Origin of the sequence: Endozoicomonas sp. G2_2 (assembly GCF_017744135.1) — a bacterium.
Classification (GTDB): Bacteria; Pseudomonadota; Gammaproteobacteria; order Nevskiales; family Salinisphaeraceae; genus Salinisphaera.
This window is the reverse complement of the sequence record NZ_JAGHQU010000002.1, coordinates 1-115,343: the sequence shown is the minus strand read 5'-3', so window position 1 is coordinate 115,343 and position 115,343 is coordinate 1. Positions and strand designations below refer to the sequence as shown.

The following is a 115,343-nucleotide window of genomic DNA, read 5'->3' as shown; positions in this document are numbered from 1 at the left end:
CGGCCTGCTCAACTGTGCGGGTATCGGTGCGCCCGGCAAGGTGCTGGGCAAGTCAGGCCCGCATGATCTGGCCGCCTTCTCGAAGGTCGTACAGGTCAATCTGATCGGCAGTTTCAACATGATCCGCCTCGCGTGCGAAGCCATGGCTGCCGGCAACGGCCAGGGTACGGACGACGAGCGCGGCGTGATCATCAACACGGCGTCGGTGGCCGCATTCGAGGGCCAGATCGGACAGGCCTCCTATTCCGCGTCCAAGGGCGGCATCGTCAGCATGACCCTGCCGATAGCGCGCGAACTGGCCCGCCACGGTATACGGGTCATGACGATTGCGCCGGGCATCTTCGATACCCCGATGATGGCCGAGCTGCCCGAAGAGGTGCGCGATTCGCTGGGCGCGATGGTGCCCTTTCCCCCGCGTCTGGGCGAGCCGGCGGAGTTTGCGCGTCTCGCGCGCGACATCATCGAAAACACCATGCTCAACGGCACGACCATTCGGCTCGACGGCGCCATTCGCATGCAGCCCCGATAGCGCACGCTCCGGAATTGACGGCGCGTGCGGCTTGCCCTGCGCGACGGTCGAATCGGATAGAGTGTGCGTATTACATCAACCAACGCGATACCTCATGCCTATCCCCTCCACCGTTCGGACATCCGTCGTCTTTCTCGCCGCCATGACACTGACGGCCTGCGGTAGCGAAGCCCGGCTCTCCGTCGATCAGGGCACGGGCCCGGACCCAGAGCTGCCGGAGCCGCAGAGCAGCCTGATCCCCACGGTAAACATTGCCAAGGCCAACCGCTGGGCCGAAGGTGAGAAGCCGAGCGCCGCGCAAGGCCTCGAGGTCAACGCCTTCGCCCAGGGCCTCGACCACCCCCGTTGGCTGTATGTCCTGCCCAATGGCGACGTGCTGGTTGCCGAAAGCAACGCCCCCAAACGTCCCGAAGACGCGACCGGCATCCGCGGCTGGGTGATGAAAAAGGTCATGCAGCGCGCCGGCGCGGGCGTGCCGAGCGCCGACCGCATCACCCTGCTGCGTGACACCGACGACGACGGCCGGGCCGACGAACGCCATGTGTTTCTCGACGACCTGTTCTCGCCGTTCGGCATGACGCTTGTCGACAACACGCTTTATGTGGCCAACACCGATGCCGTCGTCGCATTCGAGTACGAAGCAGACGCCGACCGGATCGACAGCGAAGGTCGCGAGGTCACGAGCCTGCCCGCCGGGCCGATCAATCATCACTGGACCAAGAACGTATCGGCCAGCCCGGACGGCACCACGCTGTACGCCACCGTCGGCTCCAACAGCAACGTGGCCGAAAACGGCATGGACGCAGAGAAAGGACGCGCCGCGATCTGGCAGATCGACCGCGAAACGGGTGAAAGCGAGGTTTACGCGACCGGGCTGCGCAACCCGAACGGGATCGCGTTCGTGCCACAGCCCGACGGCAAGGACGAACTCTGGACCGTGGTCAACGAGCGCGACGAGATCGGCAGCGATCTGGTGCCCGATTACATGACCTCGGTACAGGACGGCGGCTTCTACGGCTGGCCGTACAGCTACTTCGGCCAGAACGTGGACGAACGCGTACAGCCCCGGAAACCCAAGCTGGTGGAACAGGCGATCAAGCCGGATTACGCCCTCGGCCCGCACACCGCGTCGCTCGGCCTTTACTACAGCCAGGACAATGCGCTGACCGAGGCATACCAGAACGGCATGTTCGTCGGTCAGCACGGTTCATGGAATCGCAAGCCGCGCAGTGGCTACCGAGTCATTTTCGTGCCGTTCGAGAACGGCGACCCGGCCGGCCAGCCGCAGGTGGTGCTCGACGACTTTATCCAGGACGACGAGGCCAAGGGTCGCCCGGTCGGCGTGGTCATCGACAACAGCGGCAGCCTGCTCGTGGCCGACGACGTGGGCAACACGATCTGGCGGGTAAGCCGCAGCGGCCGTTCGACAAACGACAGCGATCAGCCAGCCAACTGATCCGCAGGCCGGTCTGTACGCGCAGCCCGCGCGTGCAGACCGGGCGCCGCTATCGCATCCATAGCGTTCGCGTATAGAGCGCTCACGAACTGAAATGCTGCGATTCGCCCCGCCGCCCGCCGTGTCCTAAGAGCGCAAAGCGCGCCTGCATGCTGGGATTGACGCCGCCCTTGGGGTCGCGCGACTGAAACAACGTTTCGATTTGCCGCCTTATCTGGCACCCACCCGAAACGCTCGCGCCTGCCGGCTGTTCTGCAACGGGCCGGCATCGCGGCGAGCCGCCAGTTTGCTTGATTCGCGTCATGGCGAAACGCCCGTGATTACGACGTTTTGCCGGGGATCGCGTTTTTTCCCTCCAGCGCGTACAACGGTGACATGAGTGAACGGTAATTTCGTGTTCACCGCTGGTTATGGTGAACGCACATGCATCGCTCATGCGTTGACCGCTTCCGCCTGCGCGCATACGCTTCGCGACCAACTGTTCGCCATGCAGTCACTTTCGAGTGAGCGTGTCCGATCGGTATGCCATCGCGCCACAGGGTGCGGGACAAGAATCAGAAACACGTGGAGATCACCCCATCATGCGTTCAAAAACTCTACTCGGCGCGTTGTCGCCGTTGCTTCTGACGGCTGCCTTCGGTCTGGCGCCGATTGCCAGCACCCAGGCCGCGGAGAGCGGCGCCGACGCGCCGGAGCTGCCGCGTTCCATGACCTGGTCATCTTATGATGTCGGTTCGGCCGGTTATGCCGAGGCCTCCGCCATCGCCGACGCGTTCGGACGCGAGTTCGGCACCCGTATCCGTATCCAGCCGTCGGGTTCCTCGATCGGCCGCCTGCAGCCGGTGCTGAAAAAGCGTGCGGAAGTCGGTTTTCTCGCCACCGAGGCATTCTTCGCCTCTGAAGGCGTGGCCGATTTCGCCGATCGCCGCTGGGGCCCGCAGAACCTGCGCACGCTCGGCGGGCGCCCCTCCTCGTTCGGCATCTTCACCGCCAAGGACGCCAACATCCGCTCGATGCAGGATCTCAAGGGCAAGCGCTTTGCCTACGTGGCCGGCAACCCGTCGATCAACCTCAAGTGCGATGCGCTGCTCGGCGCGGCGGGCCTGACCCGTGACGATGTCGACGCACGCATGTTCCCCACCTACAACGCGACCATGAGTTCGCTGGCCCAGGGCAAGGCCGATGCCTCCTGCACCACCACAACGCCCAGCCAGCTCTATGAACTGGCCGAATCGCCGCGCGGCATCCATTGGCTGGAAGTCGACCCGGACGACGAAAAAGCCTGGGCCCGTCTGCGCAAGATCGCGCCGTTCCTGCAGCCGTACACCGAAACGGTCGGCGCCGGCCTGAGCGAAGACAACCCGGTCAACATCTTCGCCTATCGCTATCCGGTGCTGGTCGTGCGTGCCGATCAGGATGAAGAGCTGGTCTACAACTTCCTCAAGGCCTTCGACCAGACCTATCCGATGTACAAGGACGGCACCGCGATCATGAATCGCTGGAAGATGGACCGCGCGGGCACTCCGCCCATCGACGTGCCCTTCCATCCCGGTGCGATCAAGTACCTGAAGGAAAAAGACATCTGGACCGACGAGATGCAGGCCTGGAACGACAAGCGTCTGGCACGCCTGAATGCGCTGCGGGCCGCCTGGAAAGACGCCGTCGCCGAGGGCGAAGGCAAGAGCGACGACGCCTTCGCCAATATCTGGGAAACCCATCGCCAGAAGGCGCTGGATTCGCTGTAAGCGTTTTTCCCCGGGGCCGGGCCTGTCGACAGGCCCGGCCTCAGTCTGTTCCCGTTCATAGCCACCGAGGGCGCCGCCATGGCCTCGAACACGCCATCTGCCACCGAGATCAGTCTGGAAACGGACAAGAAAGCCAGCCGCCTGCGCGGCGCCGCCTACTGGACCACCCTGGGCCTGGGCACGCTCGGTCTGCTACTCACCATCAACCAGACCTTCACGCTCGGGCTGTTCGGCTTCCAGCCGCTCGGCAACGCCTTTCTCTACTATCTGATCGGCCTGTTTCTGGCCGCGACCTTTCTCTACTACCCTGCGTGGTCGGGCGCGAAGAACAACGTGCCGCTCTATGACTGGGTGCTTGCCGTGATCGCCCTCGTGCCGGCGATCTATCTCGGCCAGCACGGCCTGCAAATCATTCAGGAAGGCTGGGACTTCAGCGCGCCGATCGAGGCGACCATCGCCTCGGGCGTCATGCTGGCGCTGATCCTCGAAGGCACGCGCCGCTGCGGCGGCCTGATTCTGGTCGTCGTCGCCTTGTTGTTCGGCTGCTATCCGCTGTTCGCCGACTACATGCCCGGCTTTCTCTGGGGTACGCAGTACGGTTTCGGTGAAACGCTGCGCGCGCACGTGCTCGGCGTGGAAAGCGTGATCGGCATTCCCATGCAGGTGGTGGCGAACCTCATCATCGGCTTCGTGGTCTTCGGCGCCGCGCTGACGGTCACCGGCGGCGGCGATTTCTTCATGGACTTCGCCATGGCCCTGATGGGCCGCAGCCGCGGCGGACCGGCCAAGGTGGCCGTGGTCTCCAGCGGGATCATGGGCAGCCTGTCCGGCAGCGTGATCTCGAACATCCTCACCACAGGCCCGATCACCATCCCGACCATGAAGAAGTCGGGCTATCCGGCCCACTATGCCGGGGCGATCGAAGCCTGTTCGTCGACCGGCGGAACCTTGATGCCCCCGGTGATGGGTGCGGTGGCCTTCATCATGGCCTCGTTTCTGAACGTGCCCTATGCCGAGGTGATGATCGCCGCGTTCCTGCCGGCGTTGCTGTTCTATCTCGCGCTGCTTTTCCAGGTGGACGCCTACGCCGCGCGCCGCGGGCTGATCGGGCTGCCGGAATCGCAGATCCCGCGCGTGATCGACACCCTCAAGACCGGCTGGCCCTATCTGTTCAGCCTCGCCATGCTCATCTATATGCTGCTGGTGATGCGCCTGGACGCCTATGCGCCCTACTACGCCACCCTCATCCTGCTGGTCATCGCCGTGTTCAAGCGCAGCCACCGGCTGGACTGGCGCCGGCTTCAGTACCTCATGCTCAACCTCACCAGCAGCGTGGCGAGCCTGGTATCGATTCTGGCCGGTATCGGCCTCGTGGTCGGCGGGCTGTCCTATACCGGCGTGGCCGGCGCATTCTCGCGCGAGCTGCTGCTCTATGCGGACGGCAGCATTCCGTTGATGCTGGCCGCCGGCGCGATCACCAGCTTCGTGCTCGGCATGGGCATGACGGTAAGCGCCTGCTATATCTTCCTGTCGATTCTGCTGGCGCCCGCGCTGGTCGAGGCCGGGCTGAACCCGCTGGCCAGCCACCTGTTCATTCTTTACTGGGGCATGTTGTCCTACATCACGCCGCCGGTCGCGCTGGCCGCGATCACGGCATCGGGCGTGGCGGGCTCGAACGCCGGGCGCACCGGGCTTTACGCCATGCGTCTGGGCAGCATCCTGTTCGTGCTGCCGTTTCTGTTCGTGACCAATCCCGCGCTGATTCTGCAGGGCGATATCGTCCATATCGCGCTGTCCACGATTACCGCCGTGGCCGCCATCTGGCTGGTCGCCGCCGCGCTCGAGGGCTATCTCTATCGCGTCGGCGCGATCAACCCGGCCATGCGCCTGATCGTTCTCGCGGCCGGTGCCGCGCTGATCTACCCGGAGCGCGCCTCGGATCTGCTGGGCGTCGCAATCATCGCCGCCGTGTATATCGCCGATGCCGCGCTCGGCGGCCGGCTCGGCTCCAAGGACGCCCAGCGCCTGGCCGAAGCGAAACAGGCCGATCAGGCCGAACAGGAAAACAGCAACGCGCAATCCCAGAAGGTGACTTGAGGATGATAGACAAGCGAATCGCGTCCATGCGCGAAGCGATCGCCGGTATCAAGAGCGGCGACGCCGTGATGATCGGCGGCTTCGGCAGCTCGGGCATTCCCTTCGAGCTGATCGAGGCGCTGCGCCTGCACGGCGCGGACAATCTGACCGTGATCTCGAACAACGCCGGCTCGCACGAGATCGGCATCGCCACGCTGCTGCGCGACCGGCTGGTCAGCAAGGTGGTGTGCAGCTACCCGCGTTCCCAGGGCTCGATCTGGTTCGAGCGCATGTTCGAGGAAGGCGCGATCGAGCTGGAACTCATGCCGCAAGGCACGTTCGCCGAACGCATGCGCGCCGCCGGCGCCGGGCTGGGCGGTTTCTTCACGCCCACCGGCTACGGCACCAAGCTCGCCGACGGCAAGGAAACACGCGAGATCGACGGCGTGGGCTATGTACTCGAATACCCGCTCAAGGCCGAGTTCGCGCTCATCAAGGCCCACAAGGGCGACAAGTGGGGCAACCTCGCCTACAACACCGCCGGACGCAATTTCAATCCGGTGATGGCGATGGCCGCCGAAACCACCGTGGCCGAAGTCGAACATATCGTCGAGCTCGGCGAACTGGACCCGGAAAGCGTGGCGACGCCCGGCATCTTCGTCGACCGCATCGTGGCACAGGAAGGACTCGTATGACCCGTCTCGAACCCCCGCAGATGGCCGAACGTCTGGCCCAGGACATTCCCGACGGCAGCTATGTGAATCTCGGCATCGGCATGCCGGTGATGGTCGCCAACTACGTGCCCGAGGGCCGCGAGGTGATCTATCACAGCGAGAACGGCATCCTCGGTGTCGGCCCCACGCCCGAACCCGGCACCGAAGACCCGGACCTGATCAACGCTGCGAAACAGTACGTCACGCTCATTAACGGCGGGTGCTATTTCGATACCGCGGATTCCTTCGCGATGATGCGCGGCGGGCATCTGGATATCGCCGTGCTCGGTGGCTTTCAGGTGTCGGCCGACGGCAATCTCGCCAACTGGGCGACCGACAACGAGAAATACCCGCCGGCAGTGGGCGGCGCCATGGATCTGTCGGTCGGCGCGAAGACCGTGTATGTGCTCATGCGCCATACCACGAAGGACGGCCAGCCGAAGATTCTGGATGCCTGCACCTATCCGCTGACCGGCACGCGTGTGGTCAGCCGCATCTACACCGACCTGGCCGTGATCGAGATCACGCCCGAAGGCCCGCGCGTGATCGAACTGTTCGGCGACAACAGCTTCGACGATGTACAGGCTGTGACCGGCACGCGCCTGCTGGCGCCGCAGACCTAGCGCCGGCTCGCCTTGTTCAGGCCGGCCGCAACCGACAGCACACGCGCGTGACGGCACGCGACTCGCTTGGCGGGGCGCGCAGCGCGCTGATCTATATCGCGCTCGCGGCCGGCGTGATCGGCGAACCGCGCCTGGCGTGGTTCGTCGGCGCGCCGGCCGTGGTGCTGGCTATCGTGCTGTCGTGGCCGCGCCTCAACCGTATCCCGCGCGTGATCATCACCGCCGTTCTGGCCGCGATCGCCGCAGCGCTCGCGCTCGACCCGGCGCTGCTCGGCCCGGGTTTCATGACCATCACGCGGCTGGCCGCGCTGATTGTCGGTGTCATGCTGCTGGCCCATGTGCTCGGCAATTCGCGCCATCTCGCGATCATCTCGGAGCATCTGTTCGCCGGGCGCGCGCTCACGCGTTATCTGAGCATCACCTTCGGCACGCTCTTTCTGGCAATGCCGCTGAACTTCGGCTCGGTCAGCGTGGTGTCCACGCTCATCGGCCGCGAAATCGACACACACGGCGATTCGCACGGCACACGCAATGCCGCCCGTGCGGTGCTTCGCGGCTTCGGTTCGGCCTCGCTGTGCTCGCCGCTGTCCATCGCCGTGGTGCTCACGCTCACACTCGTGCCCGGCCTGCACGGCTGGCAGCTCATCGGCCTGACCTTTCCCCTCGCCGCAAGCTATCTGTTGTTCGGCACCGTCTTTCGCGAGAACGAGAACGACACGCCGGATGCCCCCGACCGCCAGGCGCCCGACCACGTGTTGCCGTCGTGGCTTTTCTTCGGTGGCTGTATCGGCCTGATCTGTATCGCCACGTTCGCCTCGCGCGCGTTTCTGGGTCTGGCCTATGCGCAGGCAGTGACCTGCAGCTGTCTGCTGGTGGTCGTCATCGGGCTCGCGGGCAGTCCGCACGGCCAGCGCAAGCCGCCGCGCATGGACAGCATCGGCAACGAAGTGGCGATCATCTGCGGCTCGGCGTTTCTCGGCGCGACCCTGAGCGCGTTCGTATCCAGCCGGCTGGGCGCGGCATTCGAACTGCCCGCCTGGGCTTTTCCGGCGATTGCGCTCGGTCTGCCCTGGACGCTTTTCGCCGGCGGGCTGATCGGCGTAAACCCGCTCATCCTCGTGACCATGGTGGGTGGCCTGTCCGGCCAGCTCTGGCCGGCCGGCGCCGGGCTCGGCCTCGCCGTGGCCATGGTGTGCGGCTGGGGCCTGACCATCGCGGGTACGCCCTATTCGGCCAACGCGCTGCTCGTGCAACGTCTGACCGGCTACGACAACTGGCGTATCACGGTCCACTGGAGCGCGCGGCTGTCGCTGATAGCGCTTACGCTGGCGTCGCTGCTGGCCGCCGGACTCACCCTGGCACTCATGCGCGGCTGAGCACGATCGCCGGCGATGCTAGCCTGAGCGGCCGAACCTCCTAGCCATCGATCGCATGCCGATGACCGATCCTCGTACGGACTATCGCCCACTCTATCCCGAAATCGAACCCTACGACAGCGGCCAGCTTGCGGTGGACGAACGGCACACGCTCTACTACGAGCAATGCGGCAACCCGCAGGGCAAGCCGGTGGTCTTTCTGCACGGCGGCCCCGGCGGCGGCGCAGGGCCGAGCAGCCGCCGCTTCTTCGACCCCGATCATTACCGGATCGTGCTGTTCGATCAGCGCGGCTGCGGGCGATCCACGCCCCATGCCGACCTCGTCGACAACACCACCTGGCATCTGGTCGACGACATCGAACGCCTGCGCACGCATCTCGCGATCGAACGCTGGCAGGTCTTCGGCGGCTCCTGGGGGTCCACGCTCGCGCTCGCCTATGCGCAGAGTCACCCGGCGCGGGTCACCGAGCTCGTGCTGCGGGGCATCTTCATGCTGCGGCGTGCGGAAATGCTCTGGTTCTATCAGCAGGGCGCGAGCGCACTGTTTCCGGATGCGTTCGAGGCCTATCGCGACCACATCCCCGTGGGCGAGCGCGGCGACCTGATCAGCGCCTATTACCGCCGCCTGACCAGCGACGACGAGACCGTGCGCCTCGAGGCGGCACGCCACTGGTCAGGCTGGGAAGGGGCGACGAGTTATCTCAAGCCCAGCCGCGACTACATGAACACCACGACGGCGAGCCGATTCGCGCTCGCCTTCGCGCGCATCGAGTGCCACTACTTCGTGCACGGGGGCTTTTTCGAACGCGACGATCAGCTGCTGCGCAATATCGACGTCATACGCGATATTCCGACCGTGATCGTGCACGGCCGATACGATGTCGTGTGTCCGCTGGCCAACGCCTGGGATCTGCATCGCGCCTGGCCGCAAGCCGACCTGCGGATCACGCCGGACGCCGGGCATTCGGCCTTCGAACCCGGCAACCGACACGCCCTGCTGGAAGCGACGGATGCCTTTCGCGGGCGCTGACCGCCGCGGCTAGCTGTCCAAACTCGCGCGCTGGCGCCGCTCGGCCACCGCGACGGTGGGCACGGGCGCCGGTGCGCTGCGTGCACAGTTGCGCCCGGCATCCTTGGCGGCGAACAACGCCTCGTCGGCGCGCTTGATCGCGGCGTCCGCTGCCATGCCCGGCTGCGGCGTGACCACGGTATAGCCCACGCTGATCGTCAGCCGGCCGCTCGGCGCATTCGGGTTACGCAAGGCGAGATCGCGCACGCGCCGGCACAGGTCGTCGGCGAAATGCCCGGCGGGCTGGCGGTCCATGCCACAGGCCACGACCACGAACTCCTCGCCGCCATAGCGGGCAAGAAAATCCGACCCGCGCTGAAAACTCTCGGCCAGGGTCTGGGCAACATCAATCAATGCCTCGTCGCCCTTCTGGTGGCCGAAGTGGTCGTTGTAGGCCTTGAAATGGTCGATATCGATGAAAAAGATCGCCATCGACTCGGCGGCGCGCGTGGAGATCTTCCAGAGCGTGTTCAGCCGGCTGTCGAAATGACGTCGGTTATACACTCCGGTCAGCGCATCGAGCGTGACCAGCTCTTCGAGCGCGCGCTTGGCCGACTCCAGGTCGCGATTGCGTGCCCGCAGCTGCTCGTCGAGCAGCACACGCTGGGTGACATCCTTCTGGAAACCGATGTAATGCGTGACCGCGCCATTCTCGTCATGAATCGGCGACACGCTCAGCTCGTTCCAGAACAGGGTGCCGTCCTTGCGGTAGTTCGCCAACACTTCGGAAAAGCCTTCGCCCTGGGCCACCGCCGCACGCATGACGCCGCGCTGACGGGCGTCGATCGCCCCGCCCTGAAGAAAACGGCAGTTGCGACCGACCGCATCATCGTAATTGTAGCCGGTCATGCGCTCGAAAGCGGGATTGACGAAGATGAGCGGGGTATCGATCTCACGCGCGTCGGCGATGGAAATACCGTCACGCGAGTCCATCACGGCGTGCTGCAACAATTCGAGATCGATCATCAGGTCTATATTTCCCACACAAGCCGACGCAGTTAAGCATTAACCGGTGCGCAATTAAATCACGAACAGTACCTAGCCCGTTTTTGTCACCTACCCGCCCTGTCAGGCGTCCCACGCGTGACGTTCTGCGGCAGTAGCCCCGTCACCGCTGACCGGCCCATCGCTGGCCGTCGGGCACGCTCGAGGGCTATGCTCGGCGGGCCATCAATCCACAACGAGAACGACCCCATGGCCACCGACAACTGCTGCTCGATTGCCCCGTATTTCGAAGTCCCCGACGAGCGCATGGACGAATTCATGGCGCTGGTGGATCGCTTTGTCGAAGCGTCCCGCAGCGAGCCCGCATGCCTGTACTACGGCTTTCTCTTCGACGGCAATACCGCGACCTGTCGCGAAGGCTATGACGGCGCGGCCGGCGTGCTCGCACATCTCGACAACATCGGCGAGCTGTTTGCCCAGGCCCAGGAAGTCGCCACGCTGACCCGACTGGAAGTCCACGGCCCGGCAGCCGAACTCGATCAGCTGCGCGAGCCGCTGGCCGGGATGGGCGTGGATTTCTATGTGCTGTCTCAGGGGTTTCGAAACTAGCGCACCGACATGAGCCACACCGGGCATCGGGCCGCCGAGCGCAGCGGTGGCCCGATGCGCTAGACTTCTGACAACGCCCCCGGTCAGATTTCGCCGGGCCACCCGTTTGTCAGACTCCAGGTGATCATGAAGGCAAAAACCCTCGCCAGCCGCATCGAAGGCGGCATGGCTCGCGCCACGTTGAACCTGCCCGCAGCGCTATTGCGCATTCTGGCCGGCCGTCCCGTCATCCGCGACGGCCAGACGCTGGATGTGCAGACACAGATGCTGCTTCGCCTGCAAAACCTCCGCGGCGGCGCCGCGCTCGGCGGCCGCCCGGTCGCGCGCGAACGCGCCCTCATGGAAAGTCAGTGTCAGCTGCTCGAGCCGACGACGGAGCGTCACGTCGATACGCGCGAGACACAGCTGGCCGGGGCCGACGGGCCGATCGCCGCGCGCGTCTACCGCCCGGCCGAGTGCCCGGACAAGGGCGGCGCACTGGTGTTCTATCACGGCGGCGGCTTCGTGATCGGTTCGCTGGATTCGCACGACGGCGTATGCCGCGCGCTGGCCGAACGCGCCAACTGTGTGGTCATCGCGGTCGACTATCGCCTCGCGCCGGAGCATCCCGCACCGGCCGGCGCCCATGACGCCATTGCCGCATTCCGCGATATCGTCGCCCGGGCCGACGAATTCGGTGTCGATGGTCGTCGTCTCGCCGTCGGCGGCGACAGCGCCGGCGGCAATCTCTCGGCCGTGGTCGCACAGGCCACCCGCGACGACGAGGCCGCGCCCTGTTTTCAGCTGCTGTTCTATCCCGCGGTCGATTTCGCCGAGGACCGCGAATCGGTCAGGACCTTCGCCAGCGGTTTCCTGCTGGAAAAATCCTCGATGGACTGGTTTCGCGGCCACTACATCCCGGACGGCATGGACAATCGCGATCCCCGGGTCTCGCCCATCTATGGCGATCTCGCGGGTCTCGCGCCCGCGATCGTCATCACCGGCGGTTTCGACCCCCTGCGCGACGAAGGCGAGGCTTATGCGCGGATGATGCAGGCCGCCGGGGTCGAGGTGCACGTCTCGCGCCGACCGACCATGATTCACGGCTTCTTGAATGTCGCCGGCGCAATCGCGGGCGGCGACGCGGCGCTGACCGAAGGCGCACAGGCACTACGCCAGGCGTTGTCGCGCTAGTACGCGCGGACCCATCCGCCCGCCGCACCCGGCCTTGCGCTGCCTGGGTGTATGCGGCGCGGGGGTGTTGCGTCGCGTCATTTCATAGAGAGTTGAACTTGCACATTTTTTAGAAGTCAGTAATGGTGATGACCGGTCGCTGTATTCACCAAGATACGGCGGCCGGATCTTGCGGGAGACGCTGTAGAAAGCGCGTCGAGCAACGAGGGGTCGTTGTCCGAAACACTCACGCGAGAAGGAAATCACCATGGAATTTCGCGACCGGCTGCTGCTGGAAAATCGCGCCTGGGCCGACGAGATGTCGGCCCGCGACCCGGAATACTTCACCCGTCTGAACCATGGCCAGGCGCCCGATGCGCTCTGGATCGGCTGCTCCGACAGCCGCGTGCCGCCGGAGCAGCTCTGCAATGCTTCACCGGGCGATCTGTTCATCCACCGCAACGTGGCCAACCTGGTCGCCGATGGCGAAGCCGGTTTCCTGAGCGTGCTCGAATATGCGGTTCATGTGCTGGCGGTCCCGCATATCGTGGTCTGCGGTCACTACGGTTGCGGCGGCGTGGCGGCGGCCTGCAGCGACGAACCCGTGCCGCTGGCGCATGTCGACGCCCATATCGAACCGCTAAAGGCATTGCGAAATCGCCATCGCGAGACACTCGACGCCCTCAATGGCGTCAGCGCGCGCATCAACCGTCTGGTCGAACTCAACGTGCGCGCGCAGGTGGAGCGGCTCGCCGAGCTGACCTTGATCCGAACGGCCGCACGTCCGCCGGCACTGCATGGCCTCGTGTATGCGACCGATCGCGGCCTGCTCGAATCGGTCTGCTACCGGGAACCGGAACCGCTCGCCCAGGCCGTGCCGGCCTGAGCCGCAACCGCCCCTCCCCTCTCCGCTCGTTACTTCAAGAGTCAACGTCATGACTTCGCTATCGAACCCGTTCGATTTCCGGCATGCCGGGCGCGACCTGCGTGCCGGCATCGTCGTCTTCTTCGTCGCCATTCCATTGTGTCTGGGTATTGCCATCGCCTCCGGTGCGCCGCCGATCTCCGGCCTGATTGCCGGCATGGTCGGCGGCCTGGTGATTTCGCTCGCCTCCGGCTCGCAGCTGAGTGTCAGCGGGCCCGCCGCCGGGCTGACCGTGATCGTGCTCGCGGCTATCGAGGAGTTCGGCTACGGCGGCCTGCTGTTCGCCACCCTGCTCGCCGGCGCGCTGCAGATGCTGTTCGGTGTGCTGCGGTTCGGCGGTATCGGCGCCTTCGTGCCCAGCGGCGTGATCAAGGGCATGCTCGCGGCGATCGGTCTGATCCTGATCGCCACTCAGATTCCGCTGGCGCTGGGCCACGGCGCCCAGACCGAGGCCAGCCTCGCGGACCCGCAGGCGCTGTTCGCCCAGACATCGCCGCTCGCTGTTCTGATCACCGTGTGCGGACTCGCCCTGCTGTTGCTGTTCGAAACCCGCTGGGTTCGACAGCGGCCATGGCTGCGCATCATTCCGGCACCGCTGTTGGTGGTCGCCTTCGGTATCGCCCTGAGTACCGGCGCCTCGCTCGCGGGCTCGTCGCTTGCACTCGACGCCGCACGCCACGTTCAGCTGCCCGGCCTGGAAGGCCCGGTGTCGTTTTTCGAAACGCTGCGCCTGCCCGATTTCAGCCACTGGATGACGCCGGGCATCTACCTCACCGCCGTGACCATCGCCCTCGTGGCCAGTCTCGAGACCCTGCTGAGTATCGAAGCCGTCGACGACATGGATCCGCTCGGGCGCACGTCGCCGCCCAATCGCGAATTGCGTGCCCAGGGGCTGGGCAACATGGTCAGTGGCTTCATCGGTGGGCTGCCCATTACGGCCGTCATCGTACGCAGCTCGGCGAACGTTCAGTTCGGCGGGCGCACGCGGCTATCCAGCTTCATCCACGGGGTACTGCTGACCGCGAGCGTGGCGTTTCTGGCTTTTGCGCTCGAACAGATACCGCTGGCCTGCCTGGCGGCCATTCTGCTGCACACCGGCTACAAGCTCGCGCGGCCGGCGCTCGTGATGGCGCAGTATCGGCGTGGCTGGCAGCGATTCATTCCGTTTGTGGTCACCATCGGCGCGATCCTGGTCACGGACCTGCTCGCAGGCGTGCTCGTCGGCATGCTGTGCGCGACCTGCTTTCTGGTGCGGGCGAACTATCGCTCGGCGCTGTCGTTCACGCGCAGCGGGGACCACGCACTGCTGCGGCTCAACACGGAAGTGTCGTTTCTCAATCGCCAGGAGTTGCGCAGCCACCTGGCGGGCGTGCCCGAGGGCGGCACGCTGATTATCGACGCCTCGGCAACCCGATTCATGGACGCGGATATCCGCGAGGATATCGACCGCTTCATCGAATCAGCCGGCGCGCGCGCCATCACCGTCGAACTCAACCACTATGAGGGTGTATCCGCGACCTATCCGGATCCGGCCCGGTTACGTCAGGTCGGCAATGCCTCGGCGGCCACGGCATAGCGTGCGTACCTGTGCCCGCGGCAAGATGCCGCGGGCACGGCTCTGGCGTTATTGTGGCTCGCCGATGGCGCGCTTGAGTTCCGAGCCGTCGAGCACGCCGTTGCCATCGGTATCCAGCCGATCGAAATATGGCGTCATCGCGGCCTGATATTCGGACAGCGAAACCCCGCCGCTTTCGTCGCGATCAAGATTCGCCAGCCAGCGCTCGCGCGCCTTGCGGCGGGCGCGCTCTACCTCGCGCGTCGGCGTTTCGGCATCGGGCGCGGCCTGGCTGGCCTCGAGTTCGTCGAGCCGAACCTGGCCGTCGCCATCGGCGTCGAGACGCTTGAAGGCCTCGACCTGAGCGGATACCGCTTCCTGGCGACCGATCGCGCCGTCGCCGTTGGTATCGAGTTCGGAGATCGCATTCTGTGCCCACAGGCTTGCGGGCATGGCGGCTAGCAACGTCAGGGCCAGGGTCGGTATCCGTACCGGTCTCGTCATCGGTTCGTCTCCAGGCGGGGATGAAAGCCGCGTCGCGATGCGGCGCCCCTGCTCTGGCAACACGCGCGCCGTTAGGTTCAGCCTCAGACCTCTTCCTCGTCGCTGACTTCGAATACCACATCGGAATCGTCCACGCCGAGTTCGCGAATCTCGATCGGCTGGCCGGCCGGGTTGAACCCTACGTAACCCATGCCCGCGCCGTTGACCAGGCGTTCGCCGTGGTCTGCCGGCGTGGGCCGACGCGGGTTCACGCGCATGCGCCGACGCTTGGTGAACCAGTTGAGCGGCGAGTACGGCGCGTAGAGCCAGCGGTTGAGGCGGTCGAACCAGTCGAGCAGCTTGCGCGGGAATTCGTTTTTCACCCCGCTGCTGGTGATCTGCCAGATCTTCTGGCGCGCCGCCGAGAAGCGCAGTGTCACGTCGTAGGCGAACGAGTAGTGCACGTCGCCGGACAGAATCGTGAAGTTTTTCGGCGTGTTGCCGTGGCGGAAGATGTTGAGCAGCGTATGGGCCGCGCCACGATGCGCCATCCAGTTCTCGGCGTCGACCATCAACGGCTTGCCGAACCAGGTGAACACACGCTGGATGTTCTCGATGAGCTTGACGCCGAATATCGGCGCCGCCGAGACCATCACGACGCTGCGCCGGTCCATGAGGTGGGTCTGCATTTCGCTGAGCGCTTCCCAGTCCATCAGGCCGGACGGCTTCGACGGCCGCCGCGAGCGCCGCCACCGTCGCGTGCGTGTATCGAGAACGACCACGCCCGGCTCTGTGTCGAGGATGAAGTCCCAGCCGCGAAACGCGAGCAGGCAGTCGATGAGCGCATCATGGGATACGGCATCCCGGTTTGCGGTATAGCGCTCGACGCACGGCCAGACCGTCTCTTCGAAGATTTCCGGCCGATTGCCCCAGCCCTGGCACAGCAGATAGGCGACCAGGGCATTGCCGATGATTCGACGCGAGAACGGATGGCCGTAGGCGGTATCCATCCACGCGCCGGTGAGGTTCCAGTCGTCGGTGATGTCGTGATCGTCGAAGATCATCGCGGTGACGCTATTCGCCATAAGCCGTCGCACGCCCGGCAATTCGGTGACGAAGTCGTCGATCACTGCGGCCTCGTCGTCGTAGGTCGCGCTTTCTTCCTCGTCGAGCGGCGGCCGGGTGTATTCCAGGCCACGCCACGGCGCGTCCGACCAGCACAGCAGATACATCGCCAGCACCTCGGCCAGCGTGATCAGATGGTTGCCCGAGGACGCCGAGGTGAACACCGGCTTGCGCGTGCCGCCGAAGAAACGATCGCGCAGGTCCCGGCTGCTCTTTTCCTGCGGCAGCAACTCGTCGCGCCGGTAATAGCAGGCAGTACAGGCATAGAGCGCTTCGCTGTCGTCGAGCACTGCGCCCTCCAGCGTTTCGGGCCAGAGACCGAGATTGGCGATCAGCGCATGAATCGCGCGCAGCAGCGGGCCGGCGACGTCGTCGGCATAGATCTGGTCGCCGGTCAGCAATAGCGCCACCGGCCAGGATTCGCTGTTGTCGCGACGCTCGCCGAGCCAACGGTCCGCGCGTGCCATGCCGTCGCCCGAGCGATGATGCGGTCGACGACAGGAACCATGCAGCAGGCTGTCGAGTTCGGTTTTGATGACGAACCGCGGGCGCGACTCGCCGGGATAGCAAAGCCCGGGCTCGAGCTCGGCCAGCGATAGGCCGCCTGCCCCCAGCCGCAGGTCGTAGCCCACCGCCCGGCGCTCGGCCAGAGGTGCCACGCCCGCCGCCTCGAGATCGACATCAATAAATATCAGCCAGGCGCGTTCGCCGATTTGCACGTCGCGCCGGAACGGCGCCAGATCGACCGTGTCGTCCGCGACCTGGCGGCGGCCGTCGTCGTCTCGATACAGCGCCAGCTGCAGCGAAACCGGGCGCCTCACCGCGAGCCAGAGCACGATGCGCCCGCTATGGGCCTGGCGGAGAATGGGGCCGGCGATGATGTCGCGGGCGGTCGGGTCGGCGTCGAGGTTCGGATGCTGCATGCAGTGATTGTACGGCTCGAAGCCGCCAGCGCCAGTGTGGCGTGCCGGCGATAGATGCTTGACGCACCAAGGCGTCGGCGCTAGTTTCAGCCGATGCCAAGTTTTACAGCCGAACGTCACACTTGCGGCGTTCTCATCCCGGCTATCCTGCCCGCGATCGTCACGCACCGTCGTTACGATGCGCGCTGAACCCCGCGACGACAGCGGCGACCGCCTGCCGGGCGAAAGCGCCACCATCACCGCGGCCCAGGCCGCCCTCGACGGCCGACAGCGCGGGCTGCGCGGGCTGTGGCCGTTTCTGGGGCCCGCGTTCATCGCGGCCGTGGCCTATATCGATCCCGGCAATTTCGCGACCAATATCCAGGCAGGCTCGAACTTCGGCTATCTGCTGCTTTGGGTCGTGATCGTGTCCAACCTCATGGCGATCCTCATCCAGTCGATGTCGGCAAAGCTGGGCATCGCCACCGGCAAGAACGTGCCCGAGGTCTGTCGCGAGCGGTTTGCGCGCCCGGTCACGATCGGCCTCTGGATCCAGGCCGAGATCATCGCCATCGCGACCGATCTGGCCGAATTCATCGGCGGCGCGCTCGGCCTCTATCTGCTGTTCGGCATTCCGCTGTTCCCGGCCGCCGTCATTACCGGCGTGTTCTCCTTCGGCCTGCTGGAACTGCAGCGGCGCGGCTTCCGGCCGCTGGAGGCCGGTATCACCGCGCTGGTGGGCGTGGTGATCGTCTCGTTCGCCTACGAGGTGTACGTCGCCCAACCCGACATGGGCGACCTCGCCCTCGGGCTGGTGCCCGGTTTCGAGGGCAGCCACAGCGTTATGCTGGCGGCGGGGATCCTGGGCGCGACGGTCATGCCGCACGTGATCTATCTGCACTCCGCGCTCACGCAGCGGCGCGTCGTGGGGCGCAGCGACGACGAACGCCGGCGGATCTTTCGCTTCGAATTCTTCGACATTCTCATCGCCATGGGCGTGGCCGGCCTGATCAACGCCGCGATGCTGGTCATGGCCGCAGGGCTGTTCTTCGGCGCCGACGTCGACGTCGCCACGCTCGAAGCGGCCTACGCCCATCTCGGCGAATACGCCGGCCCCGTCGCGGCCACGCTGTTCGGTGTCGGTCTGCTGGCCAGCGGCTTCTCGAGTTCGTCGGTGGGCACGATGAGCGGCCAGGTGGTGATGCAGGGCTTCATCAAACGCCGCATCCCGTTGTTCGCGCGGCGCATGATCACCATGACACCGGCGCTGGCGATCCTCGCGATGGGGGTGGATGCCACCACCGCACTCGTGATGAGTCAGGTGGTGCTGTCGTTCGGCATTCCGTTCGCGCTGATCCCGCTGCTGCTGTTCTGCTCGAACCGCGACATCATGGGTTCTCTGGTCAATCACCGCTTGACCACGATGCTCGCCTGGCTGATTGCATCAATCGTGATAGCGCTGAATATATTTCTTCTTTACCAGACGTTTATCGAGTATTTATAAAGCTATAACTCACTTGAAATGGGCGCGATTCGCACGCCCTTGCCAGCGCATCAGTCGTGCGGTGGCAGCCACGCCCGTGAGCAGCAGCGTGGCCACCATCCCGGCCACGCCCCACCAGCCGTATGCAGACCAGAACACGCCACCGAGCGAACCCACCACGCTCGAACCCAGGTAGTAGGCCAGCAGGTACAGACCTGCCGCCTGGCCCTTGCCGCCTTCGGCGAGCGGCCCCACCCAGCCGCTGGCAACGGAATGGCCGGCAAAGAAGCCGACGGTAAGCAGTGCGATGCCGAGCACGATCGTCCACAGTGTTTCCGGCAGCATGCAGACCAGTCCCAGGCTCATGAGCCCGATCGCGCCGACCATCACCGGCGCCCGCCCGTAGCGGTCGGCCAGCCGTCCGAACACGGCGGAGGCGACGATGCCGAGCAGGTAAACCACGAAGATTGCGCCCACCGCCGTCTGGCTAAGGGAAAACGGCGGCTCGGCCAGCCGATAGCCAATGTAGTTGTAGACCGAGACGAACGACCCCATCAGCAGAAAGCCGCACAGAAACAGCCAGGGCAACGCGCCATGGCGCAAATGACGGGCAATCGGCGCGAAATGATCGGCCAGCTTGAGCCCCTTCTTCGCGGTGAAGTTACGCGACGGCGGCAACATGACCACGAACACGATCGCCGCCACGAAGCCCAGCGCCCCGATCCCGCCGATCGCCGCGCGCCAGCCGCCGATATCCGCGATCACACCGGCCATGACGCGCCCGCTCATCCCGCCGAAGGCGCTGCCGGCAATGTATAGCCCCATGGCGGAGCCGAGATCACCGGGCGACACTTCTTCCGACAGATAGGCGATCGCCAGCGCCGGCACGCCGCCGAGCGCGAAGCCCTCCAGTGCGCGTGCAAGCAACAGCGTGCCCCAGCCGGGCGCGAATGCGGCCACGACAGAAAGCGCTGCCGACGCGACCATCGACGCGCTCATCAGCCGCTTGCGGTCGATGGCCTCCGACATCAGCCCGGCGAGAAAAAGCGTGAAGGCGAGCACGCCGGTACTCACCGACAGCGACAGACTGCTTACTGCCGGCGTGATCTCGAAATTTTTCGAAAACAGCGGCATGAGCGGCTGGACGCTGTAAAGCGACGAAAAAGTCGCGAAGCCGGCGGCGAACAGCGCGATGTTCGCGCGCCGGTAGGACGAACTGCCGCGCGTCAGGCCCTGCGCCGCGGTTCCGGGCGCTTCGGCATGGTTGGAAACACTCATGCCACGCATTATCGCATGCAGGGTACAGCGGCCCCTGCGCTCACTTGACCAACACAGGCCGTCGATTTCGCGTCACGGCTGGCCGGGAGCCCTCTAATACAGGATAATGCGCGCGTTTTTCTCTACGCCCCGAGCGCACCCTTCATGATCGAAAATCTTCGCAACATCGCGATAATCGCCCACGTCGACCACGGCAAGACCACGCTGGTCGACTGCCTGCTTCGCCAATCCGGCACCTTCGAGGCGCGCGAGGACGTGGCCGACCGGATCATGGATTCCAATGATCTGGAAAAGGAACGCGGCATCACGATCACCTCGAAGAATACCGCGATCGAATGGCGTGACCCCGACAGCGACGAGAACTACCGCATCAACATCGTCGACACCCCCGGCCACGCCGACTTCGGTGGCGAGGTCGAGCGCGTGCTGTCGATGGTCGACTCGGTGCTGCTGTTGGTCGACGCCGTGGACGGCCCCATGCCGCAGACCCGCTTCGTGACCGAGAAAGCCTTCGAGCTTGGCCTGAAGCCGATCGTGGTAATCAACAAGATCGATCGCGACGGCGCGCGGCCCGATTGGGTGCTCACCCAGACGTTCGACCTGTTCGATTCGCTCGGCGCCACCGACGAACAGCTCGACTTCCCCACCGTCTACACGTCCGCGCTCGGCGGCTATGCCGGCCTTGACGACGACGTGCGCGAGGGCGACATGAAACCGCTGTTCCGCACCATTACGGAGCGCGTGCCGGCCCCGCCGGTGAAGACCGACGGCCCGTTCCAGATGCAGATCACCACGCTGGACTACAACAGCTTCGTGGGCCAGATCGGCATCGGCCGTATCGCGCGCGGCGCGGTCAAGCCCGCCACCCAGATCACGATCGTCGACCGCGAGGGCAACAAGCGCAACGCCAAGATCGCCGGCGTATTCGGCTTTCTCGGCCTCAACCGCGTGGAGGTCGACCAGGCCCAGGCCGGCGATATCGTCGCCCTCACCGGCATGGACGGCCTGGATATCTCCGACACCCTCTGCGATACCAGCGCACCCGAAGCGCTGCCGGCGCTGACCGTCGACGAACCGACGATGAGCATGACGTTCGAGGTGAACAAGTCGCCGCTGGCCGGCAAGGAAGGCGATTACCTCACCTCGCGCCAGATCCGCGAACGCCTCGAACGCGAGCTCAAGTCCAACGTGGCCATGCGCGTCGAGCAAGGCGGCGACGCCGATCGCTTCAAGGTCTCCGGCCGCGGCCTGCTGCACCTGTCGGTGCTGCTCGAGACGATGCGCCGCGAAGGCTACGAGCTCGCCGTCGCCCGCCCTGAAGTGGTGACCCGCGAAGTCGACGGCGCTATCCACGAGCCCTACGAGCTGCTCATCTGCGACATCGAGGACGAGCACCAGGGCGCGGTGATCGACAACCTCAACCAGCGGCGTGGTCAGCTGCAGAACATGCAGCCGGACAACAAGGGCCGTACGCGCCTGGAGTTCATCATTCCCTCGCGCGGGCTGATCGGCTTTCAGACCGAGTTCATGAGCATGACCTCGGGCACCGGTATCGTCACCCACGTGTTCGATCACTACGGCCCGCTCGGCGGCGAGGCGATCGGCCAGCGGCATTCCGGCGTGCTCATCTCCAACGCGGCCGGCAAGGCCGTGGCCTTCGCGCTGTTCAACCTGCAGGATCGCGGCAAGATGATGGTCGGGCCGAACGACGAGGTCTACGAAGGCATGGTGGTCGGCATCCACTCGCGCGAGAACGATCTCACCGTGAACGTGCTCAAGGCCAAGCAGCTCACCAACGTGCGCGCCGCCGGTTCGGACGAGAACATCAACCTCACGCCGCCCGTGCGCATGACGCTGGAACAGGCACTCGAGTTCATCAACGACGACGAACTGGTCGAGATCACGCCCTCCAACGTGCGCGTACGCAAGCGCTGGCTCAAGGAACACGAACGCAAGAAGGCCGGCCGCGCGAGCTGATCGGCGGCCGGCCTGAGCCCGCTGCCGCGATGAAACCGGCGGCGGCGCTGGCCACGCCATGCCGATCCTGCGTTATCGTGCGCAGCGGTTGTTCATTGTGCTCGAGCGATCCGCGGCGACAGCCCGACCGCGGATCGTCGTATCGCGCCATCTGTTCAAGGATAGCTGCCCATGCCCAATCAAAGCCGTTCGCGCCTGATCGTTCGTACCGCCAAGCTGTCGGATATTCCGGCAATCAATCGGGTGGTGCAGCGCACCTACCCCAACCTCGACGATTACACGTTCGACGAGCTGCGTGGCCAGATCAACAACTTCCCGGAAGGCCAGCTGGTCGCGGTCTACGAAGACACCGTGGTCGGCTACTGCGCGACGCTGTGCCTGCCGGAGGATCAGGTCATGCGTCCGCATACCTGGGCGCGTATCACCGGCAACGGTTACGGCTCCACGCACGATACCGACGGCGACTATCTCTACGGCTACGAGATCTGCGTGGACCCGGAAGCCCGCGGCCTGCGCATCGGCCAGCGGCTCTACCGCGAGCGCGAAGCACTGTGCATGAAGCTCGGTCTCAAGGGCATCGTCTTTTCCGGGCGGCTGCCGGGCCTCAAACGCCGTTACAAGAAATACGGCAGCGCCGAGGCCTATGTCGAGGCGGTGGCAAACAAGGAGATCCGCGATTCGGTCCTGAGCTTTCAGCTCAACCAGGGCTATGAGCTGCTCGGGGTGATGCCGAACTACCTGCCGCCGGACGAGGCCTCCATGGGCTACGGCGCCCACCTGCTCTGGCGCAACCCGGAATACAAGTATCGTGAGGACGTGGTCGGCGACTCGCATGTGCACCTGCAGCGCCCGGCCACCGTGCGTATCGCCACCGTTCAGTACGGCCAGCGCGCGATCGACTCCTTCGACGAGTTCGCGCAGATCGTGACCTACTTCGTACAGGAGACCGCGGACGCCAAGGCGGACTTCGTGGTTTTCCCCGAGCTGTTCACGGTCCAGCTGCTGTCGATCAAGAACGAGGAACTGCGACATCGCGCGGCCATCCAGCGGCTCGCCGATTTCGTCGATGAATTCCGCGAGCTCATGGCTTCGCTGGCGGTGAAGTTCAATATCAACATCATCGCCGGTTCGCACCCGACGCGCGTCGGTGAAGACCTGCAGAACATCGCTTATATCTACCTGCGCGACGGTTCCGAATACCAGCAGCCCAAGATTCACCCGACCCCCGGCGAACGCCACTACTGGAACATCGTCGGCGGCGACTCGCTCAACGCGATCGAGACCGACTGCGGGCCGATCGGCGTGCTGGTCTGCTACGACAGCGAATTCCCCGAACTCTGCCGGCATCTCGCGGATCAGGGCGTGAACATGCTGTTCGTGCCGTTCTCCACTGAAGACCGCAACGGCCATCTGCGCGTGCGCTACTCGGCCCATGCCCGTGCGGTGGAAAACCAGATCTATGTCGCCACCGCCGGCAACGTCGGCAACCTGCCGCGTATCCACGCCATGGATCTGCACTACGGCCAGAGCGCGATCATCACCCCCTGCGATTTCGCCTTCGCCCGCGACGGCATCGCCGCCGACACCACCCCCAACGTGGAGATGGTGGCGATCGCCGATGTGCGTCTCGACGTGCTGCAGGACGCGCGCACGACCGGGTCGGTACAGAACATGTTGGATCGGCGCCACGATCTCTATCACGTGCAGTGGATGCCGCGCCGGCGCCCGGTGAAGGCGCCGCGCTCGCGGCGCTAGCCGCCGGCTCGCGTGTGACGTCACCGCAGCCGGCCCGTAAGCTGGGCGGCGGCATTCCTTAATGGCCGGTATGGGGCCGGCGCGTTTTCGATGACACAGCACGATCCGATCGACGCTGCCGCGACAGCCCTGGCGGGCGCCCGACGGCTGCTAGTGCTCTCCGGCGCCGGCATTTCGGCGGAATCCGGCATCCCGACCTTCCGCGAAGCCCAGACCGGGCTATGGGCCCGGTTCTCGCCCCAGGATCTCGCCACTCCCGAAGCCTTCGCGGCACAGCCCGAACGTGTGCTGGGCTGGTATCGCTGGCGTCGTGCCCTCATTGCCCGCGGCGGGGTGAACCCGGGCCACGAGGCGATCGCCGCACTCGAACGCCACCTGCCGGTGGTCGTGGCCACGCAGAACGTCGATGGCCTGCATGCCGCGGCCGGCAGCCGTGATATCGCCGAACTGCACGGCAACATCTGGCGCGATCGCTGCCCGAACTGTGGCCATGAAACCGTGCTGCCAGTCGCCGAACCGGACGAGAACGCGCCGTTTTCGCGCTGCCCGCAATGCCGGGCGCTCACGCGCCCCGGCGTCGTATGGTTCGGGGAGATGCTGCCCGTGGCTGCGCTCGAGCGCGCCCAGGTCGAACTCGAGCACTGCGACTGCGTGCTGGTGGTAGGCACCTCGAACCAGGTCTATCCGGCGGCGGCCCTGGTCGAACAGGCCGTAGCCGGCCCCGCGACCGTGATCGAGGTCAATCCCCAGCCGACAGCCGTGTCCGGCGCGGTCGATATTCGCATTGCCGAACGGGCCAGCCGCGCGCTGCCGGCGGTCGTGCGCGCGCTCGACGAGGCGCCGACAGCCCGCTAAGCTCGACGACAGCGAAAAGCCGGATTTTTCAGGCAGACCGGCGCCCTCGCAACCGACAACAACCGTTTTCCCGAGGAGTTGGCCGATGACGCGTCGCGTGGTGTTCAATCAGAAAGGCGGTGTGGGCAAGACCACCCTGCTCTGCAACCTGGCGGCCATCGCAGCGGCCCGCGGCAAGCGCACGCTCGTCATCGACCTCGACGCCCAGTGCAACGCCAGCCAGTACCTGCTGTCTTCGGCCGATCGTCAGGCCGACGCCGGCAGCGCGGATTTCTTCGAGTCCATCCTGTCGCGCAGCCGTCGCAGCGGCGGCCTCGAGGATTTCATCACGCCCTCGCCGTTCGAAAACCTGTCGGTGATGGCCGCGCATCCGGATCTCGAGGAACTGCGCGTCAAGCTCGAGGCCAAGCACAAGATCTACAAGCTCAAGCAGTCGCTCGAGCGCCTCGACGGCTTCGACTGCGTGTTCATCGATACGCCGCCGGCACTGAATTTCTATTCCCAGTCCGCGCTGATCGCGGCCGATCGCTGCCTGATTCCGTTCGACTGCGACGATTTCGCGCGCCAGGCCCTGTATTCGCTGTTCGACAACATCCATGAGATCCAGGACGACCACAATCCGGATCTCGTCATCGACGGCATCGTGGTCAACCAGTTTCAGGCCCGCGCCAAGCTGCCCGCGCGCATGCTCGAGGAACTGGGTGCCGAAGGCCACCCCCTGATCGAGACCCGTATCACGTCTTCGGTGAAAGTGCGCGAATCCCACGATGCGTCTGTCCCGCTCATCCACTATGCGCCCCAGCACAAGGTCACCCAGCAACTGGTCGCGCTCTATGAGCGTCTCGACTGACCCCGGACACCGCGAAACGACGCGGGCTTTCGCATCGCGGCGCGGCATGGCAGCGTAATTCGGTCATGGCCTGTACATCGCGCTGTCTGCTGGTTCTGCTCGCATTCGCCGCCGTTTTCATCGGCAGCGCGAGCCGCGTTGTGGCCCAGGACGCGAACACCGCAGTACGCGAAATCGCGATCGAAGGCGCCATCGGCCCTGCCACCAGCCGTTTCGTGCGAACCGAACTGGAGGACGCGGACGCGGCCGGTGCATCGGCAGTGGTTCTGCGCATCGATACCCCCGGCGGCCTGGACGGCGCCATGCGCGATATCGTCAAGGCGATCCTCGCGTCCCCGGTCCCGGTAATCGGCCACGTGGCGCCGGGCGGCGCCCGGGCGGCGAGTGCCGGCACCTATATTCTCTACGCGAGTCATATCGCGGCCATGGCGCCCGCCACCAATCTCGGGGCAGCGACGCCGGTATCACTCGGCGGCGGTTTCGGCGATGCGGAAACGCCCAAAGCGTCGGACGAGGACAAGACGAACGACGAGGAGAACGGCGAACCGGAAGACGAGAATGCGTCCGGCGTGGCGCGCGCCGGCGCCGACGATGCCACCGCCAAGCGACGCAAGGTCGTCAACGACGCGGTGGCTTATATTCGCGGGCTTGCCGAGCAGCGCGGGCGCAACGCGGACTGGGCCGAACGGGCGGTTCGCGAAGGCGTGAGCCTTTCCGCGCAGGCCGCACTCGACGATAACGTCATCGACCTGATGGCCGCGAACACGCGTGAATTGCTCGGCGCCATCGACGGTCGCCGCGTGGAGACGGCCGCCGGCGTCCAGCAGCTTTCCACAAAGAATGCGACCGTGGATCGACGCGAGCCCGGCTGGCAGACCGAACTCCTGTCGGTCATCACCAACCCCACCGTGGCCTATCTGCTGTTCATGATCGGCATCTACGGCCTGATTCTGGAAGGCCTGAATCCCGGCGCGGCCGTACCCGGCGTGGTCGGCGCGATCAGCCTCGTATGCGCGCTGTTCGCGTTTCAGGTACTGCCGGTCAACTATGCGGGTCTTGCGCTGATCGCGCTCGGCGCGGGCCTGATGGTGGCCGAGATGTTCGCGCCGAGCTTCGGTATCCTCGGACTCGGTGGCGTCACGGCCTTCGTGTTCGGATCGATCATGCTCATGGATACCGACGTACCCGGCTTCGAGATCCCCTTTGGCGTAATCGGCGGCATCGCGGTCGCCAGCGCGCTGCTGCTCTTTCTCATTCTCTACCTGTTTCTGCGCTCGCGCCGCGAATCGGTTCAGACCGGCCACGCCGGTCTCATCGGCGCGCGCTGCGTGGCGCTGGCCGACTTCGAGCACGAAGGCCGTGTTTTGCTGCACGGCGAATCCTGGCTGGCGCAGAGCACCGCGCCGGTCGCGCGCGACGACCGACTGATCGTCACCGCCGCCGAAGGCCTGAAGGTGTTCGTGCGGCCCGCCGGCCCGGCGGATCAGCCATTCACGACCGGCGGCCCGTCGCCGAACCGGTCTTTCCTGCGGCCATCCCCTAGGAGATAGTCATGTTCATCAATTTCGGCTTCGCCATCATCGTCCTTCTGGCGCTCCTGATCTTCGCGTCGATCAAGATCCTGCCGGAATACGAGCGCGGCGTGATGTTCACCCTCGGCCGCATGACCGGCGTGAAGGGCCCCGGCCTGTTCCTGGTGATCCCCATCATTCAGAAGATGGTGAAGGTCGACATGCGCGTGGTGGTACTCGACGTGCCGCCGCAGGACGTGATATCGCGCGACAACGTGTCGGTACGGGTGAACGCGGTGGTGTACTTCCGCGTAATCAATGCCGACAAGGCGATCGTGGAGGTCGAGCACTTCTACGATGCGGTCAGCCAGCTGGCCCAGACCACCCTGCGCAGCGTGCTCGGCAAGCACGAGCTCGACGAGATGCTCGCCGAACGCGACAAGCTCAATGCCGATATCCAGGAAATTCTCGATCGGCATACCGATGCCTGGGGCCTGAAGGTCGCCAATGTCGAGATCAAACAGGTCGATCTGGACGAGAGCATGACGCGCGCCATCGCGCGCCAGGCCGAGGCCGAACGCGCACGGCGCGCCAAGGTCATCAACGCCGAGGGCGAAATGCAAGCAGCAGAGAATCTGCGTGGCGCAGCCGAACAGCTCGCGCGCGAGCCCCAGGCCCTGCAGCTGCGCTATCTGCAAACACTCGTGGACATTGCCGGGGAGAACAACTCGACCATCGTGTTCCCGCTGCCGATGGACCTGATCGAGCCGCTCATGGACGTCGCCCGCCAGGCCAAGGGCACCGACCGCGACGGATGATGCCCTAGCGCCCGCCTGGCCCCAATGCGTCCATGAAGGTCTCGACCGCGGTATCCGGCGCGGGCAGTGCCGTGTCGACACCGGCGCCCAGCGTATCGACGATCACGCGCAGGGCCTCGACACGTGCGCGTCGCTTGTCGTTCGCGTCGATACGATGCCAAGGCGCGACGCGCGTCGAGCAGCGCGCGAACATGTCTGCATAGGCGCTCTCGTAGGCGCCCCAGCGGCCGCGATTGCGGATGTCCTCGGCGGTCAGCTTCCAGCGCTTTGCCGGATTCTCGTAACGCGCCACGAAGCGTTCTAGCTGGGTCGCGCTGTCGATATCCAGAAACAGTTTCACCACCCGAATGCCGTCGTCGACGAGGGTCTGCTCGAAGCCGTTGATTTCGTCGTACGCGCGGTGCCATGTCTGCGCGCTGGCAAAACCCTCGACCCGCTCGACGAGTACCCGCCCGTACCAGCTGCGATCGAATATTGCGATCTCGCCCGCAGGCGGGATACGAGCCCAGAAACGCTGCAGCCAGTGCTGACGACGTTCGACGGCGTCCGGCGCGCCAATCTGCCAGACCGAGAGCGTGCGCGGGTCCAGCACCCAACCGATGCGACGGATCAGTCCGCCCTTGCCGGCTGCATCCCAGCCCTCCAGAACCACCACCGCGCTGCGGCCCTGGCGCGCGTAGGCCAGCTGCAGACGCTGCAATTCGGTCTGTAGCGCCTCGACTTCGCGCTTGGCCTGCTTGCGCCCGGCCATAGTCTCAGTCCGCGCCGCAGGTCGTGCCGGCGGCGGTCGCCATCCGGCCTTCGGCATGGGCGAGCCGCTGCACGAGCCCGAGCATCATGCCGGCTGTCGCGCCCCAGATATGGTCGCCGGCATAGTCCAGCGCCTGCACTTCATAATGCCGGCTGTTTCGCTCGATTTCGTAGCGGTGATAGTTGTCGAGATCCACGATATGCGCCAACGGCACGGCGAAAAGCCGCGCGACCTCGGCATCGTCGGGGGCGACGCGCGCGCCCGGGTCGACCCAGCCCACGAACGGGCTGACCACGAAGCCGGTGACCGTCCGATACTCGGGCAGCTCGCCGAGAATCTGCACGTGCGCGGGATCCAGATCGATTTCCTCCTGCGCCTCGCGCAGCGCCGCGGCCTGCGGGCCCGCGTCGCGCGCTTCCACACTCCCGCCCGGAAAGCTGATCTGCCCGGGGTGGTGGCGCAGCGACGCGCTGCGCTCGGTGAAGTACACATAGGGCTCTGCAGCGCCAACCACCGGAATGAGCACGCCGGCACGGCGGGCGGCGATGCCGTGATCCTCGACGGGTCGATTCTCGCCGGGCGCGCCGAAACCGGCCGGCAGCGGTATGCGCAGCGCGTGTTCGAGCCGGCGCCGCCAGTCGCGGCCCGGCTGATCGTCTGATCGCTGCAACGCGCTAGCCGTTCGAATCGATGGTCTGGCCGGCCTTGAGCTTCTCGGCGTATTCCTTGGCCAGCGCCTGGAAGCGCGGCGTCAGGCCATCGTCGGCATACATGGGGTCGCCTTCCTCGTCGTACGCGGCAATCTCGCTGCCGGGCTCGTAGCTGAAGGAACTCGCCAGCTCGTCCAGAGCGGCGGCCAGCAGATCGGTAAGAATGCGTTCCTGGGTCAGCCCCGGGAACAGGTCACACAATGCCGCGACCTTGGCCGCATCGTAGAGGGGAAGCCGAATCTCGTAGGTTTCATCGGTACGGGTCTCGCCCGCGTTCGCCTGCCACTGCGCGACCAGTTCGTTGACTTTCATCCGGGTACCTGCTGGTTGTGTAGATGCCGCTTGACGCCCCTAGATTACGAAAATCGAGTGCCGTGAAACAACGCATGGCGGCGTCATGCAGCGGTCGTTGACCCGTCTGGGGGCGCCTGCTAGCTTGACGCCAACTCAAGCCGAGAGCGTTGCATGGCCAAGACGGAAAAGACCTGGAGTCTGAAGGAAATCGATCAGGCACGCGGTGCGAAGAAAGGCACCGCCTTCCTGGCGTTCAAGCAGCTCAAGGACAGTTTCGACGAAGGTCGCGACTTCTATTATCTCAGTGCGAGCCAGGACAGCCGCGAGATCGAACAACTGCGCAGCGCCGGCCGCATTTACGAAACCACGGTCAACGCCATCCTGCTCACGGAAGGCGGCTATCAGTCGGTCCTCGATTATCTCGAGGGCTGACGCCGCGACGCCGCCCGCTCAACCCGCCATTCGCGACTCGAGCGCGGCCTGATCGTCGGCGAAGCGGCGTATCCCTTCGGCCAGTTTTTCGGTGGCCATCGCGTCCGCATTGAGGGCCCAATCGAAGGCCGCGCGGTCGAGCATGACGCGCGCTACTTCGCTGGGTTGCGTCGACATGCCGGGCGCGTTGGCCGCGTCCATGCCTCTGAGTTCTTCCAGAAGAGCCGGCGAAATGGTCATGAGGTCCGCGCCGGCCAGCGCGAGGATCTGATCCCGATTGCGAAAGCTCGCCGCCATCACCTGTGTCGGATAACCGTGGGTCTTGGCGTAGGCATTGATGCGCTGCACGCTGCGCACGCCGGGGTCATCCTGCGGCGCGTAGTGATCCACGCCTTCGGCCTTCTTGTGCCAGTCGGTGATCCGGCCGACAAACGGCGAAATCAGCGTCACGCCGGCCTCGAAACAGGCCTGGGCCTGGGCAAGCGAGAAGATCAGCGTCATGTTGCAGGCAATGCCTTCGGCTTCCAGTACGCTGGCTGCCCGAATACCCGCCCAGGTGCTGGCGATCTTGATCAGGATGCGGTCCGCCGACACGCCGAGCGCCGCATAATCCGCGATCAGCGCGCGCGCCTTGCGAATGGTGGCATCGGTATCGAAGGACAGGCGGGCGTCCACTTCCGTGGAGACATAGCGCGGCACGACCTGGGTCAGTTCACGCCCGAAAAGCGTCATCAGCCGTTCGACCCGCGTGAGGCCGGCTGTGGGCGTCGCCGCCATGGCCTCGTCGATGAGATGCCGATAGCGCGCGTCGCCCGCCGCCTGCAACACGAGGCTCGGATTGGTGGTGGCATCAGTCGGCCGATAGGCGCGGATGGTTTCGAAGTCACCGCTGTCGGCCACCACGATGGTGCGCTCGCGAAGGGCTTCCAGGGCATTGCCGGATGTCGTCCGGGCGGCGTTATCGGCCATAGTGAGGATCCTCGATTGCAGGGCCGTCACTATAATGCAGGCGTGACCGCACTGGCCAAACTGGCCACGCCTCGGTCACCTGGAACATGCGCCTCGCGGACATTCTCACTATCATGACAGGACGGTTCGACTCGCCGATGGACACACGCGCCCTGCCGCCGCTTGTCACCCCGGAGCACGACACGACGGCGTTGCCTGTCGTGGTCGCCGACTTCGCGCGCGTGGCGCAGGCGCCCGCTGATGGTTTCTACCTGCAATACGAGACGGGCGGTCTGACGCTACGCCACGCCCAGGCCGGGCCCAACGACCAGGGGCTGTGTCTGGATCTGCGCGACGGCGGCGTCGAACGGCGCGCCGCGGGCGGCCGCAAGTCGCCACTCGCAAAGGCCATCGGGCTACGACGTCACCCCGACAGTAGCGTGCTGGATACCACCTGTGGTCTGGGCCGCGACGCGGCCACGCTCGCCGCGCTCGGCTGTCGTGTAACGACGCTCGAGCGGCACCCGGTGCTGTTCGCACTGGTCGCGGACGCCCGCGAACGCGCCGCAGCCGCCGAGCCACCGCCCGTGTGGCTCGAATACTGGCACGCCAACCACCGCGCCGACGCCATTCGATACCTTGCCGACGCCGACGCCACCCCCGCCGCGGACGTGATCTATATCGATCCGATGTTCGAATCCACGCGGCGCAAGGCCCGGCCGCAGAAGGCGCTCGCCTGGCTGAGTGAACTCGTCGGCGGCGACAGCGATGTGGCCGATCTGCTGGCGCACGCCCGCCGTCGCGCGGCCCGGCAGGTCGTGGTCAAGCAGCACGCGCGTAGCGCTCCGCTCGCCTCGCCCGATCGCACGGTCGAGGGCAAGGCGATCCGTTTCGATATCTATCTCGCGGCCACGCCCGGCGCCTGATCCGTTCGTGATCGGCGCCCTGCTCGCATGGATCAGCCGAGCGGCGTCAGCCCGGCCAGAAAGCGCTTGTAGTTCTCGACGTAGTGCGCCGCGCCGTGGCGCAGCTTGTCGGCGTCGGCATCGCTGAGTTCACGCTTCACGCGGCCGGGCACGCCGATCACCATGCTGTTGTCGGGGATCTCCTTGCCCTCCGGCACCAGCGCGCCCGCGCCGATAAGGCAGTTGCGCCCGATCTTCGCGCCGTTGAGCACGGTGGCCTTGATGCCGACAAGGCTGTTGTCGCCGATCGTGCAGCCGTGAAGCATCGCCTGATGGCCGATAGTGCAGCCAGCGCCCACGGTCAGCGGAAACCCCGGATCGGTATGCATCACGCAGCCTTCCTGGACGTTGCTGCCCTCGCCGATCGCGATCTCTTCCTGATCGCCACGCAGCACCGCGTTGAACCAGATGCTGGCGTCAACGGCCAGCGTGACGCGGCCGATGACGGTCGCGTTGTCGGCCACGAAGAACTGCCCGGCTTCGGGGGTTGTCGGTTCGATGTCGTCCAGTCGATAGAGCATGGTGCGATCTCCTGTGTTTGTTGTTTGAAGACGTTCAGCGCGCGCCGCCCGGCTTGCGCGCGACATCGTCACGCACATAGACCGGCAACGCCTGGGCCGCAGCCACGCCCGCGCCGCGCGCAAGCAGCGGGCTGGCCAGCCGGGCGATATCGAGCGCGTGAGGCCAGGTGTGACGCGGCGCGAGCACATCGGCGTCGAGCGCCCGTGCCTCGGCCACCACCGGCCAGCCATTGCCCGCGCGAATGCAGTCGTCGGTCTCCGCGGCCGCATCCAGATCGGCCGGACGCATCACGCGTTCCGGGCCCAACGTCTCGGGTGCGCCGTCGTCGCCGCGGCGAAAATCGCCGACATAGACCTCGCCCATGCGGGCATCCTGCACGACGCGCACGAAATCCACGGTTTCATCGCGCTGGCAACGCGCGGCGAGCGCGCTCAGCGTGGATACGGGCACCACGGGGCGATCCAGACCGCCAGCCAGGCCCTGGACCAGCCCGGCCGCGATGCGCAGGCCGGTGAACGCGCCCGGCCCGCGGCCGAAGGCGAAACCGTCCATGTCGGCCAGCCCGAGGCCGGCGCTGGCGAGCAGTTCCTCGGCCAGGGGCAGCAGACGGCGGGCGTGCGCCTGCGGGGCGATCTCGAAACGCTCGAACTCACGCGCGCCCGTTTCATCGACGAGCGCAACCGACAGGGCCTCGGTGGAGGCATCCAGCGCCAGTATTTTCAGCCCACTCATGCCGGCGCGAGACTACCGAGAAATTCGCAGGCTACGGCCTGCTCGCGCGTGACCGGCATGGGCGGCAGGCTGGCACGGATCGCGCCGCCGTAGCGGGCCGTGAACAGACGCGGATCGCAGATCGCGAGCAGGCCGCGATCCGCGGCGTCGCGAATCAGCCGGCCCACGCCCTGCTTGAGGGTGATGATGGCCTGGGGCAGCTGGTAGTCCATGAACGGGTTTTCCCCGGCGTCCTTCATGGCGGTGAAACGCGCCGCGAGCACCGGGTCCGCCGGGGATGCGAACGGCAGCCGGTCGATGATGACCAGCCGCAGCGCCTGGCCGCGTACATCCACACCCTCCCAGAAACTGCTGGTCGCCACGAGCACCGCGTTGTCGTCGTCGCGAAAATCGGCGAGCAGCGTCGCACGCGGCGCACTGCCCTGGGTGAGCACATCGATGCCGGCGGCGTGAAGCGCCTGCCCGTACTTCGCCACCGCGCGGTAGCTGGTGCACAGCAAGAACGCCCCGCCGCCGGAGAATTCAAGCAAGGCGAGCGTCTGTGCGACCACGGCGTCGTCGAACTCGGGAGTGTTCGGCGCCGGCATGGCGCGGGGCGCATAGAGCATGGCATTGCGCTCGTAGTCGAACGGGCTGGCCAGCACCTGCTGTTCGACATCCGCCAGCCCCAACCGGCGACAGAAATAATCCAGATCGTTTTTGACCGCGAGCGTTGCCGAGGTGAAGATCCAGGCTCCCGGATAGGCTTCGATGGCGCGCGAGAACGGCGTGGCGACATCCAGCGGCGTGCTGTGCCAGATCCAGCTGTTGCCGCGTTTTTCCAGCCAGCTGATGCGGTCGGCGTCGACGACACTGACGCCGGTCAGCGCCGCCGCCAGTTCTCCGGCGCGCCGAGTCAGTGCCTTGAGACGATCGCTGCGGCTGGCCACGGGGTCGAGCCCCGTCTTGAGCGCCGTCAGCGCGGCGTCGAGGTCGTCGCGCGCGGCCGCGCGCTCCGGCGTTTCCAGTTCCACCCAGCTGCGGTTGCCCGGCGCGTCGCCCAGCGCATCCGAAAACCGACGCTCGGCGTTGCCGACGTCCTTGAGCTTCGCCTTGAGCGCGGGCATGTCGCCGCCGAGCGTGTCCAGTTCGGCCAGGCCATCGCGCACCAGATCCTTGAGTTGACGCGCCGACAGGGCCTGGCCGAAGAAACGCCCGGCGATATCGGGCAGCCGGTGCGCTTCGTCGAGCACGATGGCGTCGGCGCCGGGCAGCACTTCGCCAAACCCGGACTCCCGCAGGGTCAGGTCGGCGAACAGCAGGTAGTGATTGACGATGACCAGATCGGCGGCCTGTGCTTCGCGGCGCGCATGCACTACCCAGCACTGCTCGTAAAGCGGGCATTCCTGGCCCAGACAGTTGTCGGTCGTCGACGTGATTCGCGGCCACAGGGCATCGCCGTCCCCGAGGTCGCCGAACTCGCCCAGATCACCGGTCTGGGTGCGCGCCGCCCACTCGCGCACCGCGCGAATCTTCGGCGCCAGATAGAGATCGCCGCTGCCTTCGGTGAGATTCAGCCGGTGCAGGCAAAGATAGTTGGCGCGACCCTTGAGCACCGTCGCGTGCACGTCGCCCCCCAGCACTGTCTGCGCCAGCGGCACGTCCTTGTCGTCAAGCTGGCTCTGCAGATAGCGCGTGGCCGTGGACACGATGATCTTGCGCCGCGAGGCGAGTGCCGGCAGCAGATAGGCCAGCGTCTTGCCGGTGCCCGTTCCGGCCTCGACCACGAGCCGTGAGCCGGCATCGATCGCCTGCGCAACCGCCTGCGCCATCTCGGCCTGCCCTGCGCGTGCGGCATAGCCGGGCAGCGCGGCTGCCAGCGCCGCATCGTCACCGAACAGTGCGGCGCCCGCCGCCGCGCTCATCGCATCAGTTGCTGGCTGGCACTGCGATAGTCGCTGGCCCGACCGGCCGCCTCATCCGCGCCGCTGCGATCCCCGCCGGTACGGCGCGCCTCGGCGATGATCTGCCAGTTGTCGGCGCGCACGAAGGGGTTGTTGCCGGCGACACTGTTGGACTTGCGAGCCATGGCCTCGGCCTGTCCGGTCTGGCCCTGGGCCAGCTTCACGCTGGCCAGTCGCTGATACACGAAGGGGTTGCGCGGTTCCAGGTCGAGCGCGCGTTCCAGCGTCGCGGCGGACATGTCCATATTGCCGTTGCGCGCCAGCGTATCCGCGCGGCCCATGAGCGACAGCACCGCGGGGCTGCTCGCCTCGGCCGCGGTACGCGCCGGCATCGTCTGCGGCGCGGGCGTTCCCACCTGATCGCCCGGCTGCGGTTGCGGCCGCTCGGGCGCCGGCGGCTGGGGCGAGGCCGGCCCTTCCGGCGGCGGAAAACTGGTGCGTTGCGAGGTCGCACAGCCGGCCAGAACGAGCACGGCGATGAGGACAGGAAGTCGTTGCATGATCATCATCCAAACAGTTTCTGCAGCCAGTTGCCGTCGTCCTGCTCGCGTTGTTCGGGCGGCTGACGGCGACGGTAGCGGTTCTCCTGCATGATATCGCTATCGCAGGACGAAAGCCCATCCGGCACCTCGCCACGCACGAACGGCACCGGCGCGGTCCGGCTGCAGTCCCGATCGTAACCGTAGGCGCCCTCGCCGCCCGCGCGCGACGGATCGAAACGCATGCGCAGCGGCACCTCGACGACGTCTTCCGGCGGCACGTTCATGATGCCGCGCGGCTCGATGTCCGCCATGATGCGCGACCACAGCTGCAGTGCACCGGTCGCGCCGGTCAATTGTGCGGGCTTGTTGTCGTCGCGGCCCACCCAGACCACGGCCAGCCGGTTGGCGGTAAAGCCGGCGAACCAGCTGTCACGCAGATCGTCGGTCGTGCCGGTCTTGCCGGCGACATTGAGCGAGCGCGGCAAAATGTCGTACATCGAGGCGCCGGTACCGAAACGCGCCACACGCTGCATGATCCAGTTGGTGAGATAGACCGGCGACTCGTCGACTGCCCGCTTGATCTTGAGCGGATAGCGGCTCAGGGGCTCACCGTCTCGCGTGGTGACGTCGCGAATGGCCAGCAGCGGCGTGTAGTAACCGCCCGCCGCCAGCGTGTTGTAGACCTGGGCGACCTGCAGCGGCGCCATGTCGACGGCGCCGAGCGCCAGCGACGGCACCGACAGCGGATCGCCGTTGTAGCCCAACGACTTGAGCGTGTCGATGACGTTGGGAATGCCCACATCCAGCGCGAGCCGCGAGGTCGCGAGGTTGTAGCTGTGGGTCAGCGCGTAATGCAGCGGCACCGCGTTGCCGTGCGTGCGCTTGGAATAGTTCTGCGGCCGCCAGGTATCGCCATTGGCCAGTTTCACCGACAGCGCACTGTCGTCCAGCGGCGTGATGACGTTGTATTTCGACGGCTGCGCCAGCGCGGTGAGATAGACCACCGGCTTCATCAGCGAACCGATCGGCCGACGCGCATCGAGCGCCCGGTTGAAACCCGCGAAGCCGGCGTCGCGACCGCCCACCAGGGCCAAAATACGTCCGCCTTCGACACTGGTGACGACCGCCGAGGCCTGCAGGCTGTCGCGTTCGATGCCGCGCGCCGCCTCGACCTGATCGAGGCCCTTCGAGACGCGTTCCTCGGTCGCGGCCTGCACGGCCGGATCCAGCGTGGTGAACACACGCAGGCCTTCCTCGGTCAGGTCGGCATCCTTGTACTGGCCGAGCAGCTGACGGCGAACGAGGTCGATGAAAGCCGGATACTGGCTGGTGCTGCGCACCGTACGCGCGCTTACTCCGAGGCCGGCCTTCTTGGCTTCGCGCCAGCTGTCGTCCTCGAGAAAGCCGGCGTCGTGGAACATGTCGAGCACGAGATTGCGGCGCTGGGTTGCACGCTCTGGGTGGCGGCGCGGGTCGTAGTAGCTCGGACCCTTGACCATCGCGACCAGCAACGCGATTTCCTGCGGCTGCAGTTCCTCGAGCGGTTTCTGGAAATAGAAATAGCTCGCCAGGCCGAACCCGTGAATCGCGCGGCCACCGTCCTGGCCGAGATAGACCTCGTTGAGATAGGCCTCGAGGATCTCCGGCTTTGAGTAGTGCGCGTCCAGCAGGATCGCCATCAGCGCTTCCTTGGCCTTGCGCACCAGCGTCTGGCGATTGTTCAGGTAGAAGTTCTTGACCAGCTGCTGGGTGATGGTCGAACCGCCCTGCACCACGCCCCCGGCACGCAGATTGGCCCAGGCCGCCCGCATGATCGACTTGGGCGACACACCCCAGTGGTTCATGAAATCGCGGTCCTCGACCGTGATCAGCCCTGCCGGCAGCATCGGCGGCACATCGCCGAGCTTGACGAGAATCCGGTCCTCGCCCTGTTTCGGGTAGATGCTGCCGATCATCAGCGGGTCGAGACGAATCAGCGCGATATCGCCCTTGTCGTCGATCGCGCTCAGCGAACTTACGCCGCTGCTGTTGAAGCCGAGCCGGATTTCGCGCGCGGCCTGCTCGCCGTCCCAGAACTTGAACGGCCGGGTATGGATATCCAGACGGCCGCCGCTGCTGCGGTACGTGCCGCCGCGCGACAGGCTGGAACTGGCGCGATAGCCCTGCCGGTCGAGCCGTGCCGTGATCTCGCTGCGCGACAGATCGAGCCCGGCATAGAGCTCCAGCGGGCTGGCATAGACCTTGGCCGGCAGCGTCCAGCGCGTACCCTCGAACTGCGCTCGAACCGCGCCGTCGAGATACACCATATAGCCGGCGATCACAGCGGCCGCGATGCAACCCAGCAGAAAGACATAGGGCAGCAGGCGCCGGAAGAAACCGGGCCGCTGGTTCGCACGCTTTTTCGTGCCGGAACGACGTTGGGGTGATCGCGTAGAACGCTTCTTCTGGGCCAACTCAGCTATCCGCGCCAAACAGGGCCGCCGATAGTATCAAAGCCGCCGCGCGATTTTTCGTCACGCGACGACGCGATCGACCATTTCGTGGCGCGGCCGGGAATGCTATTCGCCGTCGCGACGCCGGCGCGCGCTCTGGCTGACTTCCTTCTCGAGCGCTTCGAGGCCGATATGGCGCACGTCCTTGCCCTCGACGAAGTACACGACGTATTCGCCGATATTCTTCGAATGATCGCCGATGCGTTCCAGCGCCTTCACTGCCCAGAGCACATCGAGCATATGCCGGATGGTGCGCGGGTCCTCCATCATGTAGGTGATGCCCTGGCGCACGATGCCCTCGTACTCGCGATCGACGTCCTCGTCCTGCTGGGCGACACGCACCGCGGCCTCGGAATCCAGACGGGCGAAGGCATCGAGTGCTTCGCGCAGCATCTCGCGCACGTGACGGCCGAGCACCTCGATCTGGCGAAAGGCGCTCTTGGGCCGGTCGTAGCTGGCCAGATGCGTGGCCATGCGGCCGATCTTCTCGGCCTCGTCGCCGATGCGCTCGAGATCCGTGATCGTCTTGGCGATCGCGATGATCAGGCGCAGATCACCCGCCTGGGGCGCGCGACGCGCAAGGATGCGCGTGCACTCCTCGTCGATTTCGACTTCCATGCGGTTGACTTGGGTGTCGCCCTGAACCACGTCCTCGCCGAGCGTGCCCTCGCCGCTGATCAGCGCGCGTACCGCGTCGGCGATCTGCTGCTCGACGAGCCCGCCCATCGACAGCACCATTTCGCGCACGTCCTCCAGATCGGCGTCGAACTGTTTCGACGTGTGCTTCTCCAGGCCAACCTTGTCCATGTTCTGCTTCCTCTGCCCGAACCGCGGCGCTAGCCGTAGCGGCCGGTGATGTAATCCTCGGTCTTCTTCTCGCGCGGATGCGTGAACAGCGAATCGGTATCCGAGAACTCGACAATGTTGCCGAGATGGAAGAATGCCGTGTAGCCGGCCACGCGCGCCGCCTGCTGCAGATTATGCGTGACGATGACGATCGTGTAGTTTTCCTTGAGCTCGTCGATAAGCTGCTCGACCGTCGCGGTGGCCACCGGGTCGAGCGCGCTGCAGGGCTCGTCCATGAGCAGCACCGACGGGCTCACCGCAATCGCGCGGGCGATGCACAGCCGCTGCTGCTGACCGCCGGAAAGCGAAAGCCCCGGCGCATCGAGACGGTCCTTCACCTCTTCCCACAGACCGGCACGCTTGAGCGAGCGCTCGACGAGATCGTCCATGTCGGTGCGCTTTCGGACCTGCCCGAGAATCTTGGGCGCGTAGGCGATGTTCTCGTAGATCGACTTCGGGAACGGATTCGGCTTCTGAAAGACCATGCCGATATGCGAGCGGAGCTCGACGACATCGACCTCCGAGGCATAGATGTTCTGGTCCTCGAACACGACCGCGCCTTCGATGCGTACCCCGGGCACGAGATCGTTCATGCGGTTCAGGCAACGCAGGAAGGTCGACTTGCCACAGCCGGATGGCCCGATCAGTGCGGTGACCTCGTTTTCGTACACGTCCAGCGAAACGCCGTGCAGCGCCTGCTTCTCGCCGTACCACACGGCCAGATCGCTGACGCTCATCTTCGTGCTCTGATTCACTCGCGGGCGCTCCATCGTGGGCACACGCACCACCTGGGTGCTGTCACCGGTCAAGTCTCGAGTACGCATCCTAAATCTCCGCCCTGAAGAAGGGAAAATGTTTCAAATCGTTAAGTTTGTGCCGGCGACTACCAGCGCCGCTCGAAGCGGTTGCGCAGGATCACGGCCGTGGCGTTGAGCGTGATCAGAAGCGACAGCAACACGAGAATGCCGGCTGCGGTCAGGCTCACGTACGCGCGTTCCGGCATGCCTGCCCAGGTGAAGATCTGGGCCGGAAGCACGGTCGCGGCCTCCGTCATGCTCGTCGGGGCATCCGGGATATAGGCGATCATGCCGATGAGCAGCAGCGGCGCGGTTTCGCCCATCGCCTGGGCGACGCCGATGATCGTGCCGGTGAGTATGCCCGGCAACGACAGCGGCAGCACATGATCCCGGATCGCCTGCCAGCGCGATGCACCGACCGCCTGCGCGCCCTGGCGGATGTTCTGCGGCACCGCCCGCAGCGCCGCACGGGTACTGATGATGATCACCGGCAGCGTCATGAGCGACAGCGTCAGACCACCGGCCAGTGCGGAGGAGCGCGGGACACCGAAGAAATTGATGAAGATCGCCAGGCCGAGCAGACCGAACAGGATCGAGGGCACCGCGGCGAGGTTGTTGATGTTGATCTCGACGCCCTGGGTAAAGCGGTTGTCCGGCGCGAACTCTTCGAGATAGATGGCCGTGGCCACGCCGATCGGGAAACTCACGGCGAGTACGACCAGCATCACGTAGAAGGTGCCCACGAACGCGGACCAGAGGCCGGCGTTCGACGGAATCTTGGAGTCGCCGGAGGTGAACAGGCCCTTGTTGAACCCGTAAGACACCTTGCCTTCGGATTCCAGCCGTTCGAGCGTGGACTGCATTTCCGGCTCGAGGCGGTCGCTGTACTTCTTGCGGTACTGGTCCACATCGGCCGTGGCGGTCAGCCAGAGCGTCTCGGTCGTACCCATCAACGACGGGTCGGCATCGACCCGACGCGGTATCGACCGGAAGAACGCCCGCGACACCAGCGGTGCAATGCTTTCGTCCACCGACTCGTTGGTGAACTTCACGGTGTCCTCGTTGTAGGTCACCTCGGCCTGGATTTCGGTCTGAATGAAGGCCGAATGCCCCTGCCGGACCATGTCCGAGAAGAACAGCACCAGAAACGCGATCGACAACAGCAACGCACCGACGCAGTACGCCTTGAAGCGACGCTCGGCACGGTAGCGGCGACGCAGCTGACGCGACGGTTGGAGACTGATCCCTTGACTCATATCAATGAATTCCTTGCGTGTCCGGACCGGGCTATTCGTAGGACTGACGGAACTTGCGGATGACGATGATCGAGATCAGGTTCAACGTCAGCGTGACCACGAACAGCACCAGACCCAGGGCGAATGCCGCGAGCGTCTCGGGGCTGTCGAAGGACTGATCGCCGGTGAGCGCGTCCACGATGCGCACCGTCACGGTCGTCATGTCCTCGAGCGGGTTCCAGGTGAGGTTCGGGCGCAGGCCGGCGGCCATCACCACGATCATGGTTTCGCCCAGCGCGCGCGAGACGCCCAGCAGCGAAGCCGCCATGATTCCGGGAAACGCAGCCGGCAGCACGATCTGCTTGATCGTCTCCGACTTGGTCGCACCGAGCGCGTAGGCGCCTTCGCGCAGGCTGTTGGGAATGGCGTTAATCACGTCGTCCGACAACGACGAGATGAAGGGAATGATCATGATCCCCATCACTAGGCCGGGCGCGAGCGCGTTGGTGTAGGACGCATTCAGGCCGAAGAAGGCGGCGACGTCGACCACCAGCGGGCTGACCGTGATGGCGGCGAAGAAGCCGTACACGACGGTCGGGATGCCGGCGAGAATCTCGAGCAACGGCTTGGCGAAGGTGCGGATCCGGTAGCTCGCGTACTCGGACATGTAGATGGCCGCGAATAGCCCCACCGGGATCGCGACCGACATGGCGATCGCGGTGATCATGAAGGTGCCGGCGAACAGCGGTACGGAGCCGAACTGCGAGTCGGCCGCATCCTGGCCGGGCCGGAAGGTAGCGACCGGGCTCCAGTTGGTGCCGGTCACGAAATCCCAGACGCTGACCTGATTGAAGAATTTCAGCGCCTCGAAAAGAATCGAGATGATGATGCCGAACGTGGTGAGAATCGACACCAGCGACGCCGCGAACAGCGTCCAGTAGACGAATTTCTCGATCGCGTTGCGCGCGCGCAGGGTCGGTTCGACCCGCCGCAGCGCCATGGCAAGACCGACAGCCGCGCCGAACAGCGCGAACGACAGCACGAACGGTGCGGATGGCACGCGCACGCCGATGAGCACGGCACAGGCGGCGACGACGCCGATCGCGAGCGCCGGCAGCGCCATCCATGTGGCGACATACACGCCGTACTGCCCCGGCAGCGAATGCATGCGGGCACCGCGGGCGTCGGAAAGAAGCGCCTTGCGGCGCCCCAGCGCGAAGGCCACGGCGGCCATCGGCACGAGGCCACCGAAGAAAACGAGCAGAGTCTGGCTGGTATCCAAAGCGCGTTCCTAGGAAGTAGACATCGGGCGACGGGTCGCCATGATACGAAAGATGACGCCGAGACGGTGGAGGATCTCCCCGACCCGGCGTCCGATTGCGGGCTCGATCAGCCCTTCAGATCCGAAGCCTTGAGCTTGGCGCGGGATTCCCATTCGCTACGCTCGGCCTTCAGGCGATCTGCCGGCAGCGGAATCAGCCCCAGGTTCTTGAGGTAGCCCCGGTCGCTGACCATCTGATCGGACAGGAACATGTCGACATAGTCCTCCATGCCCTTGACCTTCTCGATGTGCGCGTTCTTGGTGTAGAAGAACAGCGAGCGCGACACCGGGTATTCACCCGAGGAGATCAGATCACGCTCGGGCTCGACACCGTCGACCTTGGCGCCCTGGATCTTGTCGCGGTTCTCTTCCAGATAGGAAAAGCCGAACACGCCGAAGGCGTCCTTGTTCTGGGCCAGCTTCTGCACGATCAGGTTGTCGTTCTCGCCGGAGGGCACGTACTTGCCGTCCTGGCGAATCGTGGTGTAAGCCTCGCCGTAGCCGTCGATGTTTTCCGAGCCGTGCTCCATCACCAGTTCTTCGAACGCGTCGCGCGTGCCCGATGACGTCGGCGGGCCGTAGATCAGGATCTCGCGGTCCGGCAGCGACGAATCGATATCGCTCCACTTGGTATACGGGTTGTCGACGAGCTTACCGTCCTGGGGCACCTTGGCGGCGACCGCCAGCGTGATCTGCTCGCGGCTCAGATCGATCGCATCGTCCTGCTTGCTCTGTGCCACGACGATGCCGTCGAAGCCGACCACGTTCTCGGTGATGTCGGTAACGCCGTTGTCCTGGCACATCTGGAACTCGGACGGCTTCATGCGACGCGAGGCGTTGGTGATGTCCGGCGTGTTGTCGCCGACGCCGCCGCAGAACAGCTTCATGCCACCGCCGGAGCCCGTGGATTCGACCACCGGCGTACGAATATCACTGGTCGCGCCCAGTTCCTCGGCCACATAGGACGAGAACGGGTAGACCGTCGACGAGCCGACGATCCGGATCTGCTCGGCCGCCTGGGCCGTGCCGATGGCCGCCAGCGAACCGACGGCGACGGCCGCGACGCCCAGCGAGTGTTGCAAACGAAGTTTCATCAATGTCTCCCGGATGAAAATTATTCAGACCAGCCACGCTGGCCTGCCGTGAGTGTGGGAGCTGACTTTGAACAGCGTATTGCCGATTCATGACAGCTTTGTGACAGCCTGGTAAATCTCTGATATCGCGCTGTTATTCCATGCCCAGTCGATAGACGGTCGTGGAACCGCTGATTTCGTTGCCCACCACCAGCAACGGCACACCGGCGAGCGGGCTGTCGGCGGCGGCGATGAACACGATGCTCTCCGGACCCAGGTCACCGGCCCTGCCGGCTTGCGGATCGGCATCGAGATCGCGATTGTTGATATAGGCGACATAACGCGGCGCCGACACGTCGTCGATCTCGTAGACGAAGAAGCCGCCCATCCGCTCCAGGCCAATGAAGGCGAACGCGCGCCCGTCGACCTCGCCATAGGCGATGGCTTCGGGTTCCGGCCCCTTGTTGTCGGAACGAGAATCGCCGTCGTTTTCCGTATTGTCGTTGTTGAAATCCTCGCCGTAGATTTCGCCGGTGATGCGCTCGAAGTCGTCACCCGAGTCGTAGACGAGCGCGGCGTCCTGCGCCCGACGGATAGAAAACGACCGGGCGCCGAAGGCATAGAGCGCCTCGTAGGCGTCATCCCCGTCGCTGTCCCCGAGGGTGCTGGTGATCTTGAGATCGCCGAGCTGCCCTTCGGTTTGCAGATCCGCGGCGTTCGGGAAGGCGTCGGTATCGAGCGTGACGTCGGCGACGTCGACTTCTTCGCTGAAGCCGTCGTAATCGCGGGCATCACCCTCGTTGGCCGTAAGCAGATACGTGACGCCGTCGCGCTCGAAGGCCGCGATGGTGTCCGGCTGATACATGCCCAGCACCGGCACGGGTCGGACGTCGAGGCCGTCCGCGTTGCTCGGGTCGATGCCCTGCCCGGCGACGCTGTGGTCCTTGTAACCCAGCGGCAATACCGCCGTGATTTCGAGCGCGTCGAGATCGGCAACGGCAATCGCGTTGTTTTCCTGCAGGCTGATATAGGCGCGGCTGCCGTCGGCGCTGACCGCGATGTATTCCGGCTCGAAGTCCTGCGCCGGCGTGGCGCCGGGCCCGAAGATGCGTACCCCGGCATCACGCAGCGCGTCGGCCTGCGCGTTGAACGCAGTGAAATCTAGCGTCGTGACGGTCGGTACGTTGAAGCCGGCGCTCAAGTCGACAACGCTGATCGAACCCTGCGGATCGTTATCGTAGTCGTCGTTCGGCTCGCCCTCGTTGGCGACCAGCACGCGCTCACCGTTGGGCGTGAACGTCACCATGTCCGGCAAGGCGCCGACAGTAGCTTCGCCCAGCTTTTCCAGCCCGCTGCCCGAATAGAACACGACCTTGCCGGGCGCCTGGGCGTCTTCGGCTTCGATGGCGACGGCCACCGTGCCTTCGTGGACTGCCACGCTGTTGGCGGACGCGCCTTCGGTGGTGGCATCGATGCTGCCGAGCCGGTGCAGGTTGGACGGGTCGGCGATATCGAGCACGTCGACCGTATTCGCGTTGGCGTTGACCACGAACAGCCGCTGCAGGCTGGCGTCGTAGGCCACGATTTCGGCCGCCCCTTCATCGAAGGCGAACGGCTCGACCTGGTAGCGCCCGGTCTGTTCGATCGTCAGCGTGGACTGACTGCCATCGCTGCCGTCGTCGCTGTTGTTGTCGTCGTCGCTACAGGCCGCCAGCGCAAAAACGCTCGCCGCGATGAGGCCGCACAACATTGAATGTTTCATAAAATCCCTCGTGCAAAAAAAGACCCCGGCAAAGCCGGGGTCACGATGGGGGAGCAATCCGTCTTCTTCTTTTCAGGGAAGGCGTTAAAGCACCTGTTGGAACTGCAGGAACAGCGTGTTCTGGTCGCTGCCGATGTTGGACGGCGTTTCGACCTGGCCGTTGGCGTCGTTCGTGTACAGCACGTCGCGACCCATTTCGTAGGTGAGCTGGATCTTGGCGTTGTGCTTGTTGAAGAAGTAGTTCAGACCCGCCGAGTAACGCTTGTCCGTGTCGTCATAGTTCTCGCCCCCGGCATAGAAACCGTCGTCCGGGTCCAGCGCAGAGAAACCGGCCACGAACTCGAGCTTGCTCGGTACGACCATGTAGCCGGCCTTGACGAGATAGGTCGTGAACTGGGCGTCGCCGTCTTCGTTGACCAGCCCGGTCGCGGTGTCGGCACCGTCGATCGTGTCGGCGTCGAAGTACTGCACGCCTGCGTCCATCGAGAAATAGCCGGCACGGAAGGCAGCGTCCACGCCGTAGCCGTTGACGGTGTCGAACTGGTTCTGGATATCGCCTTCGCTGATATCGTCGTCGTTGTTCCAGGTGAAGGCGTTCAGGCCGATGCCGAAACGGGTGTCTTCACCGAACGCACCCTGGGCCATCTTGAACGCGCCCAGTGGGGTGATATCGACACGACCGGCGACCATGTTGCCGAAGTACTCGGCGTCGGAGCTCACGCGCGATTCGAAGTCGATCTTCGAAAAGCTCGGGTCGATACCGGCCTGGTAAACACCGATGGAGCCCTGCACCATGTCGTTGTCGTCGAGGTTGTAGGTCACGCCCATCTGGCGGTCCGGCACACCGAAGTTGTGGTCACCCACCACGGTGCGCTCGACGAACTGCTGGCGCTTGGAGGACGTCAGCAGTTCCCGCGAGAACGGCACGTTGGCGTTACCGACGGTGATGTTGCCCATCGGCAGGCCGGAATAGTTGATGAAGGCGTCCTTGACTTCCGGATCGTCGGAGGTGTCGCCGAAGTCCACCTGCCAGATGCCATAGATGTTTTCGGTGACGGTGCCTTCGATATAGAAGCGCATGCGACGCAGGAAAAAGTCGTCGCCCGAATCGCTGCCCTCGGCGCCTTCGTTGTCGCCGTCGACAAGCCGATACTGCGGCTGCAGACGACCACCGATCTCGAGGGACTTCTCCCCTTCCTCGTACAGCGTGATGCCGGCGGATGCGATCATCGGCATCGCCGTCATCGCCACGCCTGCGAGCACGCCCCCGGCGCGCAATTGAAAACGGTTCATCAGTAGTGTCTCCCTGTAAATGTCTCGGCTTGGTCAGCCGCGGAAGAAACTACCGGAGCGATATGACAGCTATGTAACTGCTATATGACGGTTGCGTGACAGCGTAATCGCCGTCATGAAAGGCCCTGGCCGACCGGTCAGGCCGCCCGTCGATCGAGTGCCCGCTGCGCCGGGAACCGACACGTGAACGTCGACCCTTCACCGGGCGTGCTGGTGATATCCAGCTCGCCCTCGTGATGCTCGAGACAATGCTTGACGATGGCCAGTCCCAGGCCGGTGCCGCCGCTGCTGGCCTTGCGTCCCGGATCCACCCGGTAGAAACGCTCGGTCAGGCGCGGTATGTGCCCGGCCTCGATACCCGGCCCAGTATCGGTCACGGAAAAACAGGCGGCCTCGTCGTCGCGCCACCAGCGAACGCGGATGGCGCCCGCTTCGGGCGTATAGCGCACGGCATTGGACAACAGATTGGAGAACACGCTCTCCAGTTCGCCCGGACGGCCGTAGAGGCCGAGTTCGGCTTCCGCCTCGAGGGTGATCTCGTGTGTGGCGCCGGCGGGGGTGCGGCGCATGTCGTCGACGAGTGCATTGATCATCGTCGGCACGTCGACATGTTCCTGGCGCTGCTGCAGACCCTCGCCTTCAAGCCGGGCGAGCTTGAGCAGGCTCTCGATGATGCGGTTCATGCGCCGCGACTGTTCGCCCATCTCGCGGATGGGGGCCTGCCAGCCCGCCAATGCGCCCTGATCGCCGGCCTCTTCTTCCATCATCTCCAGATAACCGCGCAACACCGTGAGCGGCGTACGCAATTCGTGCGAGGCGTTGGCGACGAAGTCACGCCGCGTGTGTTCGAGGCGCTTCTGTTCGCTGATGTCGCGTGCGATCAACAGGCGCTGATTGTTGCCATAGGGAATCAGCCGCATGAGAACGGTATCGTCCTCGTTGACCGGGGACGGAATTTCCAGCTCGCCGATCTCGGTGGCGCTGGCCAGATAACCGGAAACCTTGGGATGACGCAGCAGGTTGGCCAGCCGCTGGCCGAGATCCTGCGGGCTGCGCAGCGCCATCAGCGCGCCGGCCGCATCGTTGAACCAGACAATGCGCCCCTGCGAATCCAGAACGACCGCGCCGTCAGGCAGTGCGGCGGTCGACGCCTGAAACTCGTGAACGATGCTTTTGAGTCGCTTCTTGCGCTTGCGATTGCGCTGCTTGAGCCGATAGAGCTCGGTATAGATTTCCTGCCATACACCGAAGCCGTCCGAGGGCTCGATGCGATCCGAAAGCAGCCAGCGATGCAGCTGGTAGGCATAAACCAGCTGCATGCCCAGATAGGCGCAGACGCCCAGCAGCACGGCCACCAGCACGTGGCCCACCATCAGGCCCAGCACCGCGCACAACGCCAGCCATAGCAGGATGATCAGGCACTCGCGTCGCCAGACCCGAGCCGCCCCGATCGACGGCATACTGCTCATCGGCGCACCCCGGCGCTTGCGCGCCGGCTAGACCGCCTTGCTGGAGAATCGATAGCCGCTGCCCCGTACCGTCTGGATGAAATGGTCGAAACCGAACGGCGCCAGCGCCTTGCGCAGTCGGCGTATATGCACGTCGACCGTACGTTCCTCGACGAACACGTTCTGCCCCCAGACCCGGTCGAGCATCTGCTCGCGCGAATAGACGCGCTCCGGGTTGCTCATGAAAAAACGCAGCAGACGATATTCGGTCGGCCCGAGCTTGACCGGCGAATCGCCCGCCGCCACGCGCTGGCTGGCGGCGTCCAGGGTGAGTCCGTCGAGCTCCAGCGTCTCGTCCTCGCCGCCCGGCAGGCTGCGGCGCAGCACCGCGCGTACGCGCGCGACCAGCTCGGAGGAGGAAAACGGCTTGGTGACGTAATCATCCGCGCCGAGGTTGAGTCCGCGCACGCGGTCGTCCGCATCCACGCGTGCCGTGACCATGATGATGGCCAGGTCCGCGGTGAGCTCGTCACGCCGCAGTTCGCGCGCGAACTCGGCGCCCGAAACCCCCGGCAGCATCCAGTCCAGCAGCACCAGATCGGGCCGGCGCTCCGCGATCGCGAGCCGTGCCTCCTGGGCATCCTCGGCCTCGCTCACGGTGAAATCCGAGCGCTCGAGCGCGAACCGAATCATGTCGCGAATCGGCGCTTCATCCTCGACGATCAGAACGTGCTTGTGCTGCATTACGTTGGGTCTCATGGGGACTATGACGCCGTAACGCTAGGCACTCGATATTACAACAATATGACAGTGCGAAGACTGCCCCGTGGCAGCGCTTTAAGCCGCTTCCCCGCTGCGCTCGAGCCCGGCATCCACGATCTCGCGCGTGTTGTCCGACAGCTCGGCCGCGCCCAGACGTTCCAGCGCGGCGTACATGCCGTTCGCCTGGGCCGCCACATGCCGCCGCCAAGGCGCGAGAATGCCGGCAAGCGCGGCCGCGAGCTGCGGGTTGAGCGCGTCCAACCGCAGAATCTCATCCGCGATCAATGCATAGCCCGCGCCGTCGGTGCGATGAAAGCCCGGCCGGTTGCCCCGGGCGAACCCGCCAAGCAGCGCGCGGATGCGGTTGGGGTTGGTGAAATCAAAGCGGGAATCGGCGAGGAGTTCGCGCACCCGCTCGATGCTGTCGTCGCGCCGGGTCATGGCCTGTAGACGCAGCCATTTGTCCATGACCAGCGGATAGTCCGCCCAGGTGGCGGCGAAATCATCCAGCACGCGATCCCGCGCCGGATCGCTCCTGTCCCGCAGCGCCTCGAGAGCGGCCATGCGGTCGGTCATGTTGTCGGCCGCGTCATAAAGCGCGGCCGCACGCTCGACGATGCCGGGCGCATCGATCGCGGCGAGATAGTCCAGTGCCAACGCGAGCACGCGTCGCCGTCCCGCTTCCGCCACATTGAACACATAAGCGCCCTGCGCGGCGTGCTCGCCGGCGAGCGCTTCGAAACGTACGGCAAAACGCGTGGCGATCGCCTGCTTGAGGGCGCTACGCGCGGCATCGATCGCGAACACATCGATCGCCTCGAACTGTTCGCCGATCATGGCTTCGCTGGGCAGGGTGAGCATCTCGGCGAGCAGTTCCCGGTCGGCCGGCGGGTTGTCGAGCAGCGTTTCGATGGCATCGAACAACAGATCGGGCGCTTTGACCGGCGCCTGGCCATCGCAGCGTGCGCCCACGTCCGCCACCAGCGTTTTCAGATACAGCGCCTGGGCTGCGTCCCAGCGACAGACCGGATCGCTGTCGTGGGCCATCAGCCGCGCCAGCGCGGCGTCGCTCTGGTCGTATTCCAGGCGTACGGGTGCGGTGAACCCTCGCAGCGCGGATACGGTGGGCTCGGCGTCGAAACCGTCGAACGTCCAGGTCTTTTCTGCCGTGTTCAGACGCAGCACTTCGGGTTCGCGCACCGGCGCACCGTTGGCATCGAACAGGGCGATCTCGACCGGGATATCGAACTCCGCCTTCTCGTTCTGGCCCGGCGTGGCCGGCGTGTGCTGGGAGAGCGTGAGCGCGAGTTCGCCGTTGTCGAAGGCGGTTTCGACCCGCACGCGCGGCGTGCCCGCCTGGGCATACCAGCGCCGGAACTGTTCGAGATCGAGACCGGTGGATTCCTCCATCGCGACCACAAAATCCTCGATAGTCACGGCCTGGCCGTCGTGCTTGTCCAGATAATGGCGTACCGCGGCAAGGAAAGCCTCGCGGCCGGCCATCTGGGCGATCATGCGGATCACCTCGGCGCCTTTTTCGTACACCGTGATGGTGTAGAAGTTGTTCATCTCCACGTAGGACTCCGGGCGTACCGGATGCGCGCGCGGGCCACCGTCCTCGGGGAACTGGATCTCGCGCATGGTGCGCACCTGGCGGATGCGGGTGACGCCCGGCGAACCCTGGTCGATAGCGAACTGGTGCTCGCGATAGACCGTCAGCCCTTCCTTCAACGACAGCTGGAACCAGTCGCGACAGGTCACGCGGTTGCCGGTGTAGTTGTGGAAGTATTCGTGGGCGACGACGTCGCGCACGAGCGCAAAATCGCTATCGGTGGCGGTATCAGCACGGGCGAAGATGCAGGCCGTGTTGAACACGTTCAGGCCCTTGTTCTCCATCGCGCCCATGTTGAAGCTGCCGACCGCGACGGTCACATAACTGTCGAGATCGTATTCCAGCCCGTAGGTGTCCTCGTCCCAGGCCATCGCCTGCTTGAGCGACGCCATGGCGTGGTGGCACTGATCCTCGTTGCCGTGCTCGGTGTACAGGCGCAGATCGACTTCGCGGCCGGAGGTGGTCGTATAGCTGTCTTGTATCACGCCCAGATCGCCGGCGACGATCGCGAACAGATAACAGGGCTTGGCAAAGGGATCCTCGAAGACGGCGTAGTGGCGCCCACCGTCGAGTTCGCCCGAGTCCACGCAGTTGCCGTTAGCCAGCAGCACCGGAAAGGTTTTCGCGTCGGCGCTGATACGCGTGGTGTAGCGCGCCATCACGTCGGGGCGATCCGGGAAATAGGTGATACGCGAGAAACCGTTCGCCTCGCACTGGCTGCACAGGATATCGCCGGAGCGATAGAAGCCTTCCAGCGACAGATTGTGCTCGGGGTCGATGACGTTCTCGACCGTGAGCGTGAAACGCTCGGGCGGATTGTCGACGACGAGCGCGTCGTCGGTCAGCCGGTATTCGTTCTCGGACAGCTCGCGATCGTCGATGGCTACGGAAACGAACCGCATGTCGCGCCCGTCGAGACGCCATTGCTGCGTGTCCGCTGATTCGGGGTTACGTCGCACGCCGTAGACCGCACGCACCGCGGTGTGATCATCGCGGATATCGAAATCCAGATCGGCCGTATCGATGAGATAGGCCGGGACGGCGTAGTCGGCGCGGTACTTGCGCTGCGGGTTGCCGCTCATGGGATCACTGCCTCGGAAGAACGAAAAATATTGCTGCCGTGACTAGCGCTTGCGGGTCACGACACTGCCGGCCGAATAGCCGGCCCCGAACCCACAGAGCACGCCGACGTCGCCGGCGGCCATGTCGTCCGAGAACTTGTGGAACACGATCACCGGCGAGGCGGAACTGGTATTGCCGTACTCGGCCAGTACGGAGGGCATTTCCTCGGCTTCGGCGTCACGGCCCAGCACGCGCTTGCTGATGAGCGTGTTCATGTTGATGTTGGCCTGGTGCAGCCAGAGCCGCTTGATATCCGCGGCGCTGAGGTCGAGCTCGTTGGCATGCTCGACGATCATCTCCGCGACCATCGGCGCGACATCCTTGAACACGCGACGCCCGTTCTGCACGAACAGCTTGTCGGCGTCGGTACGCTCGTCCTGCTCGGCGCGATTGAGGAAACCGAAGTTGTTGCGGATGTTGTTGGAGAACTCGGTCTTGAGCTTGGTGCCGAGCACGTCGAAGCCCTGCCCCTCGGCGACATCGTCGGCGTGTTCGATGAGCGCCGCGGTGCAGACGTCGCCGAAGATGAAATGGCTGTCACGATCGCGAAAGTTCAGATGCGCCGAGCAGATCTCCGGGTTGACCATGAGCACCGTACGCGCGCTGCCGGATTTGATCATGTCGGCCGCGGTCTGAATGCCGAAGGCCGCCGAGGCACAGGCGACGTTGATATCGAAACCGAAACGCCCGGCGCCGAGATACTTCTGCACCTCGACCGCCAGCGCCGGATACGGGCGCGGCAGGTTCGAGCAGGCCACGATCACCGCATCGATATCCTCAGGGCGCTTGCCGGCGCGTTCCAGGCAGGGTTCGATCGCGGCGATCGCCATCTCGCACTGCAGCGATGGTTCGTCGTTGCCGCGGGTGCGAATCCACGGGTGCATGACCTCGGGGTCGAGAATGCCGCTCTTTTCGACCACGTAGCGGCTCTTGATGCCCGAGGCCTTGTAGATGAAGTCGGCGTTCGACGGCGTCAGCGCCTCGAGCTCGCCGGCCTCGATCGCATCCGCATTGTCGCGATTGAAGTTCTCGACATAGGCGTTGAAGGCGGTGACCAGCTCCTCGTTGGAAACCGATTCCGGCGGTGTATAGAGCCCGGAGGCCGATATGACGACGTTGTTCACCTGTATTCCCCTTCAATGACCGACAAATCAAGCAGTGCGCGGCATTCTCGCGCGCGAGCGCCCGCGTCACAACCGGGCAACATTCAGCGTCGCCTCAGCCGGCATCGCGATTGCCAAGCAGCCCGTGGCGCCGCAGCGCGTTTTCCACGAACGGCAGCAGGTCGGTTTCGCGCCGCACCGACAGATGCGAACCGTGATACCAGTGCATTGCCGGCCGTCCCCAGTGTTCCCACAGGCGATACGGCTGTGCCGGGTCCACGAGCTGGTCGGCGGTGGCAGCAAAGATATAGCGCCGCTCGTGCGGCACCACGGGGGCCAGATGCAGTGGCGAAACCGGGGCCATGAGCGCGCCGAGCTCGGCCTGCGAGATACCCTGGGCTTCCATGTAGCGCAGATGCAGCCCGGGCATGTGTCGCCATAGCGCGGCCGGAATATCGGTCAACGGAATACCGGCGATCACGCAGGCCAGGTCCGCCTCGAAGGCCGCGAGCAGCGCGGCATGGTAGCCGCCCAGGCTATAGCCGAGCGCACCGATCGGCATGCCGGGCTGTTGCGCCGCGATCCAGGCCTTGAGCCGACGCAGATCCCACAGTCCCTGCGCCTGCGCATGGACGAGGTCGGCGAGCGGGCCGTCCAGGAAATGTCCGCCGGTGATGCGCGCGATGCTGCGTGCGCCGTGCAGCGGCAGAATGGGCATGGCGACGTTAAGGCCCAGCGTGTGGTGCATGCGGTTGGCGCGAAACAGCGACAGATCGAGCCCGTCCAGGCCCATGCGATAACCGTGAATACAGATCAGCCACGGTCGCGGCCCGCCCGGATGCCGAAATATCCGGGCCGCCATGCGGCGATTCGAGCCGTGCGCCTGCCAGCGCGCGACGCCCGGCAGGTCCGGCGCCGGCTCGAAGCCGCTGTCGAAGCGCAGCCATTCGAAACGACAGCCCTGCGACTTTTTCGGCGCAAGCCTGAAATCGACCGGGGCGACCGGCGTTCGGTGCAACGCCTCGGGCGCCGCGGCCCAGTCGTTTTCATCGGCATAGGCGCGCAGCGCGCGCAGATCCGTGACGTCCCGTGCGACGGCGCGATCGCGCGGGATATGCGCGAAGCTGACAAAGAAGCCGAGCAACGCCTCGTCGGTCGCCACCTTGCGACACACACCGAAGGACAACGGCGCGGGCGGCACCCCCTCGGGCAGAACCATCTGGCGCGTCGCCACGCGACCCGCCACGAGAAAAGACAACAGTCCGCCGGCGACGAGCGCCAGACTCGCAAACCCGAACCACGGCGCCACCAGCAGCGCGACCACGGGGCTTGGCAGCGCGATCAGGGCCAGATAATGGGTGATTTGGCGATCGCCCGGCCAAAGCAGCAACGCGGTGGCCGTGGCCAGCAGCGGCACACCGATCACGCAGGCCACGATCGATAGCAGTGCGCCCTCGGAAAAACCCGTCAGCAACCACAGCAGACCGGTCGCGAGCGGCGCGAGCGCGTCGAGCGACCAGCGTGGCTGTACGCGCATCGTCTCGCTCACGGGCGCCCAGTCGTCCGCTGGCAACGCAAGCGGTGCACTAGCGCTGGGTGACGGCGAACACGACCACACCCGCCAAAGCCACCACCAGGGCCGCCTGGCCAAGCCACAGCGCGCGATGGCGTTTCTGCAACAGCCATGTGGCCAGACCCGCCACGGCCGTGAACGAGGTCATGACGATCGTGATACGAACGACGTGATCGAACCCGCCGCCGGCATCGGAGACCAGCTGGGGATACGGCAGCATCATCAGGCACACAACGGCATAGAGCAGCGTCATGAGCGCACCGACGCCGAGTGCGACCCAGTTCAGAAAAGCCAGGAATTTCAGAGCAGATCCCCGCGAAGAATAACGTCCAGCGCACGATCAGACCGTGCGTCATGGCATAGTACGCCGGCTTTTCGATCATCGTCCATTCGAGGCCTCGCCCCATGTCCGAACCCCGCGTTGTCTTCGCCCACGGCAAGGAAAGCGGCCCCTGGGGCAGCAAGATCCAGCATCTCGCGGGTGTGGCCGAGTCGCTCGGCTTCGCTGTCGAAAGCCTCAACTACAGCGATCTCATGGATCCGACCGCTCGTGTCGATCGTCTGACCGCGCATGCGCCCGTGGGCGCGCCATTGGTACTGGTGGGCTCCAGCATGGGCGGCTATGTATCGGCCATGGCCTGTAGCGCACTCAAGCCCGACGCCCTGCTGCTGCTCGCGCCGGCGCTCTATCTCGACGGGTATCCGGGCGAACCCGAGGGCTGCCCGGCCGACAGCATGGTCGTGCACGGCTGGGGCGACGATATCGTGCCGCTGGATTCGAGCCTGCGGTTTGCCCGCGAACGCCGGGCCGCCCTGCATGTTCTCGACGACGGCCATCGCCTGGCCGATTCCATCGACCTCATCGGTGCGTTGTTCAACCGTCAGTTGAAGCGCGCGCTCGATCGCGCCCGACCAGGTCCTTGAGCGCATTCGCACGCTGGCCGGCACGCACCAGCGCCGCCGCTTCGGCGCATTCGCGTACCAGCGCCGGGCCCTTGTAGATCAGGCCGGTGTAGATCTGTAGCGCGGTGGCGCCGGCTTCCAGTTTCTCGGTGGCGTCCCGCGCGCTCTGGATGCCGCCGACGCCGATGATGGGGATCCGATCGCCCAGACGCGCATGCAGCGCGGCGATCACCCGCGTGGCCGCATCGCGCACCGGCACGCCGCTCAGTCCCCCGGCCTCCTGCCACCAGCGCGGCGCCAGGCCTTCTCGGCTGATCGTCGTGTTCGTCGCGATCACCCCGTCGATACCGTGATGCAGCAACCGATCGGCGATGGTGTCCAGCTGCTCGCCATCCAGGTCCGGCGCGATCTTCACGGCCAGCGGTACATACCGGTCGTGCGCGTCGGCCAGCCGGTCGCGCTCGGCTCGCAGCTGTTCGAGCAGCGCGTCGAGGCTGTCACCGCCCTGCATGTCGCGCAGACCCTGCGTGTTGGGCGAGGAGATGTTGATGGTGACGTAAGACGCGAACGCGTAGACCGCGCGCAACGCGGTCAGATAATCGTCGACGGCCCGGTCTGCGAGCGTGACGGCGTTCTTGCCGATATTGATGCCCAGCGCGCCCGTTCGCCTGCTCGCTTTCACCCGCGCGACCAGCGCCTCGACGCCGTCGTTGTTGAATCCCATGCGGTTGAGCAGCGCGCGCTGTTGCGGCAGGCGAAACAGGCGCGGCCGCGCGTTACCGGCTTGCGGCTCGGGGGTAACGGTACCGATCTCCACGAACCCGAAACCCAGCGCGGCCAATCCGTCTATACAGCGGCCGTCCTTGTCCAGCCCCGCCGCGAGGCCGATCGGGTTCGGCAGCTGCATACCCATCAGGTCGACCGGCGCATGCGGCACATGCCGCCCGTAAATTCGCCGCGCCAACGGCGCCGTGCGCGCCAGCGTGCGCAGCGTCACGTCGTGGGCGGTTTCCGGTTCGAGCGCGAACAGCGCATCCCGGGCGAAGGAATACATGGCGGTCCTCTAAAGCAGCGAAAGCGCGTGTCTGCCCCATTGTGCCGATGCGTCTGCGGCACTGCGACATCGGGCGTGGCGCCCATGGTCCCAACCGACGGGCGTGTCTGCGATAATGCCGCGCATGAAAAGTGACGCCGAAAAACGCGCCTTGACCGCTTCGCGCATATCGGTCGCCCCTATGATGGCCTGGACCACGCGCGAGCAGCGCTATTTCATGCGCCAGATCACGCGCCATGCGCTGTTGTATACCGAGATGGTGACCACGGGCGCGCTGATTCATGGCGATAGGGCCCGTCTTCTGGCCTATCACGCCGACGAGCATCCGATCGCGCTGCAGCTGGGCGGCAGCGATCCGGCGGCGATGGCGCAGTGTGCCGTTATGGCCGAGGAATACGGTTACGACGAGGTCAATATCAACGTCGGCTGCCCGTCGGACCGCGTGCAGAACGGTACCTTCGGCGCCTGCCTGATGGGCGAGCCGGTGCGCGTGGCAGACTGCGTAGCCGAGATGAAGGCGCGCGTGTCGATTCCGGTGACGGTGAAAACGCGAATCGGCATCGATCATCAGGACAGCTATGAATTCCTGCATGCCTTTGCGCATGCCGTGGACACCGCCGGCGCCGACCAGCTGATCGTGCATGCGCGCAAGGCCTGGCTGTCCGGCCTGAGCCCGAAGGAGAATCGCGAGATCCCGCCGCTGGACTATCCGCGCGTGCATGCGCTCAAGCGCGATTTCCCCGCCCTGCCGATGAGCATCAACGGCGGCATCGTCGATCTCGATACGACAGCCGCGCAGCTCGAACACGTCGATGGCGTGATGATCGGCCGCGAGGCGTACAAGAACCCGTACGTGATGGCCGAGGTGGATCGGCGCTTTTTCGCAGCCGAAGCCCCGGCACCGACGCGGCACGAGATTGTCGGCGCGATGCGCGGCTTCATCGCCGATCACCTCGCCGCGGGCGGCGCACTCAAGGACGTTACCCGCCACATGCTCGGTCTGTATCATGGTCAGCCGGGCGGCCGCGCCTGGCGGCGCGTGCTTTCCGAGCAGGCGTACAAGCCGGATGCCGGCCTGGATGTACTGGACGCGGCCCTGGCCCGTGTCGAACCCCTGGAGGCCGTTGCCTGATGAAATCCCTGCGTATTCTGCGTCTTGTCGTTTGTCTCACTCTCGCGCTCTGCGCGTCCACCGCGTTTGCCGCTGGCAACGCCAGCAAGGAAGCCCCCATGGTTGTCATGCATACGAACCTCGGCGATATCACGATCGAGGTCTTCGAAGACGAGGCGCCAAAAACCGCCGCCAATTTTCTTCAATATGTGCAGGACGGTTTCTACGACGGCACCATCTTTCACCGCGTGATCCCCGGCTTCGTGATCCAGGGCGGTGGCTTCGACGAGAGCTACCAGCAGAAGAAGACGCGTGACCCGATCACCAACGAAGCCGACAACGGCGTGAAGAACGACCGCGGCACGCTGTCGATGGCGCGCACGAGCGATCCGAACTCAGCTACCTCGCAGTTCTTCGTCAATCTCTCCGATAACGCGCCGCTGAACCCGAGCCGGGGCAACGCCGGTTACGCGGTGTTCGGCAAGGTGACCGACGGCATGGACGTGGTCGACCAGATCGCCGACGTGCAGACCGGCCGCGCTGGGCCTTTCCGCCAGGATGCGCCGCAGGAGCAGGTGGTGATCGAATCGGCCGAGGTCAGCGGCCAATAGCCGCGGAACGCAGCTCATGGCGACGCATCTGCTCGCCGATGTGCATCTGCGCGGCGCCGATGACCCGAATGTCGCGCGTCTGATCGCCTATCTGGACGGCCCGGCCCGTGCGGCCGAGGCCGTCTATGTGCTGGGCGATCTGTTCGACGTGTGGATTGGCGACGATGGATCGCTCGAAACCCACGACGCGGTCATCGCGCGTTTCGCCGCACTCGCGCGCAGTGGCGTGCCGCTGTATTTCATGCGCGGCAATCGCGACTTCGCGGTCGGTGAGGCATTCGTAGCGGCCAGCCACATGCAGATTCTCGACGACCCGGTGGTCGTCGATCTGCACGGCACGCCCACCCTGCTCTCGCACGGCGACGTGTTCTGTACCGACGACACGGCACATCAGAAATTTCGTGCCCGCTATACCGACCCGCGCTGGCGCGGGCGCATGATGAAGCTGCCGCTCTGGCTACGACGCCGCCTGGCGCGGCGCGCACGCCGGCGCAGTACCGAGGGCAAGGCGATCAAACCGGCGCATATCATGGACGTGAACGCCCAAACCGTTCGCGAAGCCATGGCGCACCACGGCGTGCGTCGATTGATCCACGGTCATACGCACCGCCCGGCCACGCATACGCTGGAGGTTCAGGGCGAAACCGCCGAGCGCATCGTCCTCGCGGACTGGCGCCCGGATCAGGCCGAGATACTCACGGTCGATGCCGACGGTATCGAACGGCGTTCGTTGCTGGCGGCGCCGATTCCGGCCTGAACGGGAGATCGCGCGTCAGCCGCTCTTCGAGTGGCGCGTGGCCAGCCAGTCGAGTTCGTCTTCCGAGAACTTCGCCTCGCGGCGCGCGGGAAAGTTGTACGGCCCCGGCGGGCCGCCGTTCATGTACTCGTCGAGCAGCTGGGTAAAAGTGGTGTCCGGATCGAGGCCGCGCGGCTCGGCGCAGTAGCGAAACCAGCGCGTACCGATCTCCACATGCGGGACCTCTTCTTCGAGGATGATCTCGAAGATCGTCACCGTTTCGGCATCCCCCGCCTGACGCAATTTCTCGATCATGCCGGGCGTGACGTCCAGCCCGCGCGCTTCGAGTACGCGCGGCACCAGCGCCATGCGAATCATCACGTCATGGGCAGTCTTGACCGCCATCTCCCACAGGCCGTTGTGGGCATCGAAATCGCCGTAGGTGAAGCCGTAGTCGGCGAGGCGATTGTTCAACAGCTCGAAGTGTCGGGATTCGTCGGCCGCCACGCGCAGCCAGTCGGCATAGAAATCCGCCGGCATGTCGCGAAAACGATAGGCCGCGTCCAGGCCCAGATTGATGGCGTTGAATTCGATATGCGCGATGGCATGAATGAGCGCTGCGCGCCCTTCCGGCTTGCCGAGCCCACGTTTCGACAGCTTCGCCGGGTGCACGAGTGCAGGCGCATCGGGGCGACCGGGCACGACCACGTCTTCGGGTTCGCCGCTCGCCTCCGCCAGCGGTGCACTGTCGGCCGCGTGCAGCGCTCTCGCTGCGGCGCACTTCTCGGCCGGGTCGCGCGTCATCAGCGCGGCGAAAACGTCGTCCGGCGTCATGCTCACGCCAGCCCCGGCTCGAGATCGGCGATGATGTCCTCGACGTTCTCGAGCCCGACCGAAATGCGTACCACGCCGTCGGTAATGCCGGCCCGCGCGCGCTCATCTGCCGAAATGCGTGCGTGGGTGGTACTCGCCGGGTGCACGATCGTCGTGCGCGTATCACCGAGATTGGCGGTAATCGAGATCATGTTCGTGGCGTTGATGAGCTTGAACGCAGCCTCGCGCCCGCCGGCCAGGCGTAGCGACAGGATGCCGCCGAAACCGGCCGGCTGCTGCCGGGCGGCCAGTTCGTGCTGCGGATGCGACGTCAGCCCGGGGTAGTAGACATGCTCGACCGCGGGCTGTTGTTCCAGCCATTCGGCAACCTTCTGGGCGGCCTCGCAGTGCGCGCGCATGCGTACTTCCAGCGTCTCGAGTGCCTTGTAGAACACCCAGGCGTTGAACGGGCTCATGGTCGGGCCGCAGGTGCGCAGAAAACGAAATACCTTGTCGCCGACGGTATCCGCATCGCCGATCACCGCACCGCCAAGCGCACGGCCCTGCCCATCCAGAAACTTGGTCGCGGAATGGATGACCACATGCGCGCCGAAATCCAGCGGGCGCTGCAGCGCGGGCGTACAGAAACAGTTGTCGACCACCAGCAGCGCATCGTTTTCGTTCGCGAGCTCGGCGAGTGCTGCCATGTCCACGATTTCGGTCAGCGGGTTGGACGGCGTCTCCACGAACAGCATGCGCGTGGCCGGCGTGATGGCCGCCTTCCAGGCGTCGAGATCATCGGGCGCGACATAGCTCGTGGTGATGCCCAGCTTGCCCAGATAGTTGTTGAACAGCCCGATGGTGGAACCGAACAGCGTATGCGCGGCCACGATATGGTCGCCCGCTTCCAGTGTAGCCAGACAGGTGGCCAGAATCGACGACATGCCCGACGCGGTCGCGACACAGCATTCGCCACCCTCCATGGCGGCAAGCCGCTTGCTGAAGGCGTCGACCGTGGGATTGGTGAAGCGCGAATAGATATTGCCCGGTTCTTCGCCCGCGAAGCGCGCGGCGGCCGCGTCCGCGGAGTCGAACACGAAGCTCGAGGTCATGTAGATCGCGCTGCTGTGCTCGCCTTCGGGCGTGCGATGGGTGCCGGCGCGCACGCCGCGCGTGGCGGTGCCCCAGCTTTCGTCGAAATCGTCGGTCATAAAAATCTCCAGGCGTTGGATCGCGGACACAAAAAAGCCCGCTATCGCGTTGCGAACCAGGCTTGCCGTCCCTCGACCCGTTTAGCGGAATTTCGGGCCTGCCAATACTTACCTGAATCGTCGCGCCACATGCGATTTTGTTGCAAGCCAAGGCGCGGCGAGCGCTGTGTAGCTGCGCTACATTAGCGAGCCGTAACGCGGGATTGCAGGAAAATCGCATGCGTCCCGAAGGGTTGCGCTCAAAATCGCGCCAAGCGGCGTTGGTCGTCGCTCATTGGGTATAAACCCAACTTCGCTCCTCCCGCCTTGCTTGGCGCGATTTTGAACAGCAACGCGGCGATGCACGTAAATATTGGCAGGCCCTAGGGCGCCCGCAAGCTGTTCCAAATCGGCGCAGATGCAGTATGAAACGACTGGGCCCGGCGATCAACCGCGATCGCCGGGCCCGTGCACCAAAGCGGCTGGCTAGCCGTCGTTGTGCAGTTCCAGCACCGCGTTCTCCTTGCGGCGGCGATCCTCGCGCGCGGCGTCGGCGCGGAACAGTTCCAGCTGCTCCAGATAGGAGGCGCTGATGTCGGCGGTGATGTATTCCCCCGAGAACACCGAGTCCTCGAACTTGTCCAGGTCGGCATTGCCGGCCGCGACCGAGCGCACCAGATCGTCCATATTCTGGTAGATCAGCCGATCGGCGCCGATGATCTCGGCGATCTCCTCCTCGCTATGGCCGTGGGCGACCAGCTCGGTGGCACTGGGCATGTCGATGCCGTAGACGTTCGGGTAACGCACCGGCGGCGCGGCCGAGGCGAAATAAACCTTGCGGGCGCCGGCCTCGCGTGCCATTTCGATGATTTGGCGCGAGGTGGTGCCGCGCACGATGGAGTCGTCCACCAGCAGCACGTTCTTGTCGGCGAACTCCAGATCGATCGGGTTGAGCTTCTGGCGCACCGACTTCGCGCGCTGCTGCTGGCCGGGCATGATGAAGGTGCGCCCGATATAGCGATTCTTGATGAAGCCCTCGCGGTATTTCACGTCGAGCTGGCTGGCCAGTTCCACGGCCGCGGTACGGCTGGTCGAGGGAATGGGGATCACCACGTCGATATCGTGATCGGGCCATTCGCGCTGGATTTTTTCGGCCAGATAGGTGCCCATGCGCAGACGCGCCTTGTAGACATAGACGTCGTCGATCACCGAGTCCGGGCGCGACAGATATACGTACTCGAAGATGCACGGCGCATAGCTGGGGTTGTCGGCGCATTGCTGGACATGGATCTGGCCGTCGAGAGTGATGACCACGCACTCGCCCGGGTTAATGTCGTCGATCAGTTCGTAGCCCAGCGCGTCCAGCGCGACGGACTCGGAGGCGATCATGTAGTCGGTGCCGGCCTCGGTTTCGCGCTTGCCGTAGACCACGGGGCGAATGCCGTGCGGGTCGCGAAAGCCGATCAGGCCATAGCCGGTGATCAACGCGGTGGCCGCATAGCCGCCGCTGCAGCGTCGATGCAGCGCGGTGACCGCCTCGAAGATGTCGGCCGGTGCGAGCTGGAGGCGTTCGCTGCGCATCAGCTCGTGCGCGAACACGTTGAGCAGAATCTCCGAATCCGAATCGGTATTCAGGTGACGCCGGTCCGAGCGAAACAGCTCTTCCTTGAGCTGATCCGCGTTGGTGAGATTGCCGTTATGCGACAGGCAGATGCCGTACGGCGTGTTGACGTAGAACGGCTGCGCCTCGGCGCTGGTCTCCACGCCCGCCGTGGGATAGCGCACATGCCCCACCCCGGCATTGCCCTGCAGGCGCAGCATGTGGTCGGTGCGGAACACGTCGCGTACCAGGCCGTTGTCCTTGCGCAGGAAAAGTCGCCCGCCGTCGGTGGTGACGATGCCGGCCGCGTCCTGGCCACGATGCTGCAACACCGTCAATGCATCGTATATTTCCTGGTTGACCGGGGTGTGGGAAACAATGCCAACAATGCCGCACATAGAGGAGTCCGAAAGCGAGGTTTAAGTAGAGGATGTCTTGGGCGAGGACGGCGCGTCGGGCACGCCCGGATAGGTCACCGCGCCGGCGAGGTCGGGCGGCAGAAAGCCGCGAACCCAGACCGCGCCGTCCTGCAGGTGGCCGATGAAGATGGATTGCTGCCACCACGCATCGCGGGGTACCGGCGTCACGCCCGCCAGCAAGACGAGCACCACCAGCACCGCGACACCGCGCAGCACGCCGAACAGCCCGCCGATGGCCCGGTCGGTGCCCGCAAAGCCGGTCTGATTCACCAAGCGTCCGATGATGTAATTGGCGATGGCGCCGAGCACGAGGATCGTGATGAAGATGACGCCGAACGACACGGCGAGACGCGCGGAGGCGACCGATATCCAGCGTTCCAGAAACACCGCCCCGGCATCGGCGCACACGAAGGCGAGATAGAACGCGAGTATCCAGGTCGCAAGCCCGATGGACTCGCGCAGAAAACCGCGAAAGAAGCCGATGATCGCAGACAGCGCGATCACCGCAACTATGGCTAAATCGACCCAGATCATTGCACTCGCTCGCGCCGGCCGGACGCACCAAGTCTAGCAAACCGCCCGCCAGCGCGGCCGGCGCGCGTCATTCCGCGCGCCGTACCAGGGTCGCTCGGCCGCTGCTGCGCAGCCGTTCGGCAGCAGCGTTGGCGCTCGCCTCGTTCTCGAACGGGCCGACCCGTACGCGGTAGTAGGTCTTGCCGTTCACGTCGCCGGCGCGATAGAACGCCTTGAATTCACTGTTGAGCTCGCGGGCCAGACGCTCGGCATTGGCTTCGTCACCGAAACTCGCAACCTGCACCACATAGCCCGACAAGCTCTGGCGCTGACGCAGGCTGCCGCCGTTTTCGCTCTCGTTGGGCGCCGCAGCCGTCGATGCGCCCCTCGGCTGCTGGGTCTCGCGCGGTTCCGGGGCCGGTTCCGGCTCCGGCGTGGATTCCGAAGCCGCCGCCTGCGGCGCGTCCGGCTCGCTGGACGGCGAGACCGCCTCGGGCAGATCCGGCGTGTCCGGCGATTGCGCCGACGCTTCGCGATCTGCGCCGACACCGCTCGAGCCATCGATGGCCTGGGCCTGCTGCGAGTCGTCCTGGCCGGAGGCGGGCCGCGCCTGGCCGTCCGGCGCGACTTCATAGACACGCATCGACGACTGTTCCTCACCGCCGCCCTGCATGCAACGGGCGAGCATCAACGGCAGCGCGATACCGAGAATCACCAGGACCACAGCCCCTACGACTCGTTTTTTCATCACATCCTTCATGACGGCAATTGCCTCCGGGCGTGGGCCACGGTGAGAAAGGAACCACAGACCACAACGCGGTCGCCCGCCTCGCCGGCTTCGAGCGCCGCCTCGAGCGCAGCACGCGGATGGTCGAAACAGGGCCCGTCGATACCACTGCGCCGTGCCAGTGCCGCAGCATCGAGTCCGCGTGTGCCGAGACCGTCCAGACCCGCTAGATAGAAGCGATCGGCAACCTTTTCAAGGCAGGCGGCTACCGTTTCCACGGGCTTGTCGATGAGCATTCCGAACACGATATGCGTACGGCCCGACACGGGCTGGCTGACGAGGTCGCGCACGAGTGCGGCGACGGCTTCGACGTTATGGCCGACATCGTAGATGATCGGCAGTATGTCGTCGACACGCTCGCGTCGACCGATCAGCCCGGCCTGTATGCGACACGACCGTTGTATGGTCGCGACCGATGGCCAGCGCCCGGTCAAGGCCTGTACCGTGGCCAGCGCACCGGCCAGGTTTTCGGCAATCACCCCTTGCGGCGCGGGTATGTCGATCGTGTTCTCGTCGTGGACGAACCGCCACCGGCCGGCCTGCAGGCTCACGTCGAAAGCCTCGCCAATGACGCGCAGATCCGCGCCCGTTCGTGCAGCGACGGTATCGATCGAAGCGGGCCGGTCGCGATCGCAGCAGATTGCCGGGCGCCCTGCCCGCATGACGCCGGCCTTCTCGAAACCGATGCTCTGCCGGTCCGAACCCAGCCAGTCGACGTGATCCAGCCCGATGTTGGTGATCAGTGCCACGTCGGCATCAACAATATTGACCGCATCCAGTCGCCCGCCGAGGCCTACTTCGAGAATGGCGTAGTCCACCTGCTGATCGGCAAACAGCCAGAGCGCGGCGAGCGTGCCGTACTCGAAGAAGGTCAGCGAGATATCGCCACGGGCTTGCTCTATGGCACGAAACGCGGCGCAGAGCGCGTCGTCCGTGACCGGCGCGCCGTCGACACGAAAACGCTCGTTGTAGCGCCAGAGATGCGGCGAGGTATACGTGCCGACACGCCCGTGTTCGCCCAGCATCGACTCGATCAGCGACGCGCAACTGCCCTTGCCGTTGGTGCCGGCAACGACCACGGTACGCGCGGCCGGCGCGCGCACACCGAGCGTATCGGCCACCTGCCCGACACGCTCGAGCCCGAGGTCCATTTCGGTGGCATGCAGCGTGAGCTGCCATGCCAGCCAGTCGTCGACGCTGCCGTCGAGCGGTGCGGCGGCGCTCACGCCTCGCCGGTCGGAGCCGGTGCCGCGGCCTCCTGGTGCATGAACACCGAAACCACCTGGTGGATACGATCGCGCAGGTCCTTGCGCTCGACGATCATGTCGATGGCCCCGTGTTCGAGCAGGAACTCGCTGCGCTGGAAGCCTTCGGGCAGCGTCTGTTTCACGGTCTGTTCGATCACGCGCGGCCCGGCGAAGCCGATCAGCGCCTCCGGCTCGGCCACGTTGATATCGCCGAGCATGGCGTAGCTCGCTGCCACCCCGCCCATGGTCGGGTGGGTGAGCACCGAAACGAACGGCAGGCCATGATCGGCCAGTCGTGTCAGTGCCGCACTGGTCTTGCCCATCTGCAGCAGCGAGAACAGGCCCTCCTGCATGCGCGCACCGCCACTGGCAGAGAAGAAGATGAACGGGCAGCCGCGCTGGAGCGCGGCATCCACGCCGCGCACGAAGGTCTCACCGACCACGCTGCCCATCGAGCCGCCCATGAAGCGGAAATCCAGCGCCCCGGCGACCACCGGCATCTGCTTGAGCGTTCCGGCCATCGCGAGCGCGGCCTCGCGCTCGCCGGAATCCTTCTGCGCCTGACTCAGGCGATCGCGGTACTTCTTGCTGTCGCGGAACTTGAGCGGATCACGCGGCTCGATGCCCAGCGCCAGTTCCTCGCGGTTGTCCGGATCAAGAAACAGATCGAGACGCTTGCGCGCGCGCAGCCGCTGATGGGCATTGCACTTCGGGCAAACCTCGAGCGAACGTTCCATTTCGGCGCTGTAGAGGACCGCGCCGCAATTGCTGCACTTGGTCCAGAGTCCCTGCGGGACGGTGCTTTTCTTCGCCGCGGAATCGTTGCGCATCTGCGACGGCATCAGTTTTTCGAGCCAGCTCATGCGCGGCGTGCCTCCCCTGTACTGTTGTCCTGTTCATCGATCGCTCGACGCATGACCGACAGCGTATCGCGTAAAGCCGCCTCGGTGGCGGATCGATCGGTGCCGTGTTCGGCAATCTGGCGCACGAGGGCACTGCCGACCACCACGGCGTCTGCCACCCGCGAGACATCCGCTGCATTGTCGGGCGTGCTCACGCCGAAGCCGACCGCGACGGGCAGCGCGCTCTTCGCGCGGATGCGTTCGATCTTCTCGGCGAGCGACGACACATCGAGGCTCGACGAACCGGTCACGCCCTTGAACGACACGTAGTAGATGAACCCACCCGCGTTGGCGCAGATCCGCTCGATACGCGCATCGCCGGTGGTGGGCGCGATCAGACAGACCGCATCGAGCCCCGCGCCCTGCAGCGTCGGCGCGACTTCGGGCGCCTCTTCGGCGGTCATGTCCACGATGAGCACGCCATCGACACCGACGGCTGCCGCGCGCTCTGAAAAAGTGTCCAGGCCCAGCCGATCGATCGGGTTCAGATAGCCCATGAGCACGATCGGAGTCTGCGCATCGCGCTCGCGGAACTCGGCCACCATGTCAAGCACGCGCGACAGGCTCGTACCCGCCGCGAGCGCGCGCTCACAGGCGCCCTGGATCACCGGCCCGTCGGCCATCGGGTCGGAAAACGGCACGCCGACCTCGATCGCGTCTGCGCCGGCCTCGACCAGCGCATGCATGAAACCGACCGTCGCATCCGGCGCCGGATCGCCGGCAGTGATGTACGGGATAAGTGCGGTACGCCCCTGCTCGCGCAGCGTGTCAAATCGGGTCGCCAGACGGGTCATAGCGATTCTCCTGCGGCTTCGGCGACGCTGGCCATATCCTTGTCGCCACGACCGGACATGTTCACCAGCACGATCTGATCCTCGCGCATGGTCGCCGCGAGCTTCTGGGCATAGGCCACCGCGTGCGCGGATTCCAGCGCCGGCATGATGCCCTCGATGCGGGTGCACTCGTGGAACGCGGCCAGCGCGTCTGCGTCGCCGACATCCACATAGTGAGCGCGACCGATATCCTTGAGCCAGGCATGTTCCGGCCCGACGCCCGGATAATCGAGACCGGCCGAGACCGAATGGGTCGCGCTGATCTGGCCGTTCTCGTCCTGCATGATGTAGGTGCGGTTGCCGTGCAGCACGCCCGAGCGCCCGGCCGACAAGGGCGCGGCATGGCGTCCGGTCGACACGCCGTCGCCGCCCGCCTCGACGCCGTAAATGGCCACCTCTTCATCATCCAGAAACGGGTGGAACAGCCCGATGGCGTTCGAGCCGCCGCCCACACAAGCCACGATCGCGTCCGGCAGGCGATCGCAGCGTTCGAGCATCTGACGACGGGATTCGCGGCCGATCACGGCCTGGAAATCGCGAACCATCGCGGGATACGGATGCGGACCGGCGACGGTGCCGATGATGTAGAAGGTGTCGTCGACGTTGGCGACCCAGTCGCGCAGCGCCTCGTTGAGCGCGTCCTTGAGCGTTTTCGAGCCGGACTCCACCGGGCGCACCTCGGCGCCGAGAAGACGCATGCGATAGACGTTGGTCGCCTGCCGGCGCATGTCTTCACTGCCCATGTAGACCACGCATTCGAGCCCAAGCCGGGCCGCGACCGTGGCCGAGGCCACACCGTGCTGGCCGGCGCCGGTCTCGGCGATGATGCGTTTCTTGCCCATGCGCGCGGCGAGCAGACCCTGACCGATGGTGTTGTTGATCTTGTGCGCGCCGGTGTGATTCAGGTCCTCGCGCTTGAACCAGATCTGTGCGCCGCCCGCTTTTCGGGACAGCCGCTGCGCGTAATAGACCGGCGTGGGCCGGCCGACATAATCGGCCAGGTCGGCATCGAGGGCGGCCATGAAGGCCGGGTCGTTGCGCGCGGATTCATAGGCCTGCGCCAGCTCCTCGAGCGGCGCCATGAGCGTCTCCGCCACGAAGCGGCCGCCATAGGGCCCGAAGTGTCCGCGCACATCCGGCATGTTCCGCCAGGCCTGCGCCAGCGGAGCCGAGGTGTCCACGGGTTGCGCGTCAGTGTTCGCCATATCGTTTGAACCTCTGGTCGACCGGCCGCTGGCTGCGGCGACTCGATCGATGATCTTCGTGTCTAAATCGTCTTGTCTCTTGCCCGCCGCTCGCCTACGGAAACGCTCGCCGTGCGCGCCAGTGCCGTCATCGCCGCGCGACAGTTTCGCGACGCGCCTTGCCGCCGGGCTGGGCGCGATCGACGGCGGTCATGAAAGACCTGATCCGCTCGGCGTCCTTGATGCCGGGTGCGCTTTCCACGCCGCTGCTGACATCCACTGCATACGGCGCGAAACGCGCAATGGCTTCACCCACGTTGGTGGCGTCGAGCCCGCCGGCAATGATGGTGGGCATGCCAGGCAGTTCAATGCGGTCGTCCCAGTCGAACGTCTTGCCGCTACCGCCAGCCGCACCCGCGCGATTGGCGTCGAGCAACAGCCCCTGGGCGTCATCGTAGTGGTCTGCCCACGCGCCGAGGTCGACCGCGTCTTCGCCCATGGGCACGGCCTTCATGTACGGCCAGGCAAAGCGTCGACAGAATTCGACGGTTTCGCGTCCGTGAAACTGGAGGGCATCCGGGCGCAGCTGATCGAGAACCGCCTGAACGTCCGCGGCGGCGGGCTCCAGAAACAACGCCACCCGGGCCACGAATGGCGGCAGTTCGCGGCTGATGCGACGCGCCTGGTCGATCGAGATCGCACGCGGGCTGTCGGCATGAAACACGAGCCCGATCGCATCCGCGCCCGCGGCCACGGCTGCCGCCGCGTCCTCGCTTCGCGTGATGCCGCAAATCTTGACCCGTACTCGTTTCATCCGCCGTTGCGCCCGTCGAGCGACTGCTACGCCAATACGACAGTTTACCAGCCGTCGTCATCCAGCGCCGGCGGCGGCAGGTCGAAATCCGGCCCGTAGTGCACGCGCCGCAACGACAGTCCCTGAGCGGGTGCCGTCATACCGGCCCGGCGTCGATCGCCCAGCGCAAGCAGCTGCGCGATCCAGTCGTCGCCGCACAGCCCGCGCCCCACGGGCAGAAGACTGCCGACGATATTGCGCACCATGTGATGCAGAAAGGCATTCGCCTGCACGTCGAGCCGCACCCAGTCGCCGTGCCGACTCACGTCGCAGCGGCTGACCTCGCGCCAGGGCGTCTTCGCCTGGCAGGCGGCGGCCCGAAATGCGCTGAAGTCATGACGGCCGACCAGATGCTGTGCGGCGATATGCATCGCGTCGGCGTCCAGCCGATTGTGCGAATGAAAGGCACGATTGCGCCACAGCGCACTGGGCGGCGTGCGATCCAGAATCCAGTAGCGATACTCGCGGGACACCGCCCCGAATCGAGCGTGAAACGTCTCCGGCACGGGGATCACCCACTGCAGGGCGATATCGTCGGGAAGATAGCGATTGGTGCCCAGCAGCCAGGCACGCTCGCTGCGCTTCGCGTCGGTATCGAAATGCACGATCTGGCCCTGGGCATGCACGCCGGTATCGGTGCGTCCGCTGCAGACGGTGCGTACCGGGCGATCGGCAAGGCGCGCGAGCGCGGCCTCGAGAGTGTCCTGAACACTCGAGGCATGCGGCTGGCTCTGCCAGCCGTGATAGCCCGAGCCGTCGTATTCGACACAGGCCGCCCACCGCACTAGAGGCTGTTCAGCAACTCTTGCGCGGTCGCGCGCTGTGCTTCGGTACCGTCGTTCACGGCCTCTTGGAGCAACTCGCGTGCGGCGGCGTGGTCTTCCATGTCGATATACATGCGCGCCAGGTCCAGGCGTACCTCGACCGGGTCCGCTGCGTCGTCGCTCGCCGGCGCCTCGTCGTCGCCGAGATCGAACTCGCTGGTGTCGATCGGCTTGATATACGCAGGCTTGTCGGGCTCCGCCGGCGTATCGGACGACGATGTATCCAGGTCGAAAGCCATGCCCGGATCGTCGCCGAGATCATGCTCGCGGGTGCCGCTGGTATCGATTTCCTGATCCTGCCATTCGAAGCCGCCGTCGCTGCCGAGATCGTAGGCGCTCGAATCGCGGCCCGCGGACGCTTCGTCGTCGAGCGTGTGCGCGGGGATATCGCGCCCGTCGAGTGTATCGGTGGCGTCGCCTGCGGTATCGGCCGGGGTATCGTCGTCGAGCGAGAAATAGCGATCGCTGTCGTCGCTTTCGGCGATGGCGTCGAGTGGATCGGCCCTGTCGTCCTCGACGCCTGCCTCGAAGCGCTCGATGATCGACTGGGCGGACTCGCGCTGCGGCGCCGGCGCTTCGACGGGCGCGGTCTCGCGGTCTTCCTGACGGTCGGTAAAGCCGAAACGCGGATCCTGCGGCAGGAGTACGCGGCCCATGGTCGCCACACCGGCCCAGCGGACACCGTCGGTGCTCAACTGGCTGCCAAAACGTTCGACGTTTGCCGAAAATGCCGCGCTGTCGCCGGCGACATAATCCAGCTCCAGGCGCTTGTCCTGCAGGCCCCTGTCGTCCGGATAGTGCGCGAGCCCTTCCTCGAGACCGGCACGCGCCTCATCGAACAGACCAACCTTCATCTGCCGGTCGGCTTCCTGTACCCGCAGGGACGGCGCGAGCGCTTCGTCGGCGGGCACAGGCTCGGCGGCCGGTGCTTCGTAGTACGGCGCCTCGCCCTGCTCGTTTTCGACGGCCGCGCCGGGGGCGCTCTCCGTATCGACGTCGTTGAAATCGAGCGTCACCGGCGTGTACTGACGGCGACGGTTCCAGATCAGCAGCGCAACGAGCAGCAGCAGGCCGGCCGCAAGCAGCAACAGATTGCGCGGATGCAGCAGGCTGTTCGAGCCGCCACTGTAGGCGACGTCCTGATTCTCGCTCGGCAAGGGCTGATAGGCCTCGGCCGTATCCGAGGCGGGAGCCACCGGTTCCGCTTCTGCGGACGGGGCATCGGCCGAGAGCGTCGCATCGGGCGCGGCGCCTTCTGTCGCTTGGTTCGGATCGCTGCCGACGTTCTCGCTGGCGTCGACGGCGTCACCGCCCTCGGCGACACTATTGCCATCCGACACCATGGGGTCGACCTCGTCGGCTGCGCTCGATGTCGCGCCCTCGGTCGCTGTATCCGCGCCGCCGCCGACAGCAGGTTCTGCAGGCGTCGCGTCGGTGGCTGCCGGCTGTTGTGCGTTGTCGACGGCGTCGGCCGCCGCAACGCTATCGTCGCTGGCCGGGAATTCCGGCATCAGCAGACGCCCGAAACCGGCGGTACCCACGGCGCCGCCACCGTCGCCTCGCGTTCCGATCGCCCGCGGCGCCTCCAGACGCAGACGCGCCTGGGTGGTGGTTGGCGGCGCCTCGGCGCGCGCCAGCGTGCTTGTCGCCGTGGCCTGATTCTCGGCGGCGATGCTCGCCACGGCCTGCTCACGCTGCTCGGCCACAACGGCACGCGCGACGTCCGATGCGATCGCGCGGATGCGCTCCACCGGCGGGATGGCCAGCATGGCTCCGCGCAGCAAAACGTTCATGTTGTCGCTGAACGCCTGCGGGTTGTTGCGATAGATCGCCACCTGCATCTGCTCGGGCGTTGCGCCCGGGCGACGGACCTGGCGCGCGATCCGCGAGAGTGTTTCGCCCGCGCGCACCGGCCCGTACTCGTTGCTTGCCGGGCCTGCCGGCTCCGCGGAAGCGCGGGCAGGCGTAGCACGCGGCGCGGTGACTTCTGCGGTTTGCGCCGGCGCGGCCTGCGACGGGGCCGCCGACGGCTGCGCGGCGGTTGTCGGTGCAGCCGGCGCACGGCCGGGCGGATCGAGCAGCACCGTGTATTCACGCAACGCGCGCCCCGCGCCTGTATCGGCCTCGATCAGAAAGCGCAGGAACGGCTCGCGTACGACCCCGCGGGTCGTCAGCCGGACCTGAACCTGGCCGGCGCCCGCGCCCTCCGCCACGGATACACGAATGCGATCGGCCAGCGCCGTGCGCTCGATGCCGAAGCGCTGGAACATGTCCACGCTGGCCATCTGCACGTCGAGCACGGCTCTTTCTTCCGGGGTGACCGCGACCAGATTGATGGTCGCATCCAGCGGCTCATTGAGCGCGGAGTGGACGCGTATGGCGCCAAAACCCAGGGCGGAGGCAGCGCCGGCATGGCAAAGCAGAACGGCAACGGCCGCACGCCGCAGCCTGCGCCTGATAAACGGGCTTGATTCGAGCACGACGCCTTCGTATCCCCCTGACTCGGTCCGCCGCGCAGCCCCATGTGCACGCCGGCGAACCGACACGGCCGCCAGTCGGCGGCCATGCCCTTGGTTTTTTAGATGTACTTCTCGATCAGCTTCTCGGCGATCTGCACGCTGTTGAGTGCAGCACCCTTGCGTACGTTATCGGCAACGACCCAGAAATCCAGACCGTTTTCGTGCGAAATATCTTCACGAATGCGCGAGACGAAGACGTCGTCCTCGTTCGCGGCCTCGGTCACCGCCGTCGCGTAGCCCCCCGGCTCACGCGTATCGAGCACGGTGACACCCGGCGCCGAGCGGAACAGTTCGGTCGCCTTCTCCGCCGTCACCTTGTCGCGGGTTTCGATATGAACCGCTTCGGAGTGGCCGAAGAACACCGGCACGCGCGCGGCTGTCGGATTGATGCGGATGTTCTGGTCGCCCAGGATCTTGCGCGTCTCCCAGACCATCTTCATCTCTTCCTTGGTATAGCCGTTGTCGAGGAAGACATCGATATGCGGCAGCGCGTTGAAAGCGATCTGCTTCGGATACGCCGCCGGCTTTTCGATTTCCTTGCCGTTGAGCAGGCGCGCGCTCTGGTCGGCCAGCTCGCGGATCGCGGACGCACCGCTGCCCGACACGGCCTGATAGGTCGCCACGTTGATACGCTCGATATAGGCGAAATCGTGGATCGGCTTGAGCGCGACCACCATCTGAATGGTGGAGCAGTTCGGATTGGCGATGATGCCGCGGTTGGTGTAATCCGCGATCGCGTCCGGGTTCACTTCCGGAATCACCAGCGGCACGTTCTCGGCCTGGCGAAAATGCGACGTGTTGTCGATGACCACGCAACCGGCTTCGGCCGCCTTGGGCGCGAACTCTTCGGAGATCGAACCGCCGGCCGAAAACAGGCCGATCTGAACCTGCGAGAAATCGAATTCCGCAAGGTTCTGAATGGTGACGGTCTTGCCCTTGAACTGGATCTTCTTGCCGGCCGAGCGTTCGCTGGCTAGCGGATAGATATTGCGAATCGGGAAATCGCGCTGCTCGAGAATCTTGAGCATGGTCTCGCCGACCGCGCCGGTGGCGCCAACGACGGCAACATCATATTCCTTGGCCATTTAGGTACCTGATCTGGTTCCGGAAAGTAAGTGGGAATGGGCGTTAGCGTAGCATATCGACAATCGCGCCACCCATCTCCTGGGTGCTCGCGATCTGTTTCTCGTCGTCCATGATATCGCGCGTGCGCAGCCCCCGATCGAGCGCGTAGCCCACCGCGCTCTCCACCTTCTTGGCCAGGTCCGGCCGCTTGAGCGTATAGCGCAGCATCATCGCCACCGAGAGGATCACGGCCAGCGGGTTGGCGACATCCTGGCCCGCGATATCCGGCGCACTGCCATGCACCGGCTCGTAGAGCCCCTTACCGTTGGCGTCCATCGATGCCGAGGGCAGCATGCCGATCGAGCCCGTGAGCATGGCCGCGGCGTCGGAAAGCACATCGCCGAACAGGTTGCCGGTCACGACGGTATCGAACTGCTTGGGCGCGCGCACCAGCTGCATGGCGGCATTATCGACATACATATGCGTGAGTTCGATGTCGTCGTATTCACGGCCGATCTCGTTCATCACGTCCCGCCAAAGCTGGGAGACGTCGAGCACGTTGGCCTTGTCCACACTGCACAAACGCCCGCCGCGCGCTCGGGCGATATCGAAGGCGGTACGGCCGATGCGCTCGATCTCGCCCTCGTCGTAGCGCATGGTGTTGAACGCTTCGCGCTTGCCGTTCGCGTTCTTGTGCATGCCGGAGGGCTTACCGAAGTAGATCCCGCCGGTCAGCTCACGCACGATCATGATATCGAGCCCGGACACGATGTCGCGCTTGAGCGCCGAGACATGCGCCAGCTGCGGGTACAGAATCGCCGGACGCAGATTCGCGAACAGCCCCAGCTCGCTGCGCAGCCGCAGCAGCCCGGACTCCGGCCGGTTCTCGCGCGGCTGATCGTCCCACGCCGGCCCGCCGATCGAACCGAACAGAATCGCATCGGCAGCGCGCGCCGCATCGAGCGATGCCGGCGGCAGCGGCTCGCCCTCGGCGTCGATGGCGGCACCGCCGACCAGCGCTTCCTCGAGTTCGATGTCCAGGCCGTGATCGCTGGCCAGCGCATCGAGCACGCGAACCGCTTCGCGGCAGATTTCCGGGCCGACGCCGTCGCCGGGCATCACAAGAATACGTGCAGTCATGAATCCAGGGTGTCCTTATGGTTTCAGTTACCGGCTGAGAATTCGCTTATAGATCGCGGAACAGCCACGGTTTTTCCTGAGCGCGCCGCGCCTCGAAAGCGCGAATCTCGTCGGCATGCTGCAGCGTCAGACCGATGTCGTCCAGACCGTCGAGCATGTTCTTGCGCCGATAGGCGTCGATATCGAAGTCGTACGTCTGGCCGCCGGGCAGCACGATTCGCTGCTCGACGAGATCGACCCGCGCGCTCAGTCCGCGCTCGGCTTCGGCGGCCTTGAACAAGGCATCGACCTCCGCAGCTTCAAGAACAACCGGCAACACACCATTCTTGAAGCAGTTGTTGTAGAAGATATCGGCAAAACTCGGTGCGATCACGCACCGGAAACCGAAGTCCTCCAGCGCCCACACCGCGTGCTCGCGGGACGAACCGCAGCCGAAGTTCTCCCGCGCGAGCAGGATGCTCGCATCGCGATACGGCGCGGTGTTGAGAATGAACTCGGGGTTCTCGCGTCGACTGGCTATCTCCGTCTCCAGCCCGCCCTGATCGAGATACCGCCAGTCGTCGAACAGATGCGGGCCGAACCCGGTACGCCGAATCGACTTGAGGAACTGCTTCGGGATGATGGCGTCGGTATCGACGTTGGACCGGTCGAGCGGCGCGATGATGCCTTCGTGAACGGTAAATGCCTGCATGATTCGTTCTCGGTGTCGAAAATATTTTTATCGTCAATCAGTTCTTGCGTGCTTCGAAACGCAGCCTCACATAGGGCGCGATCCATTGGCCGCTGTTGTCACACAGTTCCGGGATCAGACGCGCGCGTACCGCCGCGACATATGCCTCGCGCGCCGTGCCGATTTCGAACGCCTGGAGAAAAGGCCCCGCCAGCGTTTGCAGCCAGTTCGAGACATCGCCCGGCAGTGGCGTCGGACGCTCGAAACACTCTTTACGCACAATCGAGAAACCGCCGCTTTCCAGCTGATCCATATAGGTTTCCAGCGACGGAAAGTACCAGGGGTCGAGCTGATCGGGATCACGCCCGCGTGCCGCCGCCTCGTCACGTAGCGCGGCATGAATGGGCGCGATATTGCCTTCGCCGCCGAATTCCGCGACGAACCGCCCGCCGGTACGCAGGGCGCGCGCGACACCGCGAATCACGGCCTGCGGGTCGGTGATCATCCAGTGCAGCGCCGCATTGGAAAATACGGCATCGAAACACTGCTCGTATTGCAATTCGTGCCCGTCGCCGACAATCGCCTCGACGCCGCGGTCACGAGCCGCGGTCACGAACGCCGGGCTGCGATCGACGCCGAGAACACGTGCGCCGCGAGCGGCGATCGCCTGCGTGAGCACACCGTCGCCACAGCCCAGATCCAGAATCCGTTCGCCGGCTTCCGGGGCGAGCCAGTCGACGAGCGAGCGGGCCAGCTCGGGCACGAAGCGGGCATGCCGGGCGTATTGGCCCGCATCCCAGTCCTCGGGCGCTGAAACGTCGTCGCTTGCGCTCATCAGCCGGCGATGCCGAGCTCGCGGATATCCACGAAGTGCCCGTACACGGCCGCGGCGGCGGCCATCGCCGGGCTGACCAGATGGGTTCGCCCACCCTTGCCCTGGCGGCCTTCGAAATTGCGATTGGAAGTCGATGCACAACGCTCGCCGGGCAACAGATTGTCGTCGTTCATGCCCAGGCACATCGAACAACCGGCGTCTCTCCATTCAAACCCGGCCGCCTTGAATATCTCGTCCAGACCTTCCTTTTCGGCCTGCTGCTTCACGAGGCCGGAACCGGGCACCACCATGGCGAGCTCGATATTCGGCGCGATGCGCCGGCCTTCGAGATACTTCGCCGCAACGCGCAGATCCTCGATGCGCGCGTTCGTGCATGAGCCAAGAAAGATCTTGTCGAGCATGATTTCGGTCATGGGCACGCCCGGCGTGAGATCCATGTACTCGAGCGCGGCTCGCCAGCTTTCAGCCTGCGTGTCGCTGGCCGCCTGATCGGGAGACGGCACGCGGTCGGTGACAGGCCCGACCATCTCGGGCGAGGTGCCCCAGGTGACCTGGGGCGCGATTTCGGCAGCGTCGAGCACCACGACCTCGTCGTACGTCGCGTCGTCGTCGGAAACCAGCGTACGCCAGTAGGCCTCAGCGGCATCCCACTGCGCCCCATCAGGCGCGTAGGTGCGTCCACGCATGTATTCCACGGTGGTGTCGTCGACCGCCACCATGCCGGCACGGGCGCCCGCTTCAATCGACATGTTGCAAATGGTCATGCGTCCTTCCATCGACAGCGCCCGTACCGCTTCGCCGCCGTACTCGATGACGTAGCCGGTACCGCCGGCGGTGCCGATCTTGCCGATAATCGCGAGCATGATGTCCTTGGCAGAGATGCCGGGCGCCACCTGGCCGTCGACACGCACCAGCATGGTCTTGGCACGCGCCTGGGGCAGCGTCTGTGTCGCCAGCACGTGCTCAACCTCGGAGGTACCGATACCGAACGCCAGCGCGCCGAAGGCGCCGTGGGTGGCGGTATGCGAGTCGCCACAGACGATCGTCATCCCCGGTTGGGTCGCACCCTGTTCCGGGCCGATGATATGCACGATGCCCTGACGCGGATCACCCAGCCCGAACAGGCGGATGCCGTGGGTATTGCAGTTCTTGAGCAGCGCGTCGACCTGGGCACGCGAAATGGTGTCCGCAATACCGCCGTCGCGGTTGACGGTGGGCACGTTGTGATCGGGCACGGCCAGATTGGCGTTCACGCGCCACACCGGACGGTCTGCCAATGTGAGGCCTTCGAACGCCTGTGGCGATGTCACCTCGTGGACCATGTGCCGGTCGATATAGAGCAGCGCGTTGCCGTCCTCCTCGCGGACCAGATGTTCGTTGAAGAGTTTTTCGTAGAGGGTCTGACCCATCACTGCCTCCTGACTTGCGATGGCGCAAGACTACGGTCGCGCCGTCGATTACTCAAGTGAATCTTTCGGATATAATCAATTACCTTTTCGCATGCGTAGAAGCCATGCAGACCGACTCGATTCGTGCGTTTGTGGCTGTCTGTGACCTGGGTTCGTTTCAGGCAGCCAGCGAAGCGTTGCATCTGAGCCAGCCCACGATCAGCAAGCGCCTGGCCACCCTCGAACAACGCCTCGGGCATACGCTGTTCGACCGCATCGGCCGCGGGGTAGCACTTACCGAGGCCGGGCGGGCCTGGTTGCCGCACGCCCGCGAACTGCTCGCGGCATTGCAGGACGGCGGACGCGCGCTGGACAACCTCGGCGCCGAAGTCGCGGGCAATCTGCGGCTGGCGCTGTCGCATCACGTGGGGCTGCACCGCATGCCGGCGGTGCTGCGCACGTTCGTGCAACGCTACCCGCAGGTCGAGCCGGAGATCGTGTTCGTGGATTCCGAGGCCGCCTGTCGCAGCGTTGCCAACGGCGAGCGCGAGGTCGCGGTGATCACGCTGCCCACACCGGCACACCCGGCACTCGTGGAGGACTGCATCTGGCCGGACCCAATGAGCGTTTTCGTCGGCCGCGACCATCCGCTATCGGCCAAACGGGACATCACGGCAGCGGATCTGGCACCGCATGCCTGCGTGCTACCGCCGGTGGAAAGCTACACCTACGCGATCATCGCGCACGCTTTGGGCACACTGGACGTGAGTATCACGCCGCGCATGACCAGCCACTATCTGGAGACGTTACGCATGCTCGCGGGGGTCGGCATTGGCTGGACGGTTCTGCCGACGTCGATGGAGCACCCCGAGCTCGTGCGCCTGAACATACCGGGGCTGTTTATCCAGCGGCGACTGGGCGCCATTCGGCATCCGCGGCGCACGCTCTCCAACGCCGCGGACGCGTTGCTCGCCCTGCTCGACCGGGTTCGAGCGCCGGCGCTGTGAACGCGACGCCGATCAGCTTTCGCGTACGATCCGCCAGCCGCCGTCTTCGCGAACCAGCGTCACGCGCTTGCGCTCGCGATCTTCGTAGGTGTTCGAGTGGTAATGCTGGTTAAAGTTGGCCTGCGCACGATCATCGCCCAGCAGACTGACCTGCAGGTCACTGATCTCCACCTTGATCCAGGCCGGTGAACTCACCGACTGGCGGCGTCCGCGCACCCAGTCGCTCAGCGACACGCCGCCGCGCGGCTTGTAGTTGTCGCTGTAGGCGTTCAGGTAACGCCCGACGTCCTGTGCAGCCCAGGCCGCAGCCCAGTCCTGCAGCGCACGTTCAACGGCCTGACGGGCCTGCGCCTGACTTTCGGCCTGCATTTGTGCGGGCGCCGAACCCGCCGGCGCGTTGTTCGCCGTTTGCCCAGCGGCTGTCTGCCCGGCGGGCTGCTGCGACGCGCTCTCGTCGGTCGGCGGCGCTTCGGACTGCGCGTGTGCCTGCATTGCCTCGGCGTCGGCGGGCGGCGTATCGGCAAGCTCGCCGGACGCGTCGTCCGCAACGATGCGGCTATCGACGCTTTCCGTCTGTGCCGGCGTCGCATTTTCGGCAACCGTGAAGGCGACCTCGTCGGCCCCGCCTTCGCGCAGAATCTGCCAGCCATCGGCCGTTTCACCCATGAGCAGCGCCTTGCGCTCTTCGTCCTGATAGGTGTTGGACTCGTAGCGCTGGGTGAAGGTCACCAGCGCCTGCTCACCGCGACGGTCGATCCGGGTATTGCTCAAGCCGATATCGATGCGCGCGGGTGAACCGACCCGGTCGCGGCGCTGCGCAGCCCAGGCCGAGCGGCTCATGCCGTCTGACGGCACGAACGCATCGCCGTACATGGACAGATAGCCGCGCACGTCCTGCGCCGACCAGAGCTTCGCCCAGGTCTGCAATGTGGCCTGCGGCGTGCTCGTGTCGACGGCCACCTGTGCCTGCGCGCCGCGGGTGACATTCGGCACTGCCGGCGGCGTGGACGTGCCCTGGCCCGCGGCGGCCGGCGCACTGCTCATGCCGCCGCCGATGAATTCGGCCAGCTGCTGGCTCTTGGCGCGCGCGATGGCGTTGTCGCTTTCCAGTTCGCCCGCGCGACTGTAGGCAGTCTGCGCCATGGCGACATAGATATCACCAAGATTTTCCTGCGCCGGCCCATGTTCGGGATTGATCTCGACCGCTTTTTCCAACGCGGTCTGGGCGCCGGCAAGATCGTTGTCGCGCGCACGCAGCACACCCAGATTGTTCCAGGCCTCGGCCATGTCGGGGTTGTTCTTTACCAGCGCATTGAACACGTCCAGCGCGCCGCCGGTGTCGCCACTTCGCGCCAGCGCCAACCCCTTGAGAAAACGTGCCTCGGCGTCGTTGGGCGACTGCGCCAGCACCTCGTCGAGCGCCTCAACAGCCGCCGGGAAGTCGTTGTTCGAAAGCGCCTGGCGCGCCGTGTCCATGTCGGCGTGGGCGACGCCGCCCGCGAGCGCGGAAACGATGAGCGCCGTGGCGGCGGTGGTCTTGATCTTGGTGGTCATCGAAACGGAATCCCCCGGGCAATGTGCGGATGCGTTCATATTATGCCGTCTGGTCATCGACTTGCGATGTAAACGAAAGTCCAAACCTCAACCGCGCTCGGCGGCGATGGGCGCGAGTGTGCCCTGCACGTCCGCGTTTTGCGCGCGATGGCGCAGCGCGTGATCGAGCAGCGTGAGCGCGAGCATGGCCTCGGCGATGGGCGTCGCCCGCAGACCGACGCAGGGATCGTGCCGTCCCGTGGTGCGCATCTGCGTGGCGTTGCCCTGCGTGTCGATGGTGTCGCCGGGAATGATGATGCTCGACGTCGGCTTCAGCGCCATGCTCGCACGGATCGTCTGGCCGCTGGATATACCGCCCTGGATACCACCGGAATGATTGCTGGCGAAGCCGTCCGGCGCCATCTCGTCACGGTGTTCCGAGCCGCGCTGATTGACCACCGAAAAGCCGTCGCCGATCTCCACGCCCTTGACCGCGTTGATGCTCATCAGGGCCTTGGCGATCTCGGCGTCGAGCCGGTCGAACACCGGCTCGCCCCACCCCGGCGGCACGCCGGTCGCGACGACGTTGATACGCGCGCCGATCGAATCGCCGTCCTTGCGCAGCGCGTTGATGTAGTTCTCCAGCTCTTCGAGCCGAGTCGGCTCGGCGCAGAAGAACGGGTTGTGATTGGCCGCATCCAGATCCTCGCAGGCGAGCGTGAGCGGCCCCATCGCTGCGAGATAACCCTGGATACGCACGCCGAAGCGCTCGGCGAGCACCTTGCGCGCGATCGCGCCGGCCGCCACGCGGGTCGCCGTCTCGCGCGCGGAGGAACGCCCGCCGCCGCGATAGTCGCGAACGCCGTACTTCTGCAGGTACGCATAGTCCGCATGATTGGGGCGGAACACGTCCTTAATCTTGGAGTAGTCACGCGAGCGCTGGTCGGTGTTCTCGATGATCAGACCGATCGGCGTGCCCGTGGTCCGGCCCTCGAAGACACCGGAGACGATGCGCGCGCAGTCGTCCTCGCGACGCTGGGTCACATAGCGCGATGTGCCCGGCTTGCGGCGATCCAGATCGGTCTGCAAGTCAGTTTCGCTGATCTCGATCCCGGGCGGGCAGCCATCGACAATGCAGCCGATCGCCGGACCGTGGCTTTCGCCGAAGGTGGTGACCGTGAATCGTTCGCCCCAGGTATTGCCTGCCATAGGAACCTCTGCTCTATTCCTGCGTGGTCGCGCCGGAGGACTTTGCGCGCGCCTGGCAAGGAAGCGCGAGCGTAGCGTGCTCATTGCACGGTAGCGAGCGCTGACGCCGTCCAGGCGCGCGCAAAGCCCCGGCTTTTCTCGCGTTGCGAGAAAAGTTTGGCCCCAAAGACGCCGCAACCGCGTTGCAGAGCTTGTTCCGGGAATGACCCGGACGCTGCGCTCTGCGTCTTGTATCAACGCCTTTGGGGACACAAACGCGATGCGCGGAGGAATAGATCAGAGGTTCCATATTAGCTCGTGGTTTCGCGCTGGGCATCGACCCAGGCGCGCAAGTCTTCGGCTTCGAGCACGCCCACGCCGAGCCCGCCGCGCTCCAGTTCGACCCATGTTATCGGCAGATCCGGATGGGTCTGTTCCAGCAAGAACGCGCTGTAACCGACCTCCAGTATCAGCAGCCCGTCGTCGCTCAGGTAATCGCAGGCATCGAACAGCAGTCGGGTAACCAGCGACAGGTCATTGGTATCGCCATGAAAGGCAAAGCCCGGTTCGTGCAGATACTCCGGCGCCAGACCCGCCCACTCGTCACGGGTGACATACGGCGGATTGCTCACGATCAGGTCGAAACGCTCGGCGGGCAGCCCGTCGAACAGATCGGCCTCGACGTATTCGACCTGGGGACCGATATCGTGCTTGTCACTGTTGATGCGCGCGACATCGAGCGCATCGGCACTGGCGTCGGTGGCGACCACGCGCGCCTCTGGAAATGCCAGCGCACAGGCAATGGCGATCGCGCCACTGCCGGTACACAGATCCAGAATCGACAACGGCTCGCGATGCCCCAGCCAGGGCTGGAACTCGGTTTCGATCAACTCTGCGATGGGCGAACGCGGCACGATCACGCGCTCGTCGACGAAGAATTCGAGCCCGGCAAACCAGGCCTTGCGGGTGATGTAGGCCGCCGGCTGACGGCTCTCGATACGGCGCTCGATGATCGCGATCACCGCGGCACGCTCCGCGGGCGTCAACGTGGCGTCGAGATAGGCATCGGGCATTTCCGGGCCCAGGCGCAGCGTATCGAGCACCAGGTGGGCGGCCTCGTCGATGGCGTTGTCGCTGCCGTGGCCGAAGGCGAGCTCGGCCGCAACGAAACGCGACGCCCCCCAGCGGATGTAGTCGAGAACCCGCGTAAGCGTGCTGGCGATTTCGTTGTTGTCGTTGTCGGTCATACCTGCTCGTTTGTCGACGGCGTGAGTGCGCCCGCGCCCGGCGCCAGCGCGCGTGCCGCCACACTGTTGCAGGTAGCGAACTTCGAAAACGCGCACACGCAGGCCACCGGTCGGGCAGCGGCGCAGCTAGGATAAACCACCTGACCGCTTTGCGTGCCGTCGCGGTGACGCTACGCTGCGCGCATCAACCGAGTGACCACCGCTGCGCATGATGTCATCCTCTCCGGCCAGCGCCGGCGACCGCCTGTTCGCCGCCCTGTTCTGGTTCCTGCCCACACGTGCGATTTCGCGCGCGGCCCACGGGCTCGCGCGGGCGCGCATGCCCTGGCTCAAGCAACGCCTCATCGACGTGTTCATGCGGCTTTACCCCGGCATCGACATGACCGAGGCGGCCCAGCCGGATGCGCGCGCCTACGCCAGCTTCAATGCCTTTTTCACCCGCGCGCTCGCGCCGGGCGCGCGCCCGATGCCGGATGATCGCGAGCTCGTCGTATCCCCCGTCGACGGCACGCTCGGCGCATTCGGCGACGCCCGTACCGGCACGATCTGTCAGACCAAGGGGATGGCCTACGACCTGCGCACCCTGCTCGGTGGCAGCGAAGCGTGGTCGGCCGCGTTTCTCGGCGGTCGCTATGCCACGTTCTATCTCGCCCCGGACAACTACCACCGCGTGCACATGCCGATGGATGGCTGCGTGCGCGAAATGCGCTACGTGCCGGGCCGGCTTTTCGGGGTCAATCCGCGCTGCGTGCGATCGATACCGCGGCTGTTCGCGCGCAACGAACGGCTCGTGACATTGTTCGACACGGCCGTCGGGCCCATGGCCGTGGTGATGGTCGGCGCGTTTATCGTCGGTGGCATTCACACCCGCTGGGCTGGCCAGATCTGTCCGCCACATCGTCCCGCCCCGCGCGACGAGAACTTCTCGGACACCGTGCTCGAGCAGGCCTACTACGCCCGCGGGGACGAGATGGGCCGGTTCTCGATCGGTTCCAGTGTGATCCTGCTGTTCGGCCCCGGCGCGCTGAACTGGCAGGACGAGCTCGCAAGCGGCCAGAAGCTTGTACTGGGCCAATCAATCGCACGCCTGGGTACGGGCGCCTGACAAGGTGACAGGGGCGCGTCGTGGTCAGCGTCGCGCCCAGTCGAACGCCAGTACAGGCGCTAGCGAGTCGAAGCCGCAAACCAGAGCCAGCAGCCGATCGACGCCGAGCGCGACGCCGGCGCACGGCGGCAGCCCCGCCGTCATCGCCGCCAGCAGCTTCTCGTCGAGCGGCGGCACGGCGCGGCCCGCCTCGCGACGCAACCTCTGTTCGCGCGCCATGCGCTCACGCGCCGTGGCAGCGGCGGTGAGTTCCTGGGCCCCGTTGGCCAGCTCGACGCCCTGCCAGAAACATTCGAAACGCCGCGCCACGCGGTCGTCGTCGGGGTGCGTCTCGACCAGCACCGCGTCCTCGGCGGGGAAATCGGTCACGCAAATCGGCGCGGACTCGCCCAGCGTCGGCTGTACCGCCAGGCTCATGATCAGATCCAGCCAGAAGGCGCGGTCGTGCTCATCGGCCATGTTCGCCGGCGCGAGATCGCGTTGCCGTGCCCAGGCTGCCAGCGCGTCGGTCGCGCATTCGATCGGGTCGAGGCCGGTGACCGACAGGAAAACAGCGCGGTAAGAGGTGCGCGGCGCACATTCCAGACCGGTCACTGCACCAAGCAGCGCCTCGGTCTCTTCGATGATGTCGTCGATCGCGGCACGCGGACGGTACCACTCGAGCATGCAGAATTCGGGGTTGTGCCAGCGCCCCGCTTCACCGGCGCGAAACACCGGCCCCATCTGATAGATCGGCCCGGCGCCGGCTGCGAGCAGGCGCTTGAGCCCGTGCTCGGGCGAAGGCACCAAGTGGCCGCCGCGCTCGACGGCCATGCACTGCAAACCGCGCTCCGCGGGCGCGGCCGTGCTGATCAGCGGCGTGTCGACCTCGAGCACGCCGGCGGCCGCCATGAAGTGGCGAATATCCGCGCGCAGACCGGCCCGCCGTTCGAGCGTCGCCCGGGATGCCCCGGGCCGCCAGTCGTCATCGGCCAAGGGATCGGCCGGAGATCAGCTTTCGTTGGCGCGCGAGACGTATTCGCCCTTGCGCGTGTCCACCTTCAGGACTTCGCCTTCTTCGATGAACAGCGGTACGCGCACCACCGCACCCGTTTCCAGCGTAGCCGGCTTGCCGCCGCCACCCGAGGTGTCGCCCCGCACGCCCGGGTCGGTCTCGGTGACCGCGAGGGTCACGAAGTTGGGCGCGTCGACCTGCAACGGCGTGCCGTTCCACAACGTGACACTGCACATATCCTGGGCCTTGATCCACTGCGCCGAGTCACCCACCGCGGCTTCGCCGGCCTGATACTGCTCGAAGCTGTTCGGCTCCATGAAGTGCCAGAACTCGCCATCGTGATAGAGAAACTGAAGATCGAGATTGAACACGTCGGCCGCTTCCACGCTATCGCCCGACTTGAAGGTCCGCTCGACCACGCGATTGGTCTTGAGGTTGCGCAGCTTGACGCGGTTGAAGGCCTGGCCCTTGCCGGGCTTCACGAACTCGTTCTCGACGATGTTGTACGGGTCGCCGTCGAGGATGATCTTGAGTCCGCCCTTGAACTGGTTGGTATTGAACGTCGCCATAGAAGCTTGTTTTTGCGTGGATGAAAGACGCGCGAATGCGCGGGGCCTGCGGTTGGCGCGGCGCGGGTGGCGCTCTACACTGCGGACATGCAACACGCGACCGCCGAATCCCTGCGCGCCTCCGCCGTCGATCGCGCCAGTCTATCGCAAAGCGAGGGCGGCTGGCAGCGGGCGATGCGCGAGGCGGTCACCGACGTGGACACCCTCTTCGATCTGCTCGACCTGCCCGAGTATTACCGCGAGCCGGCACGGCGTACGGCGACCGGCTTCGGGTTGCGCGTGCCCCGCGCCTACGTCGCGCGCATGCGGCAAGGCGATATCCACGATCCGCTACTGCGCCAGGTGCTCCCGGTCGACGCCGAGAACGACACCGTACCCGGCTTCGATATCGATGCCGTGGGCGATCACGCCAGTGCGCTGGGCGACGGCGTGCTGCACAAATACCACGGCCGCGCGCTGCTGGTGACCACCGGCGCGTGCGCGGTGCACTGCCGATACTGTTTCCGGCGCCATTTCGATTACGCCGCCCAGCACGCCGGCGCACGACAGGGCCAGACTGCACTGGAGCGCATCGCGGCCGATACCAGTATTCGTGAAGTCATTCTTTCCGGTGGCGATCCCTTGTCGCTAAGCAATGCCCGACTGGCCGTAACCGGCGAGCGCCTGGATGCGATCGCGCACGTCCAGCGCCTGCGCATCCACACGCGCACGGCCGTCGTGCTGCCGCAGCGCGTCGACGATGCGTTTGTCGACTGGATTGCGCAGCGCAAGCAGCAATGCGTGGTGGTGATCCATGCCAATCACCCGCAGGAGCTCGACGCCGATCTGGGCGCGCGCATGACGGCGCTGAGCGAGGCGGGGGCAACACTACTCAACCAGGCGGTCTTGCTGCGCGGCGTCAACGACGACGCGGATACGCTGGCCGCGCTGAGCGAGCGGCTCTTCGCCATCGGGGTGATGCCGTACTATCTGCATCTGCTCGATCGCGTCGCCGGCACGGCCCATTTCGAGGTCGCCGAGCCGGTCGCGCGCCGGCTGATGACGGCACTTGCCAGCCGGCTGCCGGGGTATCTCGTACCACGCCTGGCGCGCGAGAACCCGGGCGAACAGGCCAAGCAGGTGCTCGGCCACGACGCCGCGACGACCGCTTGAGGAATCTATGAGTGCACAGGGGGCAGGATTGAACCAGCAGACGACAGCGCCGCAGGCGCTGCACGGCACCGGGGTCGCCAATACGCTCGCCGTGCTGGCGGTGACCGCCGAGCAGGCGGTGTTCGAAACCATCCGCCAGGCCCTGGACGATCGCAACGATCCCGTCGATATCGTGCATTCGGACGACCCCACGCAACTCTCCGACGAGGGCGTGATTTCGGGGGTGGCCGTGGTCGGTCTGCATTGTCATGCCGACCCCACCCGCGCGAAGCGCGAACTCGGGCTGGTCCAGGGCCTGGCCGGCACCGCACCCGTCATCCTGCTGAACACCGGCGATGCCGGTCTCGACCGTGACGCCGCCGTTGCCGCCGGCGCCTGGGACCTGCTGAGCGTCGAATCCGAGCAGGATATCCGCACGCGTTTTCGCCAGGCGCTCGAAGTCGGGCGCACGCGCGTCGAAATCGCCGACGCTGCCCAGCGCCTTAATCAGACACAGCGCCGCCTGGACGTGCTCTTGAGCCAGAGCCAGGACGCGCGCGCCACGCTCGTGGACCGGCGTGTGGCGGACCCGAGCCCCGCCTTTGCCCGCTTGATCGGCGTGGACGACGTCGAGGACGCCCGCGGTATCGACCTGCTGGACCGGATCGCCCCGCACGACCGGACCCGGTTCGCGGATGCGCTCGAACAGGTCGCCACCACCCATTCGGACACGGCACTCGTGTTCGACATCACCACGCATCTCAACCACCGCACATCCCTGCGGGCGCTGCTCAAACCCGGTGTCGCCGAGAAGTCCGACGAACAGCGCACCAACCTGGTGCTGCAGCCTGCGGAGAACGCGCCCAGCGGCGCCGTGGCCCGCGGCCCCGCCCTGGATGGGCGCATGGCGCTGCATGGCGTGCTCGCGCAGACGACCACGCGCGCGAAGGAATGGATTCTCGGCCTCGTGTTCGTGGCGGTGGACGAAATCTCTTCGCTCCAGGACCAGCTCGGCCTCGCCGAAAGCGATCTGCTTCTTCAAGAGGTCGGGCTGTACCTGCTGCAGGCGGTTCGAGGCGAGGATCGCGTCTTCCGTTTCGGTGCCGGCGAGTACGTGATGCTCGTCGAACGTCATTCGGCCAACGAAATCGAGGAGTTCGCGCAGAACCTGCACAAGTCGCTGTCCGACGAAGTCTTCGGCGACGAACGCCGCAGCGCGAGCCTGGCCGCGAGCATGGCGCACTGCGTGCTGTCCGGCGGCGCCGCGCAGAACGACTCGCGTCTGCAACTGCTCATGGACACCGTCTACGAGATTCGTGACGACGGCGGCAATGCCGTGCGGCGCTGCCAGTCCGAGACAGCGCCCGCCATGGATAGCGCCGACGATCAGGCGTGGACCACCCGGCTCAGGGAAGCGCTGACACAGGACCGCTTCAGCCTGGCCTATCAGGGCATTACCAGCCTTGCGGGCGACAGTCAGCCCTATTTCGACACGCTGCTGCGTTATGTCGACGACCGCGGTGCGCTCGTGCGCCCCGGCGAATTCCTGCCGGCCGCGGAAAAAGCGCGCCTCATGCCCGATATCGACCGATGGGTGGTACAGCGCTGCCTGGACGTGATCTGGCAACAGCGGGCCAAGGATGCCCATATCGCGCTGTTCGCCAAGCTGTCGTCAGCCACCATCGAGGACGCGGATCGTTTCATGGCCTGGCTGCTCGCCGCGGTCGAGGCGAAACCGATCAGTCGCTGGAATCTGATCTTCAGCTTTCGTGAGGACGATGTCCGCAATCAGACCCGGCTTGCCCGCAAACTCGCCGACGAGCTGGAGGCGGCCGAGTTTCGGGTGGCGCTCACGCATTACGGCAGCACGCCGAAGGCCGTTCAGGTGCTCGACCGCATGCCGGCATCCTTCATCAAGCTGGCCCCCGACTTCGCGCGTCAAATACTTGGCCGCGAGGAGGACGAACGCCTGGCGCACATCATCTCGAGCGCGCGCGAACGCGAGATTCCGCTGATCGCGGAACAGATCGAGGACGCCAACAGCATGGCGCGTCTATGGCAGGCCGGCGTGAACTACGTCCAGGGCCACTTCATCCAAGAACCGGACACCGAAGCGCTCGCGCAGTCGCAAGACATCCACCTGTAATCCGACCGCGCACCAAGGCCCGGGATAGGCGCCGGACCGTTCGGTTCACGCCTGCTGGGCGCGCGCGTTCTCGAGCGCGGCGATCCGCTCGTCGAGCGGCGGATGGGTCATGAAATAGCGCTTGATACCCAGCCCCTTCTTGCCGGAAATACCCAGCGCCTGAATCTGGTCGGGCAGTTCCGTGGCGATGGCGCCGCCCTGCAGTCGACGCAACGCGGCGATCATCTTGCCGCGCCCGGCGAGATGGGCACCGCCCGCGTCGGCCGAAAATTCGCGCCGCCGCGAGAACCAGAACACGATCAGGCTGGCGAGTACGCCGAGCACCATCTCGGCGAAGATGACGGTCATGAAATAACCGATGCCGTGCCCACGTTCGTTACGCAGCACCATGCGATCGACGATGTGCCCGATCACGTGTGCGAAGAAGAAAACGAAGGTATTCACCACGCCCTGGATCAGCGCCAGCGTGACCATGTCGCCGTTGGCGATATGGGTGACTTCGTGGCCGATCACGGCCTCGGCCTCGTCCTGACTCATTTGCTGCAACAGGCCGGTGGACACCGCCACGAGTGCGCTGTTGCGGCTCATGCCGGTGGCGAACGCGTTCATGTCGGGCGAGTTGTAGATGGCGACCTCGGGCATGCCGATCCCGGCCTGGCGCGCCTGACGCGTCACCGTGGAGACCAGCCAGTTCTCCATTGCGTTCGAGGGCCGCTCGATGACCTGCGCACCGGTCATGCGCTTGGCCATGAACTTCGACAGCGCCAGCGAGATCAGCGAGCCGCCCATGCCGAACACCGCCGCAAAGATCAGCAGCGAGGGCAAGTCGAGATTGACGCCCTGCTCGTCCAGAAGGCTGGTGACGCCAAACAGCTGAAGAATGACCGACAGCACCACCATGATGGCGATGTTGGTCAGCAGAAACAGGGCGATACGTTTCATCGATGATTTTTCGGTGACGGGTTCAAGCGTTTAGATGGCGGAGTCGCGAATAGGTTTCAAGATGGACGCGTGGATTTTTCTCCGAGCCCCGTGCGGCTAACGATCTTTTCGGATCGCACTTTCAAAGTGACGCCTCACGCAAAAACGCCAAGCCGCGAAGAAAACGAAGCGAGACGCAACTCAAGGTTAGTGATTTTTCTTTAAGGCTTAGCGCCTTGCGCGAAACGCGTCTTTCACCCAGCGCTACTTGTCCTCGATCGACACCGACTGCACCTGGGTGAAGCCGCGCGGCAGACGTTTGCCGCGCGAGGCACGCGGGCCACGATAGGCATCGCGATCGCCGGACTTCAGCGTCATGTGTCGCTTGCCGCTGTAGATCGTCAGGCCGGCGCTTGCCGGCAGGGCCGCGAGCGCGATGACCTGTTCATCCTTCTTGAGTGAAATCAGCTTGTTGCCCTTGCCCTTCGCGAGCACCGGCAATTCGCCAAGCGGCAAACACAGCAGTTGGCCGCTGCTCGTGATTGCACAGACCTCCGGATCGTCGCCGGCGATCGTGACCGGGGCGAGCGCGTCGGCGCCCTTGCCCGGTGCAAGCGCGGCCTTGCCCGATTTATTGCGGCTGCTGATCTCGCCCAGCGTGGTCGCAAACGCGTTACCGGCGGAGCTTGCCAGCACGCAGCGGGTGCCCTCGTCGCCAAGGGCAACGCCGACAAAACGGGCGCCGTCGGCCGGGTTGAGACTGCCGCTCAGCGGTTCGCCCTGACCGCGCGCGGACGGCAGCTTGTGCGCCGCGAGCGTGTAGCTACGCCCGGTCGAGTCGAGCACGACGAGCGTCTGGTTGCTGCGCCCGGCCGCGTGCGTGAGATAGTCGTCGCCGCTGCGAAAATTCAGGCCGGCCGCGTCCACGTCATGGCCCTTGGCCGCGCGAATCCAGCCCTGGCGCGACAGCACGACCGTGATTGGCTCACTCGGCAGCAGGTCGGCTTCGGACAGCGCTTTAGCCTGACCACGCTCGACCAGCCGGCTGCGTCGATCGTCGCCGTACTTTTCGGCATCGGCCATGATCTCGTCGCCGATCAGCTTGTCGAGCTTCTTGCGCGAGCCGAGGATGGCTTCCAGTGTCTTGCGCTCGGCTTCCAGCTCTTCCTGCTCGCCGCGGATCTTGAACTCCTCGAGCTTCATGAGATGACGCAGGCGCAGATCCAGTACCGCATCCGTCTGCGTACCGGTCAGCCCGAAGCGTTCCATCATCACCGGCTTGGGCTCGTCCTCGGTGCGGATGATGTGGATGACCTCGTCGATATTCAGATAGGCGACGAGCAGGCCTTCCAGGATATGCAGCCGGTCGAGCACCGCGTCGAGCCGGTGTTCGAGGCGACGGGTGACCGTCTGGCGTCGGTAGGTCAGCCATTCCTCGAGAATTTCGCGCAGGTTCTTGACCCTAGGGGCGCCGTCGAGACCGATGACGTTGAGATTGACGCGAATGCCCTTTTCCAGCCCGGTCGTCGCGAACAGATGCGCCATGAGTGCGTCGATATCGACCCGATTGGATCGGGGCACGATGATCAGGCGGGTCGGGTTTTCGTGGTCCGACTCGTCGCGCAGATCCGAGACCATGGGCAGCTTCTTGGCCGCCATCTGGCCGGCGATCTGTTCGAGAATACGCGCGCCGGAGGTCTGGTACGGCAGCGCATCGATCACGATCTCGCCGTTGTCCACGGTGTAGGTCGCGCGCAGGCGCACGATGCCGTTGCCCTTGGCATAGAGCTCACGGATTTCCTCGGCCGGCGTGATGATCTCCGCGCCGGTCGGGAAATCCGGCGCCGGCAGGTATTCGCAGAGTGCTTCGAGATCAGCCTTCGGATTGTTGAGCAGATGCACCGTGGCATCGGCGACTTCGCGCAGGTTGTGCGGCGGAATATCGGTGGCCATACCCACCGCGATGCCGGTGCCGCCGTTGAGCAGTACATTCGGCAGGCGCGCCGGCATGGTCACCGGCTCGTTGAGGGTGCCGTCGAAGTTGGGCTGCCAGTCGACCGTGCCCTGCCCCAGTTCCGAGAGCAGCGTGGCGGCATAGGCGGTCAGGCGCGATTCGGTATAGCGCATCGCCGCGAACGATTTCGGATCGTCCGCGGTGCCCCAGTTGCCGTGGCCGTCGACCAGCGGATAACGATACGAGAACGGCTGCGCCATGATCACCATGGCCTCGTAGCACGCCGAATCGCCGTGTGGATGGAACTTGCCGATCACGTCGCCCACGGTACGCGCGGCCTTCTTCGGCTTGGACGCTGCCGAAAGCCCCAACTCGGACATGGCATAGACGATACGCCGCTGCACCGGTTTGAGGCCGTCGCCGACATGCGGCAGCGCGCGATCGAGGATGACGTACATCGCGTAGTCGAGGTACGCCTTTTCCGCGAAGGCGTTGAGCGGCATGCGCTCGCTGTCGTGTTCGAAAGTGCTCGCCATGGGCAGTCGTCTTGTTCTTCAGTTGATCGTCACGCGGGCGGCTCTTGCCATTTGCGTGGTGTCGCGGCTACGGCCTACTGGACCTCGGCTTCGTGGCCACGTTCTTCCAGCCAGGCGCGCCGGTCGCTCGCGCGCTTCTTGGCCAGCAGCATGTCCAGCAGCTCGTCCACGCTCGTATCGGTATCGGCGCCGGGTTCGATCCCCAGCTGCACCAGCCGGCGCGTGTCCGGCGCCATGGTGGTTTCGCGCAGTTGCAGCGCGCTCATCTCGCCGAGGCCCTTGAAACGGGTGACGCTGATCTTGCGCTTTTTCTTTTCGTTCTCGAGCCGACGCATGATGGCATCGCGCTCGTCGCGATCCAGCGCATAGAAGACTTCCTTGCCGGCGTCGATTCGAAACAGCGGCGGCATGGCCACGAATACGTGCCCGTGCTCGACCAGCGGCCGGAAATGCTTCACGAACAACGCACACAGCAGCGTGGCGATATGCAGACCGTCCGAATCCGCGTCCGCGAGAATGCAGATCTTGTGATAGCGCAGGCGCTCGAAGTTGTCGCTGGACGGATCGAGCCCGAGCGCGACCGAGATATCGTGAATCTCGTTCGAGGCCATGATGTCGGCCGGCTCGACTTCCCAGGAGTTGAGAATCTTGCCGCGCAGCGGCATCACCGCCTGGAAGTTGCGATCGCGCGCCTGCTTCGCGCTGCCGCCGGCCGAGTCACCCTCGACCAGGAACAGCTCCGAACGAACCGGGTCGTCGGTCACGCAGTCCGTGAGTTTGCCGGGCAGCGCGGGCCCCGCGGTCACGCGCTTGCGCTTGACCTTCTTGGCGGTACGCGCGCGGGCCTGGGCGTTGCCGATGATCTGGGCGGCCAGCAGTTCGCCGGTCTCGGCATGGCGGTTCAGCCACAGCGAGAAAGCGTCCTTGACCGCACCGGACACAAATCCGCTGATATCGCGCGAAGACAGCCGTTCCTTGGTCTGACCGGAGAACTGCGGCTCGTTCATCTTCACCGACAGCACATAGGTACAGCCGGACCAGACGTCTTCCGGCGCGATCTTCACGCCCCGCGGCAGCAGATTCCGGAATTCGCAGAACTCGCGCACCGCTTCGGTCAAACCGGAGCGCAGGCCATTGACATGGGTGCCGCCGGAGGCCGTCGGAATCAGGTTCACATAGCTTTCGGCGACGCCGTCCATGCCCGGCTGATCGGGGGCCAGCCAGGTCAGCGCCCAGTCCACGGTCTGGCTGCCGCCGTCCTCACTGCCGGTAAATGCCGGGCGGATGATGCATTCAATGCCTTCGAGCGCGTCGGCCATGTAGTCGGCGAGGCCGTCGGCATACTGCCAGGTAATGTCTTCCTCGCCGGCCTCGTCGACGAAGTGCACCTTCAGGTTCGGGCACAGCACCGCCTTGGCACGCAGCAAATGCTTCAGGCGGGCAGTGGCGAAACGCGGGCTGTCGAAATACTGCGGGTCCGGATCGAAATGCAGCTTGGTGCCGGTCTTGTTCTTGGCACAGCTACCAATCTCGGTCAGCGGGCTTTCCAGTTCGCCGCCGGCAAAACGCATCTCGTAATGCGTGCCGCCGCGCCACACCTGGGCGACCAATGAGGTGGAAAGCGCGTTGACCACCGACACGCCCACGCCGTGCAGGCCGCCGGAGAACTGATACTGCTTGTTGGAGAACTTGCCGCCCGCGTGCAGACGCGTGAGGATCAGCTCGATGCCGGGCACGCCCTGCTCGGGGTGCACATCCACCGGCATGCCGCGACCGTTGTCGGTGACCGACAGCGAACCGTCGGCATGCAGGACCACCTCGATCTCGCTGGCATGGCCGGACAGCGCTTCGTCCACGCTGTTGTCGATGACTTCCTGGGCGAGATGGTTCGGCCGGGCGGTATCCGTGAACATGCCCGGGCGCTTGCGAACCGGGTCGAGTCCGGACAGTACTTCGATATCGGCAGCGTCGTAGCGGCTGGCCATGAGCCCTCGTCTTCTGGAAAGGTTGATCGATCCACGGCGGCGCTAGAAGCCACCGCGCGAATGCCTGCCGGCGGTTGCGCGGCACGTTAAGCTACGCCGTCCCCGCTGGCAATAGAGTATGGACGGGCGCTGACGCCGGGTGTCGACGTCGCTACACTGGCTGGCCCCGCCATTCATCAGCACGAGCAACGCGCATGCCCCGCAAATCCGACGCGCCGGCCGAAACCGAGGCCAAGCCCCGTCTGGCCGAATTCGAGGAGTCGGTCTCCGAACTCGAGGCCCTGGTCGAGGCGCTGGAAACCGGCGATGTCTCGCTCGAACAGGCGCTCGCCAAGTTCGAACGCGGCGTTACCCTCGCGCGCCAGTGTCAGCAGACACTCAAGCATGCGGAACTGCGCGTCGACCAGCTGCTCGGCGACGGTGAAGACGCCGAGCCGGTCGCATTCGACACGCCGAGCGAGCCGACACCAGACGCCTAGTCGCAGCGGTCATAGCGCAGTTCGATGCCATCGCGCCCCTGCCAGCGGCGCCCGTAGCGCGCCGGTTCGCAGGCGTGCGCATCGAAGTCGAGCGTCGTGGCCGGCGCAGCTCGCGATTCGAGCGCTCGCTGGCGCGCGGCACTCAGCCCGCTGAGAAAGTCCAGCCCCGTCTCCTGCTCGATCCGGTCGATGGACACGATGAAATCGCTGAGCCGCTCGTCCCCGCGCACCGATTGCGGTACGCGCACGGCGAGCAATGCCCAGTCGTTCGAAGGCGTACGTGCAATCCAGAGACGAAAGAAAGCCTGGGGTGGCGCCGAGGGATCGGTGTCCGGAATCGGGCCCAGGACGACCCAAAGCGCGCCGGCCCTTGCGGCCAACGCATCGGCCTCAATCTCCTCGAGACGCTGCCAGACGAGCTGATTCAGGCGCGGCCGCTGCGGCGCGACGTTGCTGTAGTAGAAGCTCTGGCGCTGTGCCTGTCGCCCATAAAGCTGGCTGATCAGATAGTTCGGTGCCAGATGGCCGCGATCGTAATCGCGGCCGGCATAATGCGGCGACGGCTTTCGCGCGGCCAGACGCGGGTCGGCAGTAAACGGCGGCCTGGGCATGGCGCGATATGCGGCGACGGGCTGCGCCCGATAGGCGACCCACGCCGCTTCATCGCGGTCGCGATCGTAGCCGACAACGAAACCGTTATTAACCAGATGGCGTATATCCCGGTGTGTACTTGTCGGGGGTCCGATAGCGGTAGGCCATGCCATTTCCGGTGCCTGAGCCGGTGTTGTGCAGGCGCTCGTCGCCCCCATTAAAAGCAAGAGCGCGGTGGGAACTCGCGTCCCGCGGAACGGTCTTTGCATTAACCGTACAATCGCGTTGAACACGCGGATTATCTGCATTGTTCAAGCAAAGATTTCATCACCGACAAACCGTGCTAGCCTCAACTCAGTCATTAATCCGAGAGCATCAATGAACGCGGAACGTACCGTCCAATCTTCCCGCGCGCAGACCGCGCTGGCTACCAACAGTGTGCTGCGCAACACCTATATGTTGCTGTCGCTCACGCTGCTGTTCTCGGCAGCCGTGGCCGGCACCGCCATGGCGCTCAACGCGCCGCACCCGGGTCTGATCATCACGCTGGTGGGCTACTTCGGCCTGCTCTTCGCGGTCGAGAAGACCAAAAACAGCGCGATGGGTCTCGTCAGCGTGTTCGCGCTGACCGGCTTCATGGGCTACACCATCGGCCCGATCCTGAACATGTACCTCAACGCCTTCTCGAACGGCGGCGAGATCGTCATGCTCGCGCTCGGCGGCACCGGCACGATCTTCATGGGCATGTCGGCCTACGCGCTGGCCTCCGGCAAGCGCTTCAACCAGTGGGCCGGGATGCTGTTCATGGGCATTCTGGTCGCTTTCGTGATGAGCATCGTCGCGGTGATCTTCTCGATCCCGGCGCTGTCGATGGCCGTCTCGGCCTTGTTCGTGCTGCTGATGTCGGGACTGATCGTCTATCAGACCGGCGAGATCGTGCACGGCGGCGAAACGAACTACATCACGGCGACCGTGACCCTGTTCGTGACCATCTACAACCTCTTCCTGAGCCTGCTGCAGCTGCTCGGCGTGTTCATGGGCGAAGAGTAAGCGACTGCCAAGCCGCCTGAACGCGGCGACAAACCCGGCCCCGCCATGCGGCGCCGGGTTTTTTTATGCCTGGGTATCCGTATTCGAGTCCGGGCGGAACCACCCCAGCGTCTCGTTAAGGCGCACCACCTCGCCCACGATCAATAGCGCCGGCCCCTGGACGACCTCGCTCGCCACCCGTGCCGGCAGGTCGGTGAGCGAGCCCACAATCAGACGCTGGCGTACAGTCGTGCCTTCAATGACCAGAGCCGCCGGCCAGTCTGCTGCGAGCCCGTGCGCGCGTAACTTCTCGCAGATGATGGGCAGGCTCTTGACTGCCATGAAGAAAACGACCGTCTGGCCGCGCTGCGCCAACTGCCCCCAGGGCAGTTCGAGCTCGCCCGCCTTAAGATGGCCAGTCACGAACGTTACCGACTGCGCATAGTCGCGATGGGTGAGCGGTATGCCGGCGTAAGCGGCGCAACCGCTCGCGGCGGTAATGCCGGGCACGACCTGAAACGCGATGCCCGCTTCCGCAAGCTGGGCGATTTCTTCACCGCCGCGACCGAAGACGAAGGGGTCACCGCCCTTGAGACGAAGCACGCGCTTTCCCTCCCCGGCCAGGCGCACCATCAGGGCGTTGATATCCTCCTGCGGCAGCGTATGACGAGCCGCGCGCTTGCCGACGTGGATTCGCTCGGCGTCGGGATTGGCCATCTCGAGAATAGCGGGCGCGATCAGGCTGTCGTGGAGCACGACATCCGCGCGTTGCATCAACCGCAAGGCCCGTGAGGTGAGCAGATCCGGATCGCCCGGTCCGCCGCCGACGAGATAGACCTCGCCGCGCGTGGGCAGGGCCGCTTCGGGATGACTCAGCGCATCGTCCAGATCGGCGCGTGCCTCGGTCATGCGGCCGGAAAAAACCTTTTCGGCGATCGGTCCGTCGAGCACGCGCAGCCAGAAGCGCGCCCTCGCCTGACGCGGCAGACGGGTCTTGACGCGGTCACGAAATTCGCCGGCAAGCCGGGCCAGGTCGCCGTAGGCCCGCGGTATCCAGGCATCGAGACGGGTGCGCAAGATGCGCGCCAGCGTCGGCGCGTGACCGTCGCTCGATATGGCGATCTGCAGCGCATCGCGCTGGACCACTGCCGGAACGAGAAAATCCGAACCGGCGGCGTCGTCCGCGCGCTGGACCAGCACGTTTCGCGCGGCGGCAGCCTTGGCCAGCATCGCGTTCGTATCGCCATCGTCGGTGATCGCGAACACCAGCAGCTGCCCGTCGACATCCGCCGCGACCGCCGCGCGGGCATGCCAGGTCAGGCGGCCCGCATCGGCCCATTCACGAATACGCGCCTGTGCCGTCGGAGCGACCACGGTAACGCGCGCACCGGCCGCCAGAAGTCGGTCGACACGCCGGCTTGCGACATGCCCTGCGCCGGCAACCAAAACCGGGCGGTCTAGAAGACGCAGGAATACAGGAAGGCTGGGTACGGTATTCGACAAGATCGCTCGTTGGGGCTTGGAAGCGCTAGACGGCGTGCATCAGCGACGTCACGCTGTCGAACAGCATGCTCGCGCCGATCACGAGTAACAGCACCGATATGATCGGCCGCAACAGCCCGTCAGGCAAACGCGAACCCAGCCGTGTACCGATATAGATGCCCGGCAGCGACCCCAGCAACAGAAAGCCGAGGACCGGCAGATCCGTGGTCCCGAGGCTCAGATGCCCGATGCCGGCGACAAGCGTGAGCGGCACCGCATGGGCGATGTCGGTGCCCACGATACGAATGGCCGCGCGGCGCGGGTACAGCAGCAGCAGCATCGTGGTACCCAGCACGCCCGCACCGACGGACGACAGCGTCACCAGAATACCGAGCACGACGCCGCCGAAGACCGTGATCGGCTCGCGCAGCTTCAGCAGCCCCGGCGGCAGACCCGACGCCTCGGCGTCGGTCACGTCCATGCGGGCCATGATCTGCTTGCGTACGAGGGTAAGCACGGCGGTGGCGATGATCGCCACGCACAGCGTGATGGTCATCAACGTCTCGACCCAGGGGTTCAGTCCGACGTAATGCAACCAGATGATGGTGATGATCGCAGCCGGCAGGCTGCCGGCTGCCATGAGCCCGACGACACGCCAGTCCACGGTCTGCTGACGGCCATGCAGCCAGGTGCCGAAGCCCTTGGTCCCGGCGGCATACAGCAGGTCGGTCCCCACCGCCGCCGACGGTGCGAATCCGAAGATGAGAATCAGCAGCGGCGTCATCAACGACCCACCGCCGACGCCGGTGACACCCACCGCTACACCGACCACGAGACCGGCAACGCTGAACGCTAACATCGCCTGAGCGACTCCTTGCGCGAGAAAGAGCGCAGGCTAGCAGCGGGTCTTAAAATCCGATAGAAATATATATTTATAGTTTAATAAGATTCCGGCATATCGGACCGTTCTTAGGGAAGAGCCGCCATGAAACTGCGTCAGCTCGTGTATATCAATGAAGTCGCCAAACGACGCCTGAATATCACCGCCGCTGCCGAGGCGCTGCATACCTCGCAACCCGGTGTGAGCAAACAGATCCGGCTGCTCGAGGACGAACTCGGCGTGCTCGTGTTCGAACGCAACGGCAAGCATCTGGATCGAGTCACCCCCGCGGGGGCGCGCATTCTGGAGACGACCCGCCGGATTCTGTCCGAAGTCGAAAACATCACGCGCACCGCCAGCGAGTTCGCGGACGCCGACCGCGGTTCGCTGTGCGTGGCCACCACCCATACCCAGGCGCGCTATGCCCTGCCCACGGTGATCGGCGCATTCCGGCGCGAGTACCCGCGGGTCTCGCTGCATATCAATCAGGGCGCGCCACCACAGATCGCAAGCTGGGCCGCCGCCGGCGATGCCGATTTCGCCATCGCTACCGAGGCGCTCGAGCATTACGACGAACTCGTCATGCTGCCCTGCTATCACTGGAACCGCTGCGTGCTGGTCCCGCGCGATCACCCGCTGGCGAATACCAAGCAGCTTTCACTCGAGGCGCTGGCGGACCAGCCGATCGTGACCTATACGTTCGGCTTCACCGGCCGATCGCACCTCGACGCCGCTTTCGAAGCCAAGGGGCTGACGCCCGACGTGGTGCTCACGGCCGTGGACGCGGATGTGATCAAGACCTATGTCCGGCTCGGGCTTGGCGTGGGCGTGGTCGCCAACATGGCCTACGACCCGGACAGCGATCAGGATCTGGTCCGCCTGGATGCCAGCCACCTGTTCGCGGCCAGCACCACCCATATCGGCTTTCGCCACAACCTCTTCCTGCGCGGCTATATGCGCCACTTCATCCAGACCTTCGCCCCGCATCTGACCAGCGAGCGCATCGACGAGGCCGTGGCCTGCTATCCGGATGCCCGCTATGAAGCGCTCGTGAAGCGGCTGCTGGACGAGCTGCCGGAGCTGTAGACGCCGGTAGGTTCATATAGGCGCGCCGCCGCGCTACACCCACAAAACACGGCGTTCGCGCCGACACGCCGCGTGATCAGCCGGCTGTGCCTCGCGGCGCCGCGAGCGGTGCGCGTGGCGCGGGCTATAGAGGTCGATTCAGGCTTCGAGCTTTTCGATACCGCCCATGAACGGTCGCAGCGCCGCTGGGATCGTCACGCTGCCATCGGCGTTCTGGTGGTTCTCCAGCACGGCAACGAGCGTACGTCCGATCGCCAGCCCCGAGCCATTGAGGGTATGCAGCAGTCGCGGCTTGCCGGTCTCTGGATCGCGATAGCGCGCGCCCATGCGCCGGGCCTGGAAATCCCGGCAGTTGCTGCAGGACGAGATTTCGCGATAGGTCTCCTGGCTGGGCAGCCAGACTTCGAGGTCGTAGGTCTTGGCCGCGGCAAAGCCGATGTCGCCGGTGCACAGCGTGACCACGCGGTACGGCAGTTCCAGCCCCTGCAGAATGGACTCGGCGCTTGCCGTGAGCGCCTCCAGCGCGGCGTCGGATTCTTCCGGCAGCACGGCGTTGACCATCTCGACCTTCTCGAACTGGTGCTGGCGGATCATGCCGCGCACGTCGCGCCCGGCAGCACCCGCTTCAGCACGAAAGCACGGCGAATGGGTCACAAACTTCAACGGCAGCCGCTCGGGGTCGACGATCTCGTCGGCCACAATGTTGGTCATCGGCACTTCCGCCGTCGGAATGAGGTAGTAGTCGTCCGGCTCGGCCAGCCGGAACAGGTCCTCGCCGAACTTGGGCAGCTGTCCGGTACCGTAAAGCGAACGTGCGTTGACGATATAAGGCACGTTCAGCTCGGTGTAACCGTTCGCAAGATGCGTCTCGAGCATGTAGGCGATCAGCGCGCGGTGCAGCCGTGCCACGCCCCCCTGCAGCACGGTGAAGCGCGCGCCGGTGATCTTCGCGGCGGTCGCGGCATCCAGGCCCGACAGCGCCTCGCCGACTTCAACATGGTCACGCACGTCGAAATCGAATGCGCGCGGCTCGCCCCAGCGACGCGCTTCGACGTTGTCGTCCTCGCTTTCGCCGTCGGGCACGTCGTCGGCCGCAATGTTGGGCAGACCGGCGCGCACGGCGTCCTGCTCGGCCTGGATTGTGTCCAGCTCGCGCTTGGCTTCGTCGAGCTGATCGCCCAGGCCGCTCACCTCGGCCTTGAGCGGTTCGATATCCTCGCCCGCGGCCTTGGCCTTGCCGATGGCCTTGGAGCGACGGTTACGCTCGGCCTGCAGCTCCTCGGTGCGCGTCTGCAGCGACTTGCGGCGCGCATCCAGCTCGCCGTAGGCCTGGGCATCGAAATCGAAGCCGCGGCGTTTGAGCGCCTCGGCGACGGCCTGCGGGTCATTGCGTAGCAGCCGGGGATCGAGCATAACGTCGTTGTCTGCGAATTTGCGCGGCATTATATGGGCCGCGGCAGGCGGCTGCAGCCCTGGGGCCCGGCGCCGCACAGTCAGAAACACGCGATGACGGCCAAGCACGCCGTCGGGGGACAGCATCATCGTCAGCGCCTGGATTCTCGTCACGATCTCGATGGTCTATATCGGGGTGCTGTTCGTGATCGCCTATCTCGGCGATCGTCGCGGGCGGGTCCACAAGCGGCCGGGCCCGCGCCCGATCGTCTATGCACTGTCGCTGGCCGTGTATTGCACGTCGTGGACCTTTTTCGGCAACGTCGGCAGCGCGGCGACCCAGGGCTGGACCTATCTGCCGATCTACGTCGGCCCGATGGTCGCTCTGCTCGTGTTCTCGCCGGTTCTGCGCAAGATGCTGCTGATCGCCAAGCAGCAGAACACCACATCGATCGCCGACTTCATCGCCGCACGTTACGGCAAGTCGCAGGGCCTGGCCGCGCTGGTCTCCGGCATCGCGCTTCTCGTCGTGTTGCCCTATATCGCCCTGCAGCTCAAGGCGCTGACGATGTCGTTCTACACGCTGTCGCAGGGCGCACGCACGACCAGTGTGGCCGCCACGCCGGACGTGCCCTGGGTGGATACCGGGCTCTACGTGGCCGTGCTCATGGCCGTGTTCACAATCTTTTTTGGCACCCGGCACGTGAATCCGCGCGAGTCCCACCAGGGGCTGATTCTGGCGATTGCGTTCGAGTCGGTGGTCAAGCTCGCCGCCTTCCTCTGTGTGGGGCTTTTTGTCGTCTACGGCATGTTCAACGGCCTCGACGATCTGTTCGCCCAGGCCAACCAGGTCGACAAGTTCAATGCGCTGTTCAACGCGCCGCTGCTCGAGCCGCGTTTCGTGACGACCTGCGTTCTGGCTGTTGCCGCGACCCTCTGCCTGCCGCGCCAGTTTCATGTCGGTGTGGTCGAGAACACCGATACCCGTGACCTGGCCACGGCACGCTGGCTGTTCCCGCTCTACCTGCTGCTGATGTCCTTGTTCGTGGTGCCGCTGGCCGCGGCCGGGCTGGTGCTGTTCGAACCGGGCGAGGTCAATCCCGATCGCTTCGTGCTCGCGTTGCCGCTACAGGCCGACGCCCACGTGGTGGCGCTGTTCGCCTATATCGGTGGCGTGTCGGCCGGCACCAGCATGGTGATCATGGCCACCGTCACGCTCGCGACCATGCTCTGCAACGAGATCGTGGTACCGCTGGCGCTGCGGATGCCGCGGCTGGGCTTTGCCGGCCGACGCGATCTGGGCGACGCGCTGCTGCACATCCGCCGCGCGCTGATCGTCGCCATTCTGGTGCTCGCCTGGTGCTGTTATCGCCTGTTCGGCACGTCGGAGGCTCTGGCCTCGATCGGCCTCCTGTCGTTTGCCGGCGTTTCGCTTTTCCTGCCGCCGCTGATCGGCGGGCTTTATCTGCGCGGCATCGGCCGGCGCGGTGTGGTCGCCGGCCTCGCCGCCGGTCTCGCCGCCTGGGCCTACACGCTGGTGCTGCCCAACCTGGCGGCCGTCGGCTGGTTCGACACCGGCTGGGTCGCCACCGGCCCGTTTCATATCAGCTGGCTGGCACCACAGGCCCTGTTCGGCTACGACTTCGGCGACCAGCTCACGCACGGCGTGTTCTGGATTCTGGTCACCGACATCGCGGTGATGACGGCGGTTTCGCTCAACAGTTCCCCCAGCCTGATCGAACGCGCCCAGGCGATCGCCTTCGTCGATCTGGGCGTACAGCGCCCGCAGCGGCGGCGCATCGAGCCCAAACAGCCGGCCATTCGTGTCGCCGAGCTGGAGGTGCTCCTTCAGCGTTTTCTCGGGGTGCAGGCCGCGCGCGCCGCGCTCGAGGAATATGGCGGGCATCACAACCGCGAGATGCTGTCCAATCAACTCGTCGACGCCCATCTGCTGCAATTCGCCGAGCGTCGTCTGGCGGGCGTGGTCGGCAGCGCATCGGCACGCCTCATGCTCGCCTCCGGCCTGCGCCAGCGCGATCTGGCGATTGAGGACATGGTCCGACTGATCGACCGCACCGCCGACGCCGTGCAGTTCAACCGCAGCGTGCTACAGGCCGCACTGGAAAATATCGACCAGGGCATTTCGGTAATCGATCAGGACCTGCGTCTCGTGGCCTGGAACAGCCGCTATCTGGAGCTGTTCGAATATCCGCCCGGGCTCGTGCGCACCGGTCGCCCCGTCGCCGATCTGATTCGTTTCAACGCCATGCGCGGCGAATGCGGCCCGGGCCCGGTCGAGGAACACGTCCGCAAGCGCCTGGCCCACATGCGCGAAGGCAGGCCGCACCGCTTCGAGCGGCATCGCCACAACGACACCGTGCTGCAGATGACCGGCAGCCCGATGCCGGGAGGCGGTTTCGTGACCACCTTCAACGACATCACCGCGTTCAAGCGCACCGAGGCGGCGTTGACCCGCGCCAACGAACAGCTCGAGGCCCGCGTGGCCGAACGCACCGCCGCGCTCAGCCGCGCGAACGAAGGCCTGCGCCGCGAAAACGATCAGCGCGCGCAGGCCCAGCGCGCGGCGCACGAGGCCCGCCGCGAAGCCGAACGGGCCAACCTGAGCAAGACACGCTTTCTCGCGGCCGCCAGCCACGACCTGTTGCAGCCGCTCAACGCCGCGCGTCTGTTCGCCGCGACCGCGCGCGACGGGGGCGGCGAACGCCAGAACGAAGCGCTGACCCATATCCAGACCTCGCTGGAAGCGGCACAGGCGCTACTGGAGCCGCTGCTGGATATCTCGAAGATCGATGCCGGCGCCTGGGACATCGACCCGGCGCCTTTTCCGCTCGCCCAGGTGCTGGAACCGCTCACCGCGGAGTTCGCCGTGCTCGCGAGCGAAGCCGGGCTCGAGCTGCGCAGCGTGCCCTCGAGCTGCTGGGTACGCAGCGACCCGGCGCTGTTGCGTCGCATCCTGCAGAATTTTCTATCCAATGCGGTGCGCTACACCCGCAGCGGGCGCGTGCTGCTGGGCGCCCGTCGCAGCGGCGACACGATCCGCATCCAGGTCTGGGATACCGGGCCGGGCATCGAGGAAGAACAGCTCGGCTCGATATTCGACGAATTCTCTCGCGGTGCCTCGGGCAGCGCTGCCAGCGATCGCGGCCTCGGGCTCGGCTTGTCGCTCGCCGACCGCATGGCGCGGCTGCTCGGCCACGAGATCGAGGTACGTTCGAAGGTCGGCCGCGGCACGCTGTTCTGTCTCTCGCTTGCGCGCGTGGCGCCCGCGACGCAGAACGCGACCCAACAATTGCCAACGGCGCGCGACGATGTCCAGACGCTGGCCGGCCGCCAGATTCTATGCGTGGACGACGACGACGCGTCGCTCGATGCACTGGCCGGCCTGCTGGAACGCTGGCAGGCCGAATGCATCACCACCCCGGCCGACGATGCCGCGGCCGTGGTCGCCGATATTCCGATCGATATCGCGGTCCTGGATTTCGATCTCGGCAGCGATCAACCGGACGGGCTGGAGCTGGCACAGGCCTTACGCGCGGTCAGGCCACTGGCCTGCGTGCTCATCACGGCCAACCGGGACCGGGAGATTCTAGAACGCGCGCGCGCCATGGATGTGACGGTGCTCTACAAACCGCTGGCCCCGGCCAAGCTGCGCGCCACGCTAGCGCGGCTGGCCACCGACACCGCGGACGTCTAGTCGAAGGCTGCTAGCCGTTTTCGGGCGCGCCGGGCGCGCTACGGCCGTAGCTGGCCCAGTCGATTTCAAGACTGCGCGCGGCGATCACTGCCTGGGTGCGGGTATGCACGCCTAGCTTGCGCAGGATCGCGGTGATATGCGCCTTGACCGTGGCTTCGGAAATATCCAGGTCGATCGCGATCTGCTTGTTGAGCAGACCGTCGGTCAGCATCACCAGCACGCGCTGCTGCTGCGGCGTGAGCAGCGCCAGCTTGTCGGTAAACGCACTATCGCTGTTTTCGACCTGATCCACCGCTTCCGGTGCCCAGCGATCGCCGGCGAGGACGGTGTCGATGGCCTCGGCCATGGTTTCCGGCGAGGACGACTTGGGAATGAAGCCGGACGCCCCGTGATCCAGAGCGGCCCGGGCGACGCTCGCATCCTCGTAGGCCGACACCACGATCACCGGCAGGGCCGGAGCCACGCTACGTGCATGCACGAGCGCGGAGTAACCGCGGGCGCCCGGCATGTTGAGATCGAGCAGCAGCAGGTCCGCCGCGGCTTCGCTCTTGAGGATATCGCTGAGTTCGTCGAAGGAGCCGACGGTCAGCAGTTCCGGTGAATCCAGACACTGATTGACGGCCTGGCTCAGCGCCGACCGAAACAGGGGATGGTCATCTGCAATTACGACCTTCATCGTCGCCTCAACGTGATCTGCGGGCATGGCCTCGGTGTCCTCGGGCCTATCGATACCCGCAATCATAAACGACATACCGTACTAATACCTATGGCTTAGCCATCCACCGCATGGTGCGGCCGCCGGCAAGCGAGGCCGAGCGCCCATCGAATGCGCCGCAGTGCGGCGCTGTGAATTGTCGCGCGGGCGCACGAGCCGGCAATGGCGGCCGCGCGCTCGTATTCGTTGCGTCAGGGGCTTAGCCTGACGGGCTTACACATCCGACACGAACGCGATCATGCATACACCGCTGCTGGTATTCGACGTCAACGAAACCCTGCTCGATCTCGCGCCCCTGGACGGTTGTTTCGATGCCGCGTTCGGCGACGCGACCGCCCGCAAACGCTGGTTCGCGAGCCTGCTGCACTGGTCGACGGTCACCACGCTGACCGGCGAGTTTCGCGATTTCGGCACGCTAGCCGGGCATTGTCTGGACACCCTGGCGCGCCAGGACGGCATTTCACTCGAGACCGCGGATCGCCAGCGCATATTCGACACGATCGCCACGCTGCCGCCTCACGACGATGTGCCGGATGCACTGGAGCGGCTGAAGGCCGCCGGTTTCACGCTTGTCGCGCTGACCAACTCGGCACAGGAGACGGTCGACGCGCAGTTCCGCCACGCCGGACTTACATCGCTGTTCACGCACGTGCTCTCGGTCGACCAGGCCCAGTGCTACAAACCTCATCCGGCGGCCTATGCCGTCGCCGCGAACGCGCTGGATTGCGAACCCGCGGCCTTTCGCCTGATTGCCGCCCACGACTGGGACGTGACGGGCGCGATGCGCGCCGGCTGCCAGGGCGCGTTCGTCGCGCGCGACGGCGCCGTGCTCAACAGCGCAGGGGAAACGCCGGACGTCATCGGCCCGGACGTGGCCGACGTGGCCGACGTGGCCGAGCAGCTGATCGCCGCGGCGCACGACTGAGCGCGCCTACCCCGTGTCGGTGGTTCCGGCGTCGGGGTGACTGCGCGTCACCCGCCGCTCGGCCGCGGCTGCGGCGTCACGCTCGCGAAGCCGCGCAAGCTTTTCGCCGATCTTGATTTCCAGGCCACGCGACACCGGCGTGTAGTAGCGCGTACCCACCAGTTCTTCCGGTAGATAGCTGTCGCCGGCGGCATAGCCATCGGCCTCGTTGTGCGCGTAGCGATAGCCCTCGGCGTAGCCGAGATCCTTCATCAGCGCGGTCGGCGCATTCCGGATATGCATGGGCACTTCGAGCGTGCCCCGCTCGCGGGCATCACGCCAGGCCGCATTGAACGCCGAGTAGACCGCGTTGGATTTGGGCGCGCAGGCCATGTAAACCGCAGCCTGTGCAATGGCCAGTTCCCCCTCCGGCGTGCCGAGACGCTCGTAGGTATCCCACGCATCGAGAGCCAGGCGAAGCGCGCGTGGATCGGCGTTACCGATATCCTCGCTGGCCATCCGGGTAATACGGCGGGCGACATAGCGCGGGTCGCAACCGGCTTCGAGCATGCGAGACAGCCAGTAAAGAGTGGCGTCCGGGTCGGTGCCGCGCACGCTCTTGTGCAACGCCGACATCTGGTCGTAGAAGTAATCGCCGCCCTTGTCGAAACGCCGCAGGCCCTCGCGCAGCACTTCGTCGAGATCGGCCTGGGTGATGCGTGCCTCGCCGCTCTCCCGGCCGGCCGCGATATCGGCGGCCAGCTCGAGCAGGTTCAGGGCCCGGCGTGCGTCGCCGTCCGCCCGGGCGGCAAGCTGATCGCGCAGCGTGTCCGACATCGACAGCGCCTGGGCGCCGAGGCCGTCGTGCTCGTCGGCGAGCGCGCGGTCGATCAACTCGCGGATCGCGTCCTGATCGAGCGCGCGCAGTACGTAGGTTCGCGTGCGCGAGAGCAGCGCGTTATTGACCTCGAAAGACGGATTTTCCGTCGTCGCCCCGACCAACACCAGCGTGCCGTCCTCGACATAAGGCAACAGACCGTCCTGCTGCGCTTTGTTGAATCGATGGACTTCATCCACGAACAGCAGGGTGCCCTGCCCGTGGACCTCGCGTGCTTCGCGGGCGTCGGCAACGGCTGCGCGAATGTCTTTCACGCCCGCCATCACCGCCGAGATCTGCACGAATCGGATGTCGACGGCCGCCGCGAGCAACCGGGCCAACGTGGTCTTGCCGGTGCCCGGCGGCCCCCAGAGGATCATGGAATGAATACGCCCGGCCGCCAGCGCGCGCGCCAGAGGCTTGTCCGGCCCCAGAATATGAGTCTGCCCGACGTAATCCGCCAGACGCGCAGGGCGCATGCGATCGGCCAGCGGTCGGCCAGCCGCCGGTCCGGCGTTACTCAGGGCGATTTCTTGCTGCTGCGACACGCCGATCAATATAACGCAGCCAGTCCATCCCGCCGATCCGCGCGAACAGTATGCCCGCGACCAGGCCAATACCGTCTGCGAGGAAATCCCAGGGGTCACCGCTGCGATAGGTCGTCGCCGCCTGGACCAGCTCGATCACCACCCCGAACACCGCGAGCCCGACAAAGACCAGCAGATAGCGCGGCGCGAGTACCGCAGCGAACCAGGCGCCCAGTATGCCGAAGGCCGCGAAATGCTCGATCTTGTCGAAATTGCTGACCTGCAGGGTCGGCGGGCTCGGCATGAGACACGCGTAGAACAGAATCGCGCAGCCGACAAAGCCGAGCGTCATCCAGACCCGAAACATCTTGTAGCCGCGCTCGCGGCGGTTCATTGCCTGCCGCCGCCTTCGTTCATGCCCCGGCCGTCCACGACTTCGACGTCATCCGGAATGTCGAGCGTGAAGCGCGCATCCTCCAGCGACGGATTGAGCTCGACGTCGGTAAAACGAATCCGCGTGGTCTGGCCGAGGTTGTCGTCAAGCTCCATGACGCTCGGTACCTGGTCCTTCAGCCCCAGGCGCACCTCCTGAAAGTCGGTATCGTCCGCGCGGGGCGTCAGCCTGACCCAGCTCATGCCGTCCCGCTGGCCTGCCGAGGCGATGTTGAAGGCGTCTTCCAGCGCCGCGCCGCCGGTGAGCAGCAGCGCGGGCGTGGCGCGCAGCGTGGCATCGATGCTGCGGATCGTGACCTGGGCGAGATCGACATCGTAGAAACGAAACACCTCACCGTCACTCACGATGACCTGCTTGTACGGCGCGGTGTATTCCCAGCGGAAGCTGTCCGGCCGGGACAAATCGAAGGTGCCGGACGCCTCCTGCAGACGATTGCCCTGGTCGTCCTGCTGCACCTGTTCGAATTCGGCGGACAGACTGTCGACATTGTTATAGAAGCTTTCCAGATCGCCCACGCCGTCGGCCTGCGCACCCATGGCGACGCAAGACAGAACGAAGGCGGCAAAGATACGGCGCAGCGGCATGAAGCGCTCTCCTCGGATTCCAAAACGGTCGATATGAAACGACGCTGATGCTAAGCGCCGGCGATGAATCATCCCTGAACTGTCGCGCCGGCAATCGATAGCCGTTGGAGGCCGGCTGCCGGCGCGAGTTCAATCCTCGGGCGGCGCCGGGGCCAGCACGTCGCGTCCGCCGCTGCCTTCCAGCGGACCGACGATGCCAGCGTTCTCCATCTGCTCGATCAGCCGCGCGGCGCGGTTGTAACCCACGCGCAAACGGCGCTGGACATAGGAAATCGACGCCTTGCGGGTCTTGAGAACGATCGCGACTGCCTGATCGTAGAGCGGGTCGGCTTCGATATCCTCACCGTCGTCGCCACCGCCCTCGGCGTCGCTGCCGCCGCCGTCGAGAATTTCCTCGATATAGTCCGGCTCGCCGACCTGCTTCAGGTATTCGACGACCTTGTGCACCTCGTGGTCGTCCACGAATGCGCCGTGCACGCGGGTGGAAAAGCCGGTGCCGGGCGGCAGGTAGAGCATGTCGCCGTGGCCGAGCAGGCTCTCGGCGCCCTGCTGGTCGAGAATCGTGCGCGAGTCGATCTTGGACGCCACCTGGAAACCGATACGGGTCGGAATATTGGCCTTGATCAGGCCGGTGATCACATCCACCGACGGGCGCTGCGTCGCGAGGATCATGTGCAGGCCGGCAGCACGTGCTTTCTGCGCAATACGCGCGATGAGTTCTTCGACCTTCTTGCCGACCACCATCATCATGTCGGCGAGCTCGTCGACGACGATCACGATCGCCGGCATGGGCTCCAGCGTGGGCACCTCTTCGCCCGCCTCGGCGTCGTCGTTCGACTGGGCGTTCTTGAGGATCGGATCCTCGATCGGTGTGCCGGCCTCGATCGCCTTGCGCACCTTCACGTTGTAGCCCGCCACGTTACGCACGCCCAGCGCCGCCATGAGCTTGTAGCGCCGTTCCATCTCGCCGACGCACCAGCGCAGCGCGTTGGCCGCGTCCTTCATGTCGGTCACAACCGGCGCGAGCAGATGCGGGATGCCCTCATAGACAGACAGCTCGAGCATTTTCGGGTCGATCATGATCAATCGGACCTGCTCGGCGGTCGCCTTGTGCAGGATCGACAGAATCATGGAATTGACCGCGACGGACTTGCCCGACCCGGTGGTGCCTGCAACCAGCAGATGCGGCATCTTGCCCAGGTCCGCGGTGACCGGGTTGCCGCCGATATCCTTGCCCAGCGCCAGCGTGAGCGGCGAGTGGTTTCCCGTATAGCGCGGTGAATCCAGAATCTCGCGCAGCGCCACGATTTCGCGGTCCGCATTCGGAATTTCCAGACCGACGACCGACTTGCCGGGAATGACCTCGACCACGCGCACGCTGGTGGTCGACATGGCCCGTGCCAGATCCTTGGCGAGATTCGAGATCTGATTGACCTTGACGCCCGGCGCCGGATCCAGCTCGAAGCGCGTAATGACCGGCCCCGGCTCCACGGCAACCACCTTGGCCTGGACGTTGAAATCGGCCAGGTGCTGCTCGAGCATTTCCGACATGTGCTGCAGCACGGCCTCGTCCTGGTCGTGCTTGCTCTCGCGCGCCGGGTCCAACAATGCGGTGGGCGGGATCGGGCTGTCGCGCTCGGGGTCGTAGGTGGGCACATCGACCTGTTCCTCGATCGGCAGATCGAGCTGGTTCGCCTTCAGGGTCTTCTTCGGTTTCTTGACCCGTACACCGGTTTTCGCCGGCGGCTCGGCGTTGGCCGGCGCCACCGGCGGGCTGCTCTCGCCGTTGCCGAGACTCGGCGCCACGCGTTTCTTTTCCTTTTTCACCGGCGCCGGTTTGGGCGGCGCGGCGGCCCGGCGTTCGGCGCGGGTCGCCTGCCAGGCGCGGACGCGATCGATCAGCCCCGTGAAACCGCCGTGGACGAGCGACAGCACGAAATGGCCGGTTCGCTCGGTCACCACCAGCCAGGAAAACCCAAGGCCCACCGACAGCGTGATCACGAATACGGTGATCAACAGCCAGGCCGCGCCGATGTTGTTGATCACACTGGCCAACGCACCCGCACTGGCAGCGCCAAGAATGCCGCCGCTACCTTGTGGCATGACCTGTGTCTGGTCCCCCAGCGCGAGCCAGGCCAGACCGCAGCCCGAGATGAGCCAGAGCAGCAGAGCCGCGGCGCGTACGCTCTTCGAGAATGCATCACCCGCCGGTCGCCCACTATTGGCAAACACGAGCCAGCCGCCGTAGAGCACGAGCCAGGGAAAGATGAAACCGAGATAGCCAAACAGGCTGAGCAGCACATCCGCAAACCACGCGCCGGGCACGCCAAACAGATTGCGAATCGCGGTGCCGTCCCCAAGGCCGGACCAGCCGGGATCGCGCGGGCTGTAGGACACGAGCGCGGCCAGCAGAAAAAGCGTGATCGCGGCTGCCGCGAACAGTACCGCCTCGCGCATGAGCCGGCCGAGGCGCTGACGATAGCGACTGGGCGGCGCGGCGTTCTTGTCCTGCGCGCGCGCCTTGCTGCCGGCCCGGGAACCCGCCTGGGGACCGGCTTTCGTAGCCTTGCCTTTCTTGGCGACTGCCTTTGCCATCAATAGCCCTTCACTGCCGCACTGCACAGGCGACATGCCGAGACGATACGTACTGCCCTCATGCGCCGAATTGTACCCGACGCGAAGGGCCCGAGCGGATTAACGTCTTGAAGATGCGCGTGCACGATCTTGAATTGGCGCGGTTTATGCACCAGATATAACCGCAACACCACGCAGTTGGGGTACGCAATGTCGGTACATCATTTCCTGCTCACGCAGGACGGCGCAATCGAGGAATTCAGCGAAGCCGAGGCATCGGCCGTGGCGGAAGGCAAACGCGAGCTGCCGCAATACGCCGAGAAGCGGCTTCGTTATGTTCAGGTGTCCTACGAGGAACAGGCCAATGAAAACGGCGAAATTCACGTGAAGACGCTGGGTGCCATCGTGAGTTTTGACGATGCCGGCCGTCTAAAGGAAGCCGGCACGGCAGAAAACGAGCAGGACAAGCTAGACGCCTTCGAACACGATGCCTGCGTGCAGTACGCGTTGCGGGACACGATTGGCCAGCGCTACGCCTTGAACTGAATGCAACGCCCCTGCGTATAGTCACAGAACGAGAGACCACGGCCACGAGCATACGCCGTGGCCGGCTTGTCTCGTATGGCTATTTTCACGCATTGCATTCGCCTGCCACCTGCGCTCTGATTGCTTCATGCCCCGACTCGTCCAAGTCGATTCCATGCTCGACGTGCCGGCCCATGCCTGGAACGCGCTGTGCGACACACGCCAGCCGTTCATCCGGCACGGTTTTCTGGCCGCGCTCGAAGCCAGTCACAGCGTATGTGCCGCGAACGGCTGGCATCCGGCCCACTGTCTTCTGGAAGATGACGACGGCGCGTTGATCGCCGCAGCCCCGCTATACGAAAAAGACCATTCCTACGGCGAGTTCGTATTCGATTTCGCCTGGGCGAACGCCTATGCGCAGCTGGGGCTCGACTATTACCCCAAACTGCTGAACGCGGTTCCGTTCACGCCAGTTGCGGGCCCGAGAATCATCGCGCGTACCGATGCGGCGCGCGAGCAAATGGCCACGCATCTCACCGCGTTGCCTGAAGCGCTCGAACGCTCGTCGTTGCATACGCTGTTTCCCGACAACGCCACGGGCGAGGCCATTGGCAAAGCCGGCGCGATCGCACGGCGCGGCTGCCAGTACCGCTGGTTCAACCGCGGCTATCGTGACTTCGACGACTTTCTGTCCCGGCTATCTTCCAAGCGGCGCAAGGAGATCCGTCGCGAACGCAAGCGCATGCGCGACGCCGGCGTCACCGTCATCGCGCGCCGGCCGGACGAGATCGACGAAGAACTCTGGGAAACGCTTTACGCCTTCTACGGGCGCACCTACGCCATTCGCGGCCAGGCGCCCTATCTCACCCGGCGGTTTTTCGACGAACTCGGCGCGCGCATGGGCGATCAGGTGCTCTTTTTCATCGCCTACCACCACACGACGCCTGTCGGTATGGCTTTCATGATGCAGGGCGACGACACGCTATACGGCCGTCACTGGGGCTGCGAGACCGATTATCACAGCCTGCATTTCGAAACTTGCTACTACGCGGGCATCGACTACTGCATCGAACACGGCCTCGCCTGCTTCGACGCCGGCGCGCAGGGCGAGCACAAGATCCGCCGCGGCTTCGAGCCAGTCGCCACCTGGTCTTATCACGTCATCGCCGATCCGCGCCTGTCGTCGGCAGTCGACAACTTCTGCCTGCGTGAAGCCCAAATGATGCGCTCGTTTCATGCCGAACAACGGGATCGCTCCAATTTCCCCACCGACGCGTTGCGCGCCTCGTGAGTGGCCTGCGCGTGTACTGGCTGGACCCGAATACGCCGAACGGCGCTTTCCCCGATCCCTCGCTCGCACTGGACGAGCCCAACGGCCTGCTGGCCATGGGCGGCGATCTGTCCCCGCAGCGGCTGCGCCGCGCCTATGCGCACGGCATATTTCCCTGGTACAACCCGGACGAATCCATACTCTGGTGGTGTCCCGAGCCGCGCACCGTCTTTGTCACGGACAGCGTGCACGTCTCCCGGCGCTTGAAACGCACCATCGCGAAAACGGACTACGCGGTGACCCTGGACGAAGACTTCAACAGCGTGATCGGCGCCTGCGCGGGCGTGCGCAAGGGCAATCCCGGCACCTGGCTCGGCCCGGAAATGCGCGCCGCCTATGCGAAGCTGCATGCCCTGGGCGACGCGCATTCAATCGAGGTGTGGCGGCATGGAGACCTGATCGGCGGCCTCTACGGCGTGGCGCTCGGTCGGATGTTCTTCGGCGAATCGATGTTCAGCCGCGAGCGCGACGCCAGCAAGATCGCGCTGGTCTGGCTCACCCGCCAGCTACACGCCTGGGGATTTCCCATTCTCGATGGCCAGGTCGGCTCGGATCATCTGTACCGCATGGGCGCGGTCGATCTACCGCGCAGCAAGTTTCTCAAGATCGTCAACGAGGCCGCCCAGCGCCCGTCAATCAGGGCACCGTGGCAGTTCGATATCGCGGTTCCGGCCTCTCGAGAACATATCGGCGCTTGACGGCGCCACGCCCGACGTGCCGGTCACGATTGAACCCGTGCCGCATATCACCGATAATCCGCGGGTTAACCGCCGAATCGAGATCAGGAGTCAATGGCAAAAGAAGACCACATCGAGATGGAAGGCACCGTCGTCGAGACGTTGCCGAACACCACTTTTCGGGTAAAGCTGGAGAACGGCCACATCGTGACCGCGCACATCTCCGGCAAGATGCGCAAGCACTATATCCGTATCTTGCGGGGCGACACGGTCACCGTGCAGATCACCCCGTACGACCTCACCAAGGGTCGAATCACCTACCGCGGCCGCTAGGTGACGTTTCGCGTCACCTTCTGACGCATTCGGATGTGCCCACTCGCGTCACTTCGACCGCAAACCCGCGTTCAATAAGAATTTATAAGATGGCACGCCACGTGCTATAACACTGGTGCGTCACCACTCGGCGTCCTAATTCACGCTCAATCGGGGGAACCCAATGCAGAAGCAACAAGGCTTTACTCTCATCGAACTGATGATCGTCGTCGCGATCATCGGCATCTTGGCGGCGATTGCTATCCCGCAGTATCAGAATTATGTCGCACGCTCGCAGATGTCTGAGGCAATGACTCTTGCAAGCGGCGTAAAAACAGATGTGGCAGAAATTTATAACACTACAGGCTCGGTTTCTTCGGCGGATAGCAGTACCGATTCTGCAGCCAGCCAAATCCCGCCGTCTTCACAAATTAGCGGCACTTACGTTGATAACGTTGCTGTCTCAGATGGTGTTATTACGGCAACACTTCGTGGTACCGGCAGCGACGTGAGTGCAGCTATCCAAGGCAAGAAAGTTCAACTTACGCCGGGCGTAACCACAGGGACGGGGTTCACAGCCTTAAGTTCAGCAACTGCGTCAGAGGTAGGGTCCATTACGTGGGAATGCAAAAGCGACGCGGAAGCGAAATATCTCCCGGGGAGCTGTACGTCAGGGCTGTAAAAAATTGCCTTCTGCAAGCATTATATAATAGCTAGCAAGCCCACCTCCCGAGGTGGGCTTTTTATTGGTTCATCGCAGATTAGTGGGAAGAGTTGCGAAGAAAAGGGGCCAGACACGTTTTAGAGAAAAGGGGTCAGACACGTTTTTGCTAGGATTGCGGCTTAATAGCCTCAAGCACTCGCCGGACCCGCCGATGCCTCGCCTGCCCCGCTTCAATCTTGTCGACGAGAAGAAAAGGGGTCAGACACAATTTCCTGCTAGGATCAAAACTCAAAACAAACAACCCGATAACCATGCCCCGCCTGCCCCGCTTCAATCTCGTTGATGTGCCACAACACGTGATTCAGCGTGGCAACAATCGTCAGGCCTGCTTTTTCGAGGCGGACGATTATCTGTTCTATCTCGAATGTTTGAAGGAGGCGTCGAAATCCGCCGGGTGCGATATTCACGCCTACGTGCTGATGACCAACCACGTGCATATTCTCGCCACGCCACGTCGCGACCATGCCGTTTCACGCATGATGCAGTCAGTCGGTCGGCGGTATGTGCAATACGTCAATAGGAAAAATCAGCGGACCGGCACACTCTGGAGAAAAGGGGTCAGACACAATTTCCTGCTAGGATCAAAACTCAAAACAAACAACCCGATAACCATGCCCCGCCTGCCCCGCTTCAATCTCGTTGATGCGACAATAAAAGGGGTCAGACACGTTTTTTGCTAGGATCGCTACTCAATAGCCAAGCACTCGCCGGACGTACCAATGCCTCGCCTGCCACGCGTCAATCTTGTCGACGAGAGAAAAGAGAAAAGCGAGAGAAAAGGGGTCAGACACAATTTCCTGCTAGGATCAAAACTCAAGACAAACAACCCGATAACCATGCCCCGCCTGCCCCGCTTCAATCTCGTTGATGTGCCACAACACGTGATTCAGCGTGGCAACAATCGTCAGGCCTGCTTTTTCGAGGCGGACGATTATCTGTTCTATC

Annotated in this window: 102 protein-coding genes (1 of these 102 running past the window's edge); 40 read left to right on the top strand and 62 right to left on the bottom strand. The window is 65.1% G+C overall.

Translation table 11 applies throughout. The features are described 5' to 3' along the window. Together J7355_RS02730 and J7355_RS02725 are read left to right on the top strand one after the other, a co-directional pair. A protein-coding gene (locus tag J7355_RS02730) for an SDR family NAD(P)-dependent oxidoreductase (RefSeq protein WP_209059742.1) crosses the window boundary here: on the top strand, positions 1-529 show its 3' portion. 242 nt of this gene lie to the left of the window's left edge; 529 of the gene's 771 nt are visible here — the last part of the coding sequence; its start codon lies beyond the left edge, outside the window; it ends in the stop codon at positions 527-529. A 94-nt stretch (positions 530-623) separates the two neighbouring features. Continuing rightward, positions 624-1,985 carry a sorbosone dehydrogenase family protein gene (locus J7355_RS02725; RefSeq protein WP_209059740.1) on the top strand — a complete coding sequence of 454 codons (1,362 nt, stop codon included), beginning with the start codon at positions 624-626 and terminating at the stop codon, positions 1,983-1,985. Positions 1,986-2,067: 82 nt separating this feature from the next. Here J7355_RS02725 and J7355_RS02720 read toward each other — a convergent pair whose 3' ends face one another. Next, positions 2,068-2,289, bottom strand: a complete 222-nt coding sequence (locus J7355_RS02720) for a hypothetical protein (RefSeq protein WP_209059737.1) — start codon at positions 2,287-2,289, stop codon at positions 2,068-2,070. 277 nt (positions 2,290-2,566) lie between these two features. Between J7355_RS02720 and J7355_RS02715 the strand changes: the two genes are divergently transcribed. The 6 genes from J7355_RS02715 to pip all read left to right on the top strand — a co-directional run bounded on the left by J7355_RS02715 (position 2,567) and on the right by pip (position 9,548). After that, positions 2,567-3,730: a TAXI family TRAP transporter solute-binding subunit gene (locus J7355_RS02715; protein ID WP_209059734.1), complete on the top strand. Its 1,164-nt coding sequence runs from the start codon at positions 2,567-2,569 to the stop codon at positions 3,728-3,730. 78 nt (positions 3,731-3,808) lie between these two features. Beyond that, a complete protein-coding gene (locus J7355_RS02710) occupies positions 3,809-5,827 on the top strand; it encodes a TRAP transporter permease (RefSeq protein WP_209059731.1) in 2,019 nt (672 codons plus the stop codon). Positions 5,828-5,829: 2 nt separating this feature from the next. Beyond that, positions 5,830-6,501: a 3-oxoacid CoA-transferase subunit A gene (locus J7355_RS02705; protein ID WP_209059730.1), complete on the top strand. Its 672-nt coding sequence runs from the start codon at positions 5,830-5,832 to the stop codon at positions 6,499-6,501. Further along, the gene (locus J7355_RS02700) at positions 6,498-7,142 is read left to right on the top strand and encodes a 3-oxoacid CoA-transferase subunit B (RefSeq protein ID WP_209059727.1); all 645 of its coding nucleotides are present in this window, start codon (positions 6,498-6,500) and stop codon (positions 7,140-7,142) included. The genes J7355_RS02705 and J7355_RS02700 overlap by 4 nt, the downstream gene beginning before the upstream one ends. Positions 7,143-7,189: 47 nt before the next feature. Continuing rightward, positions 7,190-8,518, top strand: coding sequence for a hypothetical protein (locus tag J7355_RS02695; RefSeq protein ID WP_209059725.1), 1,329 nt, complete (start codon positions 7,190-7,192; stop codon positions 8,516-8,518). A 61-nt stretch (positions 8,519-8,579) separates the two neighbouring features. Then, positions 8,580-9,548: a prolyl aminopeptidase gene (gene pip, locus J7355_RS02690; protein ID WP_209059723.1), complete on the top strand. Its 969-nt coding sequence runs from the start codon at positions 8,580-8,582 to the stop codon at positions 9,546-9,548. A gap of 9 nt (positions 9,549-9,557) precedes the next feature. On the opposite strand, the gene J7355_RS02685 is transcribed toward pip, so the two are convergent. After that, positions 9,558-10,553 (bottom strand): GGDEF domain-containing protein, encoded by a 996-nt coding sequence (locus J7355_RS02685; protein WP_209059720.1) that lies wholly within the window; start codon positions 10,551-10,553, stop codon positions 9,558-9,560. A gap of 228 nt (positions 10,554-10,781) precedes the next feature. Between J7355_RS02685 and J7355_RS02680 the strand changes: the two genes are divergently transcribed. The 4 genes from J7355_RS02680 to J7355_RS02665 all read left to right on the top strand — a co-directional run bounded on the left by J7355_RS02680 (position 10,782) and on the right by J7355_RS02665 (position 14,794). Next, a complete protein-coding gene (locus J7355_RS02680; protein ID WP_209059718.1) occupies positions 10,782-11,141 on the top strand; it encodes a hypothetical protein in 360 nt (119 codons plus the stop codon). A gap of 126 nt (positions 11,142-11,267) precedes the next feature. Beyond that, positions 11,268-12,314 carry an alpha/beta hydrolase gene (locus J7355_RS02675; RefSeq protein ID WP_209059717.1) on the top strand — a complete coding sequence of 349 codons (1,047 nt, stop codon included), beginning with the start codon at positions 11,268-11,270 and terminating at the stop codon, positions 12,312-12,314. Between the two features lie 247 nt (positions 12,315-12,561). Beyond that, the gene (locus J7355_RS02670) at positions 12,562-13,179 is read left to right on the top strand and encodes a carbonic anhydrase (protein WP_209059715.1); all 618 of its coding nucleotides are present in this window, start codon (positions 12,562-12,564) and stop codon (positions 13,177-13,179) included. A gap of 49 nt (positions 13,180-13,228) precedes the next feature. Next, positions 13,229-14,794: a SulP family inorganic anion transporter gene (locus J7355_RS02665; RefSeq protein WP_209059713.1), complete on the top strand. Its 1,566-nt coding sequence runs from the start codon at positions 13,229-13,231 to the stop codon at positions 14,792-14,794. 48 nt (positions 14,795-14,842) lie between these two features. Here J7355_RS02665 and J7355_RS02660 read toward each other — a convergent pair whose 3' ends face one another. Further along, positions 14,843-15,277 carry an EF-hand domain-containing protein gene (locus tag J7355_RS02660; protein WP_209060142.1) on the bottom strand — a complete coding sequence of 145 codons (435 nt, stop codon included), beginning with the start codon at positions 15,275-15,277 and terminating at the stop codon, positions 14,843-14,845. An 83-nt stretch (positions 15,278-15,360) separates the two neighbouring features. Beyond that, positions 15,361-17,304 (bottom strand): alkaline phosphatase family protein, encoded by a 1,944-nt coding sequence (locus tag J7355_RS02655; RefSeq protein ID WP_209059711.1) that lies wholly within the window; start codon positions 17,302-17,304, stop codon positions 15,361-15,363. A 178-nt stretch (positions 17,305-17,482) separates the two neighbouring features. Between J7355_RS02655 and J7355_RS02650 the strand changes: the two genes are divergently transcribed. Then, the gene (locus J7355_RS02650; RefSeq protein WP_209059709.1) at positions 17,483-18,787 is read left to right on the top strand and encodes an Nramp family divalent metal transporter; all 1,305 of its coding nucleotides are present in this window, start codon (positions 17,483-17,485) and stop codon (positions 18,785-18,787) included. Positions 18,788-18,796: 9 nt separating this feature from the next. On the opposite strand, the gene J7355_RS02645 is transcribed toward J7355_RS02650, so the two are convergent. Next, on the bottom strand, positions 18,797-20,044 hold the full coding sequence (locus J7355_RS02645; RefSeq protein ID WP_209059706.1) for an MFS transporter: 1,248 nt from the start codon (positions 20,042-20,044) through the stop codon (positions 18,797-18,799). Between the two features lie 144 nt (positions 20,045-20,188). Between J7355_RS02645 and typA the strand changes: the two genes are divergently transcribed. The 6 genes from typA (at position 20,189) to J7355_RS02615 (ending at position 27,810) form a co-directional block, all read left to right on the top strand. After that, entirely contained in the window at positions 20,189-22,021 is a 1,833-nt protein-coding gene (gene typA, locus J7355_RS02640; RefSeq protein WP_209059704.1) for a translational GTPase TypA, read from the top strand. 171 nt (positions 22,022-22,192) lie between these two features. Next, positions 22,193-23,776: a GNAT family N-acetyltransferase gene (locus J7355_RS02635; protein ID WP_209059702.1), complete on the top strand. Its 1,584-nt coding sequence runs from the start codon at positions 22,193-22,195 to the stop codon at positions 23,774-23,776. A 90-nt stretch (positions 23,777-23,866) separates the two neighbouring features. Further along, positions 23,867-24,631: an NAD-dependent deacylase gene (locus tag J7355_RS02630; protein ID WP_209059699.1), complete on the top strand. Its 765-nt coding sequence runs from the start codon at positions 23,867-23,869 to the stop codon at positions 24,629-24,631. A gap of 85 nt (positions 24,632-24,716) precedes the next feature. Next, positions 24,717-25,481, top strand: coding sequence for a ParA family protein (locus tag J7355_RS02625; RefSeq protein ID WP_209059697.1), 765 nt, complete (start codon positions 24,717-24,719; stop codon positions 25,479-25,481). 65 nt (positions 25,482-25,546) lie between these two features. Beyond that, positions 25,547-27,031, top strand: coding sequence for a nodulation protein NfeD (locus J7355_RS02620; RefSeq protein ID WP_209059695.1), 1,485 nt, complete (start codon positions 25,547-25,549; stop codon positions 27,029-27,031). Between the two features lie 2 nt (positions 27,032-27,033). Next, positions 27,034-27,810, top strand: coding sequence for a slipin family protein (locus tag J7355_RS02615; protein ID WP_209059693.1), 777 nt, complete (start codon positions 27,034-27,036; stop codon positions 27,808-27,810). Positions 27,811-27,814: 4 nt separating this feature from the next. Here J7355_RS02615 and J7355_RS02610 read toward each other — a convergent pair whose 3' ends face one another. The 3 genes from J7355_RS02610 to J7355_RS02600 are packed head-to-tail and all read right to left on the bottom strand — an operon-like array spanning position 27,815 to position 29,583. Further along, positions 27,815-28,561 carry a polyphosphate kinase gene (locus tag J7355_RS02610; RefSeq protein ID WP_209059691.1) on the bottom strand — a complete coding sequence of 249 codons (747 nt, stop codon included), beginning with the start codon at positions 28,559-28,561 and terminating at the stop codon, positions 27,815-27,817. A 4-nt stretch (positions 28,562-28,565) separates the two neighbouring features. Continuing rightward, positions 28,566-29,231: a CoA pyrophosphatase gene (locus J7355_RS02605; protein WP_209059689.1), complete on the bottom strand. Its 666-nt coding sequence runs from the start codon at positions 29,229-29,231 to the stop codon at positions 28,566-28,568. A gap of 4 nt (positions 29,232-29,235) precedes the next feature. Continuing rightward, entirely contained in the window at positions 29,236-29,583 is a 348-nt protein-coding gene (locus tag J7355_RS02600; protein WP_209059687.1) for a type 1 pili tip component, read from the bottom strand. A 153-nt stretch (positions 29,584-29,736) separates the two neighbouring features. Between J7355_RS02600 and J7355_RS02595 the strand changes: the two genes are divergently transcribed. Then, positions 29,737-29,997 carry a hypothetical protein gene (locus J7355_RS02595; RefSeq protein WP_209059685.1) on the top strand — a complete coding sequence of 87 codons (261 nt, stop codon included), beginning with the start codon at positions 29,737-29,739 and terminating at the stop codon, positions 29,995-29,997. Between the two features lie 18 nt (positions 29,998-30,015). On the opposite strand, the gene J7355_RS02590 is transcribed toward J7355_RS02595, so the two are convergent. Continuing rightward, a complete protein-coding gene (locus J7355_RS02590) occupies positions 30,016-30,966 on the bottom strand; it encodes a transaldolase (RefSeq protein ID WP_209059683.1) in 951 nt (316 codons plus the stop codon). A gap of 137 nt (positions 30,967-31,103) precedes the next feature. Between J7355_RS02590 and J7355_RS02585 the strand changes: the two genes are divergently transcribed. Next, positions 31,104-31,871 (top strand): class I SAM-dependent methyltransferase, encoded by a 768-nt coding sequence (locus J7355_RS02585; protein ID WP_209059680.1) that lies wholly within the window; start codon positions 31,104-31,106, stop codon positions 31,869-31,871. A 32-nt stretch (positions 31,872-31,903) separates the two neighbouring features. Here the strand turns inward: J7355_RS02585 and J7355_RS02580 are convergent, their stop codons facing one another. The 18 genes from J7355_RS02580 to J7355_RS02495 form a co-directional block, all read right to left on the bottom strand. Then, on the bottom strand, positions 31,904-32,431 hold the full coding sequence (locus J7355_RS02580) for a gamma carbonic anhydrase family protein (RefSeq protein ID WP_209059677.1): 528 nt from the start codon (positions 32,429-32,431) through the stop codon (positions 31,904-31,906). A gap of 34 nt (positions 32,432-32,465) precedes the next feature. After that, positions 32,466-33,164: a tRNA (adenosine(37)-N6)-threonylcarbamoyltransferase complex dimerization subunit type 1 TsaB gene (tsaB, locus tag J7355_RS02575; protein WP_209059675.1), complete on the bottom strand. Its 699-nt coding sequence runs from the start codon at positions 33,162-33,164 to the stop codon at positions 32,466-32,468. Next, on the bottom strand, positions 33,161-35,068 hold the full coding sequence (locus J7355_RS02570; RefSeq protein WP_209059672.1) for an ATP-dependent DNA helicase: 1,908 nt from the start codon (positions 35,066-35,068) through the stop codon (positions 33,161-33,163). The genes tsaB and J7355_RS02570 overlap by 4 nt, the downstream gene beginning before the upstream one ends. Continuing rightward, positions 35,065-35,607, bottom strand: coding sequence for a tetratricopeptide repeat protein (locus tag J7355_RS02565; RefSeq protein ID WP_209059670.1), 543 nt, complete (start codon positions 35,605-35,607; stop codon positions 35,065-35,067). Before J7355_RS02565 ends, J7355_RS02570 begins: the two co-directional genes overlap by 4 nt. 5 nt (positions 35,608-35,612) lie before the next feature. Next, positions 35,613-38,042: a penicillin-binding protein 1B gene (gene mrcB / locus J7355_RS02560; RefSeq protein WP_209059667.1), complete on the bottom strand. Its 2,430-nt coding sequence runs from the start codon at positions 38,040-38,042 to the stop codon at positions 35,613-35,615. A gap of 105 nt (positions 38,043-38,147) precedes the next feature. Next, the gene (phoU, locus tag J7355_RS02555) at positions 38,148-38,888 is read right to left on the bottom strand and encodes a phosphate signaling complex protein PhoU (protein ID WP_209059664.1); all 741 of its coding nucleotides are present in this window, start codon (positions 38,886-38,888) and stop codon (positions 38,148-38,150) included. A 29-nt stretch (positions 38,889-38,917) separates the two neighbouring features. Beyond that, complete coding sequence (gene pstB / locus J7355_RS02550) at positions 38,918-39,697, bottom strand: phosphate ABC transporter ATP-binding protein PstB (protein ID WP_247739749.1); 780 nt, start codon at positions 39,695-39,697, stop codon at positions 38,918-38,920. Positions 39,698-39,810: 113 nt separating this feature from the next. Continuing rightward, positions 39,811-40,980 carry a phosphate ABC transporter permease PstA gene (gene pstA, locus J7355_RS02545; RefSeq protein ID WP_209059658.1) on the bottom strand — a complete coding sequence of 390 codons (1,170 nt, stop codon included), beginning with the start codon at positions 40,978-40,980 and terminating at the stop codon, positions 39,811-39,813. A gap of 31 nt (positions 40,981-41,011) precedes the next feature. Then, positions 41,012-42,241, bottom strand: a complete 1,230-nt coding sequence (pstC, locus tag J7355_RS02540; protein WP_209059656.1) for a phosphate ABC transporter permease subunit PstC — start codon at positions 42,239-42,241, stop codon at positions 41,012-41,014. Between the two features lie 107 nt (positions 42,242-42,348). Continuing rightward, the gene (locus J7355_RS02535; RefSeq protein ID WP_209059653.1) at positions 42,349-43,374 is read right to left on the bottom strand and encodes a PstS family phosphate ABC transporter substrate-binding protein; all 1,026 of its coding nucleotides are present in this window, start codon (positions 43,372-43,374) and stop codon (positions 42,349-42,351) included. A gap of 133 nt (positions 43,375-43,507) precedes the next feature. Next, positions 43,508-45,115, bottom strand: a complete 1,608-nt coding sequence (locus tag J7355_RS02530) for a choice-of-anchor I family protein (protein WP_209059651.1) — start codon at positions 45,113-45,115, stop codon at positions 43,508-43,510. Positions 45,116-45,199: 84 nt separating this feature from the next. Beyond that, positions 45,200-46,408 carry a porin gene (locus tag J7355_RS02525; protein WP_209059649.1) on the bottom strand — a complete coding sequence of 403 codons (1,209 nt, stop codon included), beginning with the start codon at positions 46,406-46,408 and terminating at the stop codon, positions 45,200-45,202. A 137-nt stretch (positions 46,409-46,545) separates the two neighbouring features. Continuing rightward, a complete protein-coding gene (phoR, locus tag J7355_RS02520) occupies positions 46,546-47,877 on the bottom strand; it encodes a phosphate regulon sensor histidine kinase PhoR (protein WP_209059647.1) in 1,332 nt (443 codons plus the stop codon). A 27-nt stretch (positions 47,878-47,904) separates the two neighbouring features. Beyond that, complete coding sequence (gene phoB / locus J7355_RS02515; protein WP_209060140.1) at positions 47,905-48,600, bottom strand: phosphate regulon transcriptional regulator PhoB; 696 nt, start codon at positions 48,598-48,600, stop codon at positions 47,905-47,907. A 93-nt stretch (positions 48,601-48,693) separates the two neighbouring features. Next, entirely contained in the window at positions 48,694-51,312 is a 2,619-nt protein-coding gene (gene pepN / locus J7355_RS02510) for an aminopeptidase N (RefSeq protein WP_209059645.1), read from the bottom strand. A 42-nt stretch (positions 51,313-51,354) separates the two neighbouring features. Continuing rightward, entirely contained in the window at positions 51,355-52,476 is a 1,122-nt protein-coding gene (locus J7355_RS02505) for a beta-ketoacyl-ACP synthase III (protein WP_209059643.1), read from the bottom strand. A gap of 94 nt (positions 52,477-52,570) precedes the next feature. Then, positions 52,571-54,004: a hypothetical protein gene (locus J7355_RS02500; protein ID WP_209059640.1), complete on the bottom strand. Its 1,434-nt coding sequence runs from the start codon at positions 54,002-54,004 to the stop codon at positions 52,571-52,573. A gap of 37 nt (positions 54,005-54,041) precedes the next feature. Next, positions 54,042-54,281 (bottom strand): hypothetical protein, encoded by a 240-nt coding sequence (locus J7355_RS02495; protein ID WP_209059637.1) that lies wholly within the window; start codon positions 54,279-54,281, stop codon positions 54,042-54,044. A gap of 152 nt (positions 54,282-54,433) precedes the next feature. Between J7355_RS02495 and J7355_RS02490 the strand changes: the two genes are divergently transcribed. After that, positions 54,434-54,952, top strand: a complete 519-nt coding sequence (locus J7355_RS02490) for an alpha/beta fold hydrolase (RefSeq protein ID WP_209059635.1) — start codon at positions 54,434-54,436, stop codon at positions 54,950-54,952. Here J7355_RS02490 and J7355_RS02485 read toward each other — a convergent pair. Then, the gene (locus tag J7355_RS02485; protein WP_209059634.1) at positions 54,903-55,985 is read right to left on the bottom strand and encodes a quinone-dependent dihydroorotate dehydrogenase; all 1,083 of its coding nucleotides are present in this window, start codon (positions 55,983-55,985) and stop codon (positions 54,903-54,905) included. The genes J7355_RS02490 and J7355_RS02485 overlap by 50 nt on opposite strands. 124 nt (positions 55,986-56,109) lie before the next feature. On the opposite strand from J7355_RS02485, the gene dusA reads away from it, so the two are divergent. The 3 genes from dusA (at position 56,110) to J7355_RS02470 (ending at position 58,464) form a co-directional block, all read left to right on the top strand. Continuing rightward, complete coding sequence (gene dusA, locus J7355_RS02480; RefSeq protein ID WP_209059632.1) at positions 56,110-57,117, top strand: tRNA dihydrouridine(20/20a) synthase DusA; 1,008 nt, start codon at positions 56,110-56,112, stop codon at positions 57,115-57,117. Between the two features lie 98 nt (positions 57,118-57,215). Beyond that, complete coding sequence (locus J7355_RS02475) at positions 57,216-57,707, top strand: peptidylprolyl isomerase (RefSeq protein ID WP_209060138.1); 492 nt, start codon at positions 57,216-57,218, stop codon at positions 57,705-57,707. A 16-nt stretch (positions 57,708-57,723) separates the two neighbouring features. Then, positions 57,724-58,464: a UDP-2,3-diacylglucosamine diphosphatase gene (locus J7355_RS02470; RefSeq protein ID WP_209059629.1), complete on the top strand. Its 741-nt coding sequence runs from the start codon at positions 57,724-57,726 to the stop codon at positions 58,462-58,464. Positions 58,465-58,479: 15 nt separating this feature from the next. Here J7355_RS02470 and J7355_RS02465 read toward each other — a convergent pair whose 3' ends face one another. The 17 genes from J7355_RS02465 to leuC form a co-directional block, all read right to left on the bottom strand. After that, the gene (locus J7355_RS02465) at positions 58,480-59,277 is read right to left on the bottom strand and encodes a ferritin-like domain-containing protein (RefSeq protein ID WP_247739748.1); all 798 of its coding nucleotides are present in this window, start codon (positions 59,275-59,277) and stop codon (positions 58,480-58,482) included. A gap of 2 nt (positions 59,278-59,279) precedes the next feature. Further along, on the bottom strand, positions 59,280-60,467 hold the full coding sequence (locus J7355_RS02460) for an O-succinylhomoserine sulfhydrylase (RefSeq protein ID WP_209059623.1): 1,188 nt from the start codon (positions 60,465-60,467) through the stop codon (positions 59,280-59,282). 465 nt (positions 60,468-60,932) lie between these two features. Further along, a complete protein-coding gene (purF, locus tag J7355_RS02455; protein ID WP_209059620.1) occupies positions 60,933-62,444 on the bottom strand; it encodes an amidophosphoribosyltransferase in 1,512 nt (503 codons plus the stop codon). A 21-nt stretch (positions 62,445-62,465) separates the two neighbouring features. After that, on the bottom strand, positions 62,466-62,999 hold the full coding sequence (locus J7355_RS02450) for a CvpA family protein (protein WP_209059617.1): 534 nt from the start codon (positions 62,997-62,999) through the stop codon (positions 62,466-62,468). A gap of 67 nt (positions 63,000-63,066) precedes the next feature. Further along, on the bottom strand, positions 63,067-63,726 hold the full coding sequence (locus J7355_RS02445) for an SPOR domain-containing protein (RefSeq protein WP_209059614.1): 660 nt from the start codon (positions 63,724-63,726) through the stop codon (positions 63,067-63,069). A gap of 8 nt (positions 63,727-63,734) precedes the next feature. Further along, positions 63,735-64,991: a bifunctional tetrahydrofolate synthase/dihydrofolate synthase gene (folC, locus tag J7355_RS02440; protein ID WP_209059613.1), complete on the bottom strand. Its 1,257-nt coding sequence runs from the start codon at positions 64,989-64,991 to the stop codon at positions 63,735-63,737. Further along, complete coding sequence (gene accD / locus J7355_RS02435; protein ID WP_209059610.1) at positions 64,988-65,875, bottom strand: acetyl-CoA carboxylase, carboxyltransferase subunit beta; 888 nt, start codon at positions 65,873-65,875, stop codon at positions 64,988-64,990. The genes folC and accD overlap by 4 nt, the downstream gene beginning before the upstream one ends. Beyond that, a complete protein-coding gene (gene trpA, locus J7355_RS02430; protein ID WP_209059607.1) occupies positions 65,872-66,708 on the bottom strand; it encodes a tryptophan synthase subunit alpha in 837 nt (278 codons plus the stop codon). Before trpA ends, accD begins: the two co-directional genes overlap by 4 nt. Next, the gene (gene trpB, locus J7355_RS02425) at positions 66,705-67,889 is read right to left on the bottom strand and encodes a tryptophan synthase subunit beta (RefSeq protein WP_247739746.1); all 1,185 of its coding nucleotides are present in this window, start codon (positions 67,887-67,889) and stop codon (positions 66,705-66,707) included. The genes trpA and trpB overlap by 4 nt, the downstream gene beginning before the upstream one ends. 190 nt (positions 67,890-68,079) lie before the next feature. Then, the gene (locus J7355_RS02420; protein WP_209059605.1) at positions 68,080-68,745 is read right to left on the bottom strand and encodes a phosphoribosylanthranilate isomerase; all 666 of its coding nucleotides are present in this window, start codon (positions 68,743-68,745) and stop codon (positions 68,080-68,082) included. A 44-nt stretch (positions 68,746-68,789) separates the two neighbouring features. Next, positions 68,790-69,569: a tRNA pseudouridine(38-40) synthase TruA gene (truA, locus tag J7355_RS02415; protein ID WP_209059604.1), complete on the bottom strand. Its 780-nt coding sequence runs from the start codon at positions 69,567-69,569 to the stop codon at positions 68,790-68,792. Continuing rightward, complete coding sequence (locus J7355_RS02410; protein WP_209059603.1) at positions 69,569-72,088, bottom strand: FimV/HubP family polar landmark protein; 2,520 nt, start codon at positions 72,086-72,088, stop codon at positions 69,569-69,571. Before J7355_RS02410 ends, truA begins: the two co-directional genes overlap by 1 nt. Before the next feature lie 98 nt (positions 72,089-72,186). Beyond that, positions 72,187-73,212: an aspartate-semialdehyde dehydrogenase gene (locus J7355_RS02405; RefSeq protein WP_209059602.1), complete on the bottom strand. Its 1,026-nt coding sequence runs from the start codon at positions 73,210-73,212 to the stop codon at positions 72,187-72,189. Between the two features lie 43 nt (positions 73,213-73,255). Beyond that, positions 73,256-74,332, bottom strand: coding sequence for a 3-isopropylmalate dehydrogenase (gene leuB / locus J7355_RS02400; RefSeq protein ID WP_209059599.1), 1,077 nt, complete (start codon positions 74,330-74,332; stop codon positions 73,256-73,258). A gap of 46 nt (positions 74,333-74,378) precedes the next feature. Continuing rightward, a complete protein-coding gene (gene leuD, locus J7355_RS02395) occupies positions 74,379-75,023 on the bottom strand; it encodes a 3-isopropylmalate dehydratase small subunit (protein ID WP_209059597.1) in 645 nt (214 codons plus the stop codon). A 37-nt stretch (positions 75,024-75,060) separates the two neighbouring features. After that, entirely contained in the window at positions 75,061-75,837 is a 777-nt protein-coding gene (locus J7355_RS02390) for a class I SAM-dependent methyltransferase (RefSeq protein WP_209059594.1), read from the bottom strand. Then, entirely contained in the window at positions 75,837-77,249 is a 1,413-nt protein-coding gene (gene leuC, locus J7355_RS02385) for a 3-isopropylmalate dehydratase large subunit (protein ID WP_209059590.1), read from the bottom strand. Before leuC ends, J7355_RS02390 begins: the two co-directional genes overlap by 1 nt. Before the next feature lie 101 nt (positions 77,250-77,350). Between leuC and J7355_RS02380 the strand changes: the two genes are divergently transcribed. After that, positions 77,351-78,232: a LysR family transcriptional regulator gene (locus J7355_RS02380; RefSeq protein ID WP_209059587.1), complete on the top strand. Its 882-nt coding sequence runs from the start codon at positions 77,351-77,353 to the stop codon at positions 78,230-78,232. 12 nt (positions 78,233-78,244) lie between these two features. On the opposite strand, the gene J7355_RS02375 is transcribed toward J7355_RS02380, so the two are convergent. The 3 genes from J7355_RS02375 to prmB all read right to left on the bottom strand — a co-directional run bounded on the left by J7355_RS02375 (position 78,245) and on the right by prmB (position 82,200). Beyond that, positions 78,245-79,786, bottom strand: coding sequence for a tetratricopeptide repeat protein (locus tag J7355_RS02375; RefSeq protein WP_209059585.1), 1,542 nt, complete (start codon positions 79,784-79,786; stop codon positions 78,245-78,247). An 87-nt stretch (positions 79,787-79,873) separates the two neighbouring features. After that, the gene (gene aroC / locus J7355_RS02370) at positions 79,874-80,974 is read right to left on the bottom strand and encodes a chorismate synthase (protein ID WP_209059584.1); all 1,101 of its coding nucleotides are present in this window, start codon (positions 80,972-80,974) and stop codon (positions 79,874-79,876) included. A gap of 290 nt (positions 80,975-81,264) precedes the next feature. After that, a complete protein-coding gene (gene prmB, locus J7355_RS02365; RefSeq protein WP_209059583.1) occupies positions 81,265-82,200 on the bottom strand; it encodes a 50S ribosomal protein L3 N(5)-glutamine methyltransferase in 936 nt (311 codons plus the stop codon). A 208-nt stretch (positions 82,201-82,408) separates the two neighbouring features. On the opposite strand from prmB, the gene asd reads away from it, so the two are divergent. Beyond that, a complete protein-coding gene (gene asd, locus J7355_RS02360) occupies positions 82,409-83,305 on the top strand; it encodes an archaetidylserine decarboxylase (protein WP_247739725.1) in 897 nt (298 codons plus the stop codon). A 24-nt stretch (positions 83,306-83,329) separates the two neighbouring features. On the opposite strand, the gene epmA is transcribed toward asd, so the two are convergent. Then, on the bottom strand, positions 83,330-84,280 hold the full coding sequence (epmA, locus tag J7355_RS02355; protein WP_209059582.1) for an EF-P lysine aminoacylase EpmA: 951 nt from the start codon (positions 84,278-84,280) through the stop codon (positions 83,330-83,332). 15 nt (positions 84,281-84,295) lie between these two features. Then, positions 84,296-84,868 (bottom strand): elongation factor P, encoded by a 573-nt coding sequence (gene efp / locus J7355_RS02350; RefSeq protein ID WP_209059581.1) that lies wholly within the window; start codon positions 84,866-84,868, stop codon positions 84,296-84,298. Between the two features lie 87 nt (positions 84,869-84,955). Here efp and epmB point away from each other — a divergent pair, with 87 nt between their 5' ends. Further along, positions 84,956-86,020, top strand: a complete 1,065-nt coding sequence (gene epmB, locus J7355_RS02345) for an EF-P beta-lysylation protein EpmB (RefSeq protein WP_209059579.1) — start codon at positions 84,956-84,958, stop codon at positions 86,018-86,020. 7 nt (positions 86,021-86,027) lie between these two features. Next, complete coding sequence (locus J7355_RS02340; RefSeq protein ID WP_209059576.1) at positions 86,028-88,145, top strand: GGDEF domain-containing protein; 2,118 nt, start codon at positions 86,028-86,030, stop codon at positions 88,143-88,145. 45 nt (positions 88,146-88,190) lie between these two features. Here the strand turns inward: J7355_RS02340 and htpX are convergent, their stop codons facing one another. From htpX to parE, 3 genes are all read right to left on the bottom strand, one after another. Next, positions 88,191-89,087 (bottom strand): protease HtpX, encoded by an 897-nt coding sequence (gene htpX / locus J7355_RS02335; RefSeq protein ID WP_209059573.1) that lies wholly within the window; start codon positions 89,085-89,087, stop codon positions 88,191-88,193. Between the two features lie 243 nt (positions 89,088-89,330). After that, positions 89,331-91,556 carry a DNA topoisomerase IV subunit A gene (parC, locus tag J7355_RS02330; protein WP_209059571.1) on the bottom strand — a complete coding sequence of 742 codons (2,226 nt, stop codon included), beginning with the start codon at positions 91,554-91,556 and terminating at the stop codon, positions 89,331-89,333. A gap of 74 nt (positions 91,557-91,630) precedes the next feature. Continuing rightward, the gene (parE, locus tag J7355_RS02325; RefSeq protein WP_209059567.1) at positions 91,631-93,541 is read right to left on the bottom strand and encodes a DNA topoisomerase IV subunit B; all 1,911 of its coding nucleotides are present in this window, start codon (positions 93,539-93,541) and stop codon (positions 91,631-91,633) included. Positions 93,542-93,735: 194 nt separating this feature from the next. Between parE and J7355_RS02320 the strand changes: the two genes are divergently transcribed. Beyond that, positions 93,736-94,020 carry an exodeoxyribonuclease VII small subunit gene (locus J7355_RS02320; protein ID WP_209059564.1) on the top strand — a complete coding sequence of 95 codons (285 nt, stop codon included), beginning with the start codon at positions 93,736-93,738 and terminating at the stop codon, positions 94,018-94,020. Here the strand turns inward: J7355_RS02320 and J7355_RS02315 are convergent. Next, positions 94,017-94,784 (bottom strand): DNA/RNA non-specific endonuclease, encoded by a 768-nt coding sequence (locus tag J7355_RS02315; RefSeq protein ID WP_209059563.1) that lies wholly within the window; start codon positions 94,782-94,784, stop codon positions 94,017-94,019. The genes J7355_RS02320 and J7355_RS02315 overlap by 4 nt on opposite strands. Positions 94,785-94,989: 205 nt before the next feature. On the opposite strand from J7355_RS02315, the gene J7355_RS02310 reads away from it, so the two are divergent. Beyond that, positions 94,990-95,661 carry a Bax inhibitor-1/YccA family protein gene (locus tag J7355_RS02310; protein WP_209059562.1) on the top strand — a complete coding sequence of 224 codons (672 nt, stop codon included), beginning with the start codon at positions 94,990-94,992 and terminating at the stop codon, positions 95,659-95,661. A 63-nt stretch (positions 95,662-95,724) separates the two neighbouring features. On the opposite strand, the gene cysG is transcribed toward J7355_RS02310, so the two are convergent. Both cysG and J7355_RS02300 read right to left on the bottom strand, forming a co-directional pair. After that, positions 95,725-97,143: a siroheme synthase CysG gene (gene cysG / locus J7355_RS02305; RefSeq protein WP_209059561.1), complete on the bottom strand. Its 1,419-nt coding sequence runs from the start codon at positions 97,141-97,143 to the stop codon at positions 95,725-95,727. A gap of 25 nt (positions 97,144-97,168) precedes the next feature. Beyond that, on the bottom strand, positions 97,169-97,981 hold the full coding sequence (locus J7355_RS02300; RefSeq protein WP_209059557.1) for a sulfite exporter TauE/SafE family protein: 813 nt from the start codon (positions 97,979-97,981) through the stop codon (positions 97,169-97,171). Between the two features lie 126 nt (positions 97,982-98,107). Here J7355_RS02300 and cysB point away from each other — a divergent pair, with 126 nt between their 5' ends. Beyond that, the gene (cysB, locus tag J7355_RS02295; protein ID WP_209059555.1) at positions 98,108-99,088 is read left to right on the top strand and encodes an HTH-type transcriptional regulator CysB; all 981 of its coding nucleotides are present in this window, start codon (positions 98,108-98,110) and stop codon (positions 99,086-99,088) included. Positions 99,089-99,226: 138 nt separating this feature from the next. Here the strand turns inward: cysB and serS are convergent, their stop codons facing one another. Beyond that, complete coding sequence (gene serS, locus J7355_RS02290; protein ID WP_209059554.1) at positions 99,227-100,501, bottom strand: serine--tRNA ligase; 1,275 nt, start codon at positions 100,499-100,501, stop codon at positions 99,227-99,229. Positions 100,502-100,661: 160 nt separating this feature from the next. On the opposite strand from serS, the gene J7355_RS02285 reads away from it, so the two are divergent. Beyond that, on the top strand, positions 100,662-104,195 hold the full coding sequence (locus tag J7355_RS02285) for a PAS-domain containing protein (protein WP_209059552.1): 3,534 nt from the start codon (positions 100,662-100,664) through the stop codon (positions 104,193-104,195). Between the two features lie 10 nt (positions 104,196-104,205). On the opposite strand, the gene J7355_RS02280 is transcribed toward J7355_RS02285, so the two are convergent. Further along, positions 104,206-104,946: a response regulator transcription factor gene (locus J7355_RS02280; protein WP_293618984.1), complete on the bottom strand. Its 741-nt coding sequence runs from the start codon at positions 104,944-104,946 to the stop codon at positions 104,206-104,208. 202 nt (positions 104,947-105,148) lie between these two features. On the opposite strand from J7355_RS02280, the gene J7355_RS02275 reads away from it, so the two are divergent. Continuing rightward, positions 105,149-105,835 carry a haloacid dehalogenase type II gene (locus J7355_RS02275; protein WP_209059549.1) on the top strand — a complete coding sequence of 229 codons (687 nt, stop codon included), beginning with the start codon at positions 105,149-105,151 and terminating at the stop codon, positions 105,833-105,835. A gap of 6 nt (positions 105,836-105,841) precedes the next feature. Here J7355_RS02275 and J7355_RS02270 read toward each other — a convergent pair whose 3' ends face one another. The 4 genes from J7355_RS02270 to J7355_RS17855 form a co-directional block, all read right to left on the bottom strand. After that, positions 105,842-107,170, bottom strand: a complete 1,329-nt coding sequence (locus J7355_RS02270) for a replication-associated recombination protein A (protein ID WP_247739724.1) — start codon at positions 107,168-107,170, stop codon at positions 105,842-105,844. 37 nt (positions 107,171-107,207) lie between these two features. Beyond that, complete coding sequence (locus tag J7355_RS02265) at positions 107,208-107,612, bottom strand: VanZ family protein (protein ID WP_209059547.1); 405 nt, start codon at positions 107,610-107,612, stop codon at positions 107,208-107,210. Continuing rightward, positions 107,609-108,256: an outer membrane lipoprotein chaperone LolA gene (lolA, locus tag J7355_RS02260; RefSeq protein WP_209059545.1), complete on the bottom strand. Its 648-nt coding sequence runs from the start codon at positions 108,254-108,256 to the stop codon at positions 107,609-107,611. Before lolA ends, J7355_RS02265 begins: the two co-directional genes overlap by 4 nt. 129 nt (positions 108,257-108,385) lie before the next feature. Beyond that, entirely contained in the window at positions 108,386-110,851 is a 2,466-nt protein-coding gene (locus J7355_RS17855; protein ID WP_209059543.1) for a DNA translocase FtsK, read from the bottom strand. A gap of 189 nt (positions 110,852-111,040) precedes the next feature. Between J7355_RS17855 and J7355_RS02250 the strand changes: the two genes are divergently transcribed. The 6 genes from J7355_RS02250 to J7355_RS02225 all read left to right on the top strand — a co-directional run bounded on the left by J7355_RS02250 (position 111,041) and on the right by J7355_RS02225 (position 115,078). Continuing rightward, positions 111,041-111,376, top strand: coding sequence for a hypothetical protein (locus J7355_RS02250; RefSeq protein WP_209059540.1), 336 nt, complete (start codon positions 111,041-111,043; stop codon positions 111,374-111,376). Between the two features lie 127 nt (positions 111,377-111,503). Next, a complete protein-coding gene (locus tag J7355_RS02245) occupies positions 111,504-112,646 on the top strand; it encodes a GNAT family N-acetyltransferase (RefSeq protein ID WP_209059538.1) in 1,143 nt (380 codons plus the stop codon). Beyond that, complete coding sequence (gene aat / locus J7355_RS02240) at positions 112,643-113,383, top strand: leucyl/phenylalanyl-tRNA--protein transferase (RefSeq protein WP_209059536.1); 741 nt, start codon at positions 112,643-112,645, stop codon at positions 113,381-113,383. Before J7355_RS02245 ends, aat begins: the two co-directional genes overlap by 4 nt. Positions 113,384-113,476: 93 nt before the next feature. Next, positions 113,477-113,695 carry a translation initiation factor IF-1 gene (gene infA / locus J7355_RS02235; protein WP_209059534.1) on the top strand — a complete coding sequence of 73 codons (219 nt, stop codon included), beginning with the start codon at positions 113,477-113,479 and terminating at the stop codon, positions 113,693-113,695. Positions 113,696-113,858: 163 nt separating this feature from the next. Next, on the top strand, positions 113,859-114,356 hold the full coding sequence (locus J7355_RS02230; protein ID WP_209059532.1) for a pilin: 498 nt from the start codon (positions 113,859-113,861) through the stop codon (positions 114,354-114,356). A 293-nt stretch (positions 114,357-114,649) separates the two neighbouring features. Then, on the top strand, positions 114,650-115,078 hold the full coding sequence (locus tag J7355_RS02225) for a transposase (RefSeq protein ID WP_209059529.1): 429 nt from the start codon (positions 114,650-114,652) through the stop codon (positions 115,076-115,078). The last annotated feature ends 265 nt before the right edge of the window (positions 115,079-115,343 follow it).

Excerpts from the sequence above, each read along its gene's own strand:
- phoR (WP_209059647.1), bottom strand. The coding sequence starts at position 47,877 with ATGAGCAGTATGCCGTCGATCGGGGCGGCTCGGGTCTGGCGACGCGAG.
- J7355_RS02285 (WP_209059552.1), top strand. The coding sequence starts at position 100,662 with ATGGTCTATATCGGGGTGCTGTTCGTGATCGCCTATCTCGGCGATCGT.
- trpA (WP_209059607.1), bottom strand. The coding sequence starts at position 66,708 with ATGACCCGTCTGGCGACCCGATTTGACACGCTGCGCGAGCAGGGGCGT.
- J7355_RS02445 (WP_209059614.1), bottom strand. The coding sequence starts at position 63,726 with ATGAAAAAACGAGTCGTAGGGGCTGTGGTCCTGGTGATTCTCGGTATC.
- J7355_RS02485 (WP_209059634.1), bottom strand. The coding sequence starts at position 55,985 with ATGTATTCCTTCGCCCGGGATGCGCTGTTCGCGCTCGAACCGGAAACC.
- cysB (WP_209059555.1), top strand. The coding sequence starts at position 98,108 with ATGAAACTGCGTCAGCTCGTGTATATCAATGAAGTCGCCAAACGACGC.
- J7355_RS02270 (WP_247739724.1), bottom strand. The coding sequence starts at position 107,170 with ATGCGCCCTGCGCGTCTGGCGGATTACGTCGGGCAGACTCATATTCTG.
- efp (WP_209059581.1), bottom strand. The coding sequence starts at position 84,868 with ATGGCGACGTTCAATACCAACCAGTTCAAGGGCGGACTCAAGATCATC.
- accD (WP_209059610.1), bottom strand. The coding sequence starts at position 65,875 with ATGAGCTGGCTCGAAAAACTGATGCCGTCGCAGATGCGCAACGATTCC.
- htpX (WP_209059573.1), bottom strand. The coding sequence starts at position 89,087 with ATGAAACGTATCGCCCTGTTTCTGCTGACCAACATCGCCATCATGGTG.
- phoB (WP_209060140.1), bottom strand. The coding sequence starts at position 48,600 with ATGCAGCACAAGCACGTTCTGATCGTCGAGGATGAAGCGCCGATTCGC.
- J7355_RS02565 (WP_209059670.1), bottom strand. The coding sequence starts at position 35,607 with ATGCAACGACTTCCTGTCCTCATCGCCGTGCTCGTTCTGGCCGGCTGT.
- pstB (WP_247739749.1), bottom strand. The coding sequence starts at position 39,697 with ATGGAGCGCCCGCGAGTGAATCAGAGCACGAAGATGAGCGTCAGCGAT.
- J7355_RS02700 (WP_209059727.1), top strand. The coding sequence starts at position 6,498 with ATGACCCGTCTCGAACCCCCGCAGATGGCCGAACGTCTGGCCCAGGAC.
- J7355_RS02665 (WP_209059713.1), top strand. The coding sequence starts at position 13,229 with ATGACTTCGCTATCGAACCCGTTCGATTTCCGGCATGCCGGGCGCGAC.
- J7355_RS02375 (WP_209059585.1), bottom strand. The coding sequence starts at position 79,786 with ATGACCACCAAGATCAAGACCACCGCCGCCACGGCGCTCATCGTTTCC.
- parC (WP_209059571.1), bottom strand. The coding sequence starts at position 91,556 with ATGGCGAGCACTTTCGAACACGACAGCGAGCGCATGCCGCTCAACGCC.
- J7355_RS02715 (WP_209059734.1), top strand. The coding sequence starts at position 2,567 with ATGCGTTCAAAAACTCTACTCGGCGCGTTGTCGCCGTTGCTTCTGACG.
- J7355_RS02615 (WP_209059693.1), top strand. The coding sequence starts at position 27,034 with ATGTTCATCAATTTCGGCTTCGCCATCATCGTCCTTCTGGCGCTCCTG.
- infA (WP_209059534.1), top strand. The coding sequence starts at position 113,477 with ATGGCAAAAGAAGACCACATCGAGATGGAAGGCACCGTCGTCGAGACG.
- J7355_RS02265 (WP_209059547.1), bottom strand. The coding sequence starts at position 107,612 with ATGAACCGCCGCGAGCGCGGCTACAAGATGTTTCGGGTCTGGATGACG.
- leuB (WP_209059599.1), bottom strand. The coding sequence starts at position 74,332 with ATGACTGCACGTATTCTTGTGATGCCCGGCGACGGCGTCGGCCCGGAA.
- J7355_RS02340 (WP_209059576.1), top strand. The coding sequence starts at position 86,028 with ATGAGTGCACAGGGGGCAGGATTGAACCAGCAGACGACAGCGCCGCAG.
- J7355_RS02475 (WP_209060138.1), top strand. The coding sequence starts at position 57,216 with ATGGTTGTCATGCATACGAACCTCGGCGATATCACGATCGAGGTCTTC.
- J7355_RS02645 (WP_209059706.1), bottom strand. The coding sequence starts at position 20,044 with ATGAGTGTTTCCAACCATGCCGAAGCGCCCGGAACCGCGGCGCAGGGC.
- J7355_RS02465 (WP_247739748.1), bottom strand. The coding sequence starts at position 59,277 with ATGACGCCGGACGACGTTTTCGCCGCGCTGATGACGCGCGACCCGGCC.
- J7355_RS02660 (WP_209060142.1), bottom strand. The coding sequence starts at position 15,277 with ATGACGAGACCGGTACGGATACCGACCCTGGCCCTGACGTTGCTAGCC.
- J7355_RS02405 (WP_209059602.1), bottom strand. The coding sequence starts at position 73,212 with ATGGCCAAGGAATATGATGTTGCCGTCGTTGGCGCCACCGGCGCGGTC.
- J7355_RS02725 (WP_209059740.1), top strand. The coding sequence starts at position 624 with ATGCCTATCCCCTCCACCGTTCGGACATCCGTCGTCTTTCTCGCCGCC.
- J7355_RS02460 (WP_209059623.1), bottom strand. The coding sequence starts at position 60,467 with ATGACCGACGATTTCGACGAAAGCTGGGGCACCGCCACGCGCGGCGTG.
- J7355_RS02320 (WP_209059564.1), top strand. The coding sequence starts at position 93,736 with ATGCCCCGCAAATCCGACGCGCCGGCCGAAACCGAGGCCAAGCCCCGT.
- J7355_RS02390 (WP_209059594.1), bottom strand. The coding sequence starts at position 75,837 with ATGAGCGCAAGCGACGACGTTTCAGCGCCCGAGGACTGGGATGCGGGC.
- J7355_RS02450 (WP_209059617.1), bottom strand. The coding sequence starts at position 62,999 with ATGATCTGGGTCGATTTAGCCATAGTTGCGGTGATCGCGCTGTCTGCG.
- J7355_RS02635 (WP_209059702.1), top strand. The coding sequence starts at position 22,193 with ATGCCCAATCAAAGCCGTTCGCGCCTGATCGTTCGTACCGCCAAGCTG.
- J7355_RS02655 (WP_209059711.1), bottom strand. The coding sequence starts at position 17,304 with ATGCAGCATCCGAACCTCGACGCCGACCCGACCGCCCGCGACATCATC.
- J7355_RS02225 (WP_209059529.1), top strand. The coding sequence starts at position 114,650 with ATGCCCCGCCTGCCCCGCTTCAATCTCGTTGATGTGCCACAACACGTG.
- J7355_RS02470 (WP_209059629.1), top strand. The coding sequence starts at position 57,724 with ATGGCGACGCATCTGCTCGCCGATGTGCATCTGCGCGGCGCCGATGAC.
- epmB (WP_209059579.1), top strand. The coding sequence starts at position 84,956 with ATGCAACACGCGACCGCCGAATCCCTGCGCGCCTCCGCCGTCGATCGC.
- J7355_RS02675 (WP_209059717.1), top strand. The coding sequence starts at position 11,268 with ATGAAGGCAAAAACCCTCGCCAGCCGCATCGAAGGCGGCATGGCTCGC.
- tsaB (WP_209059675.1), bottom strand. The coding sequence starts at position 33,164 with ATGAGTGGGCTGAAAATACTGGCGCTGGATGCCTCCACCGAGGCCCTG.
- J7355_RS02310 (WP_209059562.1), top strand. The coding sequence starts at position 94,990 with ATGAACGCGGAACGTACCGTCCAATCTTCCCGCGCGCAGACCGCGCTG.
- J7355_RS02495 (WP_209059637.1), bottom strand. The coding sequence starts at position 54,281 with ATGACGCTGCTCTATGCCGTTGTGTGCCTGATGATGCTGCCGTATCCC.
- J7355_RS02300 (WP_209059557.1), bottom strand. The coding sequence starts at position 97,981 with ATGTTAGCGTTCAGCGTTGCCGGTCTCGTGGTCGGTGTAGCGGTGGGT.
- pepN (WP_209059645.1), bottom strand. The coding sequence starts at position 51,312 with ATGAGCGGCAACCCGCAGCGCAAGTACCGCGCCGACTACGCCGTCCCG.
- pip (WP_209059723.1), top strand. The coding sequence starts at position 8,580 with ATGACCGATCCTCGTACGGACTATCGCCCACTCTATCCCGAAATCGAA.
- serS (WP_209059554.1), bottom strand. The coding sequence starts at position 100,501 with ATGCTCGATCCCCGGCTGCTACGCAATGACCCGCAGGCCGTCGCCGAG.
- lolA (WP_209059545.1), bottom strand. The coding sequence starts at position 108,256 with ATGCCGCTGCGCCGTATCTTTGCCGCCTTCGTTCTGTCTTGCGTCGCC.
- J7355_RS02600 (WP_209059687.1), bottom strand. The coding sequence starts at position 29,583 with ATGAAAGTCAACGAACTGGTCGCGCAGTGGCAGGCGAACGCGGGCGAG.
- asd (WP_247739725.1), top strand. The coding sequence starts at position 82,409 with ATGATGTCATCCTCTCCGGCCAGCGCCGGCGACCGCCTGTTCGCCGCC.
- J7355_RS02585 (WP_209059680.1), top strand. The coding sequence starts at position 31,104 with ATGGACACACGCGCCCTGCCGCCGCTTGTCACCCCGGAGCACGACACG.
- J7355_RS02650 (WP_209059709.1), top strand. The coding sequence starts at position 17,483 with ATGCGCGCTGAACCCCGCGACGACAGCGGCGACCGCCTGCCGGGCGAA.
- J7355_RS02245 (WP_209059538.1), top strand. The coding sequence starts at position 111,504 with ATGCCCCGACTCGTCCAAGTCGATTCCATGCTCGACGTGCCGGCCCAT.
- J7355_RS02685 (WP_209059720.1), bottom strand. The coding sequence starts at position 10,553 with ATGATCGATCTCGAATTGTTGCAGCACGCCGTGATGGACTCGCGTGAC.
- J7355_RS02625 (WP_209059697.1), top strand. The coding sequence starts at position 24,717 with ATGACGCGTCGCGTGGTGTTCAATCAGAAAGGCGGTGTGGGCAAGACC.
- J7355_RS02705 (WP_209059730.1), top strand. The coding sequence starts at position 5,830 with ATGATAGACAAGCGAATCGCGTCCATGCGCGAAGCGATCGCCGGTATC.
- J7355_RS02630 (WP_209059699.1), top strand. The coding sequence starts at position 23,867 with ATGACACAGCACGATCCGATCGACGCTGCCGCGACAGCCCTGGCGGGC.
- J7355_RS02315 (WP_209059563.1), bottom strand. The coding sequence starts at position 94,784 with ATGGCATGGCCTACCGCTATCGGACCCCCGACAAGTACACACCGGGAT.
- J7355_RS02710 (WP_209059731.1), top strand. The coding sequence starts at position 3,809 with ATGGCCTCGAACACGCCATCTGCCACCGAGATCAGTCTGGAAACGGAC.
- typA (WP_209059704.1), top strand. The coding sequence starts at position 20,189 with ATGATCGAAAATCTTCGCAACATCGCGATAATCGCCCACGTCGACCAC.
- J7355_RS02580 (WP_209059677.1), bottom strand. The coding sequence starts at position 32,431 with ATGCTCTATCGACTGGACGACATCGAACCGACAACCCCCGAAGCCGGG.
- J7355_RS02275 (WP_209059549.1), top strand. The coding sequence starts at position 105,149 with ATGCATACACCGCTGCTGGTATTCGACGTCAACGAAACCCTGCTCGAT.
- J7355_RS02250 (WP_209059540.1), top strand. The coding sequence starts at position 111,041 with ATGTCGGTACATCATTTCCTGCTCACGCAGGACGGCGCAATCGAGGAA.
- phoU (WP_209059664.1), bottom strand. The coding sequence starts at position 38,888 with ATGGACAAGGTTGGCCTGGAGAAGCACACGTCGAAACAGTTCGACGCC.
- J7355_RS02680 (WP_209059718.1), top strand. The coding sequence starts at position 10,782 with ATGGCCACCGACAACTGCTGCTCGATTGCCCCGTATTTCGAAGTCCCC.
- leuD (WP_209059597.1), bottom strand. The coding sequence starts at position 75,023 with ATGCAGGCATTTACCGTTCACGAAGGCATCATCGCGCCGCTCGACCGG.
- J7355_RS02525 (WP_209059649.1), bottom strand. The coding sequence starts at position 46,408 with ATGAACCGTTTTCAATTGCGCGCCGGGGGCGTGCTCGCAGGCGTGGCG.
- J7355_RS02610 (WP_209059691.1), bottom strand. The coding sequence starts at position 28,561 with ATGGCCGGGCGCAAGCAGGCCAAGCGCGAAGTCGAGGCGCTACAGACC.
- J7355_RS02570 (WP_209059672.1), bottom strand. The coding sequence starts at position 35,068 with ATGAGCGCGGCGGCGGGCGCCGCACTGTTCGGTGACGATGCGGCGCTG.
- J7355_RS17855 (WP_209059543.1), bottom strand. The coding sequence starts at position 110,851 with ATGGCAAAGGCAGTCGCCAAGAAAGGCAAGGCTACGAAAGCCGGTCCC.
- J7355_RS02530 (WP_209059651.1), bottom strand. The coding sequence starts at position 45,115 with ATGAAACATTCAATGTTGTGCGGCCTCATCGCGGCGAGCGTTTTTGCG.
- J7355_RS02420 (WP_209059605.1), bottom strand. The coding sequence starts at position 68,745 with ATGAAACGAGTACGGGTCAAGATTTGCGGCATCACGCGAAGCGAGGAC.
- purF (WP_209059620.1), bottom strand. The coding sequence starts at position 62,444 with ATGTGCGGCATTGTTGGCATTGTTTCCCACACCCCGGTCAACCAGGAA.
- J7355_RS02230 (WP_209059532.1), top strand. The coding sequence starts at position 113,859 with ATGCAGAAGCAACAAGGCTTTACTCTCATCGAACTGATGATCGTCGTC.
- trpB (WP_247739746.1), bottom strand. The coding sequence starts at position 67,889 with ATGCCGGATGTGCGCGGACACTTCGGGCCCTATGGCGGCCGCTTCGTG.
- J7355_RS02620 (WP_209059695.1), top strand. The coding sequence starts at position 25,547 with ATGGCCTGTACATCGCGCTGTCTGCTGGTTCTGCTCGCATTCGCCGCC.
- J7355_RS02670 (WP_209059715.1), top strand. The coding sequence starts at position 12,562 with ATGGAATTTCGCGACCGGCTGCTGCTGGAAAATCGCGCCTGGGCCGAC.
- J7355_RS02720 (WP_209059737.1), bottom strand. The coding sequence starts at position 2,289 with ATGACGCGAATCAAGCAAACTGGCGGCTCGCCGCGATGCCGGCCCGTT.
- J7355_RS02490 (WP_209059635.1), top strand. The coding sequence starts at position 54,434 with ATGTCCGAACCCCGCGTTGTCTTCGCCCACGGCAAGGAAAGCGGCCCC.
- dusA (WP_209059632.1), top strand. The coding sequence starts at position 56,110 with ATGAAAAGTGACGCCGAAAAACGCGCCTTGACCGCTTCGCGCATATCG.
- pstA (WP_209059658.1), bottom strand. The coding sequence starts at position 40,980 with ATGAGTCAAGGGATCAGTCTCCAACCGTCGCGTCAGCTGCGTCGCCGC.
- parE (WP_209059567.1), bottom strand. The coding sequence starts at position 93,541 with ATGGCCAGCCGCTACGACGCTGCCGATATCGAAGTACTGTCCGGACTC.
- aroC (WP_209059584.1), bottom strand. The coding sequence starts at position 80,974 with ATGGCAGGCAATACCTGGGGCGAACGATTCACGGTCACCACCTTCGGC.
- J7355_RS02590 (WP_209059683.1), bottom strand. The coding sequence starts at position 30,966 with ATGGCCGATAACGCCGCCCGGACGACATCCGGCAATGCCCTGGAAGCC.
- J7355_RS02595 (WP_209059685.1), top strand. The coding sequence starts at position 29,737 with ATGGCCAAGACGGAAAAGACCTGGAGTCTGAAGGAAATCGATCAGGCA.
- J7355_RS02380 (WP_209059587.1), top strand. The coding sequence starts at position 77,351 with ATGCAGACCGACTCGATTCGTGCGTTTGTGGCTGTCTGTGACCTGGGT.
- prmB (WP_209059583.1), bottom strand. The coding sequence starts at position 82,200 with ATGACCGACAACGACAACAACGAAATCGCCAGCACGCTTACGCGGGTT.
- J7355_RS02535 (WP_209059653.1), bottom strand. The coding sequence starts at position 43,374 with ATGAAACTTCGTTTGCAACACTCGCTGGGCGTCGCGGCCGTCGCCGTC.
- J7355_RS02280 (WP_293618984.1), bottom strand. The coding sequence starts at position 104,946 with ATGTCGTTTATGATTGCGGGTATCGATAGGCCCGAGGACACCGAGGCC.